This is a genomic window from Streptomyces gossypii, assembly GCF_025165795.1.
GTDB lineage: Bacteria > Actinomycetota > Actinomycetes > Streptomycetales > Streptomycetaceae > Streptomyces > Streptomyces gossypii.
The window spans coordinates 55,992-171,334 of the sequence record NZ_JAJAGO010000007.1 but is presented as its reverse complement, the minus strand read 5'-3'; the positions used below and the strand labels follow the sequence as shown (position 1 = coordinate 171,334).

General features: G+C 71.8%; 88 protein-coding genes and 5 pseudogenes (2 of these 93 cut by a window edge). 46 read left to right on the top strand and 47 right to left on the bottom strand.

Going from position 1 to position 115,343, the window contains the following annotated elements; translation table 11 throughout:
- Positions 1-862: the 5' portion of a hydroxyacid dehydrogenase gene (locus tag LHJ74_RS16510; protein ID WP_260218799.1), read on the bottom strand. The gene continues 149 nt to the left of window position 1, outside the view; 862 of the gene's 1,011 nt are visible here — the first part of the coding sequence; its start codon is at positions 860-862; the stop codon falls past the left edge of the window.
- A 136-nt stretch (positions 863-998) separates the two neighbouring features.
- Positions 999-1,490, bottom strand: a complete 492-nt coding sequence (locus tag LHJ74_RS16505; RefSeq protein ID WP_260218798.1) for an ATP-binding protein — start codon at positions 1,488-1,490, stop codon at positions 999-1,001.
- Positions 1,491-1,627: 137 nt separating this feature from the next.
- On the opposite strand from LHJ74_RS16505, the gene LHJ74_RS16500 reads away from it, so the two are divergent.
- The 3 genes from LHJ74_RS16500 (at position 1,628) to LHJ74_RS16490 (ending at position 3,677) form a co-directional block, all read left to right on the top strand.
- Positions 1,628-2,497, top strand: a complete 870-nt coding sequence (locus tag LHJ74_RS16500; RefSeq protein WP_260218797.1) for a Sco1979 family transcriptional regulator — start codon at positions 1,628-1,630, stop codon at positions 2,495-2,497.
- Positions 2,498-2,500: 3 nt separating this feature from the next.
- Complete coding sequence (locus LHJ74_RS16495) at positions 2,501-2,737, top strand: DUF397 domain-containing protein (RefSeq protein ID WP_260218796.1); 237 nt, start codon at positions 2,501-2,503, stop codon at positions 2,735-2,737.
- Positions 2,738-2,837: 100 nt separating this feature from the next.
- The gene (locus LHJ74_RS16490; RefSeq protein WP_260218795.1) at positions 2,838-3,677 is read left to right on the top strand and encodes an SAM-dependent methyltransferase; all 840 of its coding nucleotides are present in this window, start codon (positions 2,838-2,840) and stop codon (positions 3,675-3,677) included.
- On the opposite strand, the gene LHJ74_RS16485 is transcribed toward LHJ74_RS16490, so the two are convergent.
- On the bottom strand, positions 3,664-6,591 hold the full coding sequence (locus LHJ74_RS16485) for a glycoside hydrolase family 2 TIM barrel-domain containing protein (protein ID WP_260218794.1): 2,928 nt from the start codon (positions 6,589-6,591) through the stop codon (positions 3,664-3,666). The two genes, LHJ74_RS16490 and LHJ74_RS16485, sit on opposite strands and share 14 nt — an antisense overlap.
- A 387-nt stretch (positions 6,592-6,978) precedes the next feature.
- Between LHJ74_RS16485 and LHJ74_RS16480 the strand changes: the two genes are divergently transcribed.
- Both LHJ74_RS16480 and LHJ74_RS16475 read left to right on the top strand, forming a co-directional pair.
- The gene (locus LHJ74_RS16480) at positions 6,979-7,575 is read left to right on the top strand and encodes a hypothetical protein (RefSeq protein ID WP_260218793.1); all 597 of its coding nucleotides are present in this window, start codon (positions 6,979-6,981) and stop codon (positions 7,573-7,575) included.
- Between the two features lie 194 nt (positions 7,576-7,769).
- On the top strand, positions 7,770-8,576 hold the full coding sequence (locus tag LHJ74_RS16475) for an SGNH/GDSL hydrolase family protein (protein WP_260218792.1): 807 nt from the start codon (positions 7,770-7,772) through the stop codon (positions 8,574-8,576).
- A 120-nt stretch (positions 8,577-8,696) separates the two neighbouring features.
- Here LHJ74_RS16475 and LHJ74_RS16470 read toward each other — a convergent pair whose 3' ends face one another.
- Both LHJ74_RS16470 and LHJ74_RS16465 read right to left on the bottom strand, forming a co-directional pair.
- Positions 8,697-10,025: an SWIM zinc finger family protein gene (locus LHJ74_RS16470; protein WP_260218791.1), complete on the bottom strand. Its 1,329-nt coding sequence runs from the start codon at positions 10,023-10,025 to the stop codon at positions 8,697-8,699.
- Complete coding sequence (locus tag LHJ74_RS16465; RefSeq protein ID WP_260218790.1) at positions 10,022-13,000, bottom strand: SCO1167/SCO6262 family helicase; 2,979 nt, start codon at positions 12,998-13,000, stop codon at positions 10,022-10,024. The genes LHJ74_RS16470 and LHJ74_RS16465 overlap by 4 nt, the downstream gene beginning before the upstream one ends.
- 170 nt (positions 13,001-13,170) lie before the next feature.
- Here LHJ74_RS16465 and LHJ74_RS16460 point away from each other — a divergent pair, with 170 nt between their 5' ends.
- A complete protein-coding gene (locus LHJ74_RS16460; protein ID WP_260218789.1) occupies positions 13,171-13,353 on the top strand; it encodes a tail-anchor membrane protein in 183 nt (60 codons plus the stop codon).
- A gap of 56 nt (positions 13,354-13,409) precedes the next feature.
- Here LHJ74_RS16460 and LHJ74_RS16455 read toward each other — a convergent pair whose 3' ends face one another.
- Positions 13,410-14,078 (bottom strand): class I SAM-dependent methyltransferase, encoded by a 669-nt coding sequence (locus LHJ74_RS16455; protein WP_260218788.1) that lies wholly within the window; start codon positions 14,076-14,078, stop codon positions 13,410-13,412.
- A gap of 99 nt (positions 14,079-14,177) precedes the next feature.
- Between LHJ74_RS16455 and LHJ74_RS16450 the strand changes: the two genes are divergently transcribed.
- Positions 14,178-14,570 carry a roadblock/LC7 domain-containing protein gene (locus LHJ74_RS16450; RefSeq protein ID WP_260218787.1) on the top strand — a complete coding sequence of 131 codons (393 nt, stop codon included), beginning with the start codon at positions 14,178-14,180 and terminating at the stop codon, positions 14,568-14,570.
- 184 nt (positions 14,571-14,754) lie between these two features.
- On the opposite strand, the gene LHJ74_RS16445 is transcribed toward LHJ74_RS16450, so the two are convergent.
- Together LHJ74_RS16445 and LHJ74_RS16440 are read right to left on the bottom strand one after the other, a co-directional pair.
- Positions 14,755-15,480 carry a dienelactone hydrolase family protein gene (locus LHJ74_RS16445; RefSeq protein WP_260218786.1) on the bottom strand — a complete coding sequence of 242 codons (726 nt, stop codon included), beginning with the start codon at positions 15,478-15,480 and terminating at the stop codon, positions 14,755-14,757.
- Positions 15,481-15,657: 177 nt separating this feature from the next.
- Complete coding sequence (locus LHJ74_RS16440; RefSeq protein ID WP_260219031.1) at positions 15,658-18,159, bottom strand: DEAD/DEAH box helicase; 2,502 nt, start codon at positions 18,157-18,159, stop codon at positions 15,658-15,660.
- A gap of 189 nt (positions 18,160-18,348) precedes the next feature.
- Between LHJ74_RS16440 and LHJ74_RS16435 the strand changes: the two genes are divergently transcribed.
- The gene (locus LHJ74_RS16435; protein WP_260218785.1) at positions 18,349-19,140 is read left to right on the top strand and encodes a metal-dependent hydrolase; all 792 of its coding nucleotides are present in this window, start codon (positions 18,349-18,351) and stop codon (positions 19,138-19,140) included.
- A 45-nt stretch (positions 19,141-19,185) separates the two neighbouring features.
- On the opposite strand, the gene LHJ74_RS16430 is transcribed toward LHJ74_RS16435, so the two are convergent.
- Together LHJ74_RS16430 and LHJ74_RS16425 are read right to left on the bottom strand one after the other, a co-directional pair.
- Positions 19,186-20,967 (bottom strand): ABC transporter ATP-binding protein, encoded by a 1,782-nt coding sequence (locus tag LHJ74_RS16430; RefSeq protein ID WP_260218784.1) that lies wholly within the window; start codon positions 20,965-20,967, stop codon positions 19,186-19,188.
- On the bottom strand, positions 20,964-22,751 hold the full coding sequence (locus LHJ74_RS16425; protein WP_260218783.1) for an ABC transporter transmembrane domain-containing protein: 1,788 nt from the start codon (positions 22,749-22,751) through the stop codon (positions 20,964-20,966). Before LHJ74_RS16425 ends, LHJ74_RS16430 begins: the two co-directional genes overlap by 4 nt.
- A 155-nt stretch (positions 22,752-22,906) precedes the next feature.
- Here LHJ74_RS16425 and LHJ74_RS16420 point away from each other — a divergent pair, with 155 nt between their 5' ends.
- Positions 22,907-23,671, top strand: coding sequence for a L,D-transpeptidase family protein (locus tag LHJ74_RS16420; RefSeq protein WP_375546762.1), 765 nt, complete (start codon positions 22,907-22,909; stop codon positions 23,669-23,671).
- A gap of 20 nt (positions 23,672-23,691) precedes the next feature.
- Here LHJ74_RS16420 and LHJ74_RS16415 read toward each other — a convergent pair whose 3' ends face one another.
- Positions 23,692-24,135: a MarR family winged helix-turn-helix transcriptional regulator gene (locus LHJ74_RS16415; RefSeq protein WP_260218781.1), complete on the bottom strand. Its 444-nt coding sequence runs from the start codon at positions 24,133-24,135 to the stop codon at positions 23,692-23,694.
- A gap of 122 nt (positions 24,136-24,257) precedes the next feature.
- Between LHJ74_RS16415 and LHJ74_RS16410 the strand changes: the two genes are divergently transcribed.
- Entirely contained in the window at positions 24,258-26,060 is a 1,803-nt protein-coding gene (locus LHJ74_RS16410) for an ABC transporter ATP-binding protein (RefSeq protein ID WP_260218780.1), read from the top strand.
- Entirely contained in the window at positions 26,060-26,494 is a 435-nt protein-coding gene (locus LHJ74_RS16405; protein WP_260218779.1) for an ASCH domain-containing protein, read from the top strand. The genes LHJ74_RS16410 and LHJ74_RS16405 overlap by 1 nt, the downstream gene beginning before the upstream one ends.
- A gap of 40 nt (positions 26,495-26,534) precedes the next feature.
- Here the strand turns inward: LHJ74_RS16405 and LHJ74_RS16400 are convergent, their stop codons facing one another.
- Positions 26,535-26,918, bottom strand: a complete 384-nt coding sequence (locus LHJ74_RS16400; protein WP_260218778.1) for a VOC family protein — start codon at positions 26,916-26,918, stop codon at positions 26,535-26,537.
- Between the two features lie 89 nt (positions 26,919-27,007).
- Positions 27,008-28,087 (bottom strand): DUF2332 domain-containing protein, encoded by a 1,080-nt coding sequence (locus tag LHJ74_RS16395; protein ID WP_260218777.1) that lies wholly within the window; start codon positions 28,085-28,087, stop codon positions 27,008-27,010.
- A 264-nt stretch (positions 28,088-28,351) separates the two neighbouring features.
- Here LHJ74_RS16395 and LHJ74_RS16390 point away from each other — a divergent pair.
- A pseudogene (locus LHJ74_RS16390) lies at positions 28,352-28,717 on the top strand (VOC family protein); the annotation flags it as partial.
- Positions 28,718-28,852: 135 nt separating this feature from the next.
- Here the strand turns inward: LHJ74_RS16390 and LHJ74_RS34215 are convergent.
- Positions 28,853-29,008 (bottom strand): hypothetical protein, encoded by a 156-nt coding sequence (locus LHJ74_RS34215; protein ID WP_311203309.1) that lies wholly within the window; start codon positions 29,006-29,008, stop codon positions 28,853-28,855.
- Between the two features lie 30 nt (positions 29,009-29,038).
- Here LHJ74_RS34215 and LHJ74_RS34210 point away from each other — a divergent pair, with 30 nt between their 5' ends.
- A complete protein-coding gene (locus tag LHJ74_RS34210; RefSeq protein ID WP_311203308.1) occupies positions 29,039-33,385 on the top strand; it encodes a DUF6531 domain-containing protein in 4,347 nt (1,448 codons plus the stop codon).
- A 23-nt stretch (positions 33,386-33,408) separates the two neighbouring features.
- Positions 33,409-33,963, top strand: a complete 555-nt coding sequence (locus tag LHJ74_RS16365) for a hypothetical protein (protein WP_260218776.1) — start codon at positions 33,409-33,411, stop codon at positions 33,961-33,963.
- Positions 33,964-34,506: 543 nt separating this feature from the next.
- Here LHJ74_RS16365 and LHJ74_RS16360 read toward each other — a convergent pair.
- The 3 genes from LHJ74_RS16360 to LHJ74_RS16350 form a co-directional block, all read right to left on the bottom strand.
- Positions 34,507-35,049, bottom strand: a complete 543-nt coding sequence (locus LHJ74_RS16360) for a DapH/DapD/GlmU-related protein (protein ID WP_260218775.1) — start codon at positions 35,047-35,049, stop codon at positions 34,507-34,509.
- Positions 35,039-36,007, bottom strand: coding sequence for a LysR family transcriptional regulator (locus tag LHJ74_RS16355; protein ID WP_260218774.1), 969 nt, complete (start codon positions 36,005-36,007; stop codon positions 35,039-35,041). Before LHJ74_RS16355 ends, LHJ74_RS16360 begins: the two co-directional genes overlap by 11 nt.
- A 78-nt stretch (positions 36,008-36,085) precedes the next feature.
- Positions 36,086-36,403 (bottom strand): SDR family NAD(P)-dependent oxidoreductase, encoded by a 318-nt coding sequence (locus tag LHJ74_RS16350; RefSeq protein WP_260218773.1) that lies wholly within the window; start codon positions 36,401-36,403, stop codon positions 36,086-36,088.
- Between the two features lie 452 nt (positions 36,404-36,855).
- Here LHJ74_RS16350 and LHJ74_RS16340 point away from each other — a divergent pair, with 452 nt between their 5' ends.
- Positions 36,856-37,431: a phosphoesterase gene (locus LHJ74_RS16340; RefSeq protein ID WP_260218772.1), complete on the top strand. Its 576-nt coding sequence runs from the start codon at positions 36,856-36,858 to the stop codon at positions 37,429-37,431.
- The gene (locus LHJ74_RS16335) at positions 37,428-38,993 is read left to right on the top strand and encodes an alkaline phosphatase D family protein (RefSeq protein ID WP_260218771.1); all 1,566 of its coding nucleotides are present in this window, start codon (positions 37,428-37,430) and stop codon (positions 38,991-38,993) included. The genes LHJ74_RS16340 and LHJ74_RS16335 overlap by 4 nt, the downstream gene beginning before the upstream one ends.
- A gap of 136 nt (positions 38,994-39,129) precedes the next feature.
- Here the strand turns inward: LHJ74_RS16335 and LHJ74_RS16330 are convergent.
- Positions 39,130-39,697 (bottom strand): annotated as a pseudogene (locus tag LHJ74_RS16330) (zinc ribbon domain-containing protein).
- Between the two features lie 270 nt (positions 39,698-39,967).
- Between LHJ74_RS16330 and LHJ74_RS16325 the strand changes: the two are divergent.
- Positions 39,968-40,768 (top strand): DUF427 domain-containing protein, encoded by an 801-nt coding sequence (locus tag LHJ74_RS16325; protein WP_260218770.1) that lies wholly within the window; start codon positions 39,968-39,970, stop codon positions 40,766-40,768.
- An 80-nt stretch (positions 40,769-40,848) separates the two neighbouring features.
- On the opposite strand, the gene LHJ74_RS16320 is transcribed toward LHJ74_RS16325, so the two are convergent.
- The 3 genes from LHJ74_RS16320 to LHJ74_RS16310 all read right to left on the bottom strand — a co-directional run bounded on the left by LHJ74_RS16320 (position 40,849) and on the right by LHJ74_RS16310 (position 43,772).
- A complete protein-coding gene (locus tag LHJ74_RS16320) occupies positions 40,849-41,136 on the bottom strand; it encodes a YiaA/YiaB family inner membrane protein (RefSeq protein ID WP_260218769.1) in 288 nt (95 codons plus the stop codon).
- Between the two features lie 84 nt (positions 41,137-41,220).
- Positions 41,221-42,504, bottom strand: coding sequence for an exo-beta-N-acetylmuramidase NamZ family protein (locus LHJ74_RS16315; protein ID WP_260218768.1), 1,284 nt, complete (start codon positions 42,502-42,504; stop codon positions 41,221-41,223).
- Positions 42,505-42,635: 131 nt separating this feature from the next.
- Positions 42,636-43,772 carry an NAD(P)-binding domain-containing protein gene (locus LHJ74_RS16310; RefSeq protein ID WP_260218767.1) on the bottom strand — a complete coding sequence of 379 codons (1,137 nt, stop codon included), beginning with the start codon at positions 43,770-43,772 and terminating at the stop codon, positions 42,636-42,638.
- A gap of 84 nt (positions 43,773-43,856) precedes the next feature.
- Here LHJ74_RS16310 and LHJ74_RS16305 point away from each other — a divergent pair, with 84 nt between their 5' ends.
- The 4 genes from LHJ74_RS16305 to LHJ74_RS16290 all read left to right on the top strand — a co-directional run bounded on the left by LHJ74_RS16305 (position 43,857) and on the right by LHJ74_RS16290 (position 47,603).
- Positions 43,857-44,279 (top strand): secondary thiamine-phosphate synthase enzyme YjbQ, encoded by a 423-nt coding sequence (locus tag LHJ74_RS16305; protein ID WP_260218766.1) that lies wholly within the window; start codon positions 43,857-43,859, stop codon positions 44,277-44,279.
- Between the two features lie 592 nt (positions 44,280-44,871).
- Positions 44,872-45,513, top strand: a complete 642-nt coding sequence (locus LHJ74_RS16300; protein ID WP_260219028.1) for a GAF and ANTAR domain-containing protein — start codon at positions 44,872-44,874, stop codon at positions 45,511-45,513.
- Between the two features lie 63 nt (positions 45,514-45,576).
- Entirely contained in the window at positions 45,577-46,323 is a 747-nt protein-coding gene (locus LHJ74_RS16295; RefSeq protein ID WP_311203307.1) for a GAF and ANTAR domain-containing protein, read from the top strand.
- Positions 46,324-46,766: 443 nt separating this feature from the next.
- Positions 46,767-47,603 carry a GAF and ANTAR domain-containing protein gene (locus tag LHJ74_RS16290; protein ID WP_260218765.1) on the top strand — a complete coding sequence of 279 codons (837 nt, stop codon included), beginning with the start codon at positions 46,767-46,769 and terminating at the stop codon, positions 47,601-47,603.
- On the opposite strand, the gene LHJ74_RS16285 is transcribed toward LHJ74_RS16290, so the two are convergent.
- Entirely contained in the window at positions 47,575-47,958 is a 384-nt protein-coding gene (locus LHJ74_RS16285) for a sigma factor-like helix-turn-helix DNA-binding protein (RefSeq protein ID WP_260218764.1), read from the bottom strand. The genes LHJ74_RS16290 and LHJ74_RS16285 overlap by 29 nt on opposite strands.
- A gap of 391 nt (positions 47,959-48,349) precedes the next feature.
- Between LHJ74_RS16285 and LHJ74_RS16280 the strand changes: the two genes are divergently transcribed.
- The 3 genes and pseudogenes from LHJ74_RS16280 (at position 48,350) to LHJ74_RS16270 (ending at position 52,671) form a co-directional block, all read left to right on the top strand.
- Positions 48,350-49,594, top strand: coding sequence for a PP2C family protein-serine/threonine phosphatase (locus tag LHJ74_RS16280; protein ID WP_260219026.1), 1,245 nt, complete (start codon positions 48,350-48,352; stop codon positions 49,592-49,594).
- 391 nt (positions 49,595-49,985) lie between these two features.
- Positions 49,986-50,141, top strand: a pseudogene (locus tag LHJ74_RS16275) (YjbQ family protein); the annotation flags it as partial.
- Between the two features lie 238 nt (positions 50,142-50,379).
- A complete protein-coding gene (locus LHJ74_RS16270) occupies positions 50,380-52,671 on the top strand; it encodes an ATP-binding protein (RefSeq protein ID WP_260218763.1) in 2,292 nt (763 codons plus the stop codon).
- On the opposite strand, the gene LHJ74_RS16265 is transcribed toward LHJ74_RS16270, so the two are convergent.
- Positions 52,653-53,120 (bottom strand): response regulator, encoded by a 468-nt coding sequence (locus LHJ74_RS16265; RefSeq protein ID WP_260218762.1) that lies wholly within the window; start codon positions 53,118-53,120, stop codon positions 52,653-52,655. The genes LHJ74_RS16270 and LHJ74_RS16265 overlap by 19 nt on opposite strands.
- Positions 53,117-54,787 (bottom strand): PP2C family protein-serine/threonine phosphatase, encoded by a 1,671-nt coding sequence (locus tag LHJ74_RS16260; RefSeq protein ID WP_260218761.1) that lies wholly within the window; start codon positions 54,785-54,787, stop codon positions 53,117-53,119. Before LHJ74_RS16260 ends, LHJ74_RS16265 begins: the two co-directional genes overlap by 4 nt.
- A 788-nt stretch (positions 54,788-55,575) precedes the next feature.
- Between LHJ74_RS16260 and LHJ74_RS16255 the strand changes: the two genes are divergently transcribed.
- From LHJ74_RS16255 to LHJ74_RS16225, 7 genes are all read left to right on the top strand, one after another.
- Positions 55,576-56,172: a Crp/Fnr family transcriptional regulator gene (locus LHJ74_RS16255; RefSeq protein WP_311203306.1), complete on the top strand. Its 597-nt coding sequence runs from the start codon at positions 55,576-55,578 to the stop codon at positions 56,170-56,172.
- A 144-nt stretch (positions 56,173-56,316) separates the two neighbouring features.
- Complete coding sequence (locus LHJ74_RS16250) at positions 56,317-57,186, top strand: hypothetical protein (protein WP_260218760.1); 870 nt, start codon at positions 56,317-56,319, stop codon at positions 57,184-57,186.
- A complete protein-coding gene (locus LHJ74_RS16245) occupies positions 57,183-59,288 on the top strand; it encodes a hypothetical protein (RefSeq protein ID WP_260218759.1) in 2,106 nt (701 codons plus the stop codon). The genes LHJ74_RS16250 and LHJ74_RS16245 overlap by 4 nt, the downstream gene beginning before the upstream one ends.
- A gap of 72 nt (positions 59,289-59,360) precedes the next feature.
- Positions 59,361-60,482 (top strand): PE-PGRS family protein, encoded by a 1,122-nt coding sequence (locus tag LHJ74_RS16240; RefSeq protein WP_260218758.1) that lies wholly within the window; start codon positions 59,361-59,363, stop codon positions 60,480-60,482.
- The gene (locus tag LHJ74_RS16235; protein WP_260218757.1) at positions 60,479-60,985 is read left to right on the top strand and encodes a Pycsar system effector family protein; all 507 of its coding nucleotides are present in this window, start codon (positions 60,479-60,481) and stop codon (positions 60,983-60,985) included. The genes LHJ74_RS16240 and LHJ74_RS16235 overlap by 4 nt, the downstream gene beginning before the upstream one ends.
- A 336-nt stretch (positions 60,986-61,321) precedes the next feature.
- Positions 61,322-62,200, top strand: coding sequence for a M48 family metalloprotease (locus LHJ74_RS16230; RefSeq protein WP_260218756.1), 879 nt, complete (start codon positions 61,322-61,324; stop codon positions 62,198-62,200).
- Positions 62,201-62,342: 142 nt separating this feature from the next.
- Entirely contained in the window at positions 62,343-63,197 is an 855-nt protein-coding gene (locus tag LHJ74_RS16225) for a DUF8017 domain-containing protein (RefSeq protein ID WP_260218755.1), read from the top strand.
- 92 nt (positions 63,198-63,289) lie between these two features.
- Here LHJ74_RS16225 and LHJ74_RS16220 read toward each other — a convergent pair whose 3' ends face one another.
- The 4 genes from LHJ74_RS16220 to LHJ74_RS16205 form a co-directional block, all read right to left on the bottom strand.
- Positions 63,290-63,457 (bottom strand): hypothetical protein, encoded by a 168-nt coding sequence (locus LHJ74_RS16220; RefSeq protein ID WP_260218754.1) that lies wholly within the window; start codon positions 63,455-63,457, stop codon positions 63,290-63,292.
- Between the two features lie 208 nt (positions 63,458-63,665).
- A complete protein-coding gene (locus LHJ74_RS16215; protein ID WP_260218753.1) occupies positions 63,666-64,112 on the bottom strand; it encodes a hypothetical protein in 447 nt (148 codons plus the stop codon).
- A gap of 40 nt (positions 64,113-64,152) precedes the next feature.
- Positions 64,153-64,833 (bottom strand): response regulator, encoded by a 681-nt coding sequence (locus tag LHJ74_RS16210; RefSeq protein WP_260218752.1) that lies wholly within the window; start codon positions 64,831-64,833, stop codon positions 64,153-64,155.
- Positions 64,830-66,128 carry a sensor histidine kinase gene (locus tag LHJ74_RS16205; protein ID WP_260218751.1) on the bottom strand — a complete coding sequence of 433 codons (1,299 nt, stop codon included), beginning with the start codon at positions 66,126-66,128 and terminating at the stop codon, positions 64,830-64,832. The genes LHJ74_RS16210 and LHJ74_RS16205 overlap by 4 nt, the downstream gene beginning before the upstream one ends.
- Before the next feature lie 210 nt (positions 66,129-66,338).
- Here LHJ74_RS16205 and LHJ74_RS16200 point away from each other — a divergent pair, with 210 nt between their 5' ends.
- Positions 66,339-67,028 carry an ABC transporter ATP-binding protein gene (locus LHJ74_RS16200; protein WP_260218750.1) on the top strand — a complete coding sequence of 230 codons (690 nt, stop codon included), beginning with the start codon at positions 66,339-66,341 and terminating at the stop codon, positions 67,026-67,028.
- Between the two features lie 68 nt (positions 67,029-67,096).
- On the top strand, positions 67,097-69,394 hold the full coding sequence (locus LHJ74_RS16195; RefSeq protein ID WP_311203305.1) for an ABC transporter permease: 2,298 nt from the start codon (positions 67,097-67,099) through the stop codon (positions 69,392-69,394).
- A 100-nt stretch (positions 69,395-69,494) separates the two neighbouring features.
- On the opposite strand, the gene LHJ74_RS16190 is transcribed toward LHJ74_RS16195, so the two are convergent.
- Positions 69,495-77,771 carry a type I polyketide synthase gene (locus LHJ74_RS16190; protein ID WP_260218748.1) on the bottom strand — a complete coding sequence of 2,759 codons (8,277 nt, stop codon included), beginning with the start codon at positions 77,769-77,771 and terminating at the stop codon, positions 69,495-69,497.
- A 123-nt stretch (positions 77,772-77,894) separates the two neighbouring features.
- Positions 77,895-78,299 (bottom strand): DUF5997 family protein, encoded by a 405-nt coding sequence (locus LHJ74_RS16185; RefSeq protein ID WP_260218747.1) that lies wholly within the window; start codon positions 78,297-78,299, stop codon positions 77,895-77,897.
- A gap of 58 nt (positions 78,300-78,357) precedes the next feature.
- Between LHJ74_RS16185 and LHJ74_RS16180 the strand changes: the two genes are divergently transcribed.
- Positions 78,358-79,149 carry a LysR substrate-binding domain-containing protein gene (locus LHJ74_RS16180; RefSeq protein ID WP_260218746.1) on the top strand — a complete coding sequence of 264 codons (792 nt, stop codon included), beginning with the start codon at positions 78,358-78,360 and terminating at the stop codon, positions 79,147-79,149.
- 165 nt (positions 79,150-79,314) lie between these two features.
- Positions 79,315-80,283: an LLM class flavin-dependent oxidoreductase gene (locus tag LHJ74_RS16175; protein WP_260218745.1), complete on the top strand. Its 969-nt coding sequence runs from the start codon at positions 79,315-79,317 to the stop codon at positions 80,281-80,283.
- Here the strand turns inward: LHJ74_RS16175 and LHJ74_RS16170 are convergent.
- Both LHJ74_RS16170 and LHJ74_RS16165 read right to left on the bottom strand, forming a co-directional pair.
- Positions 80,263-81,651, bottom strand: a complete 1,389-nt coding sequence (locus tag LHJ74_RS16170) for a 6-phospho-beta-glucosidase (protein WP_260218744.1) — start codon at positions 81,649-81,651, stop codon at positions 80,263-80,265. The genes LHJ74_RS16175 and LHJ74_RS16170 overlap by 21 nt on opposite strands.
- Positions 81,648-82,400 carry a DeoR/GlpR family DNA-binding transcription regulator gene (locus LHJ74_RS16165; RefSeq protein WP_260218743.1) on the bottom strand — a complete coding sequence of 251 codons (753 nt, stop codon included), beginning with the start codon at positions 82,398-82,400 and terminating at the stop codon, positions 81,648-81,650. The genes LHJ74_RS16170 and LHJ74_RS16165 overlap by 4 nt, the downstream gene beginning before the upstream one ends.
- Positions 82,401-82,525: 125 nt before the next feature.
- Here LHJ74_RS16165 and LHJ74_RS16160 point away from each other — a divergent pair, with 125 nt between their 5' ends.
- From LHJ74_RS16160 to LHJ74_RS16145, 4 genes are all read left to right on the top strand, one after another.
- Positions 82,526-83,638 carry a carbohydrate kinase family protein gene (locus tag LHJ74_RS16160; RefSeq protein WP_260218742.1) on the top strand — a complete coding sequence of 371 codons (1,113 nt, stop codon included), beginning with the start codon at positions 82,526-82,528 and terminating at the stop codon, positions 83,636-83,638.
- A 148-nt stretch (positions 83,639-83,786) separates the two neighbouring features.
- Positions 83,787-85,199 carry an extracellular solute-binding protein gene (locus tag LHJ74_RS16155; protein WP_260218741.1) on the top strand — a complete coding sequence of 471 codons (1,413 nt, stop codon included), beginning with the start codon at positions 83,787-83,789 and terminating at the stop codon, positions 85,197-85,199.
- Between the two features lie 11 nt (positions 85,200-85,210).
- Positions 85,211-86,116, top strand: a complete 906-nt coding sequence (locus LHJ74_RS16150) for a carbohydrate ABC transporter permease (protein WP_260219024.1) — start codon at positions 85,211-85,213, stop codon at positions 86,114-86,116.
- Positions 86,113-86,934 (top strand): carbohydrate ABC transporter permease, encoded by an 822-nt coding sequence (locus LHJ74_RS16145; RefSeq protein WP_260218740.1) that lies wholly within the window; start codon positions 86,113-86,115, stop codon positions 86,932-86,934. The genes LHJ74_RS16150 and LHJ74_RS16145 overlap by 4 nt, the downstream gene beginning before the upstream one ends.
- Before the next feature lie 30 nt (positions 86,935-86,964).
- Here the strand turns inward: LHJ74_RS16145 and LHJ74_RS16140 are convergent, their stop codons facing one another.
- The 5 genes and pseudogenes from LHJ74_RS16140 to LHJ74_RS16120 all read right to left on the bottom strand — a co-directional run.
- Positions 86,965-87,339 (bottom strand): DoxX family membrane protein, encoded by a 375-nt coding sequence (locus tag LHJ74_RS16140; RefSeq protein ID WP_260218739.1) that lies wholly within the window; start codon positions 87,337-87,339, stop codon positions 86,965-86,967.
- A 536-nt stretch (positions 87,340-87,875) separates the two neighbouring features.
- Positions 87,876-90,428, bottom strand: a complete 2,553-nt coding sequence (locus LHJ74_RS16135; protein ID WP_260218738.1) for a polysaccharide lyase family 8 super-sandwich domain-containing protein — start codon at positions 90,426-90,428, stop codon at positions 87,876-87,878.
- A gap of 107 nt (positions 90,429-90,535) precedes the next feature.
- On the bottom strand, positions 90,536-92,521 hold the full coding sequence (locus LHJ74_RS16130) for an ABC transporter permease (RefSeq protein WP_260218737.1): 1,986 nt from the start codon (positions 92,519-92,521) through the stop codon (positions 90,536-90,538).
- Positions 92,522-92,547: 26 nt separating this feature from the next.
- The gene (gene modA, locus LHJ74_RS16125) at positions 92,548-93,363 is read right to left on the bottom strand and encodes a molybdate ABC transporter substrate-binding protein (RefSeq protein ID WP_260218736.1); all 816 of its coding nucleotides are present in this window, start codon (positions 93,361-93,363) and stop codon (positions 92,548-92,550) included.
- Between the two features lie 113 nt (positions 93,364-93,476).
- A pseudogene (locus LHJ74_RS16120) lies at positions 93,477-93,776 on the bottom strand (ABC transporter permease); the annotation flags it as partial.
- A 27-nt stretch (positions 93,777-93,803) separates the two neighbouring features.
- On the opposite strand from LHJ74_RS16120, the pseudogene LHJ74_RS16115 reads away from it, so the two are divergent.
- A pseudogene (locus LHJ74_RS16115) lies at positions 93,804-93,995 on the top strand (ATP-binding protein); the annotation flags it as partial.
- Between the two features lie 158 nt (positions 93,996-94,153).
- Here LHJ74_RS16115 and LHJ74_RS16110 read toward each other — a convergent pair.
- Both LHJ74_RS16110 and LHJ74_RS16105 read right to left on the bottom strand, forming a co-directional pair.
- Positions 94,154-94,546, bottom strand: a complete 393-nt coding sequence (locus LHJ74_RS16110; RefSeq protein WP_260218735.1) for an SCO5389 family protein — start codon at positions 94,544-94,546, stop codon at positions 94,154-94,156.
- A gap of 101 nt (positions 94,547-94,647) precedes the next feature.
- Entirely contained in the window at positions 94,648-95,643 is a 996-nt protein-coding gene (locus LHJ74_RS16105; protein ID WP_260218734.1) for an ATP-binding protein, read from the bottom strand.
- 231 nt (positions 95,644-95,874) lie between these two features.
- Here LHJ74_RS16105 and LHJ74_RS16100 point away from each other — a divergent pair, with 231 nt between their 5' ends.
- From LHJ74_RS16100 to LHJ74_RS16085, 4 genes are all read left to right on the top strand, one after another.
- Entirely contained in the window at positions 95,875-97,077 is a 1,203-nt protein-coding gene (locus LHJ74_RS16100) for a lactonase family protein (protein ID WP_260218733.1), read from the top strand.
- A 191-nt stretch (positions 97,078-97,268) separates the two neighbouring features.
- Positions 97,269-98,834, top strand: coding sequence for a bifunctional phosphatase PAP2/diacylglycerol kinase family protein (locus tag LHJ74_RS16095; protein ID WP_260218732.1), 1,566 nt, complete (start codon positions 97,269-97,271; stop codon positions 98,832-98,834).
- A 160-nt stretch (positions 98,835-98,994) separates the two neighbouring features.
- A complete protein-coding gene (locus LHJ74_RS16090) occupies positions 98,995-100,527 on the top strand; it encodes a glycosyl hydrolase family 28 protein (RefSeq protein WP_260218731.1) in 1,533 nt (510 codons plus the stop codon).
- Entirely contained in the window at positions 100,524-103,931 is a 3,408-nt protein-coding gene (locus LHJ74_RS16085) for an alginate lyase family protein (protein ID WP_260218730.1), read from the top strand. Before LHJ74_RS16090 ends, LHJ74_RS16085 begins: the two co-directional genes overlap by 4 nt.
- Before the next feature lie 32 nt (positions 103,932-103,963).
- Here the strand turns inward: LHJ74_RS16085 and LHJ74_RS16080 are convergent, their stop codons facing one another.
- Both LHJ74_RS16080 and LHJ74_RS16075 read right to left on the bottom strand, forming a co-directional pair.
- Entirely contained in the window at positions 103,964-104,707 is a 744-nt protein-coding gene (locus LHJ74_RS16080; RefSeq protein ID WP_260218729.1) for an HAD family hydrolase, read from the bottom strand.
- Positions 104,708-104,762: 55 nt separating this feature from the next.
- A complete protein-coding gene (locus LHJ74_RS16075) occupies positions 104,763-106,010 on the bottom strand; it encodes a glycosyltransferase (RefSeq protein WP_260218728.1) in 1,248 nt (415 codons plus the stop codon).
- A gap of 203 nt (positions 106,011-106,213) precedes the next feature.
- Between LHJ74_RS16075 and LHJ74_RS16070 the strand changes: the two genes are divergently transcribed.
- Positions 106,214-107,785 (top strand): FUSC family protein, encoded by a 1,572-nt coding sequence (locus LHJ74_RS16070; protein ID WP_260218727.1) that lies wholly within the window; start codon positions 106,214-106,216, stop codon positions 107,783-107,785.
- 82 nt (positions 107,786-107,867) lie between these two features.
- Positions 107,868-108,959, top strand: a complete 1,092-nt coding sequence (locus tag LHJ74_RS16065; RefSeq protein ID WP_260218726.1) for a lactonase family protein — start codon at positions 107,868-107,870, stop codon at positions 108,957-108,959.
- Positions 108,960-109,029: 70 nt separating this feature from the next.
- On the opposite strand, the gene LHJ74_RS16060 is transcribed toward LHJ74_RS16065, so the two are convergent.
- From LHJ74_RS16060 to LHJ74_RS16035, 6 genes are all read right to left on the bottom strand, one after another.
- On the bottom strand, positions 109,030-109,968 hold the full coding sequence (locus LHJ74_RS16060) for a sirohydrochlorin chelatase (RefSeq protein ID WP_260218725.1): 939 nt from the start codon (positions 109,966-109,968) through the stop codon (positions 109,030-109,032).
- A gap of 132 nt (positions 109,969-110,100) precedes the next feature.
- Positions 110,101-111,168, bottom strand: coding sequence for an N-acetylglucosamine kinase (locus LHJ74_RS16055; protein WP_260218724.1), 1,068 nt, complete (start codon positions 111,166-111,168; stop codon positions 110,101-110,103).
- Positions 111,165-111,842: a uracil-DNA glycosylase gene (locus LHJ74_RS16050; RefSeq protein WP_260218723.1), complete on the bottom strand. Its 678-nt coding sequence runs from the start codon at positions 111,840-111,842 to the stop codon at positions 111,165-111,167. The genes LHJ74_RS16055 and LHJ74_RS16050 overlap by 4 nt, the downstream gene beginning before the upstream one ends.
- A gap of 90 nt (positions 111,843-111,932) precedes the next feature.
- A complete protein-coding gene (locus LHJ74_RS16045; RefSeq protein WP_260218722.1) occupies positions 111,933-113,039 on the bottom strand; it encodes a WD40/YVTN/BNR-like repeat-containing protein in 1,107 nt (368 codons plus the stop codon).
- 142 nt (positions 113,040-113,181) lie between these two features.
- On the bottom strand, positions 113,182-114,606 hold the full coding sequence (locus LHJ74_RS16040; RefSeq protein WP_260219023.1) for an FAD-dependent oxidoreductase: 1,425 nt from the start codon (positions 114,604-114,606) through the stop codon (positions 113,182-113,184).
- 125 nt (positions 114,607-114,731) lie between these two features.
- Positions 114,732-115,343: the 3' portion of a TetR/AcrR family transcriptional regulator gene (locus LHJ74_RS16035; RefSeq protein ID WP_260218721.1), read on the bottom strand. It continues 36 nt past the right edge of the window; the window shows 612 of its 648 coding nt (coding positions 37-648); its start codon lies off the right edge, out of view — the gene reads right to left on this strand; the stop codon is at positions 114,732-114,734.

Below are 115,343 nucleotides of genomic sequence, written 5' to 3'. Positions count from 1 at the left end.
TGGGCAGCCCGTACAGCGGGGAGCCGGGCGGCAGGGGCTCGGGATCGGTGACGTCCAGCAGGGCGGAGAGACGGCCCGAGGAGAGTTCGGCGGTGAGGGCGTCCGTGTCGACGAGGGCACCCCGGGCGGTGTTGATCAAGGTCGCACCGTCCGGCATCAGGGCCAGCCGCCGTGCGTCGAGCAGCCGCCGGGTCGAGGGCAGGTCGGGCGCGTGCACGCTGAGGATGTCGCTGGAGGCGACCAGCTCGTCCAGCGGCAGCCGCCGCACGCCGAGCGCCGCGGCGTCCGGGGCGGACAGCCGGGGATCGTGCACGGCCGTCTCGAAGTCGAAGGGGCGCAGCAGCTCGAGGACACGGCGACCGGTCCTGGACGCGCCGATGATGCCGACCCGGCGCCGGTAGTTGCCGAGTGAGGCGGTCTCGCCGGTCTCCGGGAGACGGTGTTCGGCGGCGTACCGCGCCCGGATGCGGAACACGTCCTTGCCGGCCAGCAGCATCGCGCCCAGGGTGAACTCCGCGACGGGGAGCGCGTTGGCGACGGCGGCGGAGGAGACCAGCAGTCCACGTTCCCAGCAGGCACTGGTGACATGCGCCTTGACGCTCCCCGCCGAGTGCAGCACGGCACGCAGCCGGGGCATCGTGTCCAGCACCTCGGCCGTGAGCGGGGCGCAGCCCCAGCCGGTGATCAGCACCTCCGCGTCGGCGAGCGCGACGCCCCCCGAAGCCTCGGGCACCGGGGCGGCGCCGTCCGGCATCCGGTAGCAGGAGGCCAGCCGTGCCCGGACGGGGGCGGGGAAGAGCCGGGGCAGATGGTGCGGGTCCATCGCGAAGAGCACTGCCGGCAGCGCGGATGAATCGGACATCTCGGACACGGAAGATCCCCCGTTTGGCGACGCGGACGGCGGGCGAGCACGGCGCCCGGCAGGCCCCGGATCTGAACAGACCCCGGATCTGAACAGACCCCAGGTCTGAGCAGACCCTAGCGTTCTCCCCTGCCCGTCAGTGCAGGGTGCGGACGCAGGGCAGCTCCGCCCATACCGCGTGGCCCTGCGCCCGGTCGTCCGGGCGGACGCCCCACTCGTCGGCGAGCACGCTGACCAGCAGCAGGCCGCGTCCGCTCTCGCCGTCGGCGTCCACGGCGCCCACCGTGCGGGCGTACGGGCGCAGGGGGCGGCCGCCGCCTTCGTCGGTGACCTCCAGCCGCAGCCTTACGCCGATTACCCAGAGTTCGCAGCTGACCTTCTCGCTGTCCGTATGCCGCACGGCATTGGTGAACAGCTCGGACACCAGGAGCTGTGCGTCCCCGCAGGAGTCCTCGGCAACGCCCCATTCCCGCAGCCGGTCCAGAACGCGGCGGCGCGCCTCCCCGACGGACGTGTCCCGCGCGGGGAGGTGAAATGCGTCCCTGAGGGGCCGCGTGACAGCGCTGCTGCCGGCGCGGTGCTCATGGGGAAGAGTCTCTTTGGGGAGAGCCTCACGGGGAGAAGCCACCGGTCCACTATGGGCCCGTAGGGAGCCGATGGCAAGGAACAGGCTGCAAATTGCAGAAACGCAGGGAGTCGCCTGTCGTTCGACCGGTCGTTCGTGTCAAACTGCGCTCTCATGAAGGCAGTTGGAGGCGGGCGATAGTGGCTGACTTGCGTTCGGGCGGCGGTGCTCCCACTGTCCTGCGGGTGGTGCTGGGTAGGCGATTGCAGCAATTGAGGGAGAAGTCCGGCCTTTCGTACGAAGAGGCCGGTCACGCCCTCGATGTGACGCACGCCACTGTCCGCAGGATGGAAAAGGCCGAAGTCGGTCTCCGTATTCCGTATGTCGAGAAACTCCTGCGGACCTACGGAGTCACCGAGTCGGAGGAAATCGAGGGATTCGTCTCCTTGGCCAGGGAGGCGAACCAGCCCGGCTGGTGGCACCGCTATCGCGATGTGCTGCCCGAGTGGTTCAGCGCCTTCGTGAGCCTGGAGAGCGAATCCGAGCTCATCCGCGCCTATGAACCGCATTATGTCCCGGGACTTCTCCAGACCTCCCGGTATGCACGGGCCGTGCTGCGGTCCGGGATGCCGCATGCGCCGGAGGAGGAGATCGAGCGGCAGGTCGCTCTCCGGCTGGAGCGTCAGGCCGTACTGGGCCGTGCGGAGCCTCCGCTGGTGTGGATCGTGATCGACGAGACCGTGCTGCGCCGGTCCATCGGCGGCCGCGAGGTGATGGCCGAGCAGATCGAGCACCTGATCAAGGCAACCGAGCTGCCGTACGTCAACCTCCAGATCATGCCGTACAGCGCCGGTTCGCATCCGGCGATGTACGGACCCTTCCACCTCTTCCGCTTCCCGGTGGAGGAGCTTCCCGACGTCGCCTGTACGGAGAACCTGGTCGGAGCCGCTTACTACGACCAGCGTGAGGACGTATCGGCGTTCCTGGAGGCCCTGGACCGGATGTGCGGGCAGGCCGCTCCACTGAACCGGACCGCGGGTCTCCTCAACGCACTGCGCAAGGAGATCTGAACCATGGATCGCATCTACAGCGGCATGCCCGCCGAACAGCTCGGCCGTGAAGGCTGGCGCAAGCCCTGGAGCGGGGGCAACGGCGGCAGTTGTGTCGAGGCACTGAGGCTCCACGACGGACGGGTGGCGCTGCGGCAGTCGGAGGACCCGTCGGGCCCGGCGCTCATCTACCCGCACCAGGCCATCGAGAACTTCATCCGGGGCGCGAAGGCCGGCGAGGCCGACTTCCTGCTCGCCTGACCCGCACGAGAACGCATGAGCTGGTGCCACTGACCCGGCACCACAGAGCAGGTACCACACAGCAGGTACCACTGACCAGGTACCACGAACGGAGAACGACGTGTCCGAAGCGGGCTTCACCCCCGAACAGATCGACACCACCACAGCCCATCCCGCGCGGATGTACGACTACTACCTGGGGGGCCGGGACAACTACGAGGTGGACCGGGAGGCTGCGGAACGAGTGCTGGAACTGGCGCCGGAGATCCGCGTCAGCGCCCGTGGCAACCGCGCGTTCATGCACCGCGCGGTGCGCACGGTGGTGGACCGGGGCATCCGCCAGATCATCGACATCGGCACCGGCATCCCCACTTCGCCCAACACGCATGAGGTCGCCCGCCAGGTCTCGGACAACGTCCGGGTCGTGTACGTCGACAACGACCCGATAGTGGCCACCTACGCCGGTGCCAAGCTGACGAACGAGGGTGACGCGGGCTTCGTGCTGGCCGACATCCGCGACCCCAAGGCAATCATCGAGCATCCGACGATCCGCGAGCTGATCGACTTCGATGAGCCCGTCGCCCTGATGCTGATGGCCGTCCTGCACTTCGTACAGGACGAAGAGGGTCCGGCGGGGATCGTCGCCGCGCTCACCGAGCAGCTCCCGGCGGGCAGTTGTCTCGCCCTCACCCACATCACCGACGACTTCCGCACCGAGGACGGCGTCCTGAGCGAGGCGACCGGTGTGTACAAGAAGGCAACCGCCACCTTGAACCTCCGCCCTTACGACGAGATCCTCCCGCTCTTCGAAGGCTTCGAGCTGCTGGAACCGGGCCTGGTCCAGATGCCGTTGTGGCGCCCGGACGGCCCGGTCCCGCAGGGGGCGGAACTGCGTCAGTACGTCGGATACGGGGGTGTCGGCGTCAAGGGCGGTGTCAGCGCCGGCGTCACGGCCGGATAACGGCTTCTCCGTCCCCGGCCGTGTCCAGGGCGGAGAGGGTGAAGGAGAAGCGGGCCGGGCCCGCTGCCAGCCGGTGCTGCGGCAGGACCCCCGGCCCGCAGGACGCGGAACCGATGCCGTGCTGCGCGTGGTCCAGATGGACGTGCACCGTGTCGCCAGGCACCAGATCGGGGGTGTGCGTGGCGGCATCGAGCGCTTCATCGGTCCAGCGCCGGGCGGTCAGCCAGAAGTGGTCCTCCCCGGCATCGACCCGCAGCCCGGCACCGGTGCCGTCGTGCAGCTCAGTCCAGCGCACGTCGGCACGGGCGCCGTTCTCCTGCGGGCGGACATAGGGCGTCTGCATGGCGTCGACCCCGCTCGCCCAGCGCCCGACCACCGAGGCGGCCCGGGTGTCCGGATAGGCCTCACCCGGCCCGCCGCCGAACCAGCGCACCTGGTCGTACGCGGCAGGCAGCTCCAGCCGTACGCCGAGCCGCGGCAGCGGGCAGTCCCACTCACCCTCGGGCTCGACGGTGACGATCAGCCGCAGCGGGTCCCGCTCCCCGCCGGCCCAGCTCCACCGGTAGACCGTACGCAGGGCCAGGTCGCTCGCGGCCGGCGCGATCCGGCTGTGCACGGCCAGCGCCTCGCCGTCCGTCTCGACGGCGTCCACCCGGTGCCGCATCCGGTGCAGGCCCAGCTCGCGCCAGGCCGCGCCCGGTCCGCTGCCCGGGACCCAGGGCGCCCCCTCGTCGTTGTCGGTGGGCGCCCGCCACACGTCCAGCCGCAGCCCCCGCACGGGCACGGCGCCCAGCCGGGTCAGGGCGCCGGTGGCGGCGTCGAAGACGGCCGGGCCCAGTGTGAGGCGCTGCCCGTCGCGGTGCGGTGCCACCCCTCGGCCCGTCTCATCGCGGCCCCGGGCGGGTGCGGGTGCGGGCAGTTGCGCCCAGGCCACAAGGTGCCCGCCTGGTGCCCAGGATGTGTCTCCGGCCAGCACCGCACGCAGTGTCCACATCGCCTCCCCGTGCCGGTCCGTCGACGGCGGTGCGGGCAGGGCCAGTTCGGCCGAACCCCCCGCGGGCACGGCGGGCAGCGGCAGGGTGCCGGCGCCGACGGCCTCGCCGTCGACCTCGTAGGACCACTCCAGCGAGAGGTGGGTGAGGTCCGCGAAGTCGTGGAGGTTGGCGACCCGGACCGTACCGGCGGCGCCGTCGCCGGTGAGACGGACCGGCTCGATCACCTTCTTGTACTCGACGAGTCCGGGGGAGGGGGTGCGGTCAGGGAAGACCAGGCCGTCGCAGACGAAGTTGCCGTCGTGCACCTCCTCGCCGAAGTCGCCGCCGTAGGCGAAGTACGGCTGCCCTTCCTCGGTGTGCCGCAGCAGCCCGTGGTCGTTCCATTCCCAGACGAAGCCGCCCTGGCAGCGCTCGTATGCCTCGAACAGCCGCTGGTACTCGCTCAGCCCGCCCGGCCCGTTGCCCATGGCGTGGGCGTACTCGCACAGGATGAAGGGCTTGGCGGGGCCCTCGCGGCGACCGATCTCCTCGACCTCGGCGTGCGAGGCGTACATCCGGCTGTGCAGATCGGAGTCGGGGTAGGCGTAGTCGTTCTCGTAGTGGATCGGCCTGGAGGGGTCACGGGAGCGGATCCAGCGGGCCATGGCGGTCAGTCCGCTGCCGCTGCCGCACTCGTTGCCCAGTGACCAGATGACGACCGAGGGGTGGTTCTTGTCGCGTTCGACCATCCGCCGGGCGCGGTCCAGCAGCGCCGGGGTCCAGCGCTCGTCGTCCACGGGGTTGCCGCGCCAGTCGACGTGGGTGAAGCCGTGGGTCTCCAGATCGCACTCGTCGATCACCCACAGCCCCAGCTCGTCGCACAGGTCGAGGAAGGCGGGATGCGGCGGACAGTGACTGGTGCGCACCGCGTTGATGTTGTGCTGCTTCATCAGCACCACGTCCCGCCGCATCGTCTCCTCGTCCAGTGTGCGGCCGGTCTCCGGGTGGAACTCGTGCCGGTTGACGCCGCGGAAGAGGAGACGGCGGCCGTTCGCCCGCAGCACGCCGTCCTCGACGGCGACCGTGCGGAAGCCGATCCGGAAGGGCACCGACTCGCCGCCCGTGGTGAGCGTCGCGTCGTACAGCCGGGGAGTCTCGGCAGTCCATGGCTCGACCGGCACCCGTGCCGTGGCACCGGTCTCCAGTTCGAGGCCGAGCCCGGGTACGGAGACCCGTCCGCCGGGCTCGCTGAGCACCCGGAGCACACCGTGGCCGTCCCGGTGGTCGTAGGCCGAGTGCACGGTGAAGTCCGCGACGGACCCCTGCGGCCGGTGCAGCAGGGCGACCGTACGGAAGATGCCCGGCAGCCACCACATGTCCTGGTCCTCGAGATAACTCCCCGCGGACCACTGGTGCACCCGTACGGCCAGCACGTTCCCCCGGGGGCGCAGCAGCCGTCCGACCTCGAACTCGTGCGGCAGCCTGCTTCCCTGGAAGTCCCCCAGCTCCTGGCCGTTGAGCCAGACCCGGGCGCAGGACTCGACGCCGTCGAAGCGCAGCACACACCCACCGCCGCCCGGCCAGTCCGCCGGCAGGTCGAAGACCCGGCGGTGGTCGCCGGTCGGGTTCTCGTCGGGGACGTGGGGCGGGTCGACCGGAAACGGGTAGCGGGTGTTGGTGTACGCGGGCGCGCCGTGCCCCTGGAGCACCCAGTGGCCCGGCACGGTGACGGTGTGCCAGCCGGGGTCGGTGCCCGGGTCGAAGCCGTCCCCGGCGAACGAGGCGTCATGGGCCTCGGCTGTGGGCGAGAGCCGGAAGTGCCAGCTGCCGTCGAGGATCAGCCGACGGGCGTCGGAGCGCGCGTACCAGGCGCGGGGCGGCAGCGTGCCGCGTCCGGGCGAAACGTCCGCGTAGTAGGGGGAGTCAGGGGTGTTGCCCATCGTTCTCCTTGGTTCGGGGCGTGCTGCGGCTGAGAGGCTGTCGGGCGGCCTCTTGCCCCGATACTCCATCGCTGTCGGTGAGGGAGGCATGACAGAGTGATCACCATGTCGATGCCACCGCCGCCCGCACAGCCGCCGGGCCAGCCGCATGGCCAGCCGTCCGGTCAGCCACAGTTCTACCCCTACCCGCCATCGGACGCGGGGGGAACCTCTGGAGGCCCGGGAACCCCAGGAGCCTCCGGCTCCCCGGGGTCGCCGGGGCATCCGGGGACTGGCGGTCCCGGCAGTCCCGGCGGTTTCGGGCCGCCCGGCTCCGGCGGCTTCGGCCCGCCCGGTCCGGGCGGCTGGCAGCCGCCCCCGCCACCCGGCGGCGGCAGCCGTAAGACGGTGACAGCCATCGTGGTGGCCGCGGTGGTCGCGGTCGCGTTGATAGCCGGAGCGGTGCTGGCTCTCGACGGCGGCGACGGCAAGGACACGGCGGCCGACGACTCGCCCAGCCCTTCGGCGTCGTCGAGCTCCCCGGAGCCGGAGCCCACCGGCATCCCCACGGAGGAGCCGGACGACTACCCGACCGAGGAGCCGGACGACTACCCGACGGAGGAGGAGAGCCCCGACTTCGAGTCCATCCTGCCGACGCCGAGCAGCGGCCCCCGACCCGCGTACCAGATGGAGGTCGGCGACTGCTTCGACGTCGAGAAGGACAAGAACGGGCAGGCTGAGCCCGCCGACTGCTCCGCCGCGCACGATGCCGAGGTGGTGCACCAGGAGAAGCTGACGCGGGAGTACGACACCGACAGCGCGGTCCGCGACGCGGCGGACTCCCTGTGCGAGACCCCGATGAAGAACGAGGCGCGCGGCCACTCGGCGGTGGGCGGGACCCTCGTCCAGTACCCGCGGGCCTCGGGGACGCGGCTCGGCCTGCGGACGGTCACCTGCAGCCTCACCGCGGGGGAGGGCAAGAAGCTCTACCAGCGCATTTCCTGAACGGGCGTTACCCGAGTCCCTCCCGGTCGTTCAACAGGTCGCCGGGCAATCCGTCTGACATCAAGGACAGCTGACGGTGAATCACGGCCGACGGCGAACGAAATGCTGGGCAGGGGGACTTCTCTCACCGACGCAGTGCTGCTACTACTCAGTACGCCAGAAGTTCTCCATGTCACCCCACCATGAGAGGCTCCATGAAGCTGCGCAGATGGGCGGGCACGGCCACCGCTGTGTCCCTCTTCCTCGGACTGACCACCCTCACCTCAGGAGTCGCCTCCGCCGCCCCGGCAGAGGCCGCTTCCTCGTATGTGGCGCTGGGCGACTCCTACTCCTCCGGAGTCGGCGCCGGCAACTACGATTCCGGCAGCGGCGCCTGCAAGCGCAGCGCCAACGCGTACCCCGAGCTGTGGAGTGCCGCGAACTCCCCGGCCTCCTTCGACTTCACGGCCTGCTCCGGCGCCCGTACCGGCGATGTCCTCGCCAACCAGCTCGGCCCGCTCGACTCCGGCACGACGCTGGTGAGCATCAGCATCGGCGGCAACGACGCGGGCTTCGCCGACGCCATGCAGACCTGCGTCCTCCAGGGCGAGAGCGCGTGCCTCTCCCGCATCCAGCAGGCGCGCACCTACATCGCCAACAGCCTGCCCGCCAAGCTCGACACGGTCTACAACGCCATCAGCGCCAAGGCACCGTCCGCCCAGGTGGTCGTCCTCGGCTACCCCCGGATGTACCAGCCGAACGGCGGCTGCTGGTTCGGTCTGAGCGAGAGGTCGCGGGCCGCCATCAACTCCGCTTCCGACGACCTCAGTGACGTCACCGCCAAGCGTGCCGCCGATCACGGCTTCGACTACGGCGACGTGCGGCCGGCCTTCGCCGGTCACGAGATCTGCTCCGACGACGAGTGGCTGCACAGCGTCACCTGGCCGATCGGCGACTCCTACCATCCGACCGCCGCGGGCCAGTCCGGCGGCTACTACCCGGTGATGGAGAACGCGGCCTGAGCCTGGACGCCGCCTGACTCCTGACCGCCTGCTGTCCGCATCACCGCGTAGCACCGTGCATCACGGACGCGGGGCCGGAGTGTGTCCGGCCCCGCGTCTACACGCGTCACGCCGCCGTGTTCACCCCTCGCTGAGCACGGTGGCGAGCGCGGCCCCGGGGTCGGGCTCGGCAGGGCCCGCCGGCCACCAGCGGCCGCGCTCCCTGCGGTAGGGCCACCACCGCCCGTCCCGGCCGTACCGCAGCTGGACGCCGGAACCCGCGACCGTCCAGCGGTTGCCGTCCGCGCGCAGCACGCGGCCGCTCTCCGCACGGCCCTCCTCCTCCGGCCACAGCGCGGCGAGCTGATCGCTCACCCGCGCCAGCGCGTCCGGTTCCGGAGACCACGCCTCCTCCAGTACGGCAAGCGCCTCCGCGCCCCCGAACTCCCAGGCACGCACGGCGGGTTCGAGCTCGGCGGAGGTACGGCCGCCGGCTGCCGTCAGCCGTTCGCCCACCCGCGGCCCGGGGTGCGCGGCGGCCAGTCGTACGGTGTCCTGCGCTGTCCCGAGCGGCTCCGGCAGCGAGCTGTCCGCGTGCCCGGGCGCGAGTGCTTCGGCGAGCGCGCGCTGGGCCTGCACGGCTGTGGCGGCGACAAGGAACTTCAGTGCCTCGACGTCCAGTTCCTCCGGCGGTGCGGCACCGGAGTCGAGCACGGGCCCGTCGCCCGGGAACTCCACCAGGGCTGGCGGCCCGGGTGGCGACGGCAGGATGGCGCCCAGCGCGTACGCCTCCTCCGCGTCGACCCCCGCGGGCCCCTCCCCGGCCGCCGTACCGTCCGCGTAAGAGCCCGAGCCCGCCGAGGCGCCCTCGGACTCCGCGCTCTCCCGCGCGCCGCGTGCCGCGCTGCGGGTCTGGAGCTCGTCCAGCAGCGCCCGCTCGCCGCGCCCGCGCAGCAGCAGCAGCACGAACGGGTCCTGGTCCAGCAGGCGGGCCATCTGGTAGCAGAGCGCGGTGGTGTGCAGGCAGTGGTCCCAGGCTTCGCAGCCGCACTCGGGGTCCAGATCGCCGATGCCGGGCAGGAGTTCGACTCCGGCCCCCGCCGCGTCCTCGACCAGCCGGGGAGGCATGTCGCGGTCCAGCAGGGCGGCCAGGTGCCCGGCCTCGCCGGAGACGACATCCAGCAGCCGGTCCCAGCTCTCCGCACCGAGCTGTTGGAGCAGCACGTCGGCACGGTGCGGCGTGCCGTCACGGTCCCGTACCACCGCCGTGATCCGGCCGGGGCGCACCGACACCGCGCCGACCGCGCCCTGACGGGCGTACTTCCGGCCCTGCTTGAGCTGCTGGGTGTCCAGAGCGGTGTCCTCCAGGGCCTTGAGCCAGGTGAGGCCCCACCAGCTCTGGGCGAAGCCGCGCCCGTGGGCGGGCGGCAAGGCGGCGAAGGTGCGCTCGTCCTCGTATTCGGAGTTCATCGGTCGGTCCCCCGCAGCTCGACGAGTTCGGCCAGTTCGTTGTCGGTGAGTTCGGTGAAAGCGGCCTCGCCCGAGCCCAGTACGGCATCGGAGAGCGCCTGCTTGCGCTCCAGCATCGCGGCGATGCGGTCCTCGATGGTGCCCTCCGCGATCAGCCGGTGCACCTGCACCGGCCTGGTCTGCCCGATGCGGTAGGCGCGGTCGGTGGCCTGAGCCTCGACTGCCGGGTTCCACCAGCGGTCGAAGTGGACGACGTGCTCGGCGCGGGTGAGGTTGAGGCCGGTGCCCGCCGCCTTCAGCGAGAGGAGGAAGACCGGCTCCGTGCCGGACTGGAAGTGGTCGACCATCTCCTCGCGCCGCGCCACGGGCGTGCCGCCGTGCAGCAGTTGGGAGGGTACGCCGCGACCGGCCAGATGCCGCTCGATGAGCCGAGCCATCTGCACGTACTGGGTGAACACCAGCACGGACGCCTCCTCGGCGAGGATCGTGTCCAGCAGTTCGTCCAGCAGCTCCAGCTTCCCGGAACGGCCCCGCAGCGTCGCCGGTTCGGCCTCCTTGAGGTACTGGGCGGGGTGGTTGCAGATCTGCTTCAGGGCGGTCATCAGCTTGACGACCAGGCCGCGCCGGGCGAGGCCCTCGGCCGCGGAGATGTCGGCGAGGACTTCGCGCACCACGGCCTCGTACAGCCCCACCTGCTCGGGGGTGAGCGAAACGGCGCGGTCGGTCTCGGTCTTGGGAGGCAGCTCCGGGGCGATGCCGGGATCGGACTTGCGCCGCCGCAGCAGGAAGGGGCGCACCAGGCGGGTGAGCCGCTCGGTCGCCGCGGGGTCGGCGGAGCCCTCCACCGCGTCCGCGTACTCCCGGCGGAAGGTGCCGAGCCGGCCGAGCAGGCCGGGAGTCGTCCAGTCGAGGATCGCCCACAGTTCGGAGAGGTTGTTCTCGACCGGGGTGCCGGTCAGCGCGATACGGGCGCGGGCGGGCACGGTGCGCAGCTGCTTGGCGGTCGAGGAGAACGGGTTCTTCACGTGCTGGGCCTCGTCCGCGACGACCATGCCCCAGCCGGAACCGGGTATCCCGGCGAGGTGTTCCGCGTCGACCCGCATGGTGCCGTAGGTGGTGAGCACGAACTCGCCACCGGCGAGCTCCCGCAGGCTCCGGGAACTGCCGTGGTAGCGGCGGACCGGCGTGCCCGGGGCGAACCTCTCGATCTCGCGCTGCCAGTTTCCCAGCAGCGACGCGGGACAGACCACCAGGGTGGGCCCGGCCGATCCGGGATCCTGCTGACGGTGCAGATGGAGCGCGATGAGGGTGATGGTCTTGCCCAGGCCCATGTCGTCGGCGAGGCAGCCGCCGAGGCCCAGCGAGGTCATCCGGTGCAGCCAGCCGAGTCCGCGCAGCTGGTAGTCGCGGAGCGTCGCGGTGAGCGCGGTGGGCTGCGCCACGGGGGAGGCGTCGGGGCGCTCAGGATCGGAAAGCCGCTCCCGCAGCGTCTCCAGCCAGCCGCTCGCCCGTACCTCGATCCGCTCGCCGCGGTCCTCGGCGGTACCGGTGAGCACGGTGCGCAGCGCCTCTACCGGGGTGAGCTTGTGGTCCTGCCGCTCACGCGCCCGGCGTACCGCCTCCGGGTCCACCAGCACCCACTGGTCGCGCAGGCGTACGACGGGCCGCCCGGCCTCGGCGAGCTGGTCCAGCTCGGAGCGGGTCACCTCCTGGCCGCCGACGGCGAAGCGCCAGCTGAAGCTGAGCAGCGCGTCGGCGGAGAGCGTGGCGGGCGGCCCGGACGGGGACTTCGCCCCCGCCCCCGCTCCCTGCCCGTACTCCTCCTGCGGGCCGTGGCCGGAGTCGACGACCGCGCGTGCGGTCAGCTGCCGGGCCAGCTCAGCGGGCCAGTGCACGACGATCCCCGCGGCTTCCAGCGCACGGGTGGCGGCGGACCCCAGCAGATCGGTGATCTCCTCGTCCGCGAGTTCGACGGAGTCCGGTACGGCAGCCGACAGCAGCGGTGTCAGCGGCTCCCAGGCGGCCGCCGCCCGGCGCAGGGTCAGCAGGGTGTCCGTACGGGCGCGCGGACCGAAGCCCGCGGCCACCGGGGAGCTGCCCGCCCACACCTCGGCCGCGTCGGCCATCAGCCCCGGGTCGGTGAGGCTGTGCAGCTGGAGCACGGCACGGAAGCGTGCGGTGGCCGCGCCGTCCTCGGTGAGTCCGGGGACCTCGACGCGCAGCGACAGGCGCACCCCCGCGTCATGCCCGGCGGCGACGTCGGCGGCCCAGTTCCGCAGCTCCGGGAGCCGTTGCGGTGCCTGGGCCGCGTAGGCGGGGCCGCCGGTGGCCAGCTCGGCGGCGGGGCTGCGCGGCAGCGCGTCGGCGACGGCGTCGAGGAAGGCGCGCAGCAGCCGCTCGGGCTCCGGAAGCCGGAGCGGCGCGGCCTCACCGTCACCGGGCGGCAGGGAAGGATCGAGCGGTACCGCATGGGCGTACGGCGGCATGGCCGCGGCGAGATCCCGTATCCGGAAGGTGTCCTCGGGGTCCAGGGGAGCGAACCGCCAGGCGTCGTGCCCCTCCGGGCTGAGCCCCGGCAGGAGCCTGCCCCGTGCCGCGAACTGCAGGCCCAGCACGGCGACGGAACCCCAGTAGGCCGCGGCCCCCGGGGGCGCGGCTTCGTCTCCGGACGCGACTTGGGCTTCCACGCGGGCGCGGGCGCGGGTCAGCAGGGGAAGGGCCTCCCGCACCGGGAGGACGAGAGCCGGTACGGTCCTCGTCCCGATGCCGTCGTCGATGCCGTTGTCGCTGTCGCCGGCGTCGTCACGGGGGAGGACGACGGAGAGTTCCTCGGTGTGCGTGTCGGACACGGGCGGAGTGCCGTCCGGGTGCCAGAAGGCCACCCGGCCCAGGCGCGGCGGGTCCGCGGGCAGGAAGACGGCCGCGCAGTGCGCCGGATCGGTGAGCGGAGCGGGGGCGGAAGGGGTCCGGGTCACGTCGCTGGTTCGTTCCTCAAATTTGACTAGTGAAGCGGAGCGGCCGAGGGTACCGCATGCTGGAAGCCTGGGCGAACACCACTCAGAGGCTCCCGGAAGGAACCGGCTCAGCTGCACAGGCGTTCAATGGAGAGAGCGGTGGCTGCCGCTGCCGCGAAGGAGGCATGGAGATGACCAACAGAGGCAAGATCGCTGTCGGGGGCGTGGCCGTCGGCCTGCTCCTGTGGGCGGTGACGTCCTTCTGGATCGCGCTGCTCGTCATGGTCGGGGTGCCCGTGATCGCTTATGTGGCACTCGACCCCTCACAGCGGCGCAAGCTGCGCCGCGTGAGCCGCAAGGAGCTGGGTCGCTAGGGCCTGAGCGAAGGCGCGCGGTGCCGCGCGCGGCCCGTCGGGCGGCATGACCGGGGTCAGGCCCGGTCACGCGGCCGGGGTCGGCCTGGGTCCGAGGAGCTGGACTGCCGAGTGGCCAGGACAAGAAAGCACGCCGCCTCGTCCGTGTACGACGTCATCCGCCATCCCCCGGCCGCCAGCAGCGGGCGGAGGTTGGGCTCCGCCCGCAGATCCTCCGGTGCCAGGCGTCTGCCTTTGCGGGCCGCCAGCGCCGCTCGTCCGACGGGATGGAAGAGTGCCAGCGAGCCGCCCTCGCGCACCACGCGCGCCAGCTCCCGCACGCCCGCCTGCGGCCGAGGCAGATGGCCGAGCAGCCCGGCTGCGAACACCGCGTCGACGGAGCCGTCACGCAGCGGCAGCCGGGCCGCGTCGGCGAGCAGCAGCGTCCCGGCCTGCCGCCGCCCGGCGCGAGCTGCCTCCGAGAGCATTGCAGGAGTGACGTCGGCACCCAGGACGGTGCCGTGCGGGCCGACGGCGGCGCGCAGCGGCTCCAGTGCTCTGCCGGTGCCGCAGCCCGCGTCGAGCACGGTGTCCCCGGGGTGCATGCCGAGCGCGTCCACCGCCGCCCGGTAGGCTGGGCCGTCCTCGGCGAAGCGCGCGTCCCAGCCGGTCGCCCGTTCGGTGAAGAACTCCTGGATTCCGGTCACTTCGGCGGTCGTCTCGTGGTCCATTGGGGAGGTCTCCATCCGGTCAGAGTTCTGGTGTGCGGGGCCGGGGAGGTTGCCCACCGTGCCGTCGTGGGTAAGGGTGGCACGGCGGTTGCCAAGGAGAAGGGGGACACGGGGATGGCACTGAACGCAAGCCTCGATTGGTTGCTGGATGATCTGACGCAGCGGATATCGTTCGTCCGTCATGCGCTCGTCCTCTCCAACGATGGGTTGGTGACGGCGAAGAACGAGAGTCTGGACCGGGCGGACGCGGAGCATCTGGCGGCGGTCTCCTCCGGTCTGCACAGTCTCGCGAAAGGCTCGGGCGAGCACTTCCGGGCGGGGCGGGTACGGCAGACGATGATCGAGTTCGACGAAGGCGTGCTCTTCGTCACCGCTGCGGGCGACGGGAGTTGCCTGTGCGTGCTGGCGGGGGCGGACGCCGACATCGGGCAGGTCGCGTACGAGATGACGCTGCTGGTCAACCGGGTCGGCGAGCACCTCGGGGTCGGCACTCGGGACACTCCCTGAGGGATGCCGCCCTACGGCATCTGACAAGACGGCAGCGGTGCCGATGAGCGGTGCCAGAGACTGCCAGGGAACCGGGGCTGCGGTCCCGGGAGTCCGCCCTGGCGGTCTTGGCTGGCCGGAGTACCGGTGTCCCGTCTCATGTGGTCTTGCCCGTGGCCGAGTGGAATCGCGGTTGCCGGTCAGATCACTCCGAGACGGGCAGGCACTCGGCAAGCAGGTCGACGACGTCGCGCCAGGCTCGCCGCGCGTGCCGTGGGTGGTAGCCGACGCCGGGCAGCACGGGCTGGTCGACCGGCGGGTGGTGGAAGGCGTGCAGGGCGCCGCCGTAGACGACGAGGCGCCAGTCGACGCCCGCGGCCTGCATCTCGGCGGTGAACGCGTCCCGTTGTGCGGGCGGCATGATCGGGTCCTCCGACCCGACCCCGGCCCACACCGGGCAGCGGATGCGCGCCGTCTCGGCCGCTCGGCCCGTGGTCAGTGCGTTGACTGTCCCGATCGCGCGCAGGTCGACGCCGTCGCGCCCGAGTTCCAGCCCGATGGCGCCCCCCGTGCCGTAGCCGACGGCGGCGATCCGGTCGGAGTCGGTCCGCGGTTCGTCGCGCAGCACGTCGAGCGCCGCGTGGCCGATGCCCCGCATCCGGCCGGGGTCGGCGAGCAGCGGCATGCAACGGGCCAGCATCTCCTCGGGGTCGCCCAGATAGCGTCCGCCGTGGAGGTCGAAGGCCAGCGCCACATATCCCAGCTCGGCGAGCGCATCGGCCCGGCGGCGCTCGACGTCGCCGGGTCCGGGGCCCTCCGGGCCGAGCAGCACCGCGGGCCGGCGATCGGCGCCGTTCGGGAGCGCGAGGTACCCGATCATCGGTAGACCGTCGGCCGGGTACTCGATCGTGCGCGTGGTAATCGTTGTCATGCGACTGACCGTAGTGATCGTCGAGCCCGCTCGGGCCGGTGTTCTGCCACTGGCAGAACGCCGCGGGGTGCCCCTGAGAAGCTGTTGTCCTACCCCGGTGGGGGTAGGACAACAGCTTCTCAGATGCGGCGACGGCTCACAGATCGTTCGCTGGACTCGACGGCCGGCAGACGCGCCTCAGAGCTTGCCGACGTCGAGGACCTTGATGACTGCCTGGCCCTCCTCGTCGGAGGCGGTCAGGTCGACCGCGGCGGAGATGCCCCAGTCATGGTCGCCGTTCGGGTCGGCGAACGTCTGGCGGACGCGCCACAGCCGCTCGGCCGGTTCCTCCTCGATCCGCAGCAGTTTGGGGCCGCGGGCGTCGGGGCCGGTTCCCAGATCGTCGTACTCCTCCCAGTAGCCGTCCATCGCCTGGGCCCAGGCGTCGGCGTCCCAGCCGGAGTCGCCGTCCAGCTCGCCGAGTTCCCGTACCTTGTCCAGCGCCGCCAGCTCCACCCGGCGGAACAGTGCGTTGCGCACCAGGACGCGGAAGGCACGCGGGTTGGCGGTGACGGGTTTGACCTGGTCGGCGCGTTCCTGCGCCTCCTCGGCCGTCTCGTCCTCGGGATTGGCCAGCTGCTCCCACTCGTCCAGCAGGCTGGAGTCGACCTGGCGGACCATCTCGCCCAGCCACTCGATGATGTCCTGGAAGTCCTCGGACTTGAGATCGTCCGGCACGGTGTGCTGCAACGCCTTGTAGGCGCTGGCCAGATAGCGCAGCACGATGCCCTCGGTGCGGGCGAGTTCGTAGTGGCCGACGAACTCCGTGAACGTCATCGCCCGTTCGTACATGTCCCGGATCACGGATTTGGGCGAGAGCGGATGGTCACCCACCCAGGGGTGCGACTTGCGGTAGACGCCGTAGGCGTGGAAGAGCAGCTCCTCCAGCGGCTGGGGGTAGCTGATGTCCATCAGCCGCTCCATCCGCTCCTCGTACTCGATGCCGTCCGCCTTCATCTGGCCGATGGCCTCGCCTCTTGCCTTGTTCGTCTGCGCGGCGAGGATCTGCCTCGGGTCGTCCAGGGTCGACTCGACGACCGAGACCATGTCCAGCGCGTAGGACGGCGAATCAGGCTCCAGCAGCTCGAACGCGGCGAGCGCGAAGGTGGAAAGCGGCTGGTTGAGCGCGAAGTCCTGCTGGAGGTCGACGGTGAGCCGGATGCGGCGCCCGTCGGGCCCGGCCGCGCTCTCGTCCAGCTGCTCCACGACCCCGCCGTCCAGCAGGGAGCGGTAGATGGCGATGGCCCGGCGGATGTGCCGCAGCTGCGAACGGCGGTCCTCGTGGTTGTCCTCCAGCAGCTTCCGCATCGCGGTGAACGGATCACCGGGCCGCGCGATGACGGACAGCAGCATCGCGTGGGTGACCCGGAAGCGGGAGTTCAGCGGCTCGGGGTCGGAGGCGATCAGCTTCTCGAAGGTCTGCTCGCTCCAGTTGACGAAGCCCTCCGGCGCCTTCTTGCGGACGACCTTGCGGCGCTTCTTCGGGTCGTCACCGGCCTTGGCGAGCGCCTTCTCGTTCTCGACGACATGCTCGGGGGCCTGGGCGACGACGAGCCCGGCGGTGTCGTAACCGGCCCGCCCGGCGCGGCCCGCGATCTGGTGGAACTCGCGGGCCCGCAGCGTACGGACGCGCGTGCCGTCGTACTTGCTGAGCGCCGTGAACAGCACGGTGCGGATGGGGACGTTGACACCGACCCCGAGCGTGTCCGTGCCGCAGATGACCTTCAGCAGCCCCGCCTGGGCCAGCCGCTCCACCAGCCGCCGGTACTTCGGCAGCATCCCGGCGTGGTGCACCCCGATGCCGTGGCGGACGTAGCGGGAGAGGTTGCGGCCGAAGCCCGTGGTGAAGCGGAACGCGCCGATGAGCTGGGCGATCTGGTCCTTCTCGGCCCGCGTGCACATGTTGATGCTCATCAGCGCCTGTGCCCGCTCCACGGCCTGTGCCTGGGTGAAGTGGACGATGTAGACGGGAGCCTGGTGGGTTTCCAGCAGCTCCGTCAGGGTCTCGGTGAGGCCGGTCGTGCGGTATTCGTAGGAGAGCGGCACAGGCCGCGTGGCGGAGCGTACGACCGCGGTCTCCCGCCCCGTGCGGCGGGTCAGGTCCTCCTTGAAGCGGCTCACGTCGCCGAGCGTCGCCGACATCAGGATGAACTGCGCGTGCGGCAGCTCCAGCAGCGGGATCTGCCACGCCCACCCGCGGTCCGGCTCCGCGTAGAAATGGAACTCGTCCATCACGACCTGGCCGATGTCGGCGTTCGGGCCGTCACGCAGAGCGATGGATGCCAGGACCTCGGCGGTGCAGCAGATGACCGGGGCGTCGGCGTTCACGGACGCGTCACCGGTCAGCATGCCGACGTTCTCGGTGCCGAAGAGCTTGCACAGATCGAAGAACTTCTCCGACACCAGGGCCTTGATCGGCGCGGTGTAGAAGGTCACCTGGTCCCGGGCGAGTGCGGCGAAGTGCGCACCCGCGGCGACCAGGCTCTTTCCCGAGCCGGTCGGGGTCGACAGGATGACGTTCGCCCCGGACACCACCTCGATGAGCGCTTCCTCCTGGGCCGGGTACAACGAGATCCCCTGCTCCTCCGCCCAGGCGGAGAAGGTCTCGAAGAGAGCGTCGGGGTCGGCTTCGGGCGGCATCTGATCGATAAGGGTGGCTGTCACACCCCCATCTTGCCCTTCCGCGGTCCGATTCCGAGAACCGGTGAGGCTGCGGTGATCACTGGAGGCTACGCTGAGTCGCTCCCTGGGCGCACTGCGGTCGGCGGGCGGTGCCCGTGCCGCGACCGGGGCACTGGCGGGACAGCTCAACACAGGGGTGGGATAAGGATGATGGGACCAGCGCACTCGCTCTCCGGAGCGGCGGCCTGGCTGGGGGTGGGCGCGGCGGCAGCCGCACTGGATCACCGGATGCCGTGGCCGGTGCTCGTCATCGGCACGCTGATCTGCGCGGGTGCGGCGCTGGCACCGGATCTCGACCACAAGTCGGCGACGATCTCGCGTGCCTTCGGGCCGATCTCCCGCGTGCTGTGCGGGGTGATCGACAAGCTGTCGCAGGCCGTCTACAACGGGACCAGGACCAGTGGTGAGCGGCGCCGCTCCGGCGGCCACCGCACGCTCACCCACACCTGGGTCTGGGCCGTGCTCATCGGCGCCGGGTTCTCGGCGGCGGCCGTCACCGGGGGCCGCTGGGCGGTGCTGGTCATCCTCTTCATACATGTGGTGCTCGCCGTCGAGGGCCTGCTGTGGCGGATGGCCCGGGTCTCCAGCGACGTGCTGGTCTGGCTGCTCGGGGCCGCCTCGGCCTGGATCCTGGCCGACGTGCTCGCCAAACCGGGCAACGGCGCGGACTGGCTGTTCCACGCGGACGGCCAGGAGTACTTGTGGCTGGGCCTGCCGGTGGTGCTCGGCGCCCTTGTGCACAGCGTCGGAGACGCGCTGACGGTGTCCGGCTGCCCGATCCTGTGGCCGATCCGGATAGGGGGCAAGCGCTGGTATCCGCTGGGCACCCCGCGTTTCATGCGCTTCCGTGCCGGGGCGTGGGTCGAGGTGAAGATACTGATGCCGCTGTTCATGCTGCTGGGCGGCGCGGGCGGTCTGGTGGCCCTCAACCCCTTCTGAGGACCACCGTGACCAGGTCGCCCACCCGGCTGTGCGGCGCGGACCCTAGCCGTGCCAGGACCGCCACAGGGCCGCGTAGGCGCCGTCGGCCGCGACCAGGGTGTCGTGGCTGCCCAGTTCGCTGATCGTGCCCTGTTCGACGACCGCGATCACATCCGCGTCGTGCGCGGTGTGCAGCCGGTGGGCGATGGCGACGACCGTGCGCCCCTCGAGCACCTGGGCCAGTGAGCGCTCCAGGTGCCGTGCCGCGCGCGGATCCAGCAGCGAGGTCGCCTCGTCCAGCACGAGGGTGTGCGGGTCGGCGAGGACGAGCCGGGCCAGTGCGATCTGCTGCGCCTGTGCGGGGGTGACGGCGACTCCGCCGGAGCCGACCTCGGTGTCCAGCCCGTCCGTCAGGCCATCCGCCCAGTCATCGGCGCCCACAGCACCGAGCGCTGCCCGCAGTTCGCTGTCGTCCGCGTCCGTACGGGCAAGCAGCAGGTTCTCCCGGAGGGAGCCGACGAAGACATGGTGCTCCTGGTTGACGAGCGCCACGTGCCGGCGCACCCGCTCGGCGGGCATCCGGGACAGCTCCGCGCCGCCGAGTGTCACCTCGCCCTCGCGCGGCCCGTAGATCCCGGCGAGCAGCCGCCCCAGCGTGGACTTGCCCGCGCCGGACGGTCCGACGAGTGCCACCCGGGTGCCCGGCGGTACGTCGAGCGTCACACCGTGCAGGACGTCGGCCCCTTCGTGGTAGCCGAAGCGCACCTCGTCCGCCTGCATCCGGCGGCCGTCGGGCGAGAGGGCACCGTCGCCGCTGTCCGGCTCGATCTCGCGCACCCCCACCAGGCGGGCCAACGACACCTGGGCGACCTGCAGTTCGTCGTACCAGCGCAGGATCAGGCTCACCGGCTCGAACAGCATCTGGGAGAACAGCGCGCCGGTCGTCAGCTGACCGACCGAGATCCAGCCCTCCAGCACGAACACGCCGCCGAGCATCAGCACCGAGCCCAGCACCAGCACGTTGCTGAGGTTGAGGGTGGGAAAGATGATCGTGCGCAGCCAGAGCGTGTACCGTTCCCACGCGGTCCACTCCGCGATGCGCTGCTCGGACAGGCCGATGCGGCGGGCGCCCAGCCGGTGGGCCTCCACCGTCCGGCCCGCGTCCACCGTCTCGGCAAGCGCACCGGCCACGGCGGCGTACCCGGCGGCCTCCGAGCGGTAGGCGGCCGGTGCCCGCCGGTAGTACCAGCGGCAGCCGGTGATCAGCACCGGCAGCGCGATCAGCACGGCCAGCGCGAGCGGCGGCGCCGTGACGGTGAGCGCCCCGAGCAGCAGCGCGGCCCATACGACGCCGATCGCGAGCTGCGGAACCGCCTCGCGCATGGCGTTTGCCAGCCGGTCGATGTCGGTGGTGATCCGGGAGAGCAGGTCTCCCGTCCCGGCGCGTTCCAGCACTCCCGGCGGCAGCCCGACGGACCGTACGAGGAAGTCCTCGCGCAGATCCGCCAGCATCTCCTCGCCGAGCATCGCTCCGCGCAGCCGGACCATCCGGATGAACACCGTCTGGACCAGCAGCGCGACGGCGAACAGCGCGACCGTTCGTTCCAGCGGAATGTCCTCGACTCCGGCGGCGAGGTCCTCGACAACGGTGCCGAGCAGATAGGGGCCGACCATGGAGGCGGTCACCGCGATCGCGTTGACCGTCACCAGAAGGACGAAGGCCCGCCGGTGGCGCCGGAACAGCAAGCGCACGTAGGCGCGTACGGTCGCCGGGGTGCCCACGGGCAGGGTGGTCACGGACTCGGAAGCGGCCGGGTCGTAGGCGGGTGGTGCGACGCCGATCATGCGGAGCCGGTCCTCTCGGTCAGTTCCTCGTCGGTCTGCCGGGTGACGACGGCGCGGTAGTCCGCATCGGTGTGCAGCAGTTTCCGGTGTGGCCCGGAGGCCGTCACCCGGCCGTCCTGAACCAGCAGCACTTGGTCCGCGCAGTCCAGTACGAGCGGGCTGGAGGTGAGTACCACCGTCGTGCGCCCCGCACGTATCCGGTGCAGGGCGGTGGCGATCCGGGACTCGGTGTGCGAGTCGACGGCACTCGTCGGCTCGTCCAGCACCAGTACCGCCGGGTCGGTGACCAGCGAGCGCGCCAGCGCGAGCCGCTGTCGCTGGCCGCCGGAGAGCGATCTGCCCCGCTCGGTGATCCGTACCCGCAGCGGGTCGGCGTCCGTGCCAGGGGAACCCTGCGCCAGCGCCGCCAGCACGTCACCGCACTGGGCCGCCTCCAGCGCGTCCCGCACCGCCACCTCACCGGAGGAGGGCACATCCATCAGCTCCTCGAGAGTCCCGGAGAGCAGCACGGGATCCTTGTCCTGGACGAGGACGGCGGTGCGCGCGACGTCCAGCGGAGCGTCGTCCAGCGCGACGCCGCCGAGCAGCACCTCCTCCCCGTCCGGGGAGGGGGCGAGGGCGTGTCCGCCCAGGCGGTCGGCGAGCACCCCCGCCGCGTCCGCGTCCCCGCACACCACCGCCGTCAGCTGCCCGGCGGCGGCGAGCACCCCGCTGGCCGGGTCGTACAGGTCACCCTCGGGCCGGAGCGCCGCCGCCGTGCCCGGCGCGGCAGCCGTACGGGCCTCCGTCGCATGGTGCAGCGCCAGGACCCGGGCCGCCCGGGTGGCGGAGGGCCGTGAGAAGGAGTAGGCCATCGCGAACTCCTGGAACATCCGCAGCGGGAACAGCAGGAAGGTCACCGCCCCGTACACGGTGACCAGTTCACCCACCGCGAGCCGCCCGTCCGTCGTCATCCTGGTGCCCTGCCAGATCACGGCGATCAGCAACAGCCCCGGCAGAGCGACCTGCACGGCCTCGATCAGCGCCCACATGCGCGCCGTACGCACCGCTGAACCGCGTACCTCCTGCGATGCCTTGCGGTAGCGCTCCAGGAAGAGCTGCTCGCCGCCGATGCCGCGCAGCACCCGCAGTCCGGCCACCGTGTCGGCAGCCAACTCGGTGGCCCGGCCTGCTTTCTCGCGCTGAAGGTCGGCCCGCCGGGTGGCCCGCGGCAGCATCGGCAGTATGACCAGGGTCAGCACGAGCAGTCCGGCGGCCACCAGGCCGCCCAGCTCCGGTTCGTAGGCGATCAGGCCCGCGCACACCGAGAGCGAGACCAGCAGTGCGGCGCTGAAGCGGGAGGCCGACTCGACGCACCATCCCACTTTCTCGATGTCGCCCGTGGATACGGCCACGACCTCACCAGCCGCCACCCGCTGGGTGAGCGTCGCGCCCAGCGAGGCCGTCCGGCGGGCGAGCAGCTGCTGCACCCGGGCTGCCGCGGTGACCCAGTTGGTGATGGCGGTGCGGTGCAGCATCGTGTCGCCCACCGTCGCGCCCGCTCCGAGCAGCGCCATCAGAGCACCGGCCAGCGCCAGCCGCTCACCGGAACGGTCCACCACGGCCTGCACCGCCAGCCCGACCGCGAGGGGGAGCGCCGCCACCGACAGCAGATGAAGGGTGCCCCACGCCAGCGACTTGGCCTGGCCACCCAACTGCTGCCGCCCCAGCCAGAGAAGGAAGTGGTGGCCCGACCGCACATCGGGCGTACCAGGATCCGGATAAGGAAGATGACGAATGTGCATGACGTCCCAGGGGCGGTTCGAGGGGGCGGGCTGGGCAAGCCTCGCCAGAGGAAGGGCCGGAAATCAACGGGTTTTTCCGCACGGAGCTGTCTCCGAAAAGTGCGACCATGTGAATCATGCACCGTACGGGATCGGTATGGACCAATAGCAGGTGGATGGCCGCTGTGGCGCCCGCCACAGTCGTGGCACTCACCCTGCTGCTCACCGGCTGCGGCGGGGACAGCCCGCCAAAGGACGATGGGGCGGCTTCCTCGCCGTCCTCCTCGCCGTCCGCCTCCCGCTCCCCGGCCCCTGCCGGGCACACCGGGCTGAAGCGCATCCCCGGCGTCGGCGACCGGCTCCAGGAGAAGATCCCGGACCGCTCCCGGCAGGTCGTCGCCGTCTACGGCAAGGGCGAGGACTCCGGGGAGGCGAAGATCGAGCTGTACACCCGGAAGGACCCGGAGAAGGTGAGCGGCGGAGACGCGAGCGGGCGCTGGTCCCGCGACAAGCAGTGGAGCGGGCACAACGGCAAGCGCGGCTGGACAACCGATCACCGCGAGGGGGACAAGCGCAGCCCGGTCGGGGTTTTCACCCTTACGGACGCGGGCGGCGTGCTGCCGGACCCGGGCGCACGGCTGCCGTACACGCACTCCTCAGCCTTCACCCCGCCCTCGTACTGGCCCGAGAAGACCCGGCATGACTTCGACCTCGTCATCGCCATCGACTACAACAGGGTCGAGGGGACGAGCCCGCTCGATCCGACCCGGCCCGAGGGCCGGACCAAGGGCGGCAGCATCTGGCTGCACATGGACCACGGCAGCGGGACGTCCGGGTGCGTCAGCCTCTCCCGGTCCGGCATGGAGTATCTGCTGCGCACGCTGGACCCGGCGGCGCATCCGGTCGTGGTGATGGGGGACCGGGCGACGCTCGGGAAGTGACCGCGCCACCCGAATCGCCGTCAGCGGCCCGGGTGTTCGGTCTCCAGCTGCGCCAGCAGCGCGCTCAGCTCGGTGCGCTGGTCGGCGGAGAGCGGGGCGAGGACCGCCTCCGCCGCTGAGCGCCGGGCCTGACGCAGCTCCTTGAGTGCCGCTATGCCGCCCTCGGTCACCTTGATCCGCACCACCCGGCGGTTGGTGACGTCCGGCACCCGGCGCACCAGGCCCCGCTCCTCCAGGGCGTCCACCAGGGTGGTCACCGCACGCGGTACGACCTCCAGCTGTGCGGCGATGTCGGCCATCCGGGGCGGGGTGGCGGTACGGGCCACGGTGCGCAGCAGCCGCGACTGCGCGGGAGTGATGCCGACCGGCGACAGATTCCGTTTGTGCACATGGTGCAGCCGCCGGGTGAGGCTCAGCAGCTGATCGGCGAGGTCACCGGCGGTCGCGTCGGGGGTTCTGGGCATGGCCGCAGGTTATCAGGACTAAATTCACTGTGAGTATAGGTAACAATGAACTATGCTCTTCTTCCTGCCTTGCCGGGTGGGCCCCTCCCGCCCGGTACCCACCCCGCACACCGAGGAGCACATTGCCTCGCGACACCCGTGACCCCAGTGGGCCGCCCCCCGCCCCCGTACGCCGCATCCTGCGCCTGTTCCGCCCCTACCGAGGCCGCCTCGCCGTAGTCGGCGTGCTGGTCGGCGCGTCCTCGCTGGTCTCGGTCGCCTCCCCCTTCCTCCTGCGGGAGATCCTCGACACCGCGATCCCGCAGCAGCGCACCGGCCTCCTGTCGCTGCTCGCGCTCGGCATGATCCTCATCGCCGTCACCACCAGCGTCTTCGGCGTCCTCCAGACGCTCATCAGCACCACCGTCGGCCAGCGCGTCATGCACGACCTGCGCACCGCCGTCTACGCCAAGCTCCAGCGCATGCCGCTGGCCTTCTTCACCCGGACACGCACCGGCGAGGTCCAGTCCCGCATCGCCAACGACATCGGCAGCATGCAGGCCACCGTCACCTCCACCGCGACCTCGCTGGTCTCCAACCTCACCAGCGTCGTCGCGACCCTGGCCGCCATGCTGGCGCTGGAGTGGCGGCTGACCCTGGTGTCACTGGTGCTCCTGCCGTTCTTCGTGTGGATCAGCCGCCGGGTCGGGCGGGAGCGGAAGGCGATCACCACCCAGCGGCAGAAGCAGATGGCCGCCATGTCCGCGGTGGTCACCGAATCGCTTTCCGTCAGCGGCATCCTGCTGGGCCGCACCATGGGCCGGTCCGACTCCCTCACCCGCGACTTCGGCGACGAGTCGGAACGCCTGGTGGACCTGGAGATCCGCTCCAGCATGGCCGGGCGGTGGCGGATGTCCACGATCGGCATCATCATGGCGGCCATCCCGGCCCTGCTCTACTGGTCCGCGGGCGTGCTGGTGCAGTTCGGCGGCCCGACCGTCTCCCTCGGCACCCTCGTCGCCTTCGTCACCCTCCAGCAGGGCCTGCTGCGCCCCGCCGTCTCGCTGCTGTCGACCGGCGTGGAGATGCAGACCTCGCTCGCGCTCTTCCAGCGCATCTTCGAGTACCTCGACCTGACCCCTGACATCACCGAGCCCCAGCAGCCCGTGCGGCTGACCGAGGCGCGCGGCGAGGTGCGGTTCGAGGGCGTCACCTTCGCCTACGACACGGACGCCACCGCACCCACCCTGGACGCGATCGAACTGGCCGTCCCCGCCGGGAGCAGCCTCGCCGTCGTCGGTACGACCGGATCCGGCAAGAGCACCCTGAGCTATCTGGTGCCCCGGCTCTACGACGTCACCGGCGGTCGCGTCACCCTCGACGGCGTCGACGTACGTGATCTCGACTTCGCGTCACTGGCGCGCGCGGTCGGCGTCGTCTCGCAGGAGACCTACCTCTTCCACGCCTCCGTGGCCGACAACCTCCGCTTCGCCAAGCCGGAAGCCACTGACGCTCAGCTGCGCGCCGCCGCCGAAGCAGCCCAGATCCACGACCACATCGCAGCCCTGCCGGACGGCTACGACACCCTCGTCGGCGAGCGCGGCTACCGCTTCTCGGGTGGTGAGAAACAACGCCTCGCGCTGGCCCGTACGATCCTGCGCGACCCGCCGGTGCTGATCCTGGACGAGGCGACGAGCGCCCTCGACACCCGCACCGAGCGGGCGGTCCAGGAGGCGATCGACGCTCTGGCAACCGGCCGCACCACGCTCACCATCGCCCACCGCCTCTCCACCATCCGCGACGCGGACCAGATCGTCGTCCTCTCCGGCGGCCGCATCGCCGAGCGGGGCACACATCATGAACTGCTGGCCCTGGACGGCCGTTACGCCGCCCTCGTCCGCCGTGACGCCCACGCGGGTGTGACCGAGGGCTCTACCCTGGCCTGATGCCGACACACGAGGAACTGCCCCGCGCGGAATTCGCCTTCCCCGGCCCGCTGCGCGACCAACTGGTGGCCGCGATCCTCTCCGGCGCGAAGACCTCGACGACGGGGCTGCACGCCGAGTACGAGATCGCGGGCGAAGCGCTGCCCCGCGCGGGCGAGCGGTCCGTGGTCGTCGATTCCGGTGAACGCCCGGTCGCCGTCATCGAGTTGACGCAGGTGCGAGTGCTGCGGCTCGCGGACGTCGACCTCGCGCACGCGGTGGACGAGGGCGAGGGGCACACCACGGTCGCCTCATGGCGTGCGGGACACGAGAACTTCTGGCACAGCCCCGAGATGCGCGCGGCGCTCGGACAGACCCCAGGAGGCTTGGACTTCACGGTGGACGACGACACCCTCGTCGTGACGGAACGCTTCCGCCTGCTGGAGCGCTGCTGATCCGCGCCACCGTGCTCAGAGCCTGCCGTGCACCAGGACGTTACCGGGCCGCCGGGGTCATATGCGGCTTGGGCGGCGAGAACACGCAGAACTCGTTGCCCTCCGGGTCGGCGAGCACATCCCAGTCGAACCGCCCACGGTGCCGCCGCACCAGCGTGGCGCCCAATGCCAGCATCTCCTCGGTGTGGCCGTACACGTCGACGTGCATACGGTTCTTCGCCGTCTTCGGCTCCGGCACCGGATTGATCCAGATCACCGGGCCCTGCCCACGGGGGTCGTAGATGGGCACCGGCCACTCGAGCGAGTGCGCGGCCTCGCCCGCAGGCGGTTCCCGCCGCAGATAACCGAGCGTGGTGCACCACCAGTCAGCGAGCGCCTGATGGTCGAGCGCGTCCAGTACCAGAGCCTTGAAGCGTGCGGGCATGCCAGGAGCCTAATGCGGAGCACGGCTCCTGCCCGGTGTTGACGGCCCGGCGGCGCGCCACGCCGGGCGCCGTCGGTGCCGGGCGCGGCTCACCCGCGTCCGGGGAGACCGTGCGGCGGGGCCTCGGCGAGGATCTCCCGCGCTCCGGTGCCCACGCGGACGGACAGGTGGCACGGTCGCACGCCGGCCCCGGCGCCCGCCGGCTCGAAGGCGACGTAGGCGAAGCCCGCTCCGGTATCGTCCCCGCCGTCGGCCCTCGCGAGCCGTTCCAGCTCCCCCTCGGCCCGCGCCCACTCGGCCGACGGCACGTACTGCCGCATGATCGAGTGCCACACCACGGTCAGCGTGCCCTCCTGCGGTTCGATCCCTGCGAGGAATTCGGCGACACCCGCCTGTTCCACCTCCGCCGGCACCTTCGCGGCGAGCCGCAGTGCGCCGTCCAGCCGGGCGGCCCGCTCGGCCTGGTCGGGCCAGACGTACGCCCGCAGGGCCAGCGCTCCGTCCGGCGACAGCGGATCGACGGGCGAGATGTCGCAGCCACGCCGCTCGACGACGGTGAGTTCCGGCCGCCGCCGCGCCGCCCGGGTCAGCCACTGCGGTACGGGGGCCTGCCAGGCGCCCTCCAACCGCACCGGTGAGTCCTCCGGCCCCCAGGCGAACTCGGGGGCCGTACAGCGGAACCGGTCCGCGCGCAGATTGAGGCCCGCGCTGGCTCCCAGCTCGAAGAGCCGGACGGGCAGCGGGCGCCGCGTCGCCGCGTGGAGCGCCCCGGCCAGCAGCGGCCCGGCCCGCCCGACCTCGTTCGTCTGCGGCGGCCGGGTCATCCAGTCGCGCACCCAGGCCATCCCCTCGCCGACCGCCGCCAGGAAGGCACGCCCCAGGTCCGTGGCGCGCTCCGGCCGGAACTCGCCGCCCATGCTGGGGAAATGCTCCGCAAGGCCGGGGGCGCGTCCGGTGAGCACCCGCGCGTGCACGCCGCCCAGCAGCCGGAGAGCGATCGCGTCCGCGCCGGGCGCGTCCTCGTATCCGGCCAGCGCCTCGGCGCACACGCCGCCCGCCCGCAGGTCTGCGGCGACCTGCGGAAGCAGGGCCGCGTACAGGGGCGACCCCTGCATGGCGCAGGCCGTCGCCTGCCAGTCGATCATCCGCGCGGCATGTTCACGGGACATCCGGACCTCCTTCTGAAGAACCTGCGGGGCAAGTACTTGGCACTGAGTGTCAGATGACTGTCATTGTTTGACACTCAGTGCCAGGATGCAAGAGTCCGCTGCTGTGCTGTTCTCGCGACTGGATCTAGTTCACCTGTTCGGTCTGTCCGGCGACCGCCCGCAGTCCGCGCCCTCTCCCGTGCAGCAGGCCACGCGGACTTCCGGCCGCCCGTCCGGACGCGGCGCTTCCGACTGTCAGTTCAACGCCTGGGATAGGTTGGCGGCATGGCGCTGCAGCTTTTTCAGGTGAATCTCAAAGCCCGGGAGGACTCGGAGCCGGGCCGGTTCTGGGCGGAGGCGCTCGACTGGAACGTCTCCAGCGAGGAACCCGGCGTGACCAACGTCAAGTCCGCGGGTCCCGCCTGGCCGGACCCTGCCGCCGTCTGCGTCGACGTCGTCACCGTCCCGGACCCGGAAACCGTGAGAGACCGCGTGCGCATCGAACTCGCCACCACCTCTGCGGGCCACCACACGGAGTTGGTCGCGCGGCTGATGGAGCTCGGCGCGACGCCCGCCAACGTGGGCCAGGGCGACGTCCCGTGGAAGGTTCTGGCCGATCCGGAGGGCAACGAGTTCTGCGTCCTCGCTCCGGCCTGACCCCGGGCCGCCACCCCGGCCGGGGCCCGGCCCTGATGTGGCCACAGGTAGCGGCCCAGGCGGTGGCGGCGGGACTCCCGGACGGTGAGCCGCCGGTTCGTCAGGCGCCGCTAGGCAGTTTCGTTCGGATCACCGTAGGGTTCTGAGCCAGTACGCCGGGGCCTGTGAGTGGGCGTCCACGACGGCGGAGGACTTGGTGGAGTTGTTGCCGGAGGGGGTGCGGGCGTTGGTGGAACCGTTGAGTCCGCGGGCGTTCGTACTGGACGCGGAGACGTTGCGGGCCATGATCGACCAGAGCAAGGGCGGGCCGGACGCATGAGTTCGCGTGACGCGACCGAGGGCGGGACCGTCGAGCGGATACCGCCGAACGCGAAACCCAGCGATGTCATCTTCGGCAACCCCTCCGACGTGGATGACCTGGTGGTCAAGCTCCGTGCGTACGCGGGTGCGTTCAAGGACGGGCAGGCCAAGCTGGACGACCTCACGCTGATGGACTGGACAGGGGCGGCGTCGGAGAGCTTCGACAAGGCGGTCGAGAAGCTGCCCCAGGAACTGGGATCCGCGCATACGCAGTTCCACGCGGCGGCGAACGCGTTGGACTCGTACGCGGACAAGCTCCGCTCAGTGCAGAAGCGGTGCAAGCCCCTGATCGAGGACGCGGACGCGGCGCGGGCGGCCTCGAAGCGGCACTGGAAGGACGTCACGGCGTACAACGCGGCGGTGGAGCGCAAGGACGACGCGCTGCCGCCGCGCCCGCCGGACGACGATCCGGGTATCTCCGCGATGGACTCCTGTCACCGCCGTCTGGACGCGCTGGAGACGGAGCTTGAGGGCGTCGTCAAGGCGGCGAAGGGGAAGCTGGACAAGGCGGCCGAGAAGGCGCCGGACAAGCCCCCGGGGAAGAAGGGCTTGGACGCGTGGAAGCAGCGGGGCAAGGACTTCCTCGGTGGCGCGGGGGACAGCACGCGTTCCTTGTTCAAGCAGGTCGAGTTCATGTTCGAGGACGGCTTCGGCGGCGCCGCGATGAGACTGGCCGGCATGGCCGACGGGGCTGCGTACGCGGTGGAGAACCCCAAGGAGTTCGCCAAGGCGGTCAGCAACTGGGAGGAGTGGCAGCGCAATCCGTCCCGTGCTGCCGGGCAACTGACCCCGGACCTGCTGCTCGCTCTCGCGTCCGGCGGCGCGGGAGGGGCCAGCAAGGCCGCTGCCTCGGCCGCGCAGCGGCTGGCGCGCCGGGAGCAGGGGCTGCGACGGGACGGGTCCGCCCGCGACCGTACGAATCACGATCCGGACGGAAACAACACACCCGACGATGAGAAGAAGAAAGAGGGCGAGCCGGTCGACGTGGCGACCGGCGAAATGGTCATGTCCACCACCGACATCGACCTGCCCGGCACGCTGCCGCTGGTGCTGGAGCGGCATTACGTGTCGGGGCACCCGTGCGGCGGCTGGTTCGGCGCCACCTGGGCGGCCACCCTCGACCAGCGCCTGGAGATCGATGACGCGGGTGTCGTCTACGTCACCGACGACGGGATGCTCCTCACCTATCCGGTGCCGGAGCCCGAGGTGCCCACGCTGCCCACATCCGGGCCGCGTTGGCCGCTGTGCTGGGACGGCAAGCACGATGGCACCTTCACCGTCACCGTTCCTGAACGGGGCCGCACCCTGCACTTCGCGCCGCTGCCGGTGGGCGGCCCGGACCTGGCGCTGAAGGCGATCACGGACCGCAGCGGCGAGGGCGACCGCATCGACTTCGCGTACGACGTCCGCGGCGCACCGAAGGAGATCACCCACTCCGGCGGCTACCGCATCGCGGTGGACACCGACCCGGGCCTGCTCCGCGTCACCGCGCTGCGCATGCTGCACGGCGAAGACGGCGCGCGGAGCACCACGCTGATCTCGTACGGCTACGATGAGGCCGGGAACCTGACCGAGATCGTCAACTCCACAGGCAAGGCGCTGCGTTACCGCTACGACGACCAGCACCGCGTCACCTCCTGGACGGACCGCAACGGCACCACGTACGCCTACGTCTACGACCACCGGGGCCGCGTCCTGCGCGGCATCGGCCCCGACGGGATCCTGTCGGGGCGCTTCCACTACGACACGGCGGCCCGCACCACCCGCTACACCGACTCCCACGGCCACACCACCACGTACGTGTGCAACGAGGCGTACAAGGTCATCGCCGAGACGGACCCGCTGGGCAACACCACCCGCACCGAGTGGGACGCCACCAACCGGAACCCGGTCGCCGTCACCGACCTGTTGGGCCACACCACCCGCTACACCTACGACGACGAAGGCCGTCCCGTGTCGGTGGAGCTGTCCGACGGGACCGTGACCGAGGTCGTCTACGACGACTGGGGGCTGCCACTCCAGGTCCGAGAGCCGGGCGGCGCGGTGTGGCGCCACACCTACGACGACCGAGGCGCCCGTACCTCGACCACCGACCCGGGCGGGGCGGAGACCCGCTACACCTACGACAGCGCTGGTCACCTGTCCGCGGTCACCGACGCCCTCGGCCACACCACCACCGTGACCTGCGACGGCGCGGGCCTCCCGGTCACCGTCACCGACCCGGCCGGTCACACGACCCACGTACGCCGCGGGCCACACGGCCGTATCACCGCCGTCACCGACCCGCTGGGGCACACCACCCGGCACGGTTGGACGATCGAGGGCAAGCCGGCCTGGTGCGAACATCCCGACGGGACGCGCGAGACGTGGCAGTGGGACTGCGAGGGCAACCTCGTCACCCACACCGACCAGGCCGGACACACCACCCGCCACACGAACACCCACTTCGACCTGCCCGCCACCCGCACCGACCCCGACGGTGCGCACTACGCGTTCGCGTACGACACGGAGTTGCGGCTTACCGCTGTCACCAATCCCCAGGGCGAGCAGTGGAGCTACGAGTACGACCCGGCGGGCCGTCTGGTCGCCGAGACGGACTTCAACGGCGCCACCCGTACGTACGCCCTCGACGCGGCGGGCCGCCTCATCGCCAGGACCAATGCACTGGGCGAGACGCTGCGTTACACCCTGGACGCGGCGGACCGCGTGACGGCCCAGCACGACGAAGCAGCCGACGAGGTCACGACCTACGCCTACGACGTGAACGGTGCCCTCGTCCATGCGGCGAACGCCGCCGCGGAACTGACCCTGGAACGTGACCCGCTGGGTCGGGTCCTGACGGAAACGGTCAACGGCCGCACGACGTCGTACGCCTACGACGCGCTGGGCCGCCGCACCGGCCGTACGACGCCCTCCGGTCTGGTCTCCGGCTGGACATACGACTTGGCGGGCCGCCCGTCCGCCCTCACCACTGATGGCGGCACCCTCACCTTCACTCACGACGCGGCAGGCCGTGAGGTCGAGCGCGCCATGGGCGCGGTCACCCTCACCCAAGGCTGGGACGCGACCGACCGCCTCACCCACCAGACGGCCGCCTCCGCTTCGCAGAACCTCCTCCAGCACCGCACGTACACCTACCGCCCCGACGGCTACGTCACCGAGGTCCGCGAACTCACCACCGGCACGCGCCACTTCAACCTCGACCCGGTGGGCCGGGTGACGGGCGTCCAGGCACACGGCTGGACGGAGACGTACGCCTACGACACGGCGGGCAACCAGACCCACGCCACGGCACCGGACCACCCGGCCCCGGGTGACCGCGAGTTCTCCGGCACCCTGGTCCGCCTCGCGGGCCGCACCACCCACGAACACGACGCGGCCGGCAGGCTGATTCGCAAAACCCGCAGACTCCTCAACGGCCAGACCCGCACCTGGATCTACACCTGGAACGCGGCAGACCGCCTGATATCGGCGACGACTCCCGAAGGCGGGCAGTGGCGCTATGCCTACGACCCACTCGGCCGCCGCATATCCAAGACGGGCCCAGCCGGCACGTCCCTCATCTTCACCTGGGACGCCACCCGTCTCGCCGAACAATCCACCCAAGCCGGTGCGACGACCACCTGGGACTACGCACCCGGCACCCACCGCCCCCTGACCCAGACCGACCGGGAGCCGCTCACCGGGAGTGCCCGCTTCCACGCGATCGTCACGGACCTGACAGGCACGCCCACCGAACTTCTCACCCCCGACGGCCACCTCGCCTGGCAACACCGCACCACCCTCTGGGGAACGCCCCTCCCCACCCCGCCCGACGGGGTGTCGTGCCCCCTCCGCTTCCCAGGCCAGTACGCCGACCCCGAAACCGGCCTGAACCACAACTACTTCCGCTACTACGACCCGGAAACGGCCCGCTACCTCACCCCCGACCCGATCGGTCTCGCCGGTGGCTATGCGCCGCACAGCTACGTTCCCAATCCGTTCACGTGGCTCGACCCGCTCGGGCTGTCCCTCCTGGACGTCACCAAGAACGGCGTGCGCATCGTCGTGCACGAGTACGACGTCGACAAGCCGGCGCACGCCCATGTCACCGGTGGCGGGGGCCGCGAGGTCAGGATTGGACCGAACGGCCACCCCATTGACGGCCAACCGGAGCTCACACGTACGCAGCGACAAGCGGTGGAACACTACAAGACGGAGGTCAGACAAGCCGTCAGGAAGCTCGGCAGGCGAAATCAAGCGGAGGAACGGGATGAACGGGAGCGGCGCGAGGCCGCCAAGAAGCACTCTTGCGAGAAGTGACGAAGTGACGAAGTGATGAAGCGATGACATTGCACGCCGACCTAGCCGCGTTGCTCGCCGAGGCCGGCATCGTGGACGTGGACGTCTACGATGCCGTCGCGGACGAGCACGTGCGATCGTCCGTATACCAACGCGTGGTTTCAGTGATCGCTGCCTCGCGCAGCCGCGACCGAGACCGCGGGATCGTGGCCGTGATCCTGCGTGACCCCATCGAGATGGTGTCCAAGACGGCGGTGGTCGACCTCGTGGACAGGATTGCGATGAAGGCGGTCGGTCCTGCCGAGTTCCGGCAGTGGTCCGCCGAACTGCTGCCGGAGATCGACCAGCTCAAGGCGGAGAAGCACCGCGAGTTCATCCGTCGCCGCACCCACGACTGGGTGTTCTACCTGTCCATCAAGGACGGTCACGTGCCCAGGCCGGCCGAGTTGGCAGAAGTCACGGACTGGATGCAGCGTGTCCTCGCCGAGAAGTCGGCGTCGCTGCCGGTACTCGCCCTGCTCGCCGAGTCCGGCAACACCAAGAAGGTACGGAACATCGCGAAGAATCGAGCCGGAAGCCGCAACCCGGGAGCGAGATGAACCGGGAGCGGCGGCTGACGGGCGCGCGACCGCCCCGCCAACAGGAACGTCGCCAGGGCTGCCGCGCCCGATCTGCACACGCAGCCACTTCACGCCGTGAGGGACGGTGTCCGTCGCCAGTCCGGGGAGGACCGAGAGCCACACGGGGAGCCTCAGGTGTCGGCCAGGCGCCGAACTGCGGTTCACCTTCCCTCCCGCTCCCACGATCCACGCTTCCTGGGCCAGACCGTCAACGTGCACTTCCTCCCGGGAAGCCAGCGGATGACCGGCGCCGACGGCCACTCCCAGGCCGCGACCGGTGCGCGGGACCGCGATACGCAGCCCCGTCAAGTCGCAGTCGGGAAGCCCCTCACCGATCGCCACCACGGCCACCTCGATCCGTCCGGCGCGAAGGCGGTGCAGCTGTGCGGGGCTGCTCGCCTCCCACAACCCGTCAGCGTCAGCTCCGACATGGTTCGACGGCATGCGCGAAGCGCGGGGCCGGCAAAGAACGCCCCTCCTCATCGCGCGCGGCGCCGCCTGGCCGCTGGCCCGGAGAGTCGGTCACCAGCTTCGGTGCACGGTTCCCTTGCCACCGGTCACCAGGCTTGCCGGCGGTACGTCATCGGCCACGACCGCGCCGGCGGCGACCACGGCATCACGGCCGATGCTGACGCCGGGCAGGATCGTGGCACCGGCGCCGATCCACACGTTCTCCGCCACATCGATGGGAGCTCCGCTCAGCCATTCCCGTCGCTCCTCAGGATCGACCGGGTGCCCGACGGTGATGAAGGTGGCCTTCGGCCCGACCATCACGCGCTCGCCGAGCCGGATCCCGGCGTAGTCCAGGAACGTGCAGTTCTGGTTGATGAACACGCGCTCCGCGAGGTCGAGGTGAAGGCCGTGGTCCGTGTAGAAGGGCGGATAGATCGTGACCTTCGGCGGCAGTGGCTTGGCGAGGATCTTTTCGAACAGGTCCGCCTTGCCCGCCTCGTCCTCGAAGGGCAGGACGTTCAGGCGGGAGGTGAGCTCGGTGACCCGCAGGACTCTCTCGGCCATGGCCTGGAACTCGGCGCTGCGGATGCGCATGAGGCGGTCACTGGACATGCCGCGATCCTTTCGGTGTACCGCGCCGCGGCGTCGTTGCCCAGGAGGGGAGCCAGACCGTCTCAGGGAGCCTTGGCAGGCTGCCGAGGTGGGTGATGATCTTGCGGAGCCCTGGATGCGGATTCGTTCTGGGGAGGATCAGCGAGAGCGGGTATGCGAGAGTCGGATTCACGACAGGGATGCGGCGCAGGTCGTGGTTCGTCGGCCACATGTACCTGTCGCGTGCCCCGACGAGCGTGGCCACGTCCGCGGAGTCCGCGAGGGTCTCCAGGAGCACCTCGTCTCCGAAGTGCGGGCCTGCCGCGTCGATGCGCAGATCGAAGTCGGTGGCGAGCTGATCGTAGAACTCCGCCCACTCGCTGCGGGGAGCGATACCCGGCACCCATATCCGGTGCTTACGCAGCTGCGGTGGTGTCAGTCGTCGCGCGGAGGCGAGCGGGTGTCCCGGGCCGACGAGAAGTTCCAGCGCCGAGTCGAACGCGTGGATCATCTGCACGTCGGGCGGCAGTGCGGCCGGGTCGGTGACGGTACGGAACGAGGCATCGACATCGCCTGCTTCGACGGCGGCGACCACCGCGCGTGGGTCGTTCACCCTGAGGGTCACCACGTCGAGGTTGGTCTCCGGATGCGCTCGCCAATAGTCGTGCAGAACAACGGCCTGCGCGCTTCGCAGGCCGAGAACGTCGATACGAAGGGCCCGGGAGCCCGGCCTTACCGCGGTGATGGCGCGCTCGACACCCGCGACGATGCTCCGCGCGTGCGGGAGAAGCGCCTGACCATCGAGCGTCAGCTCAACCCCTCGGGCGCTACGTGTGAACAGACGCGCCTCCAGCTCGCGTTCCAGGGCGGCGATCCGCTTGGAGACTGCCTGCTGCGTCACGCCCAGCTCGCCGGCCGCATGCTGCAACCGCCCGAGCTCGGCCGCCCGGACGAACGATCGCAAGGCCTCGGTGTCCATCAGCGCATCTTAGGCGTGTACAACCGTTGGTTGTGGCCGGCCGAGGGCCGGTTGCCTCCATCGGTCGTCGCCCTTCGTTCAGACGCTGTCAGCGCCGGGTCGTCGGACAGCGCCGCCTCGATGGTGGGGTGGGCAACGCCGGACTGGCCGGCGACCATACAGTTGGACGAGCACGCCGCCGCCCTGCTCGCGCAGGTGCGGGACCGCACGGCGGGCGAGCTGGATCGAGCCGGTGAGATTCGTGGCGATCGCTTGCTCGACCTGTTCGTCGGTGAGGTCCTCGGCCGTGCCGAAGTCGCCGAAGCCCGCGTTCGAGACGACTACGTCGATGCGCTCGTGGTCGTGCCCGTCGTCCGTCGTCGGTGGGACACCCCAAACATCGCCGCAGCAAGGCATGTGCACAAGCGATACTCTGGCATCGCAGGCATCGCAGGCATCGCAGGCATCGCAGGCATGCGGGTCTGCGCGAGTACATGGACCACGCCCGGCTGCTCGACGCGATCCGCGCCGGAGCGGCGGACACGGCCGCCACCGAAGCGGCGTCCCACACCTCCGGCTGCCGCTTCGTCAGCTGAACCGGGCGCCGCCACCGAGGCGTTGACCGGGCTGCGGTTCAACGCGCCCCACCAGCGCCCTGTGGCCGGGGTCAGGCGAGGATGTGTTCCGGGGCGGCGAGGTCTTCTTGACGGAGTGGTGGAGTACTCCGTCGCCTGCCGGGGCGGACACGTCCGCGGCCACGCCCTTGCCAGGGGCAGAGCGTCGGCCGGGATTCGTCAGGCGTCCTTTGCCGATTCACATTCAGCTGGTGTGATGCAGGCGCCCAAGTACCCCACCGCCAGGAGGCAGGCGTGACACTCGTCGTCAACGGTGATGCCGAGAACGGGCCGGGAGGCACCCCGGAGCCGGTCCGCTCCGTCACCGGCTGGCGCATCACGCAGGGGGCTCCAGCGCTCATCAACTACGACCTGGGCGGCGGGTATCCGACCCCGCAGGACCCGGGCCCCGCAGCACGCGGCAGCCGTTTCTTCTCGGGCGGCAACAGTCCCCGTACCGCGCTGACGCAGGACATCGAGCTGCCGAGGCGCGGGACCACCGGGCACGCCGCCGTCGACGCGGGCGGGGTGCGGTACACGGTCACCGCCTGGCTCGGCGGCTACGCGACGCAGGAGGACGGCGCCCGGCTGTCCGTGGAGTTCCGGGACGCCAGGGGGACGCCGCTCGCGCTGAGCGTGCTGGGCCCCGTCACGGCGGGGGAGCGCGACGGGCGCACGGCGCTGGTGGAGAGCACCGACAGCGCCACCGTGCCGCCCGGAGCCCGCGGCGCCCGGCTGCTGCTGGTCTTCACCCGCAGCGGCGGCAGCTCCAACGACGGCTACGCCGACGCGATATCCCTCACCCTCGGCGTCAAAGGAGACCGGCCATGACGCTCAACCGTCGTGATCTGCTGAAGTCCGCGGCCGCCGCCGGGGCCCTGGGCACCGCCTGGCCGCTGACGGCGGGCCTGACTCCCGCCCAGGCCCGCGAGGCCGCCGAGGCCCTGGGAGCCACGTACGACCGGGCTCCCTTCACCCTCGGCATCGCCTCCGGCGACCCCCAGCCCCACTCGGTGGTGCTGTGGACCAGGCTGGCGCCCGAACCTCTAGCCGAGGTACAGGACTTGCCCGACATCGTCGAGGTGGGCTGGGTCGTCGCCCGGGACCGCGGGCTGCGAAAAGTGGTCGCCCGTGGCACGGTGCCCGCGTCCGCGACCCTCGGCCACAGCGTGCACGTTCCCGTCGGCGGGCTGGCCGCGGGGCACGAGTACTGGTATGCCTTCTCCGCCCTCGGCAGGACCAGCCGTGCCGGACGGACGAGGACCGCGCCCGCCGGCCGGACCTCACGGGTGCGCTTCGCCGCCGTCAACTGCCAGGCCTTCCACGACGGCTACTACGCCGCCCACCGCGGCGTCGCCCGTGAGGACGTCGACTTCGTGGTCCACCTGGGGGACTACATCTACGAGCACGGCCAGGTCGGCGGCGTCCCCGAGGAACACGTACGCGACCACGACGGCGGCGAGATCCTCACCCTCGGCGACTACCGCAAGCGCCACGCCCTCTACAAGGGCGACGCGTCGCTGCGTGCGGCGCACGCGGCGCACCCGTGGTTCCTCACCTGGGACGACCACGAGGTGGTCAACGACTACAGCGGCACGGGCGGCGGAGCTCCCTTCATGCGGCGGCGGGCGGCGGCGTACCAGGCGTGGTATGAGCACATGCCGCACCGTGACTCCTTCGGAGCCGCCGCGCTGCCCGACCCGGAGATCCACCGGGTGCGGCGATGGGGCAGCCTGCTGGAGCTGACAGTGCTCGACCTGCGCTCGTACCGCTCCGCGCAGAACCTGCCGGACGGCACGATCCTCGGCGCGGGACAGAAGAGCTGGCTGAAGCGGCAGGTGAGTGACGCGCCGGACGCCTGGCACGTCTGGGCGAATTCGATCATGCTCAGCCAGCTGCGCGGTTCGCCGGGCGGGGCGTACATGTTCACCGACCAGTGGGACGGCTTCCTCGCCGAGCGCAGGGAGGTGCTGGAGCATGTGCACGCCAGCGGACTGGAGGACCTGGTGGTGGTCACCGGCGACTGGCACTCCGCGTTCGTCGACGACCTCCGCGCCGACTTCGAGGACGCCTCCTCGCCGGTCCTGGGCACGGAGTTCACGGCCCACTCCGTCACCTCAGGCGCGTACTCCTCCGAGTGGAACGCCTCCAACGGGCCGGTGATGGGCGCGGCCAACCCGCACCTGAAGTACTTCGAAGGCAACCGCTACGGCTACGACCTCTACGAGCTCACGCCGGAGCGCCTCAGCGTCCACATGCGCGTGATCGCTGACCGGCGCGACCCCCGCTCGCCGGTGTCCACCCTGACGACCTTCCACGTCGACCGCGGCCGGGCGGGCAGCCACGAGGACGAGGCCACCAAGGGCTCGCCCGCCCAGTACCGGCGCGACTGAACGGGCGGGAGGCCGATCCCCGGCGGCTGCTGTGGACGAGCCCGTCGCCGCCGGTGGTGTTACGCGACCGGTGCGGAGATCGCCCATACGGTGACTCCTCCCTCGGGATGGATCCGGAGGGCTTCTCCTGTCGTGGCTAGGCCACGGCGGGAGGGACCAGCCCGGCCCTGACAGCGACGTTGAGCGCGCCCACCTGATCGGCGTGGGCGGTGTGCCCGCACCGGGTGCACTTGAACTTCTCGTGGGTGGTGCGGTTCTCGTCGGACACGTGCCCGCAGGCGGGGCAGGTGCGGGAGGTGTTGCGAGGGTCCACCGGGATCAGCTTGCGACCGGCGCTTTCAGCCTTGTGCGCGAGGATGCCCAGGAACACCCCCAACCCGCATCGTGGATACTCCGGCTCAGCCCGGCTTTCGCGGCGGCACCCGGCGGAAGAACGCCTGGAACGACCTGTCGAGACGGCGCAAGGTGGCCTGCTGGGACGAGAACGACCACCGGCCCTGCCGCTCGGGATCGAACGCCCGGATCTCCTTGAGCTGCGCGGACTGCTGCCCGTACCGGACGGTGGTCTGGGAGACATGCCGGCAGGCGTCACGCCGCTCCTGGAGCGCGCCGTTGTACATTGAGCAGTGATCCCGCAGCATCTCACCCAACGCTTGGGCCTGGCGGACAGTGGGACGCATCACGAACTTGTACGCGCGCATCACCCGGCCCACCCCCCCTCCCAGCATCCACGCCGGTAGGGACAACCTAGCGGGCGCCACTGACAACAGTGCCCATCTATGCGAAACGCCGAGGTCAGAGCAATCGAGAGACGCGATTCCCCACCCCGCTGAAGCGGGGCAAACCTTGCCAGACGCAGCACTAGACATCCGATGGAGCCGGCCTCGCCCGGGGCGGAGAAGGTCTTCGGCTGGATCATCCTCCGGGGCGCGGACGAGACAGACACAGGTGCAGCCGAAACGGGAGGTACTGCCATGACTCTGACGCTGTCCCACGGGCCGTTGTCCGGAGCCCCACCGCAGTCGGTCAACTACGACATCGAGGGGCCCGCGCACCGGCTCTTCTTCCAGCAGTTCCCGCGTCGCGTGCGCGCGGTGATCGGTGGCGAGACCGTGGTGGACACGCGCGACGGCAAGCTGCTGCACGAGACCGGTCTGCTCCCGCAGTTGTACATTCCCCTCGCCGATGTCCGCAGCGACGTGCTGGAGGCCAGCGATCACACGACGCACTGCCCGTTCAAGGGGCAGGCGTCGTACTGGTCGGTCCGCGTCGGCGACCAGCGCGCCGAGAACGGCGTATGGGCCTACCCCGAGGCGCTCGACGGAGCCGCCTGGCTGCGCGGTCACCTGGCTCTGTACTGGCAGGCCGCGGACGCCTGGTTCGACGAGGACGAGGAGGTCCACGGCCACCTGCGGGACCCCTACCACCGCGTCGACGTGCGGCAGAGCAGCCGCCATGTGCGCGTACTGCTCGACGGCCGGCCGGTCGCCGAGACCGACCGGCCCATGCTGCTGAGCGAGACCGGACTGCCCAACCGCTACTACATCCCGCCCGAGGACGTACGGCGCGACCTGCTCACCGAGAGCCCCACCCGCACCGTGTGCCCCTACAAGGGCACCACCACCTATTGGGCGTTCGCGGACGGCGACCGGCGGGTCGACGACGTGGCCTGGTCGTACCCCGAACCGCTGGAGGAAGCCACCAAGGCGGGCGGGCACCTGTGCTTCCTGCACGAGTCGGTCACCACCGAGGTCGACGGGGAACCTCTCCGCTAGCAGCGGGCCCGAGGTGAGGGCGGCGGCGCGGGCCAGCACCTTCACGCCGGGGCGGACGGCCCAGCGCCGCTCCGAGCGAATCAGCTCTTGATCTCGAACGGATCGTGCTCAGAGATGATCTTGTCGATGCGGGCCTGGTCCACCCGGTGTGTCACCTCCAGGGTCTCCTGTCGGTCGCGTACGCACTTGGCCAGCGTGAAGGACGAACTGACAAGGAAGAGCACGCCGAGCGCGAGGAATCCGCGCTCCCACGGCCCGACCGGCAGCCATACGACGCCGATGCCGACTGCGAGCAGGGACACGGCGAAGGCGAGGGCGGCCTGAGCGAAGAAGGCGGTCGTGGTCGGCCGCTGGAGAGGAGTCGTCATGCGTCTCATCGTGGCTGGCGGCAGGCCCGCCGCCATGAGTACGGATACTCAATTCCCGCCTCGGCCCGCCCCGTCCGGCGCCGCTCAGCGGTACAGCAGGTACGGCCGCCGTGTGTGCTCGAAGTCCCGCACCTCGCCCGCCCAGGCCGCGGTCACCTGGTCCGGCTCCGCACCCGAGTCGATCATCTCGCGCAGCCGGGGCGAGCCGGAGAGCTTGTCGATCCAGTACGGCCGCTTCGGGTCCCAGGAGTCCTCCCGCCAGGCGAACTCCTCGTACCTGTGCGCTTCCACCAGCATCGCCACGGCGGTCGCGATGGGCCGGAAACGCAGCGGGTCGGTGACGACGAGCTGCACCCCCGCGCAGGTCTTCTTCTCGTGCTTGCTGAACGTCGGCACGAAATAGCCCTCGCGGAAGACGACCCCGGGCAGTGCCCGGGCGTTCAGCCGGTCGCTGTAGTGGTGGTCGAGGTAGGGCGCGCCGATGAACTCGAACGGTCTCGTCGTGCCGCGCCCCTCGGAGAGGTTGGTGCCCTCGAAGTAGCCGGTGCCCGGATAGGCGGCGGCGGTGTCAGCGGTCGGCATGTTGGGGGAAGGGGGGACCCACGGCAGGCCGTTGCCGGTGGCCACCGAACGCGGGTCCCAGCCGCGCATCCGTACCACCTCCAGCTCCACCTTGCCGCCCTTCCCCTCCCCGGGCAGCAGCTCGCCGTTGAAGTAGCGAGCCAGCTCGCCCACGGTCATGCCGTGCTGCTGGATGATCGGCTTGAGCCCCACTCCGGAGGTGAACCCGTCGGTCATCAGCGGCCCGTCGGCCCGCCGCCCGACCGGGTTGGGCCGGTCGAGTACGACGAAGCGGGCGCCGAGGTCACGCGCGGCGGTCATCGCGTGGTACATCGTCCAGATGTACGTGTAGAAGCGCACGCCGACGTCCTGGATGTCGAAGACGATGGTGTCCGCGCCCGCTTTGGTGAACAGCTCGCGCATCTTCGCGGCGTTCGCCCCGTAGGCGTCGTACACCGTCAGTCCGGTACGCGGGTCCTCGAACTCCGGCTCGGACTCACCCGCCTGGGCGCTGCCCCGGAAACCGTGCTCGGGCCCGAAGACGCCGACGATGTCCAGCTCCTCGCGCGCGGCCATCGAGTCGACGATGTGGCGGGTGTCCCGCAGCACACCGGTCGGATTGCTGACCACCCCGACCTTCCGGCCGCGCAGCATCGGCCAGTGCCGGGACGCGGCGAGATCGGCCCCCGGTGTCAGCCGGCCTCGGCCGCCGGCAGCGGGGGCGGCCCCGGCCGGGGCGGCGGCGATCGCAGGAGTGGTGAGCGCGGCGGCGGTGGCACCGGCGAGGAGGGAACGACGGGAAGGCATGCCGGGAAGCTATCCAGGTGGCACACGGGGCGACAAGGGGGCACGCAGACCAACAGAGGTGTAGATCAATGACACCGAGCCGCCACGGCGGGTCTCGGAACCGGCTGACCGGCCCGGCCGCCCACCCGCGCCTACGCGGCGGCCGTGGCGGCGATGCTCTCCAGCGGCCGCCCGCGGACGTCCCCGCGTGTCCCCGTCCCGGCGAGCAGCGCCCGGATCTCCCGTACGGCCGTCCGGCCCGCGCGGTTCGCGCCGATGGTGCTCGCCGACGGGCCGTAACCCACAAGATGGACGCGCGGGTCCCGGACCGCCCGGGTGCCGTCCAGCCGGATGCCGCCCCCGCGCTCGCGCAGCCGCAGCGGCGCCAGATGCGCCACGACGGGGCGGAAGCCGGTGGCCCACAGCAGGGTGTCGGCCGGTGCGGTCCGCCCGTCCGGCCAGACCACACCGCCCGGGGTGATCCGCTCGAACAGCGGCAGCCGCTCCAGCAGCCCGCTCGCCCGGGCGCGCCGCATCGCGTCGGTCATGGGCAAACCCGTCACCGAAACCACGCTGCGCGGAGGCAGGCCGTCGCGTACCCGCTCCTCCACCCGCGCCACGGCCGCCCGGCCCTCCTCCTCGTCGAACGGGCCCTCGCGGAAGACGGGCGGCCGGCGTGTCACCCATGTCGTGTCCGCCGCCACCTCGCCGATCTCCAGCAGATGCTGCACGGCCGAGGTACCGCCCCCGACGACGATCACCCGCTTCCCGGTGAACGGTTCGGTACGGGGGCCGGGGTACTGCGCGGTGTGCAGCTGTGTGCCGCGGAACGCCTCCTGACCGGGGAAGCGCGGCCAGAACGGGCGGTCCCAGGTGCCCGTGGCGCTGATCACCGCGCGGGCTGCCCAGGTCCCGGCCGAGGTCTCCACGAGCAGCCGGTCCGAACCCTCGCGCGGGTCCTCGCGTACCGCTTTCACCTGCACCGGCCGCCGCACCGGGAGAGCGAACGCGCGCTCGTAGGAGACGAAGTAGGCCCCGATGACCTCGGCGGACGGACGCTCGGGGTCGGCGCCGGTGAGCTCCATCCCGGGCAGCGCGTGCATGCCGTGGACCTTCCCGTACGTCAGGGACGGCCAGCGGAACTGCCAGGCGCCGCCGGGGCGGGGGGAGTGGTCCAGGACCACGAAGTCCCGGCCGGGCTCGAAGCCCGCACGCCGCAGGTGGTACGCACTGGAAAGGCCAGCCTGCCCGGCGCCGATGACCACGACCTCCGTGTCCGTGTAGTTCATGCTTCCACCAACAGCGCGCCCCGCCCGAAGCTTCCCGTGCGACGCCGCCCCGCCTGACGGCGCCCGGCGCGGCAGGATGGGGGCATGACCGACGCACTGCGCACCCGCCTCCTGGACGTCACCACCGGCGCGGAGGAGACCGTCACCGACCTGACCCACGACTGTGCGGAGTTCCTCGAACACTCCGCCGCCGGCCGCGACGGGCTGCTCAACGTGTTCGTACCGCACGCGACGGCCGGCATCGCCATCCTGGAGACCGGCGCGGGAAGCGACCGCGACCTGCTCGCCGTACTCCGCGACCTGCTGCCCGCCGACGACCGCTGGAACCACCGCCACGGCACCCCGGGCCACGGCCGCGACCACGTCCTTCCCGCCCTCGTCCCACCCCACGCCACCCTCCCGGTCCTCTCCGGCAGGCTGGCCCTCGGCACCTGGCAGTCCGTCTGCCTCGTCGACACCAACCGGGACAACCCGCACCGCCAGGTCCGCCTGAGCTTTCTGGGGTAGGCACGATTGTCCCGGGGTGGCCGCGGTATCTCCGTACCCTGCGTGCCCGAAGCGCAGCATCTCAACAGAGAGACCTTGCGCGGTACGGAATCGAGCATCCGCATGAGGACGTAGCTCCGCCGGCCGACCTTGCCCCGGGGTGCTGTTCGCCGCCAGGTGATCGGTACTGCACAGGCACCGACTCCGGGGAGGCGCCCTTCGTGTGTCCAGGATCGCAACGGATCCTGGGCCCGCGTCACTCGAGACCGCACCGGCACGGCACTGGCAGTGAGGCTTCCCCATCGCCCGGGCGACGGCGGGCTCGGGCCGCGCCGGCTCGGACCCTGTAGCCGGTGTGGCCACCCCATGCGTGGCTGTGCTGCCTGCCCACCGGCCGCTCAGGGACAGCCTATGGGAGTACGCTGAGCTGACCGGCCGTGGACTCGTGAACCTGGACCCCGTCGCGTGTGGGACCGACGTGCCGGTGATCCTAGGGACGGAGCCGACGCGATGGGCACGATTTCCGGGGCCGGTGGCTACCGTGGCTGATCGGGACAGCCTGCGGGCCGCTGTCACTGAGGCGATAAGGGATGTCTCCAGCCCCCTCGCTCCGATGGCGCGGGCGTGCCGGGCGTGCGCGGAGTTGCTGACAGTGGGGGACGGGGTCTCGTTCGCACTGATCGGGGACCGGCAGCATCGCGAGACACTCTATGCCAGCGGTAGCACTGCAAACGTCCTTGAAGAACTGCAGTACACCCTGGGCGAGGGTCCGTGCTTCGAGGCGTTCGAAAGTGGCGGGCCTGTGCTGGTGCCCGATGTCCGGACGGCCGCTCCCCCGCGCTGGCCGACCTTCGCGCACGCCGTCGAGGAACACGAGGTCGCGGGGCTCTTCGTCTTTCCGCTGGGCTGGGGTGCGATCCGGATCGGGGCGATGAGCGTCTACCGTGGGCAGCCGGGGCCGTTGAGTGTCGACGAACTGGCCACGGTCCTGCAGATCGCCGACGTGGCCGTCTGGGCCCTGCTCATGCTGCACCAGTCTCCGAGCGACATCGGAGCGGTGAACTGGACTGATGAGACGGCCTCGCACCGGCAGGTGCATCAGGCGACGGGCGTGCTCATGGCGCGCCTCGACGTCCCCGCGGCAGACGCCATCGCGCTGATGCGGGCCCACGCCTTCCTCATCGGCGCGCTGATCGGTGAGGTGGCTGCCGACGTGCTGGACGGACGCCTGCGGCTGGGGAGTGATGAGCCGTGACGGCCGCACGGATGCGACCTTCTACCATGGCGATGAAGCACGATGTGGGCAAGGGATCGGGAGATGACCGCGATGAACCGGGAACGAGAGCTCGCCGAGACCTTCGTGCAGCTTGCGGACACCTTGGTCGACGACTACGACGTGGCAGACCTGCTCCACGAACTGGTGCTGCGCTGTGTGCAGCTGCTGGACGCGTCCGCCGCAGGGCTGCTGCTGAGCGACCAGCGGGGCAGTCTGCAGGTGATGGCGTCATCGACCGAGCGCACGCGCCTGCTCGAACTCTTCCAGCTGCAGACCCAGGAGGGGCCGTGCCTGGACTGCTTCACCTCCCGACAGCCGGTCCTGGTACCGGATCTGACCGAGACGGCACACCGGTGGCCGCTCTTCAGCGAGCAGGCACGCCAGGAGGGCTACCAGTCGGTACACGCCTTCCCGCTTCGGCTCCGTGACCAGACCATCGGCGCGTTGAACCTCTTCGGCCACGAGCCCGGAGAGATGCCTGCGGACAACCAGAAGATCGCGCGCGCCTTGGCGGACGTCGCCACGATCGGAATCCTGCAGGAACGCGCACTGCGACGCAGCGAGGTCCTCACCGAACAGCTCCAGACGGCCTTGAACAGCCGCGTCGTCATCGAACAAGCCAAGGGCGTACTGGCCGAGCGCGGCAACGTCGACGTGAACACGGCGTTCACCGCCCTGCGGGGCCACGCCCGTGCGCACGGCCTACGGCTGGGTGCGACGGCGCTGGATCTGGTCGAAGGCCGGCTGGACCCCGATCTGGTGCTGGCCGGAGCCCACCAAACGCGGTGAGACCCTGCCCCGGCACAGAAGCCGCCGCCGCTGTTGCCAGGTGAGAGTCAGCCGACGACCTGGCAGACCTGGACGTGCGCCGGCCTTCAGCCGAGCCCGGGCACGACGTGCTCTTGCCCGTGCCCGGAGGATCGAAGGGCACCACGGTCCGCGGCGGCACCAGCTGATACCGCTCCGCGACGCCCCGGATTCTCCAGCGGCAAGAGCCGCCGCTCGGTTACGGCTTTCTCTGCGTTCATCCCGGCGATAGGCCGCCGCTTCGGGCCGGCCTGAGCATCACGCGCCCCATCTCCGGGCGCGCCTTGATACATTGCACGTGTCGTCCGCCCCAGACCCCGGTTGCCGTCATCCCGGAAGCGCATCCCAAGAGGCACACCCCAGCCTCCCGGTGACGCCGTGCCCTTGGGCCGACGGCGCCTCGGCTGGGTCGAGGGGAGACAGTCATGATCGTCGAGGCCGAGCGGGTTCGAGGCGACGAGGAACGGCAGCGGCTGGCTGCGGTGCGCAACTACCGGATTCTCGACACTCCGCCGGACGGTACCTTCGAGCGGGTGGCTGCGCTCGCGGCCCGATCCTTTCACGTGCAGCTCGCCACGGTGACGATCGTCGACGAGGACCGGATCTGGCTCGCGGCGGCCCAGGGGATCCACGGGATCAGCGAGATCGGGCGCGACCCGGGTCTGTGCGCCTCAGCCATCCTCCAGGGCGAGCCCTACGTACTGACGGACACGCTCAAAGACGCACGGGCCGTCTCCAACCCGCTGGTGCGTGGGGAACTGGGCCTGCGGTTCTATGCCGCGGCGCCGCTCACCACCGCCGAGGGCCACCGCCTGGGCACGGTCAACGTCATGGACACCGGTCCCCGAGAGGTCACCCAGGAGGAGACGGACACGCTCCGGGACCTTGCCGCCGTCGTCATGGACGCACTGGAGTTGAGGCTCGCGACGCTGCGCGTCGTCCGGCTGGAGCAGGACTTGCGCCGTGACCAGGAAGCCGACCTGCAAGCGGCCCTGAAGTCGCATGCCGACATCGACCAGGCCATCGGTATGCTCACGGTCACTCACCACTGCGACGCGGCCGCCGCCCGGGACATCCTGATACGGATCTCCCAGCACACCAACACCAAGCTGCGTGAGATCGCCCGGGCTATGGCCGACCTGGCAGCCGGCGGCGATGCCCCCGGGATCAGCGGTGCGGTCCGGCTGGCGGTGACGCACGCTATAGCACCACGCGCCGCAGGAGGTCCGGTGGTCAGCTCACGCGGCCGCGCAGGCGGATGAGGGCGTCGCGGAGCCGGGTCATGATCGTGCCGAGCGGCGCTGAGAGCGATTCCTCCACCTTGCGGTAGTTGAGTCCGTCGTAGTGGGCCAGAGTGATCGCCTTGCGCTGCGGTGGGGTAAGGGCGCGTAGGCAGCCGCGTACCTGCTCGTGTGAGAGGCGGGTCTCGACCTGCTCGCTGACTTCGTCGAACGCAGGTGTCGCCTCGCGCGACGCGCTGCGGTTCCCGCGATCTGCTGTCGCCTGCGCGGGGCGCACCCCGGTCCACGGCGGGTGGTGGGCGAGGGCCATCACCCGCGCCCCTACGGTGCCCCGCTCCGGCTGGAAACGGGCGGCGGTGCGCCGCACCTCCACCATGACCTCCTGGCCGTCGTCCTCTCTCGGCCGGCAGCGATACGGTCTGCGTCCCGCGCGCGTTGAAGCTGCGAGGTCAGGATGGCCGAGGCCGGACTGCGCCTCGTCTGGGCGGCGCCCGCCGGCCCCTGAGGGGCGAGCCCGCCGTTCGGGTTCGCCACAGTCAGTTCGCGCTGGCGCTCGGCGAACACGACAGCGGTACGAACATGTGCGCGGCCTTCCCCGGCAGTAGGGAGTTTCCGGCGGCTCCACCTGCGGGTTTGCATCGCCCGCCCTGGGGGCGGCCGACGGTTCTCACTCGGCGCGCTCCGGGACACCCATCTGGCGTAATTCCCATGGGCTGTTGCTCGTTACCCCTGGCAGTGCCGTCGGGCGAGCGGGAAGGAAGTACGTGGTGGAGCAGGACCGGTCGAGGAAACGCAGGGTCGGGTTGGATCTGTCGGAGGGGTTCGGTGAGCGGCTACTGGGGCAGCTGCTGGACCGCGCTCACGAGATGCCTCCGCAGCTCATCGCTCCGTTGGTGGCGGAAGAGGTGGCCAGGATCGGTGGCCGGGACGTGTCGATCCTCCTGCAGTGCTACGAGCAGCTCGAACTGGTCCCGCTGCCGGGCCGGGGACTCACGGTCGGCGAAGCGGTGCCGATCGACGGTACCCGGGCGGGTGAGGCGTTTCTGAACATGGCCGCGATCGAGGACGTCCAGGACGACGGCGTGCGCATGTACCTGCCGCTGCTGGACGGCAGTGACGAGGTCGGGGTGATGACCCTGACCCTGGACACGGTCGAGGACGGCGACCGCAGGCTGCTGCGGCGGCTGGCCGGCCTGGTCGCCGACATGCTGGTAACCAAGAACAACTACACGGACCAGTTCTTCCAGGCCCGCAGACGCCAGCCGATGAGCCTGGCCGCGGAGATCCAGTGGTCGCTGCTGCCGCCGCTTTCGATGAACACCCCCCAGGTCTCCGTCGCAGGCATCCTGGAGCCGGCCTACAACGTCGCCGGTGACAGCCTGGACTACGCCCTCAACGACGACGTCCTGCACCTGGCCATCATCGACGCGATGGGTCACGGGCTGAACGCCTCCGTACTGGCGACCGTCGCAGTGGGCGCCTACCGGCACGCCAGGCGTGCCGACGTGAGCCTCGCCGAGCTGTATGCCTTCATGGACCGCGCGATCGATGAGCAGTTCGGCCCAGACCACTTCGTCACCGCGCAGATGATGCGCCTGGACATCGGAACCGGCCACCTGCAGTGGGTCAACGCCGGGCACCCCTCGGCACTGCTGATCCGCGACCACAAGATGATCCGAACCCTGCAGAACCCGGGCACGCTGCCCGTCGGCTTCGGCGGCGCCGAACCTCAGATCTCCTCCCTCGATCTCCAGCAGGACGACCGGCTGATGTTCTACACCGACGGCCTCGTCGAGGAACACCGCGCAGGCCAGGAGCAGTTCGGCGAAGAACGCATGATCGACATCATCGAAAGCGTAGGACCCACCACGCAGAGCGTGCAGCACATGGCACGGAACCTTTCCCACACACTCAAGCGGGAGCGGGGCGGATCCACCAGCGACGACGCGACCATCTTCCTCGTCGAATGGCGCGGCGGCACCGCCGACCACCTCGCCGCACTGGACTTCTAGCCAGCTGACGCGACGGCAGCGAACGGCGCTCGGGCCCGACCGCGGTCGGTGACCACGGTGAGCCGGCCCACGTTCCGTCACGGGAGGCGGTATGACCCGGGTGGGTGCGCGTGTGCGTCCGGGAGCGGGCGCACACGGGCGGATGTGGGCACGGGACGCCGTCCAGGGCTTCGGCCTCGGCGGCGATGCCTTCTCTGCGGTGCTTCCCTGTACGCGGGTGACTTCGCCGTCCCCGCTGTCGACGAGGACATCGCTGAGGCGCTGCCTGCGCAGCTGGGCGAGCAGCCAGCCGGCCTGCGTGACGGCTTCGAACTCCTCACGCCGACACGGGTGCTGCGCGGACTCCAGGCCGGTGACGGGTCGGTCTCCGCCTCGGAGGTCGGCGACGGCGGGCCGCGACCAGGTCCTTCCGGCCCTCGTCCCACTCCACGCCACCCTCCCGGTCCTCTCCGGCAGGCTGGCACTCGGCACCTGGCAGTCCGTCTGCCTCGTCGACACCAACCGGGACAACGCCAACCGTCAGGTACGACTGAGTTGCCTGGGTTGAGCGCGAAGCCGCCTCGGCCGACCGTGATCTGCCCCAAGGACACACTGTCCCGCTGTCGGCCCCCGGGCCGACGGGCCCGGTACGGAGCGAAGGCTGATCACGCCGGCAGCCCGGCGGCAACGCCCGCCACCGGGAGCGACGACACGTGCCCGCGGCAGCCACCCGGGCCGCGGGGGCCGTGGAAGGATCTCGACGGGTCGGCCGAAGCGGATCGAGAACACGGTATGTGGGAGAAGAGATGTCCCTTCCGGAACCGGGGCGGGAGGCCGAAGCCGCAGCGGCCGTCGGCTTCGACCTCAGCGAGTGCGTCCAGGAGCCCATTCACCTGCTGGGCAGGATCCAGTCCCATGGCACCCTGCTCGCGGTGGAGGCCAGTACCGGCACCGTGCACACCGCAGCCCGGAACACCGGCTCCCTGCTGGGCATCATGGCGGAGGAACTGGTCGGGGGGTCCATCACGCGGGTGCTGTCTCCCGAGGACTGGGCCGAGGCTCTGGAAGTCGGTGATGAGCACGAGGTGGCGAGCCTGGTTCTCCCCGTCTCCCTCGATGTGGCAGGCACCCCCCGGATGTTCGATGTGACCGCACACCGACAGGGACCCTCGCTGATCCTGGAGTTCGAGCCGCGAGACGTCCCATTGCCGCATTTCGCGCGTTACTACCAAGGGGTCCGGCGAGCCCTGACACGGCTCCGGTCGTCGACGGCAGTAGTCGAGTGCTGTCAGGCGGCAGTCCGGGAGATCCGGGCGCTGACCGGCTTCGACCGAGTGGTCGCCTACCGCTTCGAGGGCGAGAACGGGCCGGGGGAGGTGGTCGCGGAGGAGGTCGGCGACGGCCACGAGCCCTGGCTGGGGCTCTGGTTCCCCGCCAGCGACATCCCGCCCCAGGCGAGACGGCTCTACCGCGACAACTGGATCCGAGTGATCACCGACGTGGACGACACGAGTGTGGACCTGCACCCCCCGCGGCAGGCCGGCTCGGACCTGCCGCTGGACCTGTCGAACTCGGCACTGCGCACCGTGTCCGGCTTTCATCTGGAGTACCTGCGGAACATCGGTGTGAAGTCGTCGATGTCGGTCAGTGTCCTGCGTGAGGGCGAGCTGTGGGGGCTGATCGCCTGTCACGGCAGCACGGCCGTCACCATTCCCCCGGAACTCCGGGCGGCATGCGAGTTCTTCGGTGTCGCCTTCTCCCTGCAACTCGCGGCCATCGAGGAACGGGAGCAGGCCGAGGCGCTCCTCGCGTCCAGTGAGCGCCTCGGCCGGATCATGTCCCGGGTCACGTCCGATCTGGAGGCCTCGTTCCTGGCAGGCGATGGCACACTCAGGACCCTGCTGGAGGCCGATGGTGCGGCGCTCTGCCGCGGCGCCCGCATCGCCACCAGCGGCACGAGTGTCGCGCCCGCTCTGCTGGAAACCCTCCGGACACGCGCGGCAGAGCTGTCCCCGGGCACGGTCTGGAGCACGGACCGGCTGTCCGAGGAACTGGGCCGCCCCGGCGGCGGCGACCTGGCAGAAGGCGGCCCGGCGGGGATGCTGATGGTGGCGCTGAGCCGCTCGGGTGACTTCCTGGCCTGGTTCCGCAGGGAGCGTCCCACTGCCCGCCAATGGGCCGCCGATCCCTCCCGGCCCGTTCAGGTCGGCCCGCGAGGGGAACGACTCACACCCCGCGGGTCAGGTGCCGCCTTCCGCGCGGTGGTACGTGGACAGAGCTTGCCCTGGACGCCGACCGACCGCGTCACCGCGCAGGAGCTCTGGCGCACGCTGACCGGCCTCGTACTTCGGCACGAGGCCGAACTGGCGGCGCTCAACGAGCAGCTACGCATCACCAACTCCGACCTCGATTCGTTCGCCCATGTGGCGGCCCACGACCTCAAGGAGCCACTGCGGGGCATCTCCAACGCCGCGGCCTTCGTCATCGAGGACGCCGCAGCGGAACTCGATGGGACGACCGTCCGGCGGCTTCTCACCGTGCGGCGACTGGTCGGCCGGATGGACGGCCTGCTCGACTCGCTCCTGCACTTCGCCCGACTGGGCCGAGGCGGGCTGCACCGCGTCCGCGTCCCCCTGGACCGGGTGCTGGACTCCGCGCTGGAGGTGGCCGGGGAACGTCTGGCCGAGGCCCGTGTGAGGGTCGTCAGAGGGGATCTCCCCGAGGTGTACGCCGACGAGTACCGGCTCTACGAGGTCTTGGTCAACCTCTTGGTGAACGCTGCCAAGTACGCCGGCGATCAAGGAGACCGCACGGTCGAGATTCTGGTCGACACACTCCGCCCTCCGGCGGGCGGAGCCCTCCGGCAGACCGTCGTTGTCCGCGACAACGGCATCGGCATTCCGGCCGAGCATCAGGACGAGGTCTTCGAGCTGTTCCGCAGGCTGCACGGGCAGGACGAGCGCGGTGGAGGCACCGGCGTAGGTCTCGCGATCGTCAAACGGATCGTCGAACGGCACGGTGGCGAGCTGTGGCTCGAGAGTGAACCCGGTCGCGGGACCAGCTTCTACTTCACTCTGGGTCAGGAAGACGGCGGCTGAGCGGCAGGGCCCTCGTCCCCGCCCTTCGCTCTTCTCTGCCAGTAGTCCACTGCCCCCTTCAGGACGGTGGTGAAGAGCTCGAAGTTGACCGGCTTGTAGATGTAACTGTCGGCCCCTGCCGCGTAGGTGGCGTCGACCTCGTCCGGCGCGGTGGACGAGGTGAAGGCGACCACGGTCACGTCGTTCAGTTCAGGCATGGAGCGGATGGACCGCAGCACCTCGGCTCCACTGAGACCGGGCAGTTTCAGATCCAGGAGGACGAGTCCCGGCCGTCGGGCGGCTTCCAGCAGCCGCTCGGCGACTCCGGCCCCCCTGTCGGTGAATTCCAGCGTCAGACCCGGATGAGTGCGGCCGAGCGCCCGCTGAATGGCCTCGGCGTCCTCCGCCGAATCCTCGACCACCCAGACGACATCGTGATCGATCCTCGGATCCCGGGCCGACCCGCTCACGCGACCACCTCCGCCTGGGCGACGAGTACGGCGATGTCGTCCGCACCCGTCGCCCGGAACCCCGCGGCAGTGGCTGCCAGGCGTTCTGCGAACCCTTCGGCCGCGCCGGCCCCCTGCTGTGCCACCGTGTCCCGCAGGCAGGATTCGAAGAACGTTCCGTCGGCCGCTCTCGCCTCGGTCACCCCGTCGGTGAACAGCACCAGCGCGTCCCCCGGCGCCATATGCGCCGACCCGGATCCGTACTCGATGTCCTCCAGCACACCCAGCAGATCCCCGTGGGCCGTGAGCTCCTCCACGGCGCCGTCCGCACGCCGCACCAGAGGCGCCGGATGCCCCGCGCTCCAGTAACGTAGGAGGAATCCCTTTCCGTCCCGCACCAGCACCGCTACGAGCGCGGTCACGAAGCGGGACGTGCCCTCCCTGAGCAGGGCCTGGTTCAGCCGTCCCAGCGCGTGCTCGGGCGGACCGCCGTCCTCGAGCAGGGTGCGCAGGGTATGGCGGGCCAGACCCGTGAGTGCCGCGGCCTCCGCCCCGCGACCGCAGACGTCACCGATGAGGAGCGTCACGCCATCCTGCGCCCCCGAGACGGCGTCGTAGAAGTCACCGCCCACATCGAGCGAGGCGTCCCCCACTTCGTATGCCGAACTCAGAGTGAGGCCCGAGATCCGCGGCAGCTCACTCGGCAGCAGATGCCGCTGGAGGGAGACCACGTGCTGGCGCCGTTGTTCGTACAGGGTGCTGGTGTCAATGGCCAACGCGGCCCGGCCAGCAAGATCGGCAAGGAACCGCGAGGCGGACTCCGCGATGACCACCCTGTGGTAGAGGAACGTCAGAGTGCCCAGAGCCCGCCCCCGGGCCCTGAGCGGATTCACGCTGAGCGCGCGTACGGCCCGCCCCGCCCCGGACGAGGCGGCCCCGAACGGCCCGCCTTCCAGCTCGTCACCGTGCAGCACCCGCCCCTGCCCGCGGCTGAGGACCTGCTCCAGCACATGTGTGAGCCAGAGGTCCTCGGCCGCGACCGCACCGAGCCACTGTTGTTCGCCCGCGTCCATGTGCGATGAGGCCACGGGAGTCAGCCCACCGGGCAGACACAGATGCACGACGCAGCCCTCGGCGACAGCGGGGACAGCTGTCCGAGCCACCCGCCGCACGGTCCTCTCCACATCAAGGCTCGAATCCATCTGCAACGACGCCTCCGCCAGGAACGCGTCACTCACCTGACGGAGCTCGTCCTCGCGCCGCGCCATGAGGCGCCGGTCGGAGACCATGGTGACCTCGGCGACCTGCTTCAACCGGCTCCGCAGCGTCACATCGACCGCGGCCCGTTCCGCGGTGGCGACCATGAACGACACCCAGCCCCCCTGCGCCAACGGCACGGCACACTCGGCCACGATCCGCGCGCCCGCCGCCACCAGAAGCTGGACATGCGGCATGGCGCCGTCGAGTTCCGACACCTCGTGAACGGTCACAGGCGGATCGCCGTCCGGATCTTCGGCGGCAGCTGCACCGAACTCCTGCTCGACTTCCATGAACGAGGGCGTCGGCTCCGACAGGGTGACACTGCGGAGGTAGTGCAGCAGTCCGCCGCTCCAGCGGGCGCCCACGACGGCCAGGACGCCGGGCATACGGAGCAGCATGCCGTAGAGGGAGTCAGCCAGCTCCGCCACGTCCTGCACCCTGTCGGAGACACGCCAGAGCTCATGCAGACGACTGGACCACCATCCGTCATCCGCCCGGGAGGAAGCGCGTCCCTCGTGCTGCTCCACCGCGTATCCGCCGTTCCGTATTGCCACTGTCAGCCCCGGCCCGTCACGGGAAACGCTATGTCACACGGCGGCCGAGTGCCTCCAGGCGCGGTCTCGGCGTGGGGCCGGCGCGGTTTCCGCGAATGTGCTCAACCTCTGTTGTCGCCTCCGCAGAGCATGCGGTGGTGCACCGAGGTGGAGCGGTACCGACCGGTCCTCGGCCCCGGGGCGCCGCTACCCTCCGGGTTGTCTTGACGGAGGTTGGTGGACACCAACCGCGACAACCCCCACCGCCAGGTCCGGTTGCCCTTTCTCGGGCAGCTCTGCGGCAGCACAACTGCTGCCCCGCGATTGATCACGGGAGCGCCGGTAACCTGCGCCGACCCCGTCGGTCTGACCGAATGGAGCTGCGCGTCCTCGCCAGGGGGCAACGCACCTCTGGGGTGCTCTGGGGCGTGTGCCATAGGCTGGCTGCACAGAGTGAGGGGAAGGCTTCACCGAAGGACCGTGGAGTTGCCAGGATCCGGGGGGTGCGGGTGGAGACCGACGGCATGGACAGCCCCGGGGCGGGGTGGCCGGTATCAGCGGCCGTTTCCGCAGGGTCCAAGCCCACGCCGCCGTCCCGAGCCGGCAGGCTTGACGATCAGGTCCCGTTCCTGGCCCGGCTGGAACACCAGGAACGTGTCGCGTTACTGAAACTGGGCCGGCCCATGAAGTTCGGCCCGCGGTCCGTGCTGGTGCATCAGGACGAACCGTCCACGCACGTAATGATCATCCTGGCCGGCTGGACCAAGGTCACCCACTCCGCGGCCAACGGCTACGAAGGTCTGCTCGCGCTGCGGGGGCCGGGCGACATCGTCGGTGAGGCGTCCGCGGTCAGCGGCCGTCCTCGCTCGGCGACGGTCACCGCACTCGGGGAGGTCGAAGCCGTCACGATCGAGCGCAGCGGATTCCTGGGCCATCTCGCGGAGTTTCCTGCTACCGCCCTCCAGCTGCTCAGTCTGATCGGGGACCGGACGCGGGCCAGCGACCGACGGCGCGTGGAGCAAGGAGCACTCGGAGTTCGTGAGCGGCTGTCTCTCCTGCTCCTGGAGCTGTCGCGCACACACGGGGTGCGGGAGGCGGAGGGCGTGCGCCTGACCACCGGCCTCAGCCAGCACGAACTGGCAGGCGCGGTCGGAGCTTCGCGCGAGGCGGTGGCCAGGCTTCTCAAGGAGCTGCGGGAACGCGACATCGTCCGGACGAGCCGCAGGGGACTGGTCATCGCCCGCCCGGAGCAGCTGCGCCGCATAGGAGGCGGTGAGTAGGGACTGTCCCGTGGCAGACGGCCGTGCAGCTGAGGGGAGTTGTGTGCCATCGGTTACAGACGCTGTGTGCCGGTGTTCCTTCTCCACTGTCAGACCCACACGAGATAGTGCTCCGGACCGAGCCCGACCGTCCGAGAGGCACCCATGACCCTGGCTCCGACAGAACCGGTCAACCGCACCATTCTGCTGCTGGACATCGAGGACTTCAGCCGGCGGGACGATGTGGCGCAGGCATGCCTGCGCCGGGAGCTGCACAACGTGGTGGAGGACACCCTGGCCGAAGCGGGTGTCGAGCGGACCATGCAGTACCGCGAGGACCGCGGGGACGGCCTGATCGTGCTGGTCAGTGCCGAGGTTCCGAAAACCGCGCTGCTCCGGGCCCTGCTGACGACCACTCCGGACGCGTTGCACCAGTACAACCGGCTGGCATCGAGCAGTGCTCAGATGCGGCTGCGGATGGTGCTGGCAGCGGGAGAGGTCGCCTTCGACCCGAAGCACGGCACGGTCGGCGGGCTCGTCGGCCACGACCTCAACCAGTCTTGTCGGCTGCTTGATGCCGACGTCTTGCGCGAAGCGCTCGCGCAGCAGGACGCGGGCTGCGCGCTGGGGGTGTCGCCCCCCGTCTACGAGGGCGTGGTCCGCCATGGACACCGCGGACTGCGCCCGGAGGAGTTCCACCACACCACCGTGTCCGTGAAGAAGGACCGGCTCGACATGTGGCTGCACGATCCCCTCCCGCGCGGCACCACCGTGCCCGCCCCGGAGCCCGCATCCGCCGGGAGCGGGGGCAGGGGCAGGCGCGACGACGCCACGGGCCAGGCTCCGGCGGCTCCCGCCGCGACGCCCGCGAGCCGCGGGCCGGGGATGATCGTCAACGGCGGGACGGTGTCGTTCGGCGGCAGCCTGGTCGACGGCGATCAGACCGGAGTCAGCGGCGGCCAGGTCACCGGCGATGTGATCATGGGAAGTGTCCAGCGCAAGGTCCCGCGTGAGGGCCGGAGCGAGCAGGCATGAGTGATCAGCCCGGTGACAAGAAGGCGGAGCCGTCCCAGGACGACACCGACCCGTCCGCCGACGGGCCGGAGCAGACGGACGGCGAGCACGCCGACACGGACGACGACCGTCCTCAGGATCCCTGGGCGGCCCGGCGCGAGTTGTACGAACACGTGCCGCGCGCCGTCGGCGGCAGCCTGGTCGGCGGCGACCAGACCGGGGTCAGCGGGGGCAGCGTCGGCGGCGACGTCGTCCTCGGCACCAAGGTGGAGTATCACTACCGCAGCGCTGCCGCCACTCACACCTCGGGAAACATCCCCCCTGCCGAACTCGACGAGCTGGCCGAGGTGTTCGCCGGGTACGAGGAGCTCGTCCACCCCCTTCGCGGCCGGCTGCGCGAGGAACGGGTCCTGGTGCTCTCCGGCGCGCCCTTCACCGGCCGCCGCAGTGCTGCCCTGATGCTGCTGCGTGCCGTGGGCGCCGTGCGCGTGCGGGCAGTGGATCCCAACACCCGGCCGACCGCGCTGAAGGACGAGGTGAACGGGGAATCGCCCGGCTACCTCATCAGCGGCCTCGTGACGAAGAGGGGGAACCCGCTGCGCGACATCGACCTGTGGGCCGTGCGGGACGCCCTCCGGGAGAGGGACGCCTATCTGGTCATCACCGTCGATCTGTTCGCGACCCTGCAGGGGATCACACCCGTCCCCTGGCAGCCGCCGTCGCCGCATGCGGTGCTCCGGTCGCACCTGCATGGCACGGTCCAGGACCCGCGCAGGGAGCGCGAACTGCTGGCCCTGGCACTCTCCCGGGAGTTCCTCGCACGGGACGACCACCAGTTGCGAGAGGCAGCGGAGTTCGCGGCGGCCCTGGCCGAGTACGCGGACGGCAGGACCACCGGGGAGTCGTTGGCGGATGTCGGCCCGGAGCTGGTCCGGAGACAGGCCCAGGAATGGTTCGGGGACGAGGAAACCCCGCTCCGGGACAAGGCGTTCCTCATCTCCCTCGCGGCGTTCGACGAGGCCGCCTACGCCCTGACCGCGGAGCTCAGCGACGCCCTGTGGGCACAGTTCCAGAGGACCGAGGACGCCGGGGCGGAGCCGCGGGTCGGCATCTTCGGGACCTCCATCACCAAAAGGCTGCGCCTGGCCCGAGCTGACGAGTACTGGCAGGAGGAGCACACCGAGTGGGGCCCGGTGCGCCAGCGCAAGGCCCGCTTCCAGAAGCCCGGTACCGCCGCCGAGGTCCTCCGTGAGGTCTGGACGAGCCACCCCTCCGCACGGCCCGCTCTGCTCCAGTGGCTCCGGCAGCTCGCGGAGGACGGACGGCCGCTGGTACGTGCCCGCGCGGCGGTGACAGCCGCGTTGCTGGCCCAGACCGACCTGCCGTCGGCGATGGCCCTGCTCATCGGGGGCTGGGCTGCGTCGAAGAGCTACCGTGACCGCCTCGTCGCCGCAAACGCCCTCGCGATGGCGCACGCTGTCGGCGCCCCGAACATTCCGCAGATCCTGCGCTCCTGGTGCAGCGAGGAGGCCGGCCCGCGGTTCCGCTGGACAGCCATCCGGGCCTACGCCCTCGTGGGCCCCAGGATGCCCGACGAAGCACTCGAGGCGTTGGCGGAAGCCGCCCGCACCGGAGGCGAGGAAGACGAGGCGCGGCACCTCGCCGAGTCCGCCGCACTGCTGCTGAGCGACGAGTCGGCGCAGGTGCGCAGCCGGGTGCTGCGGGGGCTTCTCGACCTTCTCCAGGACGGGTCGTCCGGCCGTCGGCTGGCGCTCCACGCGCTCGTTCTGGCCTGCACGCACGCCGACAGCCGACTGCTGCTGCGCTGGTACGCGGAGGCCGCCTCGCAGGGCACGAGCGAGGAGGCACGTCGGCTGGTGCTGCTGTGGCAGGCCGCCCTGCGCGATCTGCGGCACACCGCCGACGCGCTGAAAGCCCTGGCCGACTGGGCCGTCGAGGCGGACGAGGATCCGCAGATCGAGCGGGAACTGACGATGCTCCTTCCGGCGCTCGTCGGCTCCGACGAGGACCGCAAGCGCCTCGATCACATGCTCCGGACACTGCGCGGCCGGCGTGGGGGAGACCCGCCTCCTGTAGCCGGCCGTCTGCTGACCGTGCTGTGAGGTGCCGCGTTCCCGACCGCGGCCCAGGGCCGCGCCCTTCCGGATGCACCACTGAACGAGAGGAGACCTACGATGGCGGAATTTCGCCGCGGATTCGACTGGGACCAGGGTGCGGACCGGCACAGTGACCTGGTCGATCCCGTACTGACGGTGCGTCAGTTATCCCGGTTCGACTACCGCAGGGGCTACAGCCGAATCGACAACGCGCTGGTGTTCACCACGGACAAGGGGGCGTTCGACGTCTACCTCCCGCCCCGCCGGCCGGTGCGCTCCGTGCTTGCCGCCAAGCGGTACACCGCGGTCTACGAGGTCGACATGGGGGTGCACACCTGCACCCCTTCGCTGCTGCTGCCCAGCGACAACGACGCCTTCGACTTCACCGCCGAGGTGGAGCTGACCTGGCAGGTCACCCGGCCGCAGCAGTTCGTGGCCTGCGGGGAGCGGGACGTACCCGCCCTCCTGAAGCGCCGGTTGGAGCGGCTGACGTACCCGGTCAGCCGTGCCTTCCCGATCGACCGGAGCGCGGATGCCGAACGCGCCGTGTGCCAGGTGATCGCCAGGGCGGGTGAGCTGGGAGACGAGGCCGGGCTGCGTACGTCGTCCGCGGTGCGGCTCCGGCTGGACGACGCGGCGATCGCCCACCAGCGGGAACTCCGCCGGCTCCGCTACTCCGACGAACAGCTGGGCCTCTCCCATGACGTGGCGATGCGGGAGGACCGGTACAACGCGGAGCGGGGGGCGGAGCAGGCGCGGCATGATCACGAGCTCGTGATGCTGCAGGGCCGCCAGGAGGAGGAGGCGAGGGAGCTGGAGGCGGCGAAGATCCGCTACTACGAGCACCACCTCACGCATGGCGGCGTCGCGATGTGGGCCCTGCACCTGGCGCAGCACCCGGAGGACTCCCGGCTGGTGATGGAGAACCTGAGCAGGGACCAGCTGGAGCTGGTCCGGCACCAGTCCAAGTTCGCGCTGCAGGTGTTGAAGGAAGGGACCCTGGAGGATTACCAGCGTGCCGGAGTGAACAAACGGGCCGTGGAGATCATGGAGGAGTTCCTCGCCGGCGACCTGTCCAGTGCCGCTCCCGCTCCGCTCGCGCCGGAGCCTCTGTCCGGGGGCGAAGCCCACGAGCCCTCGGAGCGCCTCCGGAAGCCGGCGGGCGGAGCGTCCGGCCTCAGCGGCGAGGAGGAGGAATGACCTGTGGCGGGGCGGACGCCCCGGCCGTGGGAGTCCGTCTGCTGACGGAGCTGCGGTCCGAGACGGCTCATGCGGACAGCAAGGCGGCTGTGCTGCTCGGTGCCATGAGCATGACGGTGAGTCTGCTCGGTGGCCTGCTCGTGGCCCGGGGGTGGTCCCCGTCGCGGCTCTCTGCCACGGGAAGCACACTGCTGTGGGCGGCCATGGCCGTTCTGGCCGGGGCGCTGATGTGCCTGCTCCTCGCCGTGCTTCCGAGGTACGGCACCAGCCGGTGGTCTCCGGGACGGCCGCTGACGTACTTCGATGACATCCGCCGGGCCACCCAGGACGGCCGGCTCGCCGAGGCACTCGCCGTCACCGAGACACGTCACGCCGATGGAGTGCTTGAGGCGCTGGCCCAGAACAGCCGCATCGTCGCCGCCAAACACCGGTGGATCCGCGCCGGCCTGGGTGCCTACTGCGCGGGAGTGCTGCTGCTGCCCCTCGCGCGGCTCGTCGGCTGAACGCCACGGGTCCGCTTCGCACCGTCGTCACCATCCAGCCGCCCATCCGCGTAGGAAGCTGTCATGAACAGTCCTCATCACCCCCATCATTCCCACCACCCCAGCGGATCCGACCACAGTTCTCGGACCGGCCCTCCGGCCTATCCGACCGGTGCGGCCGCTCCGCCCCCGAGCTACCCGGACGAAACGATTCCGCCCGCGCCGCCCGGCCCGGGAGGTGCGGCCCGGCGCGAGAACGGCCACGGGCGCCGCGGCCGCGTCCACCTTGCGAGGCGGCAGCGTGGCGCCGATGCCACGGCCGTCGGGCAACTGCTTCTGCATCTGCCCTCGCTCCTCGTGAGCCTGGCGATCGTGGCGGTGCTCTCCTACGCCCTCCTCCCGGTCATGGAGTGGCTGGGAATCCTGCTGTGGCTGGCCTCGGGTGCCATGGCTTTTCACCGGCCCACCGAGCGGGCACTGGCCCGTCACCTGCTGAATCTCCGGCACCCCACTCCGCAAGAACGGGCCCGGCTGGAACCGCTGTGGACGGAGGTGGCGGCCCGCACGGGAGTCGAGGGCCGCGCCTACGAGCTGTGGATCGAGGACAGCGATCGGATCAACGCTCTGGCCGCGGCGGGACACATCGTGGGCGTCACCCGGTTCGCCCTGGAGCGGCTGTCCGACGGTCAGCTGGTGGCGGTTCTCGCTCACGAGCTGGGACACCACGTCCACGGTCACACCTGGTCTTCGCTCCTGGGCCAGTGGTACGCGTTTCCGGGACGGCTCGCGTGGGCCGCCGCGCGGAGGCTGGTCCGGCTCGCCGCCGTCCTCGGCCATGGGCGCACAGGCGGCTGGAAGGTGCTGCTGCTTCTCGTCGTGGGCGGCTTCGTGCTGATGACCGCGCTGTCCTACTGGTTCGTGGTCCTGGCGCTGGTCGTTGCCCCGTATCTGCTCGCCGCCGTGGCACGCCGGGCCGAACTGCGGGCGGATCACCATGCCGCGGTGTCCGGCTTCGCACCGATGCTCGCCGAGGTGCTGCAGATGATGCATGCGGAGGAACAGGACAGCGGGCAGGTGGCGGCCTCCGCGCTGTCCGGGTGCGGCGAAACGACTGTGGTCGGCAGGGGAGCCACCGCTCGCGGCCGCAGGCCGAGCCTCTCGGGGAAACTCCTGTCCTCGCACCCCGACTACCACACTCGCCTGCACCACCTCGCGCCGTACCTGGAACGACGTTGAGTTCCTTTGCGTGGTGTCCCCGGACGGGGAGGCATGGTCCAGGCCCCGCCGCCCTGGCATCCGCCCCTCCCGAACGCCGCCGCACAGACCGGGCCCCCACCCGGTCAGGGGACGGATGCGCAGCTCACCTAGGGTGTCGGTCATGTCTTTGACAAAAAGCCTCCAGCGAATCGTTCAGCACCGGCAGTCCGCCCCCATGCCGTTCCGTCGGAAGAAGGGGACCCTGATCGCAGCCCTCGGCATCGGCATGGCCGTCGCCCTGAGCGGGTGCAACGACGACGACGCCGGTAAGGCCAAGGACGACGACACCGAAGCCGCGGCGTCCAAGGCCCCCTCATCCGAGTCGCCCTCAGCGGAGTCGCCCCAGCCCTCTGCTCCGGCGAGCCCTTCGGGCGACCAGCCGACGATCGCGGGATGGCAGACACAGACCTCCAAGAAGCACCACTTCCGCTACGACGTGCCCGCCAAGGCCGAGAAGTGGAAGGTCCTCGACCGGGGCACCGCCCTCTCCTACACGGACAAGGCCGGCGAGCCGATCGTCGTCATGACCGGAGCCGCCAACTACCGTGAGGGCGGCTGCGCGTCGAGCCCCAACCCCGAGGCGATCGGCGAGGCGGGCAAGGGACAGCTCGCCACGGCCGGCACCACCGGAGGCGGCAAGGAGGGCAGTCTCCAGGAGAACGCGCGTAACTGGGCGGGCAACTGGGGCTTCGCGGCGTACGGCGGCGAGGAGCACAAGCCCGAGATCAAGGTCGGTGAGGCCAAGCCGTGGAAGCAGGGCGGCATCGAGGGCTACACCGCGACCGCCGAGGTCACGGTCACCCACCGCCCGGGCTCCTGCGTCCCGCCCAAGGCCGTCGTGCACAGCATCGCCGTGAAGCTCCCCGACGGCACCATGCACGGCTGGGTGATCTACGCGGACCAAGGAGTTCCCAAGGCGCTGACTGCCGCCGAGATCAAGAAGATCATGAGCACCGTCCGGCCCGCGGGCAGCTGACGTCCCTTCACCCCGGCCCCTTCCGGGCCGGGTACATCCGGCCGTCGAGCCGGGCCCGTCCGGTGCCGGACCGGCCCGGAGACGCGTCGTTGTCAGCCTCCGCTGTCGAGCGCGTCGAGGATGTGTGGCCAGGCAGCCGCGCCGGGGAGCGCGTCGGCTTCGGGCGTGGCCAGGACCAGAACGCCGACATCGGTGCCGACGGCTGGAGTGGTCAGCACGCCTTCCCACGGATGGGTCAGCTGGCGCTCTGTCAGCTTCACGTACTCTCCCTGACGGTCCGTTTTCCGCTTCCCCGCGGGGGCCCGCAAGCCTGTTCGGCCTTGATACCCCCACGGCGGATACTGGCGCGAAGCGGTAGGAGTCAGCGCCGGTTTCGAAGAGGTGCCCAACGAGAGTGACGCGGTCGACGACGGCCGAGTGCAGAGGCGGGGTCCGTGAGTGTGGAGGACGCTGCTTGCGCGGCGGCGCTCACGCATGGTTGCCGGGGCCCAGGAGAGTCCGGGCCTCGTCGCGGATGTCGGTGTCGGTGTCGGTGTCGGAGGCCAGGGTGGTGAGTCGGCGGCGGAGTTCGTCCCCTCGGCCCGCGGCGGACACGCAGCTGCGGTAGCCGTCCACCTCACCGGCGAGCTGGTCGGCGGTGCACAACGCCTCGGCGCGGGACAACGCGGCCAGCACGGCGCGCAGGCCTGGCAGGTCGTGGCGTTCCAGCAGGGCCCTTGCCGTCTCCTGGGTGACACCGGTGTCGTCAGCGTCCAGCAGGAGCCGTTCCAGAAGGGGGCGGATGTCGTCGAGGTCCGCCCGCCGGGCGAGCCGCCGTCCGGCCGCGGCACGCTGCGCCCAGGACGGTGAGTCTGCCCAACGGAGCGTCCCGGCCAGGGAGTCCGCCGAAGAGCCCGTCCCCGGTTCCGTGTGCATGCCGCCATCGTGCCCGTCCACGCCCCGTAGCCGCAAAGCGTCAGTGCTGCGGGCCGTCGGATCCGGGCGTGATCAACCCCGTCTCGTAGGCGGCGATCACCGCCTGGGCGCGATCGCGGAGCCGCAGCTTCGACAGGATGCGGGCGACATGAGTCTTCACCGTGGCTTCGCTGAGGTGAAGGCCCGCAGCCAGTTCGGCGTTGCTGCGGCCGCGGGCCAGGGATTCGAGGACCTCCAGCTCACGCGGAGTGAGCGTGGACAGGTCACGGTGGAGGGGAGCCGTGCGGTCGCCGGTCGCGGCGAAGCGTTCGACCAGGCGGCGGGTGATGGCGGGGGCCAGCAAGGCGTCCCCGGAGCGGACCAGATGGACCGCGGCAGTCAGGTGCTCCGGCGTGACGTCCTTCAGCAGGAAGCCGCTTGCGCCCCCGCTGAGTGCGGCGTAGACGTACTTGTCGAGGTCGTACGTGGTGAGGATGATGACGCGCGGCGCCGTTCCGTCGTCCTGGAGGATGCGGCGCGTGGCCTCCAGGCCGTCGGTGCCCGGCATCCGGATGTCCATCAGCACCACGTCGGGTCGCGTCCTCCGGACCGCGGCGATCGCGTCGTCGCCGTCGCACGCCTCGGCGACCACCTCGATGCCGTCGGCGGCGAGGATCATCCGGAAGCCGGTGCGCACCAGCGCCTGGTCATCGACGATCACCACTCTGGGCGCCTCGGTCATGGCTCCTCCACCGGAATCACCGCGCGGACCCGGTAGCCTCCGGCCGGGCGCCTGCCAGCGTGCAGGGTACCGCCGTAGACCGCGAGGCGTTCGCGCAGGCCGACCAGGCCGCTTCCGCTGCCCGAGCCCGCCGACGGCTGCGGCACCCCGCCGGTGTCCGCCACCTCCATCCGCAGCTCGCCGGGTGCGTACTCCACGGTGATCGAGACGCTCGCCCCCGCGGCGTGCTTCCCCGTGTTCGTCAGTGCTTCCTGCGCCACCCGGTAAGCCGCCAGGTCAACGCCGGCCGGCAGTTCGGCCCGCGTGCCCCGCACCGTCAGGTGCACCGGCACGCCAGTGGCACGCACCCGGTCGACAAGCTCCGCCAGCTGGTCCAGGCCAGGCTGCGGAGCCAGGCCCACGTCGGTGGCCGGGTCGGGGCCGTCGGCGGCCATGGTGAGCAGGCCCATCACGTGGCGCAGCTCGGACATCGCCGAGCGCCCGGCCGCCTCCACCGCCAGCATCGCCTCCCTGGCCTGATCGGGCGCCGCGTCCAGAACCTTGCGTGCGGCACCGGCCTGGATCGTCATCATGCTCACGTTGTGGGTGACCACATCGTGCAGCTCCCGGGCGATCCGCGAACGCTCCTGGTCCACGGCCAGCCGCAGCGCCGCCTGCTGCTCCTCCTGCAGCGCCTGCGCCCGCTGCCGCCAGGTGTGGATGCCGTGAGTGGCGAGGCCGATCGGCAGCAGTACCAGGAGGGGGACCAGCCCCCGGTCCACCTCGGGAGCCAACGGGAAGGCCGCGTACAGCACGACCCCGGCGAGCAGCGAAGCCGCAACGGTCTTCCGGCGCGGGCTGTGCACCGCCGCGCTGTACGCCGCGATCAGGCCGGAGGCGAAGGTGACCGTGGTCGCGTCCGCGGCGACGTCACCTTGGTGCAGCAGCAGCGTCGCACCCATCACCGTCCAGTAGGTGGCGAGGGGGTGGCGGCGGCGCAGCAGCAGTGGCATGGCGGTCAGTACCGCGGCCGCCAGCTCCCACGGCTCGACAGGGGGCAGTGTGTGCTCGACTGCCGGAACGCCATGGGGCACGCCATGCGGAGCGTCGGACGGCGGCAGGGACGGCGGCACGGGCGGGGGTAGCGGAGGCCCGGGGATTCCCACGGGGGCCGGTGTCGCGCTCCCGGCGGGTTCCCGCTGCACCTCCATGTACGAACGGTTCAGATCGCCGACGACCACCCCCGCGGTGAGCGCCAAGGCGATCACCGCGTCGACGGCCCAGGACCAGCGGGTGACTGCCTCTTTCCTGCTCACCGCGTCAGTGTGCCAAGCGGTGGGGCGCTCCGAATCAGCCGTGGGACGCAGTGGCCCGCACCGTGGGCGTACATCGCAGGGATGACGGGTCGGCGCCTCATCCGCGGACGGTACGGATCTTCCGCACAGCGGCCGACGTGGATACGTCGCAGGCGCTCCTACCGTCAGGGCGGCTGCCCGAAGAGGCGGCATCCGAGCAGTGGAGGACTGATGACCGACCCCCTCATCGACGTACGAGATGTGGCCAAGGAGTACGACGAGGGCCGGGCCGCACTGGCCGGGCTGACGCTGCGGGTGCGCGCCGGGGAGGCACTCGCGGTGCGGGGCCCGTCCGGGAGTGGCAAGTCGACACTGCTGAACCTGATCGCCGGTCTCGACCGCCCGAGCAGGGGCAGCGTCACGGTCGACGGGCTGCGCGTCGACGAGCTGAGTGAGAGCGCCTCGGCGAAGTACCGGCGTTCCCGCATCGGGATGGTCTTCCAGTTCTTCAATCTCCTCGACGACCTCACCGTTACCGACAACGTGCTCCTGCCTGCCCAGCTCTCCGGCACGCCTCGGGCCCAGGCGGCGGCCCGCGCCGCCGAGTTGCTCGCCTCTCTCGGTATCGACCGGCACGCCGGGGCTTATCCGGGACGGCTCTCGGGCGGCGAGCGGCAGCGCGTCGCGGTCGCACGGGCGCTCATGAACCGCCCGCCGCTGCTGATCGCCGACGAGCCCACGGGCGCGCTGGACACCGCCTCCGGCATGGACGTGTGCGAGCTGCTCCGCGCGTTGAATGCCGACGGGCAGACGATCGTCCTGGTCACCCACGACCTGGCGCTGGCCGAGGCCTGCGCGACGCGGACGATCGAGCTTGTCGACGGGGTCATCGCACGGGACGTCACGGCGGTGACCCGATGAGCGGGCGGGTCGTGCCGCGGCGGGGGGCCCTGGGCCGAGTGGTGCGCGCAGGGGTCGGGCGGCGACGCGTGCAGACCGCGGTGATCACGCTGACGACCCTGCTCTCGGTGGCCGCCTCCGTACTGGCGGTCGGTCTCCTCGTCGCTTCCCAGGCACCCTTCGACCGGGCCTTCGCCAAGCAGCACGGCGCGCACCTGACGGTCCAGTTCGACGGCTCGGCGGTGACCGCGGAGCAACTGGCCGCCACCGCACACGTGTCCGGGGTGGACGCTGTGGCGGGGCCGTTCGCCGTCTCCTCCGTACGCCAGGGCACGCCCGAGGGGGCGCCGCCCGGTTTCGAACCGCCGCCGCTGACGGTCGCCGGGCGGACGGCGCCCGACAGCCCGGTGGACGAGGTGAGCCTGATCGAGGGCCGTTGGGCCGAGGCTCCCGGCGAGATCGTGCTGGAGGCGGGCGCCCGCCATCCGGACATGAGGACCGGGGACGGCCTGGTGGCCGGCGAGACCGAGCTGAGGGTGGTCGGGATCGCCGAATCGGTGGGCGAGAGCGCCGAGGCCTGGGTCGTGCCTGCGCAGGTGGCCGGGCTGGCCGGGGCGGAGTCCGACTACCAGATGCTCTACCGGTTCACCGACGCCGCCGCCAGCGCCGACATCGCGGCCGGCCGCGACGGGCTCGCCGCCGCCGTGCCGCCGGGTGCGATCGCCGGCACCCAGTCGTATCTGGACGTCCGGCAGACCGCCCAGGAGAACACGGCGGCGTTCATCCCCTTTGTCACCGCCTTCGCCCTGCTGGGCCTGGCGATGTCGGTCCTGGTCATCGGCATCGTGGTCAGCGGCGCGGTGGGCGCCGCGAGGCGGCGGATCGGAATCCTCAAGTCCCTCGGATTCACTCCGCTGCAGATTGGGCGGGCATACGTGGCCCAGGCCCTGATCCCGGCCTCGTTGGGCGCCGCGCTGGGCGCGGCCCTCGGCAACGTGCTCGCCGTGCCGCTGCTGGCCGAGGTGGCCGAGGCGTACGGGACGGCGACGGTGCTGATCCCCCTGTGGGTGGACGTCACTGTCCTGGCAGGTGCGCTGGCCGTGGTGGCCGCCGCCGCGTTCGGCCCCGCGCTGCGGGCGGCGCGGCTGCGCACCGCCGAGGTGATCACCATGGACCAGGCCGCGGTCGGCGCACGGGGGCGGCGAGTGCGGCATCTGCTGGGACGCCTGCCGCTGCCGCGGTCGGTCACCCTGGGCCTGGCGAGTCCCTTCGCCCGCCCCGGGCGCTCGGCGACGCTGGCGTCCGCGGTCGCCTTCGGAGCCTTGGCGGTGACGTTCGCTGTGGGTCTGGGCAGCACGCTGATCGCCATGAAGACCGACGGCGATCCGGACCGGGCAGGCGAGGTCACGGTACGCACGATGCCCCGGCCCGGTCCCGTCCCGGGTGACACGGCGCCCGCGAAGGCGGCCGACCCGGCCGCAGTGGCATCGGCGATCGAAGCCCGCCCGGAGACCGAGTCCTCCTTCTTGGCCGCAAAAACACAGGTGGGCGTCCCGGGCCTGACGGGCGGCACACCGCTGGTGGCATACGAAGGGGACTCCGCCGGCAGCGCCGCCACGATGGTCAGGGGCCGCTGGTTCGACTCTCCGGGGGAGGCGGTCGCGGCGACGCGCTTCCTCCAGGCCACCGGAGTGCGAGTCGGGGAGACGGTCACTCTTGCCGAACAGGGACGCACCGTCCGGCTGCGGATCGTCGGCGAGATCTTCGATCTGGGCGACAAGGGGATGGCGGTGCGCACCGGCGCGTCGTCGGTCGCGGGGCTGAAAGCCCGGTTCCTGCCCGCTGAGTTCAGCGTGGAGCTCAAGTCCGGTACGGATGAGGCGCGCTACCTCGGGGAGCTGAACGCCGCACTGAAGCCGCTCGGCGCGGAGGCGGCGGCGACTGAGGGCGGGAAGTCGAGCGTGGTCCGGGCGATGCAGGCGCTGATCGCGATGCTCACGCTGATGCTGGTCGCCGTGGCCTGCCTGGGCGTGCTCAACGCCGTGGTGCTGGACACCCGGGACCGGGTCCGCGACCTGGGCATTCTCAAGGCCCTGGGGATGACCCCGAGGCAGACGATCGCGCAGGTCCTCACCTCGGTGGCCGGCACAGGCCTGGCGGCGGGGGCGATCGGCGTCCCGCTGGGGGTGGCACTGCATGGCTGGGTGATGCCCGAGATGGGCCGCGCGGTCGGCACCACGATCCCGTCGGCGGACATCGACGTGTACGACGTACCCCTGCTGGCGCTGCTTGCCCTGGCCGGGGTGGCGATCGCGGTGATCGGCGCGCTGCTGCCGGCGGGCTGGGCGGCCCGGACGCATACGGCACGGGCGTTGCGGGCGGAGTGACGAGGAAGGAGCGGCGGGTGGCGGGCAGGGCCGGGGCCGGGGCCGGGAGCATCGTGGCTGCCCGGCTGCCCGGCTGGCTGACGGAGGGACGGACAGACGGTCAGGGCAGGCCGGTGAGCCAGCGGTGTACGGCGAGTGCGGTGGTGCGGGCGTTGTCTTCGAGCATGGTGAAGTGGTCGCCCGGCACGGTGACTTCGGAGTGCGGCAGGCTCCAGACCGGGGCGGGGCTGGTGCCGGGCAGACGGTCCCGGGCCCGTACGAAGAGGGTGGGGGCCGCGAGTTGCGCTGGTTTCCAGCCCGCGTACAGGTCGAAGTACCCGGCCATGGCGGTGAGTCGGTCCGGATCGGCCGACGCGAACTCCGCCGTTCGCTGGAGCATGTCCGCCGTCATGGCGGAGAGGGACTCCTCACCGATGCCGGTGTCGCCGGAGTAGGTGTCCACCAGCACGACGGCGACCGGGGCGGCACCCTCGGCCCTTTCGGCTTCCAGACGTTCCGCCACGGCCTGGGCGACCCAGCCGCCGGCCGAACGCCCCAGCAGGACGAACGGTTCGCGGCCCGCGCAGGTGAGGACGGCGGCGGCCTGAGCCGTGACGAAGGCGTCCAGCGTGTCCGGCAGTGCCTCCCCCCGGTGGAAGCCGGGATGGCGGAGCGCCGAGACCGGCCGAAGGCCCTGCAGGCCGAGGCCGAGGCGGGCGTACTCCTGCGGGCCGGAGAGCGCGCTGAGCGCCGGGAAGCAGATGAGGCGGGGGCCCGCGCCGCCCGGCGTGAGCGTGACGGCCTCGGGCGCGGCGCCGGGCGCCCCGGCGCGGTCGAAGACCGGACGGAGACGTGCGGCGAGCGTCAGCAGCGCCATCCCGTCCCACGTCCTTCCGCGGGCGCAGGCGGCGCGGAACAGCGCCGACAGGGAGTCCGGAGTCGACAGGGAGTCCGGATCCCCACCGTCCGCCGGGGCGGCGGCCGCCGGGCGGTGGGGGGCTTCGTGCGCCGTCACCTCCTCGGCGTAGCGCTCCTCCAGGTACGCGGCGACCGTGCGAGGCGTGGGGAAGTCGAACAGCAGCGTGGACGGCAGGGGCAGATCCGTCGCCGTCGCGAGTCGGTTGCGCAGGTCGACGGCGGCGAGGGAGTCGAGGCCCAGGTCTGCCAGGACCTCGTCAGCCCCGACCGCGGACTGCCCCTCGGTATGACCGAGCACCGCTGCCGCCAGGGTCCGCACCTCCGCGAGGAGCAGCGCAGCGCGCTGGTCGGGAGGCGCTGCGGCCAGCCGTCGGCTTAGGGGAAGACGGCCGTCGGCCTCTGCCGCGCTTGGCACCGCGCCCAGGACGGGCGTCCCGGGCCGCGCACCCGTCAGCAGCGGGTCGTCCGCCGCGGCAGCCGGGTCGAGTTGGGTAGCCACCAGGACCGCCTCCTCGCTCCGGACGGCGGCGTCGAAGAGCGCGAGGCCCTCTTCCGTGCTGAGCGGGCTGAATCCGGAACGGGAGATCCGCCGCAGGTCCGCTTCCCTGAGATGCGCCGTCATGCCGCTGGTCTGCTGCCAGGGGCCCCAGACGATCGACGTGCCGGGCAGCCCGAGTTCCCTGCGGTGCCGGGCCAGGGCGTCCAGGACGCAGTTCGCCGCCGCGTAGTTGGCCTGACCGGCGGAGCCGAACGTGCCGGCCACCGAGGAGAAGAGAGCGAACATCGCCAGCTCGCGGTCGCGGGTGAGTTCGTGCAGGGCGAGGGCGGCATCAGCTTTGGGCCGCAGCACATGGTCGAGCCGGTCCTGGGTGAGCACCGGGACGATGCCGTCGTCCAGCACGCCGGCGGCGTGCACCACGCCCGTCAGCGCGTGTGCTGCGGGAATCCCGTCGATCAAAGTGGCGAGCGCCGTCCGGTCGGCGACGTCGCACGCCCGGACCGTCACGGAGGCATCCGATTCGGCCAGTTCCGCGCACAGTTCGGGTATTCCCGGCGCTTCGGAACCACGTCGGCCGACGAGCAGCAGGTGACGGACGCCGTGCGTGGTGACCAGATGGCGGGCGATCAGCATGCCCAGCGAGCCGGTCGCGCCGGTGATCATGACCGTGCCCTCGGGATCCAGCCGGGGAAGCGGTCGCTCGTCCCCGGCCGTGGCGGCGGCGCGCACCAGCTTCGGCACGTACGTCGTCCCCCGCCGCACGGCCGTCTCCGGCTCCGTGCCGGCCAGGCGCGCGGGCAGCGCACGCGCCGAGTCGGGGTGACCGTCCACGTCGACGAGCGCGAAGCGGCCCGGGTTCTCTCGCATGGCCGAGCGCACGAGTCCCCAGACGGAGGCGTGGACAGGCGCGGCAGGCCCCTCGTCGGCAGTGCCCTCCCCGGCAGTGCCCTCGCAGGAATCCGCCACGATGACGAGGCGGGAGCGCGCCAGGCGTGGCTCGGCCAGCCAGGACTGCACGAGCGCCAGTGCCCAGGCCGCCGTACGGTGCACCTCCGCCGCGCAGCCCGCACCGGCTACGCAGCCCGCACCGTCAACGCAGCCCGCACCGTCAACGCAGTTCGCCGCGCCGCCACCCGTCCCGGTCGGCGGCGGGCAGGGGGCGACGACAACGGGCGGTGCGGCGGCGGCCACCGCCGCCGTGTCCGCGTACACCCGGATTCCGGAGCCAGAGGGAAGCAGCACGTCCCGCAGCCGAGGGCCCGCTTCGCCCAGTACACCCCACGCGGGCACCGAAGGGCGCGCGGAGTCCGGCGGCAGAGGTACCCAGTCCATACGGAAGAGGCGGCCACCCAGCGCGCTGGAGGCACCCGACCCGGCAGCCGGAAAGGGCCGCAGAGCCAGCGAACGGACCGTCGCGACGAGCGTGCCCGCGCTGTCCGCCAGCTCCAGTCCGGCCCGGCCGTCGGCCCCGGGCGACACCCGCACCCGCAGCCCTCGCGAGCCGGCGGAGCGGCCGGTCGGGTCGCCGGTGAGGTGCAGCCGCACACCGCTGAAGGCGAACGGCAGAGACACGGCACCGTCGCCGCCCTCCGCCGACGCGAGGCCGCCCAGTGCCACGGAGTGCAGTGCCGCGTCCAGCAGCGCGGGATGCAGGGCGAAACCGGGGGCGCCCTGGCCGGGGAGGGAACCCCCGGCGGCTTCGGGGAGCGCCGCTTCGGGGAGCGCGACCTCGGCGTACAGGTCGTCGCCGAGACGCCAGGCGGCGTGCAGGCCACGGAAAGCCGGGCCGTAGTGCAGCCCGCCGTGAGCCAGACGTTCGTAGAAACCCGCACCGCCTCCAGGTGCCCCCGGCCCCCCGGCGAGGGCCAGCGGGACAGCGCCCGGCGGGGGCCAGGTGTGGTGCGCCGCCCGCTCTTGGCCACCGACGGGGGGTTCCTGAGGTGTGAGCGTCCCGGAGGCGTGCCTGCGCCAGGACCGGTCGCCCGCCACGGTGTGCGGGCGGGCGTGGCAGACCACGGCCCGCCTGCCGTCCCCGTCCGCCCCCGCCACCTTCACCTGTACTTCGACGGTCTCACCGGCGGTCAGCGGCAGGGGCGTGGTCAGGGTGAGTTCGTCCAGGACGGGTGTCCCGGCCAGTGCACCGGCGTGCAGTGCCATGTCGACGAAGGCGGTCGCGGGCAGCAGTACCGTGCCCGCCACCGCGTGATCGGCCAGCCAGGGGTGCTCGTGGAGCGCGAGCAGCCCGCTCAGCAGCAGGCCGCCGTCTTCCGCAGTCGGCGTTGCCGACCGGAGGAACGGGTGGGACCGCAGGTGCGGGTGGGAAGGGGGAGTGGCGCCGGGCGCCACCGTGGACGGTGCCGGTGGGTCCGCGTCGAGCCAGTACCGGCGGCGCTGGAACGCGTAAGTGGGCAGCGGGGTGCGCCGTGCGCCGCGACCGGCGAACACCCCCTGCCAGCCGACGGGCACGCCGCTCGCGTGGAGCGCGGCCACGGTGCCGAGCAGAGCCTGTGCCTCCGGCTGCGAACTGCTCAAGGTCGGCAGGACCAGCGGCGCGGGGGCTCCGGTGCCCGTGCCCGCCGACGCCGGGTGCGGTGTGGCGAGGCAGGGGCGGGCCAGGCCCGTGAGTACGGCGTCCGGGCCGAGTTCGACGTAGCGCGTCGCACCCCGCTCGCGCAGAGACGTCATCGAGTCGGCGAAGCGGACCGGGCGGCGGACGTGGTCCACCCAGAAGTCCGGGGAGCACAGCTCCTCGTCGGTGGCGGTCCGGCCCGCCAGGGACATCACCAGGGGCATCTTGGGCCGGGAGTAGGAGAGCCCTCGCGCCACCTGGGCGAGGTCGGCGAGTACCGGTTCCATGTGCGCGGAGTGGAAGGCATGGCTCACCCGCAGCGGCGACGTCGCGCGGCCCCGCCCGCTCCAGTGCGCCACCGCTTCCCGGACCGCCGCCTCGTCCCCGGAGACGACCACGCTGGAGGGCCCGTTGACTGCGGCGACGTCGACCGCCCGGCCCCCGCTCGCCAGGTAGGCGGCCACCTCGTCCTCACCGGCCTGGACGGCGGCCATGGTGCCGCCCGCGGGAAGGGCGCCCATCAGCCGGCCGCGTGCCGCCACCAGGGTGCAGGCGTCCGCGAGGGAGAGCACCCCGGCGACGTGCGCCGCGGTCACCTCGCCGATGGAGTGCCCCGCCACCAGGTCGGGACGTACCCCCCAGGATTCGAGCAGCCGGAACAGGGCCGTCTCCAGCGCGAAGAGCGCCGGCTGTGCGAACTGCGTCTCTTGAAGGAGAGCACCGGCCGGTGACCCGCTGTCGGCGAAGGCCACCTCACGCAACGGCCTCGGGAGCAGTGGGTCGAAGAGTGTGCACATCTCGTCGAACGCCCGGACGAAGGCCGGGTGGAGCGCGTGGAGTTCATGCAACTCGCGTCCCATGCCCGCTCGTTGACTGCCCTGCCCGGTGAAGAGGAAGGCCAGCGGGCCGCTTTGGCGGGGCCCGCCCGTACACACCCCCTGCCGGCCCCTTCCCTCGGCCACCGCCCGCAGGGAGGCGAGCAACTCCCGGCGGTCCTCGGCCACCACCACGGCACGGTGCTCGAAGGCGGTGCGGGTGGTGGCCAGCGACCATCCGGTGTCCACCAGGTTCGCGCCGGGGTCGGCGGCCAGGTGATCGTGCAGCCGCTGGGCCTGGGCCCGCAGTCCCGGCTCGCTCCGGGCCGAGACCGGGAACGGCACCGCCGCTGCGGGCACGGGCCCGCCCGCCGCGCAGGAGTCGGCAGGCGTGAGAGCAGCCGGTGCCTGCTCCAGGATCACATGCGCGTTGGTGCCGCTGATCCCGAAGGCGGACACTCCCGCCCGCCGTGGGCGGCCCGTCACGGGCCACTTTACGGCCCGGGTCAGCAGCGACACCGTCCCGGCCGACCAGTCGACGCCGGGGGTCGGTTCGTCGGCGTGCAGCGTACGGGGCAGTTCACCGTGCGCCATCGCCTGCACCGTCTTGATGACCCCGGCGACCCCCGCGGCGGCCTGCGTGTGACCGATGTTCGACTTGACCGAGCCCAGCCACAGCGGACGCTCCCGCGCCTCCTGCCCGTACGCCGCGAGGAACGCCTCCGCCTCGATGACGTCGCCCAACCGCGTACCCGTGCCGTGCGCCTCGACCGCGTCGATCTCACCGGGCGTCAGACTCGCGTCGGCGAGAGCCTGCCGGATCACGCGCTGCTGCGCTGGTCCGTGCGGCGCCGTCAGGCCGTTGCTCGCCCCGTCCTGGTTCACCGCGGAGCCCTTCACCACGGCCAGGACCGGGTGTCCGGCGCGGCGCGCCTCCGACAGGCGGCTCATCAGGAGCATCCCGGCGCCCTCGGCCCACCCCGCGCCGTCGGCTGCCGCCCCGAAGGCTTTGCAGCGTCCGTCGCGGGCCAGCGCACGCTGCCGGCTGAACTCGACGAACGAGGTCGGCCCCGACATGACCGTGACACCACCGGCCAGCGCGAGGGCGCATTCACCCCTGCGCAGTGCCTGGGCCGCCAGATGCAGGGACACCAGGGACGAGGAGCACGCCGTGTCCACGGTGAGCGCCGGTCCCTCCAGACCGAAGGTGTAGGCGATCCGGCCCGAGGCGACGCTGCCGGCGTTGCCGATGCCGAGGTACCCCTCGACGTGCTCCGGGGTGACCGCGAAACGGCCCGCGTAGTCGCTGTACATGACTCCGGCGTACACACCCGTGGCCGAGCCGCGCGCGGTGCGGGGATCCATCCCGGCACGCTCGAACGCCTCCCAGGCCACTTCGAGCAGCAGCCGGTGCTGCGGGTCCATGGCCAGCGCCTCGCGGGGCGAGATGCCGAAGAAGGCCGGGTCGAAGCGGTCCACTCCGGAGAGGAAGCCGCCCTCGCGCACATAGGTCCGGCCGGCCCGGCCGGGGTCCGGATCGAACAACTGGTCGGTGTCCCAGCCCCGGTCGGCGGGGAAGGGGCCGACGGCGTCCACTCCGTTGCTCACCAGCTGCCACAGCTCCTCGGGGGAGGTCACCCCTCCGGGGTAGCGGCAGGCCATCCCCACGATCACCACGGGGTCGTCGTCGGCACGGGACGCCCCTCCTCGTGCCAGGACGGCCCCGGACGGTTCGGTGGCGGACCGCGCCCGCAGGTGCGCGGCCAGCGCGGCGGCCGTCGGGTAGTCGAAGGCGACGGCCTCCGAGAGGGAGAGCCCCGTCACCGTCGACAGGCGTTCGCGCAGCACCGTCGACGTCAGTGAATCCATGCCCAGGTCCCGGAGCGCCGTTCCGGGCTCCACCTCCTCGGCCGTGCAGTCGAGCACGGCCGCGACCTCGGCCCGTACCAGAGCCAGCGCGTCCGCCGCCGGGAAGCCGTCCTGCCGCGGGGCCTCCGCTTCGAGGAGCCGCGCGGGTTCGTCGGCCAGCGCGTGCCTCCTGACCTTGCCGGAGGCGGTGCGCGGTATCCGGGCCACCTGGTACAGGTCCACCGGAACCTTGAACAGCGAGAGCTGCCGACGGCATGCGGAAAGGATCCGCTTCCTGCCGGGTAAGCCTTCGTGCCCGGGGACCAGGTAGGCGACCGGCACCTCGCCGAGCGCGGGGTGCGGGCGTCCGGCCACCGCGGCGTCCGCGACCCCCGGCAGTTCCCGCAGCACGGGCTCCACCTCGGAGGGATGGATCTTCTTGCCGCCGCGGACGATCAGTTCACCGGCCCGCCCCGTGATGACGAGTTCACCGGAGGCGTCGATCCTCGCCAGGTCACCCGTACGGAACCAGCCGTCGCGCAGCACCTCGGCGGTGGCCTCCGGCCTGCCGTGGTAACCGGCCATCACACCCGGCCCGCTGACCCACAGCTCACCCTCACCCACCTCCCTTCCGTCGCTGCCGCCGCCGACGCGGAGCCGGGTACCGGGAATCACCGGGCCGCACGAGTCGGCCGCCGTGCTGCCGTCCGGCGCCGGCATGGTGACCGGGCCGGCCTCCGTGCTGCCGTAGTGCTCCAGGAACGGGACGCCGCAGGTCTCCTCGAAGGACCGCCGGAAGTCGGGGCCTGCCGAGGCGCCCCCGCTGATGCAGCCACGCAGCGCCGGCGTGCCCAGCCCTTCGCCTTCCTGGTCGCGGACGGCACCGAGGAGTTCGCCGTACGTCGTCGGCACCCCGCCGAGGAGGGTGTACGGGGAGTCAGTCCGGTGCAGTTCGCCCCTCACCTCCGCCACCGAGAACCGGGGCAGGATCAGAGCGCTCGCACCGGTCGCCGCCACCGCGATGACGCAGAGCAGCTGACTCATCGCGTGGTGGACGGGCAGCGGCCACAGCAGGCGGTCGTGCCGTGACATGCCGAGGACGTCGACGAAACCCGCGGCGACCGGCGTCAGGCGGCTCCGCTGCGTGGAGAGCACGCCCTTGGGGGCGCCGGTGGACCCGGAGGAGTAGAGCAGCCAGGCCACCTCGTCCAGCCCGAGGTCGTCCGGGGCGGGAGCGGGCGGCTCCGTGCCCACCAGATCCCGGTAGCTCAGGACGACGCCCGGCTGCGGCTCGCCGAAGCCCTCGCGGGCTTCGCGGGCCTCGCCGGCTTCGCCGCCGCCCTCGGCCACCACCACGGTCAGCTGGGGGCGCTGCGCCAGCAGGCGCTGCAGACGCGGCAGCTGAGGACGGCCGGTGATGACCACCTGGGCGCCGCTGTCGTCCAGCAGGTGGGCCAGCTCGGGCTCGGCACACCCCGGATCCAGCGGTACACCCACCGCACCGGTCCGGGTGACGGCGAGAAGGCTCTCGACCGCCTCGACGCGATTGTCGAGGAGGATGACCACGCGCTCACCGCGCCCCGGCGTGAGAGCCGCCAGATGCCCGGCCAGCCGTCCCGTCCGCTGCTCAAGCTCCCCGTAGGTAAGACGGGTACGGCGGTCCTCGAAGGCGACCTTGTCCCCGAAGCGCCGGGCGTGCTCCCGCAGCAGTTCCGGCAGCGGCCTGACGACGTCTGCGTGTGATCCCACCCGACCGGCCCTCCCGTGCCCGCACGTGAGTGATGATCGTGACACATCTCCCGCGGCGTACGGGCGAACCGGGCGTGCGGTGGCTGCGGTGCGCGCGGCAGGCCGTGACCCGCCCGCGGGGCGTCAGTCCTGCGCGCCGCGGTTCTGGCCGGCGCGCTCCGCGTGCATCTCCTTGATGCGGACCGTTTCCTTCCGGACCTCGGCCTGGGTGGCGCGCTCCCGCTGGAGCCAGTCGGGCGCCTCGCTCTTCAACGCGTCGATCTGCTCAGTGGTGAGGGCTTCCGTGACACCGCCGCGCGCGAGGCCGGAGATGGAGACACCCAGCTTGGCCGCGACCACCGGCCGGGGGTGCGGGCCGCTGCGTCGCAGTTCCAGCAGCCACTGGGGCGGGTCGGCCTGCAGGGCGGTCAGCTCGGAGCGCGAGACGGTGCCCTCCTGGAACTCGGTGGGGGTGGCCTCGAGGTACACCCCCAGTTTCTTCGCCGCAGTCGCGGGCTTCATCGTCTGGGTGGTCTGGTGCGCAGTCATGGTGTCCAGGGTATCGAGCGTGTGCGGGCCCTCCGACCACGACCGGTAGCCTGGCAACGTGACAGGCTCGGATGTACCCCCCTCGTTCCGGCTCGCGTACGTCCCCGGGGTGACGCCCACCAAGTGGGTGCGGATCTGGCACGAGCGGCTGCCCGGAGTGCCGCTGACCTTGGTCCCGGTGTCCGCCGCCGAAGCGTGCGGGCTGCTCCGGAGCCGGGGAGCCGACGCGGGCTTCGTGCGGCTGCCCGTCGACCGGACGGACCTCAGCGCGATCCCCCTCTACACCGAGACGACGGTGGTCGTGGTCCCGAAGGACCATGTGGTGACGGCGGTGGACGAGGTGTCGGCCGCGGATCTGGCCGACGACATCGTGCTGCATCCCTGTGACGACACGCTCGAATGGGAGCACCGCCCCGGACGGCCCGCGCTCGAGCGCCCCGCCACCACGGAGGATGCCGTGGAACTGGTGGCGGCCGGGGTCGGACTGCTCGTGGTCCCGCAGTCGCTCGCCCGCCTGTACCACCGCAGGGACCTCACCTACCGGCCGGTCTCGGACGCCCCCGAGTCGCGGATCGCGCTGTCCTGGCCGGAGGAGGAAACCACCGAACTGGTGGAGGATTTCATCGGGATCGTCCGGGGGCGGACGGTCAACAGCTCGCGGGGCCGCTCTCCCGCCCCGGCGCAGCCGAAGGGCAAGGTCGCGGACACGGGCGGTGGCGGCGCACGGCGGAAGTCCGTACCCGGAAAGCCGGGGGGCAAGAACACCCGGAAGAGCTCTGCCGGTTCCAAGGGCGGTCCCAAAGGTGCTCCCAAGGGCGGCAAGCAGGGCAAGGCTCGCCGACGGGGGTAGCCCCCGCGACAGCTCGGCGGCGGGCGACGCGGACCGGGGGTGCGGGCCAGGAGTGCGGGCCAGGAGTGGGCGGCGCGGGCGACCGTACACTCCAAGCCGTACGGTTCTGCGCTTGACCGCCCAGGGTGCTCGCAGTGCCCCGAGTGCCCAGCCGAAGGAGCACCCATGGACTCGACCGCGACCGGCCCCGCCGTGGGCGTGATGCTGACACGGGACATCCCGGCCGGGCAGGCGGTGCCGTACGCCCGCCGTGCCGAAGACCTCGGGTTCGACGAGATCTGGGTGGTCGAGGACCTGGGTTTCCGTGGCGGCATCGCGCAGGCGGCCGCCGTACTCGGCGCCACCTCCCGCATCCGGGTGGGCATCGGGATCGTCCCCGTCGGCGCCCGCAATCCCGCCTTCGCCGCCATGGAGGCGGCCACCCTCGGCCAGCTCTTCCCAGGGCGCGTCGACGTGGGCGTCGGGCACGGCATGCCCGGCTGGATGCGCAGCATCGGCGAGTGGCCCGACAGCCCCCTCACCCTTCTGCGGGAGTACCTGGACGCCGTACGGGCGCTGCTGCGCGGAGAGCGTCTGGAGACAGCCGGACGCTACATCCGTCTCGACGGCATCGAGCTGGAGGACTGCGCCAGGCCGGACGTCGTGCCGGACATCCTGGCCGGGGTGCGGGGGCCCAAGTCCCTCGCCGTCTCCGGAGCCGCCGCCGACGGGACCATCCTGGCCGAGCCCGTCAGCCCGCAGTACGCACGGGAGGCCGTCGGCCACATCGGCGCCACGCGCCCGCACCGGCTCGTCGCCTACAACGTCGCCTCCGTCGGCACCGACCCCGCCGCCGCCCTCGCCGCGGCACGCCCAGGGCTCGAGTGGGTCGGCGAACCGGACTGGGCCGCCCACATCCGCGTCCTGCCCTTCGCCGGTGAACTGGCGGCTCTGCGGGCGGACTGCGCCACCCGCGAGGAGTTCGGCCGCCGCATTCCCGACGCGTGGATACCCCAGCTCGCCGTGGCCGGCACTCCGGCGCAGGCGCGCGCACGGATCGACGAACTGCACGGAGCGGGCGTCACCAGCGCCGTCCTGATCCCCGGCGGCGGCGACCACCTCACCGCCCTCGACTCACTGGCGCGGGTGCTCTGAGAAACCGCCGGCCGCGTCGAGGATGCGTCCGGCCACGGCCACGGAGTCGACGAGCGGGTGGAGGGCCAGCGCCCGCAGGGCCGCGTCCCGCGAACCCGACTGGGCCGCTTCGATGGTGGAGCGTTCGACTGCCTTGAGGGTGAGCATCAGTCCGAGCTGGTCGGGGGCGACGGCACCCGTCGCCAGCGGGCGGGCGCCGGCCGCGTCGACGAGGCAGGGCACCTCGACGACGGCGTCCGCGTCGATGCCGGGGACGGCGGTGCGGTTGGGGACGTTGAGGATGAGGGTGGTCCGTTCATTGCGGGAGATCGCCCGCATCAGTGCCACGGCGACCCGGTCGTACCCGCCGCCCTCGAGGTCGCAGCTGTCCCGCTGCCAGCCGCCGGACGCCTCGCGGCTCTCGGCCATGTAGGTTTCCTCGCGCTCGCGCCGCGTCCTCTCCCACGCGGCGTAGGCGTCCGGCCCCGTCGCTCCGCTGCCTGAACTGCCTGCGCCGCCTGTGCGCAACTGCTCGTAGAAGCCCGCCTGCTGGGTGTGCAGGTACTCGCCGCGGGTGGCGGTCGCCTGCTGGAGGGAGGCGACCGCTTCGCGGTTGAAGTAGTAGTAGTGCAGATATTCGTTGGGCAGTGAGCCCAGCGCCCGCAGCCAGTCGGCCCCGAACAGCTTGCCCTCCTCGAAGGACTCCAGCGCCGGAGCGTCTGCCAGCAGCGCGGGCAGCCGGTCCTGGCCGTCCACCATGACGCGGCGCAGCCAGCCCAGGTGGTTGAGGCCCACGTAGTCGTAGCCCGCCCGGTCCGGATCGGCTCCCAGGGCGCGTGCGGCACGGCGGCAGAGGCCCACGGGAGAGTCGCAGATGCCGATGACCCGCTCGCCCGCCCCCCGCTCCCGGAAGACCCGGGTCATGGCCTCGGTGACCATGCCCGCCGGGTTGGTGAAGTTGATGACCCAGGCGTCCGGGGCCACCTCCGCGATGCGCTCGGCGATCCGCACGGCCACCGGCAGCGTGCGCAGCCCGTAGAGCACGCCGCCCGCTCCCACCGTCTCCTGGCCCAGCACTCCTTCGGCCAGCGAGCTGCGCTCATCGCTGACCCTGCCGCCGAGGCCGCCGACCCGGATGGCGGAGAAGACGAAGTCGGCGCCGCGCAGCGCGTCGTCCAGCTCGGTGGTGGTGCGCACGGCGGGGGAGGGGCCCTGGTGCTGCGCGGTCTGCTGGGCGAGCACCGCTCCGATCGCGTCGAGGCGCCCGCGATCGGTGTCGTAGAGGACGAGTTCGGTGCAGCGCCCCGCCGGGTCCTTCTGGTCGTCGAGCAGGGCCTGATGAACCAGCGGCACTCGGAATCCGCCGCCGCCCAGCACAGTGAGCCTCATACCTGAACTACCTCCACTTCGGCCTCGCGGAACACGGCGAGGGTGGCCGGGTCGGACGACCGGCCGGTGACGAGCATGTCGATTTCGGAGGGCCCGCAGATCCGGGCGCTCCCGGTGCCGGGGAACTTCTTGGCCGTGGCGAGAAGGACGACCTGGCGGGCGGACGACATCATCGCCCGCTTGACCGGTACTTCGATGTCCGTGGTGTCGAGCACCCTGCCGTCCGGGAGCACCCCGCTGGTGCCGAGGAAGAGCCGGTCCACATACAGCTCGCGCAGGCTGGACTCCGTCAGAAAGCCCACCAGCGAGTGGTAGTTGGGCCTTACCTGGCCGCCCAGCAGGATCAGGGTCACCTCGGGGTCGCCGCGCAGTTCCTCGTACACCGCGAGATTGCTGGTGACGACGGTGATCTTCCGGCCGTGCAGCCGCCGGGCGAGCTGGAGCGTCGTGGTGCCGATGTCGAGCAGCACCACCTCGCCGTCCTCGACCGTCCCGGAGGCGTGCTGGGCGACGGCGTTCTTGGCCGCCAGATCGTCCACCTCCTCCTCGGCGAACGGCCGCTCGGCGCTGTCCCGGGCGACGGCGCCGCCGTACACCCGGCGCAGCTGGCCCGCGCCGCTGAGGTCGGCGACATCGCGCCTGGCGGTGGCCTCGCTGATCTCCAGCCGTCGGGCGATCTCGGTGACAGGAAGCACCCCCTCCTCGCGGAGGATCCGCAGGAGTTGGTCGTGGCGGGTCTCGCGCAGCATGGCTGGAGACTATCCCGGCTGAGCGACTTTGCGCGAGAGTGACTGAGGTATTGCATTCCTGGGTGCTTCCGTGCAAGGTGTCGGTCATCACATGGACGTCTTTCAGCCAGAGGGGGCGAGAGGGTTTGAACACCAACGGGAGCGCCCGACCAGCACCGGCTTCCGGGCCGGTGGATCCGCTTGCCGCTCGGCGTGAGGACGCCGGGGCCCCGGAAGTCGACGTCTTCCTGACGGGCACCGTCTTTCTCGACATCATCTTCACCGGGCTCGACCACGCACCCGTGCGCGGCACGGAGTCCTGGGCCAGCGGCATGGGGTCCAGCCCGGGAGGCGTCGCCAACATGGCCACCGCGCTCAGCCGTCTCGGTCTGCGGACTTCGCTGGCCGCCGCCTTCGGAGACGACGTGTACGGGGACTACTGCTGGGAGAGCCTTTCCGACAACGAGGGCATCGACCTGACCCCCTCGCACCGGGCACGGGGCTGGCATTCACCGGTGACCATGTCCATGGCCTACGAAGGGGAGCGGACGATGATCTCCCACGGCCACGAGGCGCCGCAGCCCTGCGTCAGTGTGGGGGAGCGCCCCCGCTCCCGTGCCTGTGTGACCTCGCTGGCCCCCGGGCGGCTGGAGAACTGGGCGCGACAGGCGCATGCGGAGGACAGCCTGATCTTCGCGGACGTCGGCTGGGACGAGACCGGCGCCTGGGATCCGGACACCCTCGCCGACCTGTCGTTCTGCCACGCCTTCCTGCCCAACTCCACCGAGGCGCTGCACTACACCCGGACGGAGACCCCCGAGCAGGCGGTACGCGCCCTGGCCGAGCTGGTACCGATCGCCGTCGTCACCAAGGGCTCCGGCGGTGCGGTGGCGATCGACTCGATCTCCGGGGAGACGGCCGACGTGCCGTCGCTGCGGGTGGAGGCGCTCGACCCCACGGGCGCCGGTGACGTGTTCGTCGCCGGATTCACCGCGGGCACGCTGGCGGGCTGGCCGCTCGCCGACCGGCTCGCCTTCGCCAACCTCACGGCCGGTCTGTCCGTGCAGCACTTCGGCGGATCCCTCTCCGCGCCCGGCTGGAGAGAGGTCGCCGCCTGGTGGCAGTACGCCACCCGGTGCGGGGGACAGGCCGAGGAAGTGATGCGGCGTTACCGCTTCCTCGACGACCTGCTGCCCCCGGTCAACTTCGAGGGGTCTCTGCGCCGGGCCACTCCGACCATAGGCTTCCGCGCCTCCTAGGGGCGAATGCTCCCCGGAGGGTTGTTGACGCCGGTGACGGGTGGCGGCCTGCGCCGCCCGGTCGTCCGGGCCAGGGCAGGCGAGCAAGATCCACACGACAGACTCCGACGGCACCGGCCGTCGGGGCGCCCCAGAGGAGTTGCTGACGATGAGCTTCCCGCGCCGTTGGATACGCCCGCGCCGCCGCCCCGGGGCCGCGGTCGCACTGGCCTTGGGCGTCGCCCTTGCCGGGTCGGCCTGTGTGCCCGGCACCGACGGGTCCGGTGCCGGGCCCGGCGGCGCCGGAGGCGCCACCGCGGTCCCCGATCCCGCCAAGGCGGGGAAGGTGACGCTGACGGTGTGGGACCAGGAGGTCCGCGGCGGTCAGAACGCGACGATCGAGCGCTTGAACAAGGAGTTCCAGGAGAAGTACCCGAACGTAGCGATCAAGCGTGTCGCACGGAGCTTCTCCGATCTGAAGACGACGCTGAAGCTCGCGCTCTCGGGGAACAACCCGCCGGACGTCGTCCAGGCCAACCAGGGCTACGCGGACATGGTCGCCTTCGTCAAGGCCGGGCTCCTCACCCCGCTCGACAACTACGCGGGCATCTACGGCTGGAACACCCGCTACCCGAACACCCTGCTCAACCTCAACCGTGTCTCGGCGAACGGCACGCACTTCGGCACCGGCCGCCTCTACGGGATGTCCCAGACCGGCGAATACGTCGGCATGTACTACAACAAGGACGTCCTGAAGAAGGCCGGACTCAAACCGCCGCGCACCTGGGGAGAGTTCACCCGAAGCCTTCCCGTCCTCAAGAAAGAGGGACAGCTCCCCGTACAGCTCGGGAACCTCGACAAGTATCCGGCGATCCACACCTTCGGCGTACTCCAGGATCAGGCCGGCGGCGCGGAGAACACCCGCGACACCGTGCTGGGCCGCGGCGGGGGCTTCGACAACGCCCCGACCCGGGAGGCGGCCGGGACGCTCGCCGACTGGGCCGAGCGCGGCTACCTGCCCAAGGGGGCGAACGGAACCGGCTATGACGACGCGGCGAAGCAGTTCGCCGGAGGCGACGGCGCCTTCCTGATGACCGGGACCTGGCAGCTCGCGGACCTGAAGAAGTCCATGGGGGACAAGCTGGGATTCATGCCGCCGCCGCCCAGCGCGGCGGGCGGCCCGCTGAAGACGACGGGCGGGCAGGGCCTCGCCTGGTCCCTCACCTCCCGCTCCAAGCATCCCGACGTCGCCGCCGCCTATCTCGACTTCCTGACCGGCTCGCACGCCTCCGAGGTGATGACGAAGGAAGGCGTGCTCCCCGCCGTACCGGGCAAGGCCGCCGACGAGGTGCCGGCCGGCAGCGCGGACAGTCAGATGATCAAGGGCTGGGAGCAGTTGAACGCGGACGACGGGCTGGTGCCCTATCTCGACTACACGACCCCGACCTTCTACGACACCCTCTCCGCCGATCTTCAGGGTCTGATCGAGGGCAGCATGCCACCGGACCGTCTGGCGTCTCGGATGGAGAGCGAGTACCAGGCCTTCCGGCGCAAGCAGTCCGGCGACAAGGCAGATCAGTGAGCACCCGCGGCATGGTGCGGGCGTACGCCGCCCGGTACCGCAGGCGCTCGCCGGGAGAGCCGCGTGCGGTGGGCGTGCTCTACGTGCTGCCCGCACTCCTGCTCTACACCCTCTTCCTGCTGATCCCCCTCGGCCAGACGGTGTGGCTCTCGCTGCTGCACTGGGACGGGCTGTCGGCCGCGAGCTGGGCGGGTCTGGACAACTACCGCGACCTGTTCACCGATCCCTCGCTGCGTGCCCCGTTCGGGCACGCGGTGGCGCTGCTGTTCTTCTACGCGGCGCTGCCGGTGGCCATCGGCCTGTTGCTGACCGCCGCGCTGTCACGCTTCCGGGTGCGCGGCATGACGTTCTTCCGGACGGTGCTGTTCCTGCCGCAGGTGCTCGCCATGGTGGTGGTCGGCGTCGCGTGGCGCTCGATCCTGGCACCCGACGGGCTGCTCAACGACCTGCTGCGGGGCGTCGGGCTGGGGTCGTTCGCCCGCTCCTGGCTGGGTGACTACACCTGGGCGCTCCCGGCGGTCGGCGTGATCGGCACCTGGGTGGGGACCGGGCTGTGTCTGGTCCTGTTCCTCGCCGGGGTGCAGCGCATCCCCCGCGAGCTGTACGAGGCGGCGCGGATGGACGGGGCGGGCGCCGTCCGGGAGTTCTTCACCGTCACGCTGCCGGGACTGCGCGGCGAGGTGGCGGTGGCACTCACCCTCACCATCGTCGCGGGCCTGCGCAACTTCGACCTGATCTACATCACCACCAGCGGAGGCCCGGGCAATGCCACCTCGGTGCCGGCCTTCGAGGTGTACCGCCGTGCGTTCGAGATCAACTCGGTGGGCTCGGCCGCCGCGATGGGCGTGGGTCTCACCGTCCTCATCTTCGTACTGACGGTGGCCGTCTCGCGACTGGTGGAAGGCCGGAAATCATGACGACTCGCACCGAACGCCTCTTCACCTACGGCATTCTGGGCCTCTTCACGATCATCTCCCTCACTCCGGTGGTGGGCGTGCTGTTCTCCGCGTTCGGTGACCGGTCCTCGCTGGACACCGGCTTCTCACTGCCGGACGGGCTGAACTGGGGCAATTTCTCGGAGGCGTGGACGCGCGGTCACTTCGGCACCTATATGACGAACTCGGTGCTGGTCGCGGTGGCCGTGGTCTCGGTCACCACCGTCTTGGCCGTGCTGGCCGCGTACGCGCTGGGCGTGATGCGGTTCCCCGGCTCGAACCTCCTGTTCTATCTGTTCATCCTCGGGCTCACCCTTCCGCAGGAGGCGGTGCTGGTACCGCTCTACTTCGATCTGCGGTACTGGGAACTCACGGACACCTACTGGGGGTTGATCCTGCCGCAGACCGCGCAGTCGCTGGCCTTCGGTGTCTTCTGGATGCGTACCTACTTCCGCAGCACCCCGCGTGCGGTGGTGGAGGCCGCCAGGATCGACGGGGCGTCCAGCTGGACGGTTCTGTGGCGGATCCTGGTGCCGATGGGGCGCCCCGCGATCTCCACGATGGTCGTCATCGTCTTCATGTGGACGTGGAACGAGTTCCTGATGGCGCTGGTGATGGTGAGCGACGAGGCACATCGCACGGTGCCCCTGGGCCTCGCCTTCTTCCAGGGCCAGCACAGTTCGGACACCGCACTGCTGGCGGCGGCGTCGGTGCTCATCGCCCTGCCGGTGGTGGTCGTCTACCTCGCGTTGCAGCGCCGTTTCATCGAGGGCATGCTGACGGGCTCGACCAAGGAGTAGAACCGGCGCGCCGGAGAGCGGCCCGCGTTCTCACGTGGGCCGTTCGTCGGCGGCCACGGCGAGGCAGGCGGCGATCAGGACCACGTTCTTGATCACGTACTGGCCCTCCAGGGTGGGTGTGACCAGCGCTCCGTTCCACATCTCCTCGGGCAGGAGGAACAGGGCGCAGCAGACCCCGGCCATATGCACGAAGAAGGCTGCCAGGGCCACCCGCAGCAGCACGCCGGTGACCAGCCCCAGCCCGATCACGGTCTCGAACAGCGCCAGCAGGGGGCGTGAGGCGTCCGCCGGCACGAGGCCGAACGTCAGCGCGTCCATGGTCCCGATGGCGACATGCTCCGCCGGGCTGGCTTGGGGGAAGAACTTCATCGCGCCGAACCAGATGAAGGTGAGGCCGACGGACACCCTGAGCACCGTGCTGCTGTGGGGTCGGTAGCGGTCGAGCACGGCTCTGAGGACGGTACTGCCCGGCAGTCGCAGCCCCGGCAGTCGCAGCCCCGGCAGTCGTAAGTCCGGCAGGGACCGAGGTGGTTTCGCGGGGTGCTCGGCCCGCTCCCGGGACGTGTCGCTGCCTGGGTTTCGGGCATGACCAGCCATTGCGTGTCCTTCCAGAAGCGGCGTTCGGGAACGGCGGCAGCGCGGCTCAGGGCCGGTGACGTGCCGTACGCAGGAGAGATCTCAACGGGACGATGGGGGTGTTCCGGAGTTCGGGCGCCCTGGTGTTCGGGCGGGCGGGCGGCGCGATGGGGTGCGGGGCAGTGCGGTGCGGGGCAGTGCGGTGCCGTGCGTCACCCGCCGGCGGGGTCTCCGTCGGCGGGTGCTCCTTGTGGGGATGAAGTACCAGAACCATGCGTGCGCTTCCCGCGACACGCTATAAGCCCGCCTCGACTCCCGTAAAGGTCTGGACCAATAATCTCTGCGGAGTGAGTGCCGGACACGCCCTAACGGGACCGCAGTGTCGCGGTGAAGCTGCGGCCGTAGGCGTGGCGGGTGGTGAAGTCGACGCGGGTGCCCCCGGGGACGGCGCGGACGCGGACACCTTCGTCGGCCGAGACCTCCCGCATCCGCCGGCCGTGCACCGTGACCGAGAGCGAGTCCCGCTCCATCGTCGGGTCGGACGCCGCGATCGAGACCGTGCCGTCGGGCGCGGCGCGGAGGATCACCGAGGCCGCACCGTCGATCGAGAGCCGCCCCGCATGGTGCCGGCCCCGGGTGAACGTGTTGGCCGCGATGATGCCCAGCCCCGTGTGCCGGACGGCCTGCACCCGCACGGTGTTGGCCAGGACGGAGAGTGGGCCGTCGGCGTACGAACGCAGTTGCCCCTCGGAGGCGTTGGGTACGAGGGCGTGGGCAATCGACGCCGGGCGCGCGGCGGCCCGCTGCTCGACGGCGACGGAGAAGACCTGCTTGCTCACCGGGGTGTCGGGGTTGGAACGGCGGACGACCCGACGGCTGCGGGTGACGGTGTCCAGCGAGACCGTCGGGGGCCGCCCGTCCAGGAAGACGTACCCCACCGCGGTGCCCTGGCCGTCGTCGGCGTAGCGCAGCCAGGCCAGCGGCGCCGTACCGGGGCCCGACCACCGGTTGCCGTCGCGGAGTTCGCCGGTGAGGGAGACGGTGTCCGAGGGGTCGGCGATCCTGCTGTCGACGGTCGTCGTCACGGCGCGGCCCGCCGGGTCGACCACTCCGGCGGCGAGGACGACGATCTCGTCGTCGAGCATGAACCACGACTTCGTGGCACCGGCGTTGCGGTAGACGACGAAGTCGTCGGGGAGGTCACCGGCCTGCTTGGCGGCGTAGGCGGCGTCGTCGGCCTGGATCAGCCCGGCGGCGCCGTACGCACCCAGGCAGGCACCGCCGGAGTGGGTGTTGGTGCCGCGAGGGAAGTAGACATAGGTGTTCTGCGATTCGGAGGAGGAGGTGAACCCGCGCTCCGGGTTGTCGTACCAGAGTGTGCCGTAGAGCTCGGGGATCGTGCGGCGGGTCTCCACGGGCGCGGTGACACCGGCGAGCCGGTAGGGCGGCACCGCCGTGAAGTAGTCGACGCCGTACGCCGCGGTCTGGTCCTGACCGGAGAGGTAGAGGTAGTGCGCGCCGTCGCCGTGGAACCACGGCATGAGGTTCTCGCCGCTCATGTACTCGTACTTGCTGATCCGGGCGGAACTGCGGGCGAGCGCGAAGGCGTAGCCGGGCCGCCGGTGGACGGTCTTGTCCATCGCGTTGAAGGCGATGTGGCTCTCGGCGGCCTTGAGGTCCCGCGCCGGGGCCGAGGTGTCGGCGAGGATGTCGGCATAGCGCGCGATGCTGACGGGGGAGACGAAGTCCGCGGGATCGGGGGCGGCCTTCGAGGTCTCCCGGACGAACTTGACGTATCCGCGGAGGGCGGTGGCGTCGCTGCCGCTCGCGTACCCGGAGAGGTCGACGACAGCCTCGACGACCTCGGCGGCATTGGCGTACCCCGTGGTGGTCCGTGAGGTCCCGCGGCCCTTGACGATCTCCATCATCCAGCCCTCGAAGATCACCGGGGCGAAGCCGTCGACCACCCAGCCCTGCACCACGCCGACCAGGCTGCCGTCCTGCACATAGCCGCTGCCGTCCAGGATCTTGACGGTCTGGACGACGCGGGCGAGCAGGTTCTTGCCGTAGGAGCCGGTGTAGGCGACGGAGGCGTGCTGGATGAAGGAGCCGTCGGCGTAGAAGCCGTCGGTGACCCCGTGCCGCAGGTCGTACGGATCGATCGTCGCGAAGACGGTCAGCTGGTCGGCGATCGCCTTGCTGATCCGGGCGTCATCCTCCAGGACGGCACCCTGGAGGATGCGGTTCGTCGTGATGTCGGCGAGGTTGGCGCCGGTGTGGAAACGGGAGTCGAGATCGACGTCGCCGTCCTTGCCGTTGCGCAGGTAGGCGTCCATCGAGGCGACATAGGTGGCGGGGAGGCCGGGCCGGTAGGCCGCGAGTGCGTCCTTGAGCAGGACGAGGATCTTGCTCACCCGGGCGGAGATGCCGATCTCCCAGTTGAACCAGTTGCCGTAGTAGCCCTTCGACTGGTCGCCGTAGTACGTGTCGTGCAGCGTGACCAGGCCGTCGATGACCCGCCGCTGGACCGGCTCGCTGCCGCGCAGATCCGAGGCGGCGGGGCCGGGTGCGACGGTCGCGAGCGCGATCTCGTAGAGGTACTCGAAGGACTTGGTCAGGTTGCTGTCGTTGGTCCCGAGCGGGACGTCCGCGAAGAGCTCGCCCTCCCCGGCCTCGTCCATCGCGGTCAGCCTGGCCCGCGCCGTCGAGTCGATCGAGGCGAGCTTCGCGGCGACCTCGGGCCGGGCGTTGGAGTCCGCGGTGCCCGCGAAGACGGCGAGGGTGTTGCTGATCAGCACGGCGTGGTCGCCGCCCGCCCCGGCGGCCCGGGACTGGGCCCGTGCGTGCAGCGGCCCCACCGCCGTCAGCAGAGCGGCAGCGGGGATCACGGACAACAGGGTGCGACGCGACAGCTGCAAGGGACCGCTCCGGGGCAGTGGCTGGAAAGCGCTTGTGGGCGCATGTAAGCAACGCCGGCGCCCACTGTCAATGAGGTGGCGTCTGAACTGGCGATGCGCCCCTTGCCTCACAGCGGCACCACGGTCACCTCGGTGGCCTTGACGCTGGTCCATACGGACGTCCCGTCGGTGAGGCCGAGTTCGGCGGCGGCCTGCGGAGTGATCTCGGCGACGAGATCCGGCGCCCGCTCCGAGGCGATCAGGACCCGCAGCCGGCTGCCGCTGGCGGTGATCTCCCGCACCGTGCCGGGCCAGACGTTGCGCGGGCTGCCGGCGGGCCGCTCCCGGTGTACGGAGACCGCCTCCGGTGCGATGACGGCCAGCGCCTCGGAGCCCGTGGAGAGCGGGTCCGCGACGATGAGCACACCCCCGCCGTGGAGGGCGAGACCGTCGTCGCGCGCCGTGCCGGGCCAGGCGTTGCTGCCGAGCATCCGCGCAACCCACGGGGAGCGGGGATGACGTGCGACTTCGGCCGGTGCGGAGTCCTGCACCGCGCGGCCCTCGTCGAGTACGAGAATCCGGTCCGCCAGGGAAACGGCTTCGACGGGGTCGTGGGTGACGATCAGGCAGACGCCGCCGAAGCCGCCGAGGTGGGTGCGCAGGGTGTGCCGTACCCGGGAGCGCGTCGTCTGGTCGAGTGCCGCGAGCGGCTCGTCGAGCAGCAGGAGCCGAGGACGGGTGGCCAACGCGCGTGCCAGGGACACGCGTTGGGCCTGACCGCCGGAGACCTGGGCGGGCTTGCGGTGCGCGAGGTGGCCGACTCCGAGCTGGTCGAGCCACCGCTGGGCCTCGCGGCGTGCCTCGGCGCGGCGGACGCCGTGTGCGCGCGGGCCGTAGGCGGTGTTGGCCAGGGCCGTGAGATGAGGGAAGAGCGCGCCGTCCTGGGGCACCCAGGCGACGCCGCGGCGGTGCGGCGGCAGGCTGGTGACGTCCGTCCCGCCGAGGCGGAGCGCGGCGTGGGCGCGCGGCGTGAGGCCCAGCAGGGCACGGAGCAGGGTGGTCTTGCCCGCGCCGTTGGGGCCCACGACGGCGAGGGTGGTGCCCGGTTCGGCGTCCAGGGTGAGCTGGTTGAAGCCGGTGAGGTCGGCGTGCAGAGCCCAGCGTTCCGGCGGGGCTCCCGGCTCGCCGCCGGTGGCCGACGGTGCCGCCGCATCCGGCGTGTCCACCGTGTCCTCCGTCGGCTCGGGGCCCGCCGCCCGTGACGGGGAGCTGGGCCGGTCTGCGCCGCCGCGCGGGGGTGCTCCGGTCCAGCGGCCGCGCAGTGCGACGAGCACGGCCATGGCCAGGGCGAGCAGCAGCAGCGAGACGGAGGTCGCGGCCTCCGGCTCTTCCTGGAGCAGCAGATACACCTGCAGGGGCAGGGTCTGTGTGGTGCCGGGCAGGTTCCCGGCGAAGGTGATCGTCGCTCCGAACTCACCGAGTGCGCGCGCCCAGGTAAGGGCGGCACCGGCAGCCAGGCCGGGAGCCACCATGGGCAGCGTCACGGTGAAGAACACCCGGAGCGGCGAGGCTCCGAGGGAGGCGGCGGTCTCCTCGTAGCGCGGCCGCAGCCCGGCCAGCGCCCCTTCGAGGCTGATGACGAGGAACGGCATGGCCACGAAGGTGGCGGCGAGGACCGCGCCGGAGGTGTGGAAGGGGAGGGTGAGTCCGAAGGTGTCCTCCAGCCACGGGCCGAGCAGCCCCCGGCGGCCGAAGGCGAGGAGCAGCGCGACCCCTCCGACGGTGGGCGGCAGCACCATCGGCAGCAGGACCAGCGAGCGCACCACTGCCTTGCCGGGGAAGTCGACGCGGGCCAGCAGCCAGGCCAGCGGCACCCCCAGCAGCAGGGAGAGGCCGAGCGCCCAGAAGGAGACGAGTAGCGACAGCCGAAGCGCCTCGGTGGTCTCCGGCCTGGTCAGATGTCCGCCGAGGTCGCCCCAGGACGTACGGGCCAGGACTCCGATCAGCGGCAGCGTCAGAAGCGCGACGGCGAGCAGGGCGGGAATCGCCAGGGTGAGCGGCGGGCGCCTGCCCGGCGCCCGGCTGCCCGGCGCCCTCTTGCTGAGGTGTCTCATCTGCGGATCCCTGGGGCTCGGCTCTCCTACGGCTGCTGGAAGCCCGCGTCCTGGAAGATCTTCTGAGCCTCGTCGCCGGACAGCCACCGCACGAACCCGGCAGCGGCGTCGGCATGCCGGGAGGCTTTCAGCGTGGCTGCCGGATACGCGGCGGCGGCGTTCTGCTCATCGGGGATCTCGACGGCGTCCACCTTCCCGGCGGCCGTGGCGGCATCCGTGCGGTAGACGAGGCCGGCGTCGGCCTCACCCAGCTCGACCTTGCTCAGGACGGCGCGGACGTTCGGCTCCTGGGACACCGGCTGCACGCCGATCTTACGGGCGTCCAGAATCTGCTTGCCGTACCGGCCGACGGGCACCTCGGGGGCGGCGAGTACGACCTTCAGCCCGCCGTCCGAGAGGTCCTCCAGACCGTCGATCCTCTCCGGGTTGCCCTCGCCGGTGGCGATGACCAGCCGGTTCTCGGCGACGACCGTCGGCTTGCCGGTCTCGGCACGCAGCCCGTCCATGGTCGTGGTGTCCGCCGTGACCACGGCGTCGGCGGGCGCGCCCTGCTTGACCTGTGCGGCCAACTCCTGGGAACCGGCGAAGGAGAAGGTGATCTCCGTGCCGGGGTGCTCCTTCTCGTACGCGGCGCCCGCGGTCTTGAAGACGTCGGTGAGCGAGGACGCGGCCAGCACGGTCAGGCTCGCCTGCGAGTCGCCGCCCTTGCCGGACCCCGCCGCGCTGCCGCCACCGCCGCACGCGGTGAGCGGCACCAGCAGCGCGGCGGCCACCACGGTGGCCACCGCGCCGTGGCGGGGGCGGGGCGCATGTGCCGCTCGCGTGATCCTGAGAGACTGCATATGCGACACATTAGAGGCAGCTGCCTGGCATCTGCAATTGTCTGTCTGGCTCTCGGGACGATCCCTCCGGCAGCACCTGGGGGCGAAGCCCCCGCGCCCCCGCGCCCCCCGCGTCAGGACGCGGCCAGGGCCTCCGTCGGGGGGAGGCGGGCGGCGCGGACGGCGGGGTAGAACCAGGCGAGGCCGCCGATGATCAGGGTCGCGCCGACGCCGCCGGCCATGGCCCACAGCGGCACCAGGGCCGGCCAGCCCTGGTAGCGCGCGTAACCGGTGGTGACCGCGATGCCCAGCAGCACACCGCCGAAGCCGCAGAGTGCGGAGAGCAGCAGCGATTCGCACAGGAACTGGGTGCGGATCTGGCCACGGGCGGCGCCCAGGGAGCGGCGCAGACCGATCTCGGCGCGCCGTTCCAGCCCGGGCGCGGGGATTCCTCGGGCTGGGTGCGCGTGTCCACCGGGACCGAGGGCGGCGCACCGGTGCTGCGCGTGGTCAACAGCGGACCGGTCATCCCCTACGACTGCATCGACTCGCTCTTCCAGCCCTTCCGGCGCTACGAGTCCCGGACCGGGAGCCCGGACGGCCGCGGGCTCGGCCTGTCCATCGTCGCGGCGGTCGCCGCCGCCCACGGTGCCCAGGTGATCGCCCTGCCGGGCCCCGAAGGCGGACTGGACGTCGCCGTGGCCTTCCCCCCGGCCGGGGGAGGGTCCGGAGACGCCGCAGCGGGTCCCGAGCGGATCCTCGGGCGACGCGTGCCGGGGCGGAAAGGACCCCGGCGCGCGCCGCGGCGAGGTCAGCAGTCGCGGAACTCCGGCGACTGGTTGAGGATCTGCGAGCGCTGCGAGGTGAAGCGGGTGTGCGCCTCGCCGCCCAGCGACTGGAGGGGGAAGACGGCGACCCGGTGGCAGTTCATGAAGGCGAGGCCGACACCGAAGTGCCGCTCCAGGCTGCCGCGGATCGCGTCGCTGGAGAGTGCCCGAAGCAGCTGGCCGCGCTCCTTCTCGGAAGGCGGTGGCGTGTGGTTGTCGGCGAACTCCCGCTCACCCTCGCGCAGTTCCCGGACGAGACCGGCGATGAGATTGTAGGCGTACGGCAGGGAGACGCGGACGGTTTCCACGAAGTCCTCTTCGCGGATAGGGCCGCGCTCGGCTTCCGCGAGCAGCTTCGGGGGGACGTCAAGAGACATGGTGAGACTTCCTGTCGGTGTCGGTGTCGGTGCGGGCCGGTGCAGGGCCCGATCGGGGCAACGCGGCACTGGTGACCGCAGCCCTGACGGCTGCCTCTTCCTCAAGGCGCGGCCGTCAGGGCCTCCGTGAGGTCCTCGGCCGGGGCGGTCGTCAGCGAGGCGGGGCCGTGCTGGAAGTCCCGGTCGACCTGCGCGGCGAGCGCGGAGCCGGTGGCCTTGTCGGCCAGCGCGGCGGCGTTGCGCAGGTGGAAGGTGACGGCATGCTGCTGGAAGGCGGCCCAGTCCTTCGCGCGGGAGTCGACGGCGGCGCGGAGGGTCTCCAGAGAGCTCGCGTTGTGCGCCTCCAGCTCGCCGCCGGCGCGCCCCTGCTCACGGCCCCGCACCCAGGGGGAGGGCACGCAGCAGGCCAGTAGGTCTTCGCCGACGTGCTCCCGGAGGAAGAGCAGGTCGTCCTCGTCGGCGACCTTGTTGCCGACGACCGCGATCGGGATCCCGAACTCGCGCGCGTGATCGCGGTACTGGCGGTAGACGGAGACGCCCTTGCGGGTGGGCTCGGCTACCAGGAACGTCATGTCGAAACGGGTGAACAGCCCGGAGGCGAAGGCGTCCGCACCCGCCGTCATGTCGACGACGACATACTCGCCGGGGCCGTCCACCAGATGATTGAGATACAGCTCGACCGCCCCGAGCTTGGAGTGGTAGCAGGCGACACCGAGGTCGCTCTCCTCGAACACGCCCGTCGCCATCAGCGGTACCCCGCCCACCTCCTGGACGTGGGCGCGGTGCACCGGGTCGTCACCGAGGAGGCGGAGGAGCCGCGAACCCCGGCCGGGCGGCGTCGTCTTGACCATCGCCTCGGCTGAGGCGATGCGCGGATTCTCACCCCGCAGCCACTCCTTGATCTCGCCCAGGCGGGTGCTGAGCGGCGGAGCTGTGAAGGACTCGCCCTCACCGGGGTCGAGCGTCGCGGCGAGATGCTGGTTGATGTCGCCGTCAATGGCGACGACGGGCGCGCCGGAACGCGCGAGCTGGCGGGAGAAGAGAGCGGACAGCGTGGTCTTGCCACTGCCGCCCTTGCCGACGAATGCGACGCGCAACGCTAACCACCCCAGTTGAAAATGAATGTCATGTCGCTAGGTTCAACGAGCTGCTGATCCCCTGTCAAGTCGCCTTCACTCGAACGGAGTACGGGCGCGTCGCCGTGGTGTGCGTCCGCGCGCTGAAACGGCGTCATGTGGTCTGGACCGCCGGGTGGTGGACCGGTCATGCTGCTTGGCGCAGACATGCCACATTGCATCCCGTGTCCCCCCACGAGAGGTGAACAATCCGTGCCGTCACGCACCTCGGAACCACAGGAACCGCCCGCCGGAATCAGCCGCCGCTCGTTCGCCGGCACCCTGGGCGCCGGCGGCCTCGGCGCCCTCGGCGTCGGCGCCGCAGCATCCGCCGCGCACGCGGCACCCGCCTTTGCCGCCCGGCGGAAGGCCACCGCCCGCCGGACCGCGTACCTCGGCACGTACGGCAGCGGGATCATCACCTGCGCCTACGACACCCGGACCGGAGCGCTGACCGCGACCGGCGGCTTCGACGCCGTGACCAACCCCGACTTTCTGGCGCTCGCACCCTCCGGCGAGGTGCTCTACTCGCTCGACGAGCGCGGGACGGACGGCGCGGTGCGCGCCTTCTCCATCGGTGCGGGTGGCGAGTTGAGCCCGCTCGGCAGTGCGCGGTCCACGGGCGGCGCCGGCGTCACCCACCTGTCCGTGCACCCGGGCGGCCGCCACCTGCTCAGCGCGAACTACACGGCGGGGAGCGTCGCCGTGCACTCCCTCGAAGCCGACGGCGGCGTGGGCTGCCGTACGGCGCTCGTGCGGCATTCCGGCTCGGGGCCGGACCCGGACCGCCAGGCGGGCCCGCACGCACACCAGATCCTCACCGGCCCGGACGGCGCCTTCGTCTTCGCCGTCGACCTGGGCACCGACTCCGTCCACACCTACGCACTCGACGGGCGAAGGGGCGCGCTCCGGCCGGTCTCCGAGGTGAAGTCGGTGCCGGGCGCCGGACCCCGTCACATGGTGTTCCATCCGCGGGCGCCGTACGCCTACGTGGCCAACGAGCTGGACAGCACGATCACCGTCTGCGCCTACGACGCCGCGACCGGCGTGCTGACCCGCGGGGAGAGCCGCCCCACCCTTCCCGACGGCACGGACCCCGGCACGCGCAACTATCCCGCCGAGGTGGCGATCTCGGCAGACGGCCGGTTCGTCTACCTCTCCAACCGGGGGCACGACAGTGTCGCGTGGTTCGCCGTGGAGGACGCCGGCGCCTCGCTGCGGCTGGTCGGCACGGTGCCCTGCGGCGGCTCCTGGCCCCGGCACATCAGCCTGTCGCCGTCCGGCACGCTGCTCTTCTCGGCCAACGAACGCGCGAACAACGTCGGGGTCTTCACCGTGGACGCGAAGACGGGCGAACCGACTCCCTCGGGCGCACCCTTCGCCACCTCCTCCCTCGGCTGCGTGCTGGCCACCTGAGCCGTTCCGGAGCGTCTCGGCCCGGAGCGTGACGGAGCGCACCCGGGTATCGGCCGGCTTCGGGGGTCCCCCGCGCCCGCGGGGCCGGCCCGCCCGCGGCCCGGGGGGCCGGGTGGGGCGGCCAACCCCCCCCCCCGCACGCCCCGGTGCTCGCGGCGGCGGGAAGAACCGCAAGCAGTGAGGAAGACGTCATGCGAACAGCTGTCACCGGGCGGTGGCTGCCACACGTCCGCCGGGTCAGGGCCTGGGACCGTGCCGCCTTCCACGGAGTGGCGGCCCGGCACCTGCCCGGGGCGGATCGCGTCCTGCCGCGGCTGAGCCGGGCGGCGAACCACGGGGCCCTGTGGTTCGGCGTCGCCGCCGGGATCGCCGCGACCGGGAAGCCGGCCGCGCGCCGCGCCGCGCTGCGCGGAGCCGCCTCGCTGGCCGTCGCCTCCGCCACCGTGAACACCCTCGGCAAGGGGGCCGTGCGGCGGGCCCGGCCGCTGACGGACGTCGTCCCCGTGATCCGGCGGCTGCACCGTCAACCCGTCACCACCTCCTTCCCCTCCGGACACGCGGCCTCGGCCTCGGCGTTCGCGGCAGGAGTCGCGCTGGAGTCCCCGCGCTGGGGTGCCGCACTGGTGCCGCTCGCCGCCTCCGTTGCCTTCTCCCGCGTGTACACGGGTGCCCACTACCCCGGTGACGTCCTGGCCGGTGCGGCACTGGGCGGTGGCGCGGCGCTCGCCGTACGGGGCCTGGCACCCACTCACGCGCGGCTCCCCACCCCCGCGCGACCGCTGGCCGACGCGCCCGCGCTGCCCGACGGGCGCGGGCTGGTACTGGTGGCCAACACCTCCTCGGGAGGCCGAGTGGGCGAGGGCGCGGCAGCGCTGGTGGCCGGGCCCCGGACGCTGACCTCCGTGCGGGCCGCCCTGCCGCACGCCGCCATCGTCGCCTACGACCCGGCTGAAGGGGCCGAGGGAGCCGAGGGGGCCTCGGAGACCCTCGACGAGGTACTGGAGCAGGCGGCCCAGCGGGCCGCCGGGATCGGCGGTGTGCTGGGCGTCCTCGGCGGTGACGGCACCGTCAACGCCGCCGCGACCGCCGCCGTACGGCACGGGCTGCCGCTGATGGTGCTCCCCGGCGGGACGCGCAACCACTTCGCGCGAGCCCTCGGCGTCGAGACGGCCGACGACGCCTGCCAGGCCCTGCGCCACGGTGAGGCCGTCGCCGTCGACCTGGGCCGCTTCACCCCCGGCCCGGGGGAGTCCGGCGCCGCCGGATACTTCCTCAACACCTTCAGCCTCGGCTCGTATCCGGAGATGGTGCGGATCCGGGAGCACTGGGCGCCGCGCCTCGGCGCCTGGCTCGCCGGGGTGCTCGCCGCGCTGCGGGTGCTGCGCACCGCCGGGCCGGTGGAGGCGGGACTCGGCGGACGGCAGCGGGCGCTGTGGCAGCTCTTCGTCGGCAACTGCTCCTACCGGGGCCTCGCGCTCGCCCCGGTACGCCGGTACGACCTGGCCGACGGGCTGCTGGACGTACGGGCGCTGCCTGGCGGCCGTTTCGCCCGGACCCGGCTGATCACCGCGGCGCTGACCAGCGTGTTCGGGCGGTCGCCCGTGCACAGCGCGGCCCGGCTGCGCAGGCTGCGGATCACCGGCATCCCCACGGGCACCCACCTCGCCTACGACGGCGAGGTCGCCCCCGCCCCCGGTGAACTGTTCCTCGACAAGCACCACGAGGCACTCACGGTCTACCGGCCGCTGAAGGCGTGAGCCGTTTCCGGCCCGACTCCTGGTGTCGGCGAAATTTTCGAAAGCCGCAGCCTGGCCTTGCCCCGCATTGCCGCCTACATGAGGCTCTGGGCATCCGGCGATAGAAAGCGGTTACTCCCCGGTGGCCGCACGCCGTCCCGTACACCGCAAGGAGATTCGCATGGCCTCTTCCCTGTCCCGCCGCACCACCCTCCAGGCGGCGGGTGCCACCGTGGCCGCCGTCGGACTGACCGCCACGGGGACCGCCGGGGCCCGTGCGGAGGAGGCCCGGCGCCCGGCCGCGGACCTGGTGACCTACCCCGTGCCCGACGGAGCCCCGACCCACGACAGCTTCACCGTCAAGGTCCGCACGCCGGGCGGCAAGTGGCAGAAGCTCGGCACCCATCTGGCCATGCTGAAGAAGGTCGACAGAGTCACCGGCGGCGACCAGCGGTACAAATCCTCCCTCGTGTACTTCGACTTCGCCGACCGCGTGGAGGTGGCGGTCACCTACGTCAAGGGCGGCGTCGAGAAGGTGCGGGTGCGGCCCGACTCGTACCGAATCGAGCCGGAGGTGCGCGGCAGCACCGCGCGGTTCACGCTCACCGAGCCGCGCAACCTCGTCCTCCAGGTCGACGACGACATCTTCGACTGCCTGCACTTGTTCGCCCGCCCGCTGGAGAGGGACCGCCCCGACGCCGACGACCCGGACGTCATCCACTTCGGGCCCGGCGTGCACACCACCGACGGCGGGACGGTCACCGTGCCGTCCGGCAAGACGGTGTACCTCCACGGGGGCGCGGTCCTGAAGTCGCGCGTCATCTTCAAGGACGTGGAGAACGCGAAGCTCGCCGGGCGCGGCGTCATCCACGCCTCGCCGGGCGGCGGCGTCACCGTCGAGGGCTCCAAGAACATCTCCATCGGCGCGGTGACCATGCTCAACCCGGACGGATACGCGACCACCATCGCCGAGTCCTCCCGGGTCACCATCAACGGCATGGGCTCCTTCAGCGCGAAGGGCTGGGGCGACGGCATCGACATCTTCTGCAGCAGCGACGTCACCATCGACGGCGTCTTCATGCGCAACTCGGACGACTGCGTCGCGGTCTACACCCACCGCTGGGAATACCACGGCGACGTCCGGAACATCACCGTCCAGAACTCCACCCTCTGGGCCGACGTCGCCCACCCGGTAAACGTCGGGACGCACGGCAACACCGACAAGCCCGAGATGCTGGAGAACCTCACCTTCCGCAACCTCGACATCTGCGACCACCGCGAGCCCCAGATGGGCTACCAGGGCTGCATCGCACTCAATCCCGGTGACAGCAACCTGATCCGGAACGTCCGCGTCGAGGACGTACGGGTGGAGGACTTCCGCGAGGGCCAGCTGATCCATATGCGGGTGATGTACAACAAGAAGTACAACACCTCGGTCGGCCGCGGCATCGAGGGCGTCTACATCAAGGACGTGCGCTACACCGGCAGCCACTCCCACCCCTGTCTGCTGCTCGGCTACGACGCCGGCCACGCAATCAAGAACGTCACCTTCGAGAACCTGGTCGTCAACGGCACGGTCATCGCCGACAGCATGGCCAAGCCCCGCTGGTTCGAGACCGGGGACATGGTCCCGCTGTACGCGAACGAGCATGTGCACGACCTGACGTTCCTCACCTCGGAGGAAGCCGCGTCGGGCAAGGCCGGTACCCGGTGACCAGCGGACTGACCCGCCGGGGACTCCTCGGCTCCGGCTCCCTGCTGCTGGCGCCGGGCGCGGCCGGGTTGCTCGCGGCGGGCCCCGCGCGGGGTGCCACGGGCCCGGAGGGCCCGCCCGAGCGGTTCGCGCACCCCGGGCTGCTGCACAGCGCGGACGACCTCGCGCGGATGAAGACGGCTGTCGCCGCCAAGGAATCCCCGCTGTACGCGGGTTACCAGGCGCTGGCCGCGCACGCCCGCTCGTCCGCCAAGTACACCGTGCGCAACACCGGCCAGATCACCACCTGGGGCCGCGGCCCCACGGACCATATGAACGAGGCCGCCGCCGACGCGGGCGCCGCCTACCAGAACGCGCTGATGTGGTGCGTCACCGGCGAGCGCGCGCACGCCGACAAGGCCCGCGACATCCTCGACGCCTGGTCCGCGTCGCTGACGGGCGTCACCGGTGCGGACGGCCCGCTCGGTGCCGGACTGCAGGGCTTCAAGCTCGTCAACGCGGCCGAACTGCTGCGGCACAGCGGCTACGACGGCTGGCCCGAGGAGAGCGTCGTGCGCTGCGCGGAGTCCTTCCTGAACGTGTGGTACCCGGCGGTGTCCGGCTACATGCTGTATGCAAACGGCAATTGGGACCTGACGTCCATTCAGACGATCCTCGCCATCGCGGTGTTCTGCGAGAACCGCACGCTCTTCGAGGATGCCCTGCGGTTCGCGGCGGCCGGTGCCGGCAACGGCAGCGTCGGGCACCGTATCGTCACCGACGCGGGCCAGGGCCAGGAGAGCGGCCGGGACCAGGGACACGAGCAGCTCGCGCTGGGCCTCCTGGGGAACGCCGCGCAGGTCGCCTGGAACCAGGGCGTGGACCTGTGGGGCTTCGACGGCCACCGCATCCTCGCCAACGCCGAGTACGCCGCCCGCTACAACCTCGGCGGCGACGTTCCCTTCACCCGCGACCTGGACCGCACCGGCAAGTACCTCAAGGAGGCCGTCTCCGACAAGGGACGCGGCAAGCTGCCGCCGGTCTACGAGATGGCGTACGCGCACTACGCCGGTGTACGCGGCATGGCCGCGCCGCACACCCGGAGCGCCGTCTTCCGCGGCGACGGCGGCGCCCGCGTCACCGAGGGCGCCAACGACGACTTCCCGGGCTGGGGCACCCTGGCCTACGCCGAGGCGCGGCCCCGGCCCGCCACGCCTGCGGCGCCCGCCGGAGTCACCGCCACCGCCACCGCCACCGCCACCGCCACCGCCACCGGCGACGCCGACGCCGACGCGGTCACTGTCAGCTGGCTGCCGTCCGCCTGGGCCACCGGCTACACGGTGCGGCGCGCCACCCGCCCGGAAGGGCCGTACGAGCGCCTCGCATCCGGGGTCGGCCCGGCGGAGTACACGGACCGTCACGTGCGCGCGGGCCGGACCTACTACTACACCGTCACCGCCGCCAACGACCGGGGTGAGAGTGGAAGTTCGGTCTGGTGCGCCGGCACGGCCGGGCTCCCCGGCGGCTGGTCGACCGCCGATGTGGGCGAGACCCGCGTACGGGGCGCCGCCGCCTTCGACGGCGAGCGCTTCGTCCTGGAGGCGGGCGGCGCCGACCTGGGCGGCACGGCGGACGCGTTCCGTGTCGCGTATCGGCCGCTGCACGGCGACGGGACGCTCACCGCGCGGATCGTGTGGCCCCTCAGTTCGCAGTACGCGAAGGCGGGTGTCACCCTGCGCCGCTCGCTGGACGCGGACGCCGCGCACGCCTCCCTGCTCCTGCAGGGGCTGCCGCTGCACACCTGGAGCGGCGTGTGGACCGTACGGCGCACGCCGGGCGGCGCGACGTCCGCGACGGGCAGCACTCCAGTGCCCCCGTCCCAGCAGCGGGCGATCACGAGCGAGGCCGCGTTCCCGATCTCCGACCTGGGCACGCTGCCGGAGTCGGCGACGCCGCTGGAGGCCCCGTACGTGGAGGGCGCGGGCGACGGCTACCGGCTGCGCGCGCCGTACTGGGTGCGGGTGGAGCGCAAACGGAACCGGTGCACCGGGTCGCTCTCCCCGGACGGCGTGCACTGGACCGAGGTCGGCAGCACCGAGGTGGCGCTGGGGGAGACGGTGTACGCCGGGCTCGTCCTCACCTCCTGCCTGGGTGTGGACGAGGAGTACGCGGAGACCGGCAGCGGCGCCTTCGACAACGTCCGGTTGGCATCCGCCACCGGGCGCGACTGGTCCGTGCCGCGCCCCGCCGTCACCCCCACTGACCTGCGCGCGGTCGCCGGGGCCGACGCGGTAGAGCTGAGCTGGACCGACCCGGACCCCGCAGCCTGGTACACCGTGCTGCGCGCCCCGCGCGCACAGGGCCCTTACGCCACGCTTGCCACCGGCGTCGGCCCCGTCGGCTTCGGCACCCGCACCCGGTACGCCGACCCGACCGGCAAGCCGGGCACGGCGTACCACTACGCCGTCGCGAAGACCAGCACCGGCGGCCGGGGCCCGCGTTCCGCGCCCGCCCGTGCGGTGATGCCGCGCCCCTCGGTGCCGGAGCTCCGCTCCCCGGCCACCGTGCTCGCCAACCGGGGAGTCCCGTTCCGGCATCTGCTGCGGGCCTCGCACGAGCCGCGCCACTTCTCCGCGCGGGGCCTGCCCCCGGGCCTGCGCCTCAACCCGCGCACCGGCCTTGTCACCGGAACACCGCGCGAGGCGGGCGCGTTCACGGTCACGGTCCGGGTGAGCAACGCGGCCGGTACCGCGTCCTCCACCGTGAAGCTCACGGTCGGTACGCCGCCGCCCAAGCCGTGGACGTACGGCGATCTCGGCGACGTCGTGCCGGACGAGCGTGTGCTGGGGACGTACGGGGTGGTGTCCGTCCGCATCCCGGGCAGCACCGGGTACGCGGACGGCACCTTCACGGTGCACGGCGCCGGAAGCGGTCTGTCCGTCAACAACCAAGGCATGACCGGGCAGTTCGTCCGCCACACGGTCACCGGGGACGGTGAGCTGACCGCCCGGCTCCTCGGCCGTACCGGCGGCGCCACCGGAGGCGACCGGGTGGGGCTGCTGATGGCCAAGTCCCTCTCACCGTTCGACCAGGCGGCCGGGGCCGTCATCACCAGTGACGGCAGCGGGCCCCGGGGTACCGGGCAGCTCATGCTCCGCGACACGGTCGCGGGCGCTTCCGCCTTCACCGGCGGTGAGACCGCGTCGCTCCCGTGTCTGCTGCGGCTGCGGCGCACCGGCACCGCCTTCACCGCCCTCGTCTCCACCGATGACGGCGCCACCTGGACCACCCTGGCCGAGGGCAGCGTCCCCGGTTTCGGGGACGCCGCCTACTACGCGGGACTCGTGGTCTGCTCCGGCGCCCCGGAGTCCCACTGCACCGCCCGCTTCGACCGCGTGCGCTTCACGGCGCGGGACAGCCCCTAGGAGCTGTCGTTTGGATCATGCTGGGAGCGGCACTAGGGAGTGTCCCGGCGGGCGGAGCCGGAGCGGATCCAGTCGTACGTCCGCCGGGCGTCGAAATCCTGCTGTCCGCCCGGGAAGAGCAGCCCCGCCCCGGCGAAGGCGGGATCACCGGCCGACTCCGGGACGTACGGCACCGCGACGCACCGCATGCCCGCCCGCCGGGCCGCCTCCGCTCCGGGTGCCGCGTCCTCCAGCGCCACGCACTCCCGTGGATCGGCGGCGAGCATGCCTGCCGCCGCCAGATAGACGTCCGGGGCGGGCTTGCCGTGGCGGACCTCCTCGGCTGACACCCAGCGGGTCAGTGCCGTGTCCAGGCCCGTGCCGCCGAGCACCGCCGCGATGGCGGAGCGGGAGGAACCGGAGGCGACCGCCATCGGGTGCCCGGACGCGTGCAGCAGCTCCACCAGCTTGCGCATCTGCGGGAAGACCTCAGTCGCGGTGCGCGCCAGCTCCAGATAGACGCGGTTCTTCCGCTCCAGCAGCTCGTCGACGGGCGCGTCGATCCCGTACCGGTCGCGCAGCGTGCTCAGGGTCTCGCGGGTACCGACGCCGATGAACTCGGTGTGCTCCCGCCAGCTGAAGCCGGGCACACCGTACTCGGCCAGGACGCGGCGCCCCGCCTCGTAGTAGTGGGGCTCGCTGTCCACCAGGGTGCCGTCGAGGTCGAAGATCACCGGAACGGGCGGGGACGGGGACGGGAGCGGAGGGCCACCGGAAGCGGGGGAGGAGGAAGGCATACCGTCCAGCATGCCAAGGCCCGGCAGGAACAGCCGACAGACCCCCGGGCAGGCCCTACGGCCCGGTGAGCCGGTCGACTGCGGCGAGGACCGGCCCCACGCCGTCCTCCTCGCGGATGCGGGTGGCCAGATCGCGGGCGCGCTGCCGGTAGGACGGATCGGTCGTCGCCCGCTTGAGGGCACTGGCCAGACCGGGCGCGGTAAGCCTGCGCAGCGGCACGGACACCGGCGAGGTGCCCAGAGCGACGAGGCGGGAGGACCAGAAGGCCGCGTCGAACTGGACCGGCACGGGCACGGTGGGAACGCCCGCACGCAGTCCCGCGGCGGTCGTACCGGCTCCGGCGTGATGGACCACGGCGGCCATGTGCGGGAACGCCGCGGCATGGGAGACCTCGTCCACCGTGAGCATGTCCGCTGCGCTCGCGTGCAGGCCGCTCCAGCCGCGCTGGATGACACCGCGCAGACCGGCGGCGCGCAGGGCGCGCACCACCGCACGGCTCAGACCGTCGGGGTCGGGCACGGTGGCGCTGCCGAGGCCGACGAAGACCGGAGGCGGCCCGTCGGCCAGGAAGTCGCGGAGGGCGGAAGACAGTTCGGTCTCCGCCGGAACGTGCGGCCACCAGTAGCCGGCGATGCTCAGCCCCCGCCGCCAGTCGCGGGGCCTGGGCACCACCCGGGGGCTGAACCCGTGCAGAACCGGCCAGTCCCGCAGGCGGGAGCGGCGGGCGGCGCGCGAGCTGGCCGGAGCGAGCCCCAGCCTGGTCCGCAGCTCTCGGGCGGTCTCGGCGTAGATGCCGTCCACCGCGACGTTCAGCGTGTGCCCGGCCAGCCGGGTACCGGCACGGCCCAGGGAGCGGGTGCCGATCACCGGCGGCGGGAACTCGCCCGTGGGGTCCATGGGTTGCAGATAAACCCCCATGCTGGGCATCGCGAGCCCTTCCGCGAGGGTGTGTCCGAGCGGGCCGAGCGAGCTGGAGACCAGCAGCACGTCGCTGGACCGGGCCGCCCGCAGAAGGTCGTCAGCCATCTCCCCGATCAGCGTCCGGGCCATGTGCGCCAGCCGCACGAGTCTGCCCACCCCGGTGGCGCTCTGATGGAAGGCGCGGCCACGTGCCGAGGCAAGCTCCGCGCGGGGGTCGATGGGCAGCGGGTGGAAGGCCACGCCCGCCGAGGCCACCAGCGGCGCGAAGCAGCCGTGTGTGACCAGGGTGACCTCGTGGCCCGCCTGGGCCAGGCCGTGCGCCAGCCCGGTATAAGGCGCCACATCACCGCGCGAACCCGCCGTCATCAATGCCACCCGCATGACTGCAGTATGACGCGCGTGACCGAGCGAACGCCTCCCCGCACTCCCGGTGACGAGCGCGCCGCCGGTGCGGCGCCGATGCGGCGCCCCCTTGTCTCACGATTTGGGCAGCAGGGCTACGGGGTGCTCTAATACGAAAACGATGGCGCTGCGGGTCTCCGCGGCGCCTTTGTCATGCCGGAGCGTCGGAAGGGTGGGAAGCGGTGCTGAAGGAGGCGTTCGTGGCTCCGGATCCGGGGCGGCTGCGACTGCGCAGCGCTACGCGGTCCGTTCTCGGCATCGGTCTGGCCGTTCTCGTCTGTGTGACCACGGGCCACGATCTCCCGGCGGTCATCGCCGGTGGTCTCGCCGCGCTCCTCGCGCTCTTCACGGTCACCGACCCGACGGTTCGCGGCCAGGCCCTCACCACCGCGCTGCTGCCCGCGGCGGGGCTCGGGGTGCTGGTGCTCACCGCCCTGCTGCACGAGGACCCGCCGGCGCGCGCCCTCATGTTCGTCGCGGTGGCCGGTGCGGGGGTGTACGCGCGGCGCTGGGGGCCGCGAGGGCACGCCCTGGGCGTCTTCGCGTTCATGACCTGCTTCGTCACGCAGTTTCTGCGCCCGTCGCCCGCCCAGCTGCCCGAGCTGTACTCCGCGACCGTCCTCGCCGTCCTCGCCGCCTCGGTGGTCCGCTTCGGCCTCTGGTGCTTCGAACGGCGGCTGCCGCCGCCCGCCACGCCTTCTCCGCCGGGTGGAGCGGGCCTGGCGCGGACCACCACCCGCCAGGCCGTCCAGGTTGTCGCCGCCGGTGGCTTCGCCCTGGCGGTGGGCCAGATGCTCTCGCCGGATCGCTGGTACTGGGCCGTCGGCGCGGTCTGGTGGATCTTCGTCAACACGACGTCGCGCGGTGAAACCCTCGTCCGAGGCTTCCGCCGGGTCCTGGGCACGGTGATCGGCATGGCCGTCGGGATCGTCGTCGCCATCCCCGTGGACGGTGCGGTGGCTCCGACGGTCGCCCTGGTGGCGGTCTGCGTCTTCGCCATCTTCTACACCGCCGCCGTGTCGTACAGCTGGATGATGCTCGCGGTGACGCTGATGGCCGCGCTGCTGTACGGACTGCTCGGAGTGCTGGACCCGGGTCTGCTCGCTCTGCGTGCCCTCGAGACCGGCGTGGGCGCCGCGGGTGCGGCACTGGCCGTCGCCTTCGTACTGCCCGTCACGACGCATGCCGCGACCCACGCCTGGATCGAGCGCGCGGTGCGGGGTGTGCACGACTGCACCCTCACCGCGGCGCGCAGGCTCGCCGGCGACCCGGACGCCGACCCGGCACCGCTCGCCGCCGAGCTGGACGCGGTGCTGGGGCGGGCGCGGCTCTCCCTCGCCCCGCTCGTCCACCCGCTGAACCCGCTGCGCGTCCGCAAGGCGCGCGCCCGCCAGATCCTGGCTCTGCTGGACGAGTGCGCACACGAGGTACGCGGGCTCAACGCCGTCTCAGCCGACCCGCGAGCCTCGCATGACGCCCGGCTGACCGAGGCCTGCCACCGGGTGGAGACGGCAGTCCAGGCGCTGCTGTCGCCCGCCCACGGGGGCGCCGGCGCCTCGCTGCCCGCCAAACCGGCACCATCGGAACTACCGGCACCGGGGTCATCGGCACCAGGCGCGCGCCACCGCTCCGCAGGCGAGTCCGCGCTGCACCACCTCCAGGGCCTGGAGAAGCTGCTCACCGCCCTCGCAACGCCCCTGCACAGCCCCCCGCGCTCTCCGCTGGCCGGAGCGGCAAGGACCGCCGGGTCCTGAAGGGAACGTTCCTGGCGGGCACGGTGGCGGCGGCTGCTACCGTCGGCATGATCATTCGACGTCGGCGGAAGGGCGCCTCTGCATGACCAGCGACAGGCAGGGAAAGGAGCAGGGGCGCGAGCAGCAGCACCAGGCACCTGAGCCGGGCCTCCGGGCCTACATCGGCTCGTTCACCTCGGCGGGTGGCCGCGGCATCACCACGGCCGCCGTCGACCCGGACACCGGCGCCCTGCGTACGCTGCGCCATACCGAGACGGCCGTGCCGGACCCGTCGTATCTCGCGCTGCACCACGGGCTGCTGTACGCGGTCAGTGAGACGGCGGACGGGGCGGCGGCGGTGCTCTCCCTCGCAGATCCCGACCGGCCCGCCCTGGTCGGTGCGCCCCTGCCCGTGGGGGGCGCCGCGCCCACCCACCTCACTCTCGCCGCCGGGCGCCTGTTCACCGCGAACTACACCTCCGGCAGCGTCAGTGCACTGCCACTGCGGGCCGACGGCACCCTCGGCGGGAACGCGACCAGCTACCCGCACCGGGGCAGTGGCGCGGACCAGGAGCGTCAGACGGGCCCGCACGCCCACGCAGTGGTGCCCGACCCCTCCGGCCGCTGGCTGCTCGCGGCGGACCTCGGCACGGACTCGGTGTGGATCTACCGCCTCGACGGCTCGGCAAGCGGAGTGCTGCTCCACACCGAGGTGGCGCTGCCCCCGGGCAGCGGGCCCCGGCAGCTGGCGTTCCATCCGGACGGCCGATACGCGTACGTCGTCAACGAGCTGGGCTCGACGGTGACCGTGTGCCGCTGGGACCAGGACGCGGGCACGCTGGAGCCGGGGGCCGCGATACCCGTCCTGCCCGAGGACGCGACCGGACCCAACTACCCCTCGGAACTGGTCGTCAGCGCGGACGGCCGCTTCGCCTGGGTGGCGAACCGCGGGCACGACAGCATCGCCGTCCTCGCGCTGGACGCCACCGGCGGCGCGATGGAGCCGGCCGGCACGGTCTCCTGCGGCGGCCACTGGCCGCGCGGGCTCGCCCTGCACCCCTCGGGCCGGTGGCTCTACGCGGCGAACGAGCGCTCCGGCGACCTCACCTGGTTCGAGGTCGACGCGGACACCGGGATGCCGCACCGGACGGGATCGGCCGTGGCACCGGCCGCCTCCTGCGTCGTCTTCGGCTGAAGCGGGAACACAAGCCCGGCGCGCGGTGCGTGGTGCGCATGGAGCCCCGCGCACCCGCGCCCCGGCGGGTTCAGCGGGTGGGCATGCCCTGCGGCTGCTGTGGGAGGCCGAGCTTCGCGCCGTACGCCGACGCGACGAGCTTGCCCAGCGCGGGATAGGGGCCCAGCGGCTCGGCCGACGAGCAGCCTGCTTCCTCCGCCGCGGCGTCCAGCAGTCCCGGCGGGACCTCGGGGCCGATCAGGCAAGGGGCGACCGCCAGCTGCTGTGAACCGGAGTCGCGGAGCTGGTCGGCGGTGCGCGCGACCGCGCCCTCCTCGTCCAGCCCGGCGGCGAGCACCGGTACCGCAAGCCGCGCGGCGAGCAGCATGCCGGTGATCCCTGCGGCCTGCACGGCTTCCTCGCCGCCGAGGGTGGCCAGGATGATGCCGTCCGCCGCCGTCGTCACGGTGAACAGGCGGGCTCGGTCCGCACGGGCCAGACCGGCTTCCGAGAGCTTGACGTGCACAGCCTCGGCGAGCAGCGGGTGCGGACCGAGGACGTCGGTCAGCTCCGCCCCGGTGCCGCTGCCGAGCACCGCCTGCCGTATCTGCCGCATGCGGACGGCGTCGGGGCCGGCCAGCAGCGGGACGACCACGGCGACGGGAGCCTGCGGGCCGGTCTGCGCGGCGGGCTCGGAGGACTCGGCGGCCTCGTCCGCGCCACTGGCTACGCCGCTGGAGCGATCGGCCGCGGCCTGGGCCAGAACGTCCTCAAGGCTGGGGAACTCGTCGCTCCCGCCCTCCACGTAGCCGATCTGCGCGTCCAGGCCGGGAAGCTCGGAGCGTGCGATGCTCACGATCTCGGCAGCCAGACTGCGTGTCGCCGCGGACGGCTCTCCGGGGACGGCGAGTACCAGCGCCGGAGCGTCCTCGGGGGCGACGACGGGCTCCGGCCGGCGGTGCCGTCCGGACTGACGGGGACGGGGCATTCGTACAGGCAGGCCATTGCCCGGACCATTGGGGGAGCTCATATGCCCGCATGTTAATGCCTTTGCGGTCTCTGCTGTTCGGCCGGGGGAGGTGGGTCCGAATTTGTCCTTATCCCTCCCGCGTGTCGCACGAGCCGTCCGCGTCGCAGGTCAGGGCCGCTCAGGCTGGCCCGCTCAGCTCAGCGAGAGCAGCGCGGGGTCGGCGGGAAGCCGCAGCGAGCCCGCGGCGAGCCGCGCGGCGATCAGCAGCGCGCCGTCGAGCGGATCGCCCGCCGGGACGGCGGCCCGGGCATGCGGCAGCTGTGCCGCGAACTCTTCCCGCAGCGGTCCCAGCAGCGCCTCGCCGGTACGGAAGAGCCCTCCGGTGAGCGCCACCGCCGGCGCCTGATCCCCCTGGCCCGCCGCATCGGCGGGCGGGCAGGCCGCCGCCGCGCTGGAGGCGATCTCCGCCGCCGCCCGCCGCAGAATGTCCGCCGCCACGGGATCGGGCGGGCCGTCCGCCCCGTCGACGGCGCACCGGGCGACCTCCGGGGCGAACGAGGCGAGCACCGCCGCCCGGTCGGTACGCGGATACAGCGCGCCCGGCAGCCCTCCGGCCGGACCGAGGAGCCGTTCGGCACGGCGCAGCAGTGCGGCGGAGCCGCCCGTACGGCCGTCGTGCGCGCGCAGCGCCGCCTCCAGCCCGGCCCGGCCGATCCAGGCGCCGCTGCCGCAGTCGCCCAGCAGATGGCCCCAGCCGTCCACGCGGCGCCAGCTCCGCAGGTCGGTGCCGAGCGCGATCATTCCGGTGCCCGCCGCCACCACGACGCCCGGCCGCTCACCGAGGGCACCGGCGTAGGCGGTGACGGCGTCGGCGGCCAGCGCGAGCCGCCGCACACCCAGCGACTCCCGCAGGGCGGTGGGCAGCACGGCACGCAGCTCCTCGCCGAGCGTCGCCATCCCGGCCGCGCCGACACACACAGCGGCGATCCGGGCGTTGCCCGGCGCGTCCGCCGCAGCGTCGGCCGCCGTGCCGGCTCCGGTGCCCGCCCCGCCGGCCGCGTCCGCCAGGAGGCCGTGGGCGGCGGGGAGCAGCTGTTCCAGCAGGTGCCCGGCGTCGATTCCGGAGCCGCCGGTACGCACCGGTTCGCGCGAGGCCCGACGGCCCACCGTCTCGGGGAGGCCGTCCGCGGAGACGCGGGCCAGCGCGGTGCGCAGTCCGGATCCGCCCGAGTCGACGCCCATGACCCAGTCATGGGTCATGGCAGGCGCCAGTCCACGGCGGCGGCCTCCTGCTGCGCCAGCAGGTCGTTGACCTTGCTGAACGGGCGGGAGCCGAAGAAGCCGCGGTCGGCCGACATCGGCGAGGGATGCGCGGACTCGACCGCGGGCAGACCGCCCAGGAGCGGGCGCAGGTTGCGCGCGTCCCGGCCCCACAGCACCGAGACCAGCGGCTTTCCGCGCTCGACCAGAGCCCGGATCGCCTGCTCGGTGACCTCCTCCCAGCCCTTGCCCCGGTGTGCGGCGGGTTTGCGGGGCGCCGTGGTGAGGGCGCGGTTGAGCAGCAGAACGCCCTGCGCCGTCCAGGGGGTGAGGTCGCCGTTGGACGGCCGGGGGAGTCCGAGGTCGCTGTGCAGCTCCCGGAAGATGTTCTCCAGGCTGCCGGGCAGCGGACGCACCTCGGGCGCGACGGAGAAGCTCAGACCCACGGCATGCCCCGGGGTGGGGTAGGGGTCCTGTCCGACGATGAGGACCCGCACCTCCTCGAAGGGCTGCTGAAAGGCGCGCAGCACCTGCTCACCGGCAGGGAGGTACGTTCTCCCCTCGGCGACCTCGGCACGCAGGAAGCCGCCCATCTCGGCGACGCGTCCGGCGACCGGGTCCAGCGCTTTGGCCCAGCCGGGTTCGACGATTTCGTTCAAAGGTCGTGCAGCCACGGTCGGTCACTCTAGCGGCTCGCGAGCGCACTCCGCGCCGTCACGCACTCATCCGGCCATCTGCTCTGCCGCCGTGCAGGGCAGGGGAGTTCAGCCGATCACCGCCGCCCGCACACAGAGCACGTCCGGCAGGTGCGCGGCCAACTGCTGCCAGCTGTCGCCGTCGTCGGCGCTGGCGAACACCTCGCCGTTGCGGTTGCCGAAGTAGACGCCCGCCGGGTCGGCGTCGTCCGTGCAGAGCGCGTCGCGCAGCACCGGCCCGTAGTGCGCCGTCTCCGGAAGCCCTGCGGAGAGCTCCTGCCAGCTCGCTCCCGCGTCCTCGGTGCGGTGCACCCGGCAGCGGTGCTGTGCGGGCACCCGGTCCGAATCGGCGTTGAGCGGGAAGACATACGCCACTCCGCCCCGGCGCGGATGAGTCACCACGGGGAAGCCGAAGTCGGAGGGAAGCGTGTCACCGATGGACGTCCACCGGCTGCCGCCGTCGTCGCTGCGGTAGACGCCCCAGTGGTTCTGGAGGTAGAGGCGGTCGGGGTCGACCGCGTCCCGGGCGATCTTGTGCACGCACTGCCCGTGATCCGGGAAGCGCTGCTCCTCCGGCAGGAACGTCGCCTGCACACCGCGGTTGCACGGCTCCCAGCTCCGGCCGCCGTCGGCGGTGCGGTACGCGCCGCCCGTGGACACCGCGACGGTCACCGCCTGCGCGTCGCGCGGGTCGACAAGCACCGTGTGCAGTCCGAGACCGCCGCCGCCGGGCTCCCAGCTCTCCCGCGTCGGGTGCTCCCACAGCGCCCGTACGAGCGCGAAGCTCTCCCCGCCGTCCGCGGACCGGAACAACGCGCCGGGCTCCGTCCCCGCGTACACCACGTCGGGCTCCGAGGCGGGGCCGGGCTGGAGCTGCCAGACCCGCTCCAGCGAGGTGCCCGTCTCCTGCGGGAACTTCACAGCGGGCTGCTCCGGCTCGGACCAGCTCGCACCCAGGTCGTCGGAGCGGAAGACCGACGGGCCCCAGTGCGCGCTGTCCCCGCCGACCAGCAGCCGGGGGGCGGTGGGGCGGCGGGTGTCGATGCCGACGGAGTAGACGGCCTGGGCGTTGAAGTACGGACCGGCGAGATCCCAGTGCGCCTGCCGCCGCCCGGCCGCCTGGCGTGCCAGGAAGAGGCCCTTGCGGGTGCCTACTGCGAGAAGTACGTCCGTCATACTGGACACCGCCCTTTCGACCGTTTCGACATCGTCGTCTTGGGTACTGAGCAGCAGTCTGCACCCCGGCACTGACAATCGCCCTGCGACGGCGGAGTCCTCGCAGGCCAGGCCGCGTGTGCGCTCCTCGGCGGGCCGCCTTTCAGCGCGTCCGGTCCTCCAGTTCGCCCGCATCGGCCAGTTCGCCCGCATCGGCTCCGCCCGAGCCGGCGGCGGACAGCAGGCCCGCCCAGTCCGGGATCTTCACCCGCGAGCGCTCCAGCGAGCGCCCCAGGGCTGCCTCCGCCGACTCGATGGCCAGCCAGCCCGGCCACTCGACGGGCCGCGCCCCCGCCGCCCGCAGCACCTCCAGCGGATCGCGCGTGCGCGGCCCGGCCGTGCGCAGCAGTTCTTCCGCGTCGGCCAGCAGCGAGCCCACGGTCTCCTTCGCACACGGCCGGTTGGTGCCGATCACGCCCGTCGGCCCCCGCTTGATCCAGCCCGCCACGTATTCTCCGGGCGACACCGTCTGGCCCGGCGAGGCCGCGTCGCCGCGCAGCACCCGGCCCGCCGCGTGCGGGACGGTGCCCGTCGCGGGGTCGAAGGGCAGCCCGGGGAGGGCCACCCCGCGGTAGCCGACCGAGCGGAGCACCAGCTGCGCCTCGATCTCCTCGTACCGGCCGGTCCCGGTCACCCCCGTGCCGCCGTCCGGCACGGTCCGCTCGAAGCGCACCGCGCGGACGGCGCCCCGGCCGTCGTCCAGCAGTTCGACCGGGCGCAGGAAGAAGCGCAGCTCGACCGAGCGGCTGTGTCCGCGCTCCGTACGCCGTGCCCAGTCGCGCAGGACCGTCAGGTTGCGGCGGGTCGCGCCCGGCAGGCCTTCCGGCCGCTCGTACGCCGGATCCAGGGCCAGCTCCGGCTCCCGTACGAGGGCGTCCGCGTTCGGCAGGGTGCCCAGCTCCCGGAGCTCCTTGGTGGTGAACTTCGCCTGGGCCGGACCGCGCCGCCCCACCATCGAGATCCGCCGCACGGTGCTCGCCGCGAGGCCGCCCAGGGCGCTCTCGGGCACGTCGGTGTGCCGCAGTTCGGTGGCCTCGCGGGCCAGGATCCGCGCCACGTCCACCGCGACGTTGCCGATGCCGATGACCACGGCCGACCGGGCGTCGAGGGGGAAACCGGGCGCCGCGTCCGGGTGCGCGCTGTACCAGGAGACGAAGTCGGTGGCCGACTGGCTGCCGCGCAGCTCCTCGCCCGGGATGCCGAGCTGCCGGTCGGTCGCGGCCCCGACGCAGTAGACGACCGCGTGGTACAGGCGCAGCAGTTCCGCGGGGCGGGTGCCCTCCGCACCGACCTCGACGTTGCCGAGGAACCTCACCTCGGGGCGCTCCAGCACCGCACGCAGACTGCCCTGCAGGGACTTGATCTTCTCGTGGTCGGGCGCCACGCCGTAGCGGACGAGGCCGTAGGGGCAGGGCAGCCGGTCGAGCACATCGACCGCCACCCGCGGTCCGTCGCCCTCCCGGGAGGCGAGGCCCTGCGCGGTGTAGACACCGCTGGGGCCCGAACCGATGACCGCGACACGTAGCAGGGCTGGCACTGGACGTCCTTCCCGCCGGGGTTCCCAGGATCGCACCGCGGGGCCCGGGGCGGGAGGGTCCGGGGCGGGCGCGTTGCGGGTGCGCGCGGTTCAGCTCCGGGCGTCAGTTCTGTGCGTCAGTTCTGGGCGGGCAGCCGGAAAGCGGGCCTGGACGGCTGGCTCGCCGACGGAGGGGTGCCGAGCTCCCAGTCCAGCCCGTACCGCCCGAAGAGTTCCGCGCGCAGCCGGGCGATCGGCATGGGCGCGCCGGGCAGCAGGACGGCTACCACCGCGCCCATCAGCAGCGCGCGCAGCAGCGTGTAATCCGCGTCCGGGTCGGTGGAGCCGTACTGCGAGACGGTCCGGTGCAGGAGCGCCGCCAGCCGCTGCTGCTCGTCGCACTGGACGAAGCCTTCCTGCTGCAGGATTCCCGCCATATGGGCGCGCATCAGGACGGGGTGCTCGCGGCCCAGCCCCAGGATCGCGTCGATGGCGCGGGCGAGGAGTTCCTGCCCGGCGTCCGGGCCCTCGGGTATCGGGGGCCGGTCCAGTGCCTCGGCCAGTGTGAGGTGCATCAGGCGGTGCACGGCGGACTGGAACAGCTGCCGCTTGCCGGGGAAGTAGTACGAGATCAGACCGCGTGCCGAACCGGCCCGGTCTGCGATGTCTCCCAAGGTCGTCGCCTCGTACCCGCGCTCTCCGACGACTTCGATCGTCGCCTGGAGGAGACGTTCGCGGGAGCGTCGGCG

Bases quoted from the DNA above. Each gene is read 5' to 3' on its own strand.
- LHJ74_RS16495 (WP_260218796.1), top strand. From the start codon at position 2,501: ATGGATCGCATCTACAGCGGCATGCCCGCCGAACAGCTCGGCCGTGAA.
- LHJ74_RS16485 (WP_260218794.1), bottom strand. From the start codon at position 6,591: ATGGGCAACACCCCTGACTCCCCCTACTACGCGGACGTTTCGCCCGGA.
- LHJ74_RS16475 (WP_260218792.1), top strand. From the start codon at position 7,770: ATGAAGCTGCGCAGATGGGCGGGCACGGCCACCGCTGTGTCCCTCTTC.
- LHJ74_RS16470 (WP_260218791.1), bottom strand. From the start codon at position 10,025: ATGAACTCCGAATACGAGGACGAGCGCACCTTCGCCGCCTTGCCGCCC.
- LHJ74_RS16460 (WP_260218789.1), top strand. From the start codon at position 13,171: ATGACCAACAGAGGCAAGATCGCTGTCGGGGGCGTGGCCGTCGGCCTG.
- LHJ74_RS16455 (WP_260218788.1), bottom strand. From the start codon at position 14,078: ATGGAGACCTCCCCAATGGACCACGAGACGACCGCCGAAGTGACCGGA.
- LHJ74_RS16450 (WP_260218787.1), top strand. From the start codon at position 14,178: ATGGCACTGAACGCAAGCCTCGATTGGTTGCTGGATGATCTGACGCAG.
- LHJ74_RS16445 (WP_260218786.1), bottom strand. From the start codon at position 15,480: ATGACAACGATTACCACGCGCACGATCGAGTACCCGGCCGACGGTCTA.
- LHJ74_RS16440 (WP_260219031.1), bottom strand. From the start codon at position 18,159: ATGCCGCCCGAAGCCGACCCCGACGCTCTCTTCGAGACCTTCTCCGCC.
- LHJ74_RS16435 (WP_260218785.1), top strand. From the start codon at position 18,349: ATGATGGGACCAGCGCACTCGCTCTCCGGAGCGGCGGCCTGGCTGGGG.
- LHJ74_RS16430 (WP_260218784.1), bottom strand. From the start codon at position 20,967: ATGATCGGCGTCGCACCACCCGCCTACGACCCGGCCGCTTCCGAGTCC.
- LHJ74_RS16425 (WP_260218783.1), bottom strand. From the start codon at position 22,751: ATGCACATTCGTCATCTTCCTTATCCGGATCCTGGTACGCCCGATGTG.
- LHJ74_RS16420 (WP_375546762.1), top strand. From the start codon at position 22,907: ATGGCCGCTGTGGCGCCCGCCACAGTCGTGGCACTCACCCTGCTGCTC.
- LHJ74_RS16415 (WP_260218781.1), bottom strand. From the start codon at position 24,135: ATGCCCAGAACCCCCGACGCGACCGCCGGTGACCTCGCCGATCAGCTG.
- LHJ74_RS16405 (WP_260218779.1), top strand. From the start codon at position 26,060: ATGCCGACACACGAGGAACTGCCCCGCGCGGAATTCGCCTTCCCCGGC.
- LHJ74_RS16400 (WP_260218778.1), bottom strand. From the start codon at position 26,918: ATGCCCGCACGCTTCAAGGCTCTGGTACTGGACGCGCTCGACCATCAG.
- LHJ74_RS16395 (WP_260218777.1), bottom strand. From the start codon at position 28,087: ATGTCCCGTGAACATGCCGCGCGGATGATCGACTGGCAGGCGACGGCC.
- LHJ74_RS34215 (WP_311203309.1), bottom strand. From the start codon at position 29,008: ATGGCCCGCAACGTCTCCGCGTCCAGTACGAACGCCCGCGGACTCAAC.
- LHJ74_RS34210 (WP_311203308.1), top strand. From the start codon at position 29,039: ATGAGTTCGCGTGACGCGACCGAGGGCGGGACCGTCGAGCGGATACCG.
- LHJ74_RS16365 (WP_260218776.1), top strand. From the start codon at position 33,409: ATGACATTGCACGCCGACCTAGCCGCGTTGCTCGCCGAGGCCGGCATC.
- LHJ74_RS16360 (WP_260218775.1), bottom strand. From the start codon at position 35,049: ATGTCCAGTGACCGCCTCATGCGCATCCGCAGCGCCGAGTTCCAGGCC.
- LHJ74_RS16355 (WP_260218774.1), bottom strand. From the start codon at position 36,007: ATGGACACCGAGGCCTTGCGATCGTTCGTCCGGGCGGCCGAGCTCGGG.
- LHJ74_RS16350 (WP_260218773.1), bottom strand. From the start codon at position 36,403: ATGCCTTGCTGCGGCGATGTTTGGGGTGTCCCACCGACGACGGACGAC.
- LHJ74_RS16335 (WP_260218771.1), top strand. From the start codon at position 37,428: ATGACGCTCAACCGTCGTGATCTGCTGAAGTCCGCGGCCGCCGCCGGG.
- LHJ74_RS16325 (WP_260218770.1), top strand. From the start codon at position 39,968: ATGACTCTGACGCTGTCCCACGGGCCGTTGTCCGGAGCCCCACCGCAG.
- LHJ74_RS16320 (WP_260218769.1), bottom strand. From the start codon at position 41,136: ATGACGACTCCTCTCCAGCGGCCGACCACGACCGCCTTCTTCGCTCAG.
- LHJ74_RS16315 (WP_260218768.1), bottom strand. From the start codon at position 42,504: ATGCCTTCCCGTCGTTCCCTCCTCGCCGGTGCCACCGCCGCCGCGCTC.
- LHJ74_RS16310 (WP_260218767.1), bottom strand. From the start codon at position 43,772: ATGAACTACACGGACACGGAGGTCGTGGTCATCGGCGCCGGGCAGGCT.
- LHJ74_RS16305 (WP_260218766.1), top strand. From the start codon at position 43,857: ATGACCGACGCACTGCGCACCCGCCTCCTGGACGTCACCACCGGCGCG.
- LHJ74_RS16300 (WP_260219028.1), top strand. From the start codon at position 44,872: ATGGCGCGGGCGTGCCGGGCGTGCGCGGAGTTGCTGACAGTGGGGGAC.
- LHJ74_RS16295 (WP_311203307.1), top strand. From the start codon at position 45,577: ATGACCGCGATGAACCGGGAACGAGAGCTCGCCGAGACCTTCGTGCAG.
- LHJ74_RS16290 (WP_260218765.1), top strand. From the start codon at position 46,767: ATGATCGTCGAGGCCGAGCGGGTTCGAGGCGACGAGGAACGGCAGCGG.
- LHJ74_RS16285 (WP_260218764.1), bottom strand. From the start codon at position 47,958: ATGGTGGAGGTGCGGCGCACCGCCGCCCGTTTCCAGCCGGAGCGGGGC.
- LHJ74_RS16270 (WP_260218763.1), top strand. From the start codon at position 50,380: ATGTCCCTTCCGGAACCGGGGCGGGAGGCCGAAGCCGCAGCGGCCGTC.
- LHJ74_RS16255 (WP_311203306.1), top strand. From the start codon at position 55,576: ATGAAGTTCGGCCCGCGGTCCGTGCTGGTGCATCAGGACGAACCGTCC.
- LHJ74_RS16250 (WP_260218760.1), top strand. From the start codon at position 56,317: ATGACCCTGGCTCCGACAGAACCGGTCAACCGCACCATTCTGCTGCTG.
- LHJ74_RS16245 (WP_260218759.1), top strand. From the start codon at position 57,183: ATGAGTGATCAGCCCGGTGACAAGAAGGCGGAGCCGTCCCAGGACGAC.
- LHJ74_RS16240 (WP_260218758.1), top strand. From the start codon at position 59,361: ATGGCGGAATTTCGCCGCGGATTCGACTGGGACCAGGGTGCGGACCGG.
- LHJ74_RS16235 (WP_260218757.1), top strand. From the start codon at position 60,479: ATGACCTGTGGCGGGGCGGACGCCCCGGCCGTGGGAGTCCGTCTGCTG.
- LHJ74_RS16225 (WP_260218755.1), top strand. From the start codon at position 62,343: ATGTCTTTGACAAAAAGCCTCCAGCGAATCGTTCAGCACCGGCAGTCC.
- LHJ74_RS16215 (WP_260218753.1), bottom strand. From the start codon at position 64,112: ATGCACACGGAACCGGGGACGGGCTCTTCGGCGGACTCCCTGGCCGGG.
- LHJ74_RS16210 (WP_260218752.1), bottom strand. From the start codon at position 64,833: ATGACCGAGGCGCCCAGAGTGGTGATCGTCGATGACCAGGCGCTGGTG.
- LHJ74_RS16200 (WP_260218750.1), top strand. From the start codon at position 66,339: ATGACCGACCCCCTCATCGACGTACGAGATGTGGCCAAGGAGTACGAC.
- LHJ74_RS16185 (WP_260218747.1), bottom strand. From the start codon at position 78,299: ATGACTGCGCACCAGACCACCCAGACGATGAAGCCCGCGACTGCGGCG.
- LHJ74_RS16175 (WP_260218745.1), top strand. From the start codon at position 79,315: ATGGACTCGACCGCGACCGGCCCCGCCGTGGGCGTGATGCTGACACGG.
- LHJ74_RS16170 (WP_260218744.1), bottom strand. From the start codon at position 81,651: ATGAGGCTCACTGTGCTGGGCGGCGGCGGATTCCGAGTGCCGCTGGTT.
- LHJ74_RS16165 (WP_260218743.1), bottom strand. From the start codon at position 82,400: ATGCTGCGCGAGACCCGCCACGACCAACTCCTGCGGATCCTCCGCGAG.
- LHJ74_RS16155 (WP_260218741.1), top strand. From the start codon at position 83,787: ATGAGCTTCCCGCGCCGTTGGATACGCCCGCGCCGCCGCCCCGGGGCC.
- LHJ74_RS16150 (WP_260219024.1), top strand. From the start codon at position 85,211: ATGGTGCGGGCGTACGCCGCCCGGTACCGCAGGCGCTCGCCGGGAGAG.
- LHJ74_RS16145 (WP_260218740.1), top strand. From the start codon at position 86,113: ATGACGACTCGCACCGAACGCCTCTTCACCTACGGCATTCTGGGCCTC.
- LHJ74_RS16130 (WP_260218737.1), bottom strand. From the start codon at position 92,521: ATGAGACACCTCAGCAAGAGGGCGCCGGGCAGCCGGGCGCCGGGCAGG.
- modA (WP_260218736.1), bottom strand. From the start codon at position 93,363: ATGCAGTCTCTCAGGATCACGCGAGCGGCACATGCGCCCCGCCCCCGC.
- LHJ74_RS16110 (WP_260218735.1), bottom strand. From the start codon at position 94,546: ATGTCTCTTGACGTCCCCCCGAAGCTGCTCGCGGAAGCCGAGCGCGGC.
- LHJ74_RS16095 (WP_260218732.1), top strand. From the start codon at position 97,269: ATGCGAACAGCTGTCACCGGGCGGTGGCTGCCACACGTCCGCCGGGTC.
- LHJ74_RS16090 (WP_260218731.1), top strand. From the start codon at position 98,995: ATGGCCTCTTCCCTGTCCCGCCGCACCACCCTCCAGGCGGCGGGTGCC.
- LHJ74_RS16080 (WP_260218729.1), bottom strand. From the start codon at position 104,707: ATGCCTTCCTCCTCCCCCGCTTCCGGTGGCCCTCCGCTCCCGTCCCCG.
- LHJ74_RS16075 (WP_260218728.1), bottom strand. From the start codon at position 106,010: ATGCGGGTGGCATTGATGACGGCGGGTTCGCGCGGTGATGTGGCGCCT.
- LHJ74_RS16065 (WP_260218726.1), top strand. From the start codon at position 107,868: ATGACCAGCGACAGGCAGGGAAAGGAGCAGGGGCGCGAGCAGCAGCAC.
- LHJ74_RS16060 (WP_260218725.1), bottom strand. From the start codon at position 109,968: ATGAGCTCCCCCAATGGTCCGGGCAATGGCCTGCCTGTACGAATGCCC.
- LHJ74_RS16055 (WP_260218724.1), bottom strand. From the start codon at position 111,168: ATGACCCATGACTGGGTCATGGGCGTCGACTCGGGCGGATCCGGACTG.
- LHJ74_RS16045 (WP_260218722.1), bottom strand. From the start codon at position 113,039: ATGACGGACGTACTTCTCGCAGTAGGCACCCGCAAGGGCCTCTTCCTG.